Origin of the sequence: Roseicella sp. DB1501 (assembly GCF_013112485.1) — a bacterium.
Taxonomy (GTDB): Bacteria; Pseudomonadota; Alphaproteobacteria; order Acetobacterales; family Acetobacteraceae; genus Paracraurococcus.
Genome location: NZ_JABFHG010000009.1, coordinates 1 through 113218 on the forward strand (window position 1 = coordinate 1; position 113218 = coordinate 113218).

Consider the following 113218-nt stretch of genomic DNA (forward strand, 5'->3'; position numbering starts at 1 on the left):
GCCGAGCGCACCATCGACGCCCTCTGGGACGCCCTCGCGTCACTCCTCAGCGCCTTCACGCCAACCGAATGCGCCAACTACTTCGCCGCCGCAGGCTATGAACCGAATTAAGGCAGACGCGCTCTAGGGGTAAGGTCGTTGCCGGACGGTCGGTTGGGCGAGGTGATCAGCGTGGTGGCGCGGCGTCGGCGCTGGACGCCCGAGCAGAAGCTGGCGCTGGTGGAAGAGGTGTCGCGGCCCGGTGTTTCGGTCGCGGCGGTGGCCGACCGGCATGGCATGAGTCGAAGCCTTCTGTTCGAATGGCGGCGCCAGGTGCGCGAGGGAGTGATGCCGGGCGTGGTGCGCGCCGAGGCGGCCCCGGCGCTGGTGCCGGTCCGTCTTGTGGACGACGCGCCACAGAAGGAGGCGCCGCGCCCGCCACCGTTGGCGCACGGGTCTGCCGAGCGACCGAGCAAGTCGGCGGCAATGGTGGAGGTGGTGCTGTCGAACGGCCGGGTGCTGCGAGTATCAGAGGCGATCCGGCCAGAGGTATTGGGGCGGCTGGCGGCGGCGCTGGAGGCTTGATGCTGGCGCTGCATGCTGGGGTGCGTGTGCACCTTGCGCTCGGCACGACGGACATGCGCAAGGGGTTCGACGGCTTGGCGGCGCAGGTGCAGACGGTGCTGAAGGCTGACCCGTTCTCCGGCCACCTGTTCCTGTTTCGCGGCAAGCGCGGCGACCTGCTGAAGGCGCTCTGGTGGGATGGCCAGGGCCTGGTGCTGCTGGCCAAGCGCCTTGAGAAGGGCCGGTTCATCTGGCCGACGATCGCGCGCGAGGGTGCGGTGACGCTGACGACGGCGCAGCTGGCGATGCTGCTGGAAGGCCTGGACTGGCGCACGCCGACGCCGAGCTGGAAACCCGAGGTCGCGGTATAGGCCCTTGCGCCGACGCGGCGGTGTCTGGGACGATTCCAGGGTGACGCCGCATCCCGACAGTACAATGCCGGAAGATCCCGCCGCCCTGGCAGCGATGATCGCGGCGTTGCGCGAGGAGTTGGCCGGGGAGCGCGCGGCGCACCACGCTGCGGAGCTTGGCCTGCAGGCCAAGACGCTCGAGGCGGAGCGGCTGCGGGTGCAGATCGCGCGCCTCCGACATGAGCGGTTCGGGCGCTCGTCCGAACGCTTGGCGGGCGAGGTTGAGCAGCTTGAGCTGCGGTTCGACGAGGTGCTGGCCGACATCGCCGCCACGGGCGGCGTGGAGGCGGCCGAGAACGAGGCCGCGGGTGCGGGCGCGGGCGCGGTGGTGCCGGAGAAGGCGCGGCGCCGCGGCCGCAAGCCGCTGCCTGACGGCCTGCCACGGCGCGACGTCGAGCACCTGCCCGCTGAGGGCTGCACCTGCCGCGCCTGCGGCGGCGCGCTGCGTAAGGTGGGCGAGAGCGTCACTGAGGTCCTGGAGTACCGCCCCGGCAGGTTCGAGGTGGTGCGCCATGTCCGGCCCGCGTTCTCCTGCCGGGCCTGCGAGGCAATGACGCAGGCGCCGATGCCCTCGCTGCCGATCGAGCGTGGCAGGCCAGGTCCTGGGCTGCTGGCGCATGTGCTGGTCTCGAAGTACTGCGACCACCTGCCCCCCTACCGCCAGTCGGAGATCTACGCCCGCGACGGGCTGGACCTGCCGCGCGGGCTGCTGGCGGGCTGGGTCGGCAGATCGGCTGCGCTGGCCGAGCCGATGGCGGCGTTCATCGGGCGCCACGCCCTGGCAGGGCCGCGGGTCCATGCGGATGACACGCCGATGCCGATGCTCTCGCCGGGCCGCGGCAGGACTCAGGCGGCACGGTTCTGGGCCTATCTCCGCGACGATCGACCATTCGGCGGGACCGACCCACCCGCGGTGCTCTACGAGTTCACGCCCGATCGGAAGGGCGAGCACCCGCAGCGGCGCCTGCGCGACTTCCGGGGCATCCTGCAGGCCGACGCCTATTCCGGGTTCAACGCGCTCTACGAGGGCGGCCGCGTGGTCGAGGCGGCGTGCTGGACGCACGCGCGGCGCTACTTCCACGACGAGTTGCTGGCGAACGGCAGCCCGCTGGCGCGCGAGGCGATCGAGCGCATGGGGCCGCTGTTCGCCATCGAGGCCGAGATTCATGGCCAGCCGCCGGAGGTGCGCCTCGCGGCCCGCCAGGCCCGCTCGGCGCCGATCATGGCCGAACTGCACGCCTGGCTGGAGGCGACGCTGCGGCGGATCTCCGGCAAGTCCGACCTGGCCAAGGCTATCCGCTATACGCTGGCGCAGTGGACCGCACTGACCCTGGTCCTGCGCGACGGCCGCGCCTGCCTCAGCAACAACGCTGCGGAGCGGCAGATGCGCCCGCTCGCCCTCGGCCGGAAGAACTACCTGTTCGCCGGGTCACTGGAGGGCGGCAGGCGCGCCGCGATCATCTACACCCTCGTCGGCACCGCCGAGCTGAACGACTGGGATCCGCAGGCCTACCTGCGCGTACTGCTCGACCACATCGCCGACCACCCCATCAACCGCATCGGTGATCTCGCTCCCTGGCACCTGCGGCCCAACACGATCTGAGCCGCGTCAAGCCGCCACAACCGCAGCCGTCGGTGAACGCTTACTTGGCATCGTGGGTTTCGCCCGGAGTGATCAGCAGGCCGAGCGGCCAGCCGTCCGCGTTGGTGTCGGCATGGAGCTTGGTCGTGAAGCCACCACGCGAACGGCTAAGACCCTGGCGATGAGCCCCCCTTTTGCGCCAGCCGCGCACTGATGCGTGCGGACCGTGGTGCTGTCGATCATCTGCAACGTGGCAGCATCCGGATCGGCCTCGGCCAGCGCGGTCAGTATCACTTCCCAGATGCCAGACAGCGTCCGCCGCCACGGCAGGTCGGCCAGCACCGCCTCGGCCTCCCGGGGCTCCTGGTCCGGCACCGGGCGCCGCCTGCGACCTGTGGGTGGGACCAGCCGGACATCGGCGGCATAGACCTTCTGGTTGCGCGGGATGCCCACCGCCCAGGTCAGGCCACGCTTGCTCAGCTCTCGGCGGAAGGCGGCACTCGCCCCGTAGCCGGCATCGGCCAGCACGACGCCGAAGCGCACGCCGGCGGCGATGAGCCGGTCCAACGCGGCCAGCGCGATCTCGCCCTTGGCTCGGGCCACCACCTCACCCGCCGGCACGCCAGCCGCCGCGCAGCGCTCGGGATCGCGGGTCCACTCCTCTGGCAGGAACAGCCGCAGCCCCACAGGGACGGGCACCTCCCGCCCGGCCAGGGTCAGCGAGACCAGCGCCTGACAGCTCGCCCGCTTGCCCACCTGGCCGCAGTACTGCCGCGCCACGCCCACCGAGAGCGTGCCCTTCTTCGGCAGCGCCGTGTCATCAGATCACCAGCGCCACCGCCGGCCCACCCACCAGCCGATCCGTCTGCTCCGCCAGCACGGCGCGTCATCCCAGGCCGGGCTGGCGATGAAGTGCTGCAGCTGATCATGGCCCGACAGCTCCAGGCTGGCCACCATCGGCTGCAGGCTCTTGCGCTCGCTCGGGCCCAGCACACCGCGCAGGTACAGCGGTGCCCAGCTCCGCCGCCTCTTGTGCCCGAGCACCTCCAGAAACGGCTTCAGCTACCAATCGAGATCGCTTCTGATGCCAACGGCTCCCGCCATCACCACCTCTCACACCATCCGTCAGCGAGCAGATGGAGGTTGCAGGGCCTGACTCGAAGTGCCCAGGTAGTGCTAGGCGGCGCTGCGGGTGGCGGGGCGCCTGGTCGCCTCGGCCAGCAGCGCCGCCTCGGCCGAGGGCATGGGGCGGCCGAGCAGGTAGCCCTGCACCTCGTCGCAGCCGACGCCGGAGAGGGCGATGAGCTGCTCCTCCGTCTCCACACCCTCAGCGGTGATGCGGAGGTCGAGGCTGTGGCCGAGGCCGATGATGGATTCGATGATCGCCGCCGCCTTGCCGTCGCGCCGCAGCTCCTGCACGAAGGCGCGATCGATCTTCAGCGTGTCGAAGCGGAAGCGCCAGAGATAGGCGAGGCTCGAATAGCCGCTGCCGAAATCGTCGAGCGCGATCTCGACGCCGAGCGCATGCAGCTGCTCGAGCGTGGTCAGCACCGCCTCGGTATGCTCGAGCAGCAGCCCCTCGGTGATCTCGAGCGTCAGCCGGCCAGGCGTTAAGCCGCTCTCGGCCAGCGCGGTGCGGACGGCATCGAGCACCTCGTCCCGGCGGAACTGCGCCGGCGAGAGATTGACCGCGACGCCGATCGGCGCCGGCCAGCGCGCCGCCTCCTGGCAGGCCTTGCGCAGCACCCAGGCCCCGACCGGCAGGATGAGGCCCGTCTCCTCCAGCAACGGGACGAACTCCGCCGGCGAGACCACGCCACGCTCCGGATGGCTCCAGCGCAGCAGCGCCTCGAAGCCGAGGAGGCGGCGGCTGCGCAGGTCGAAGACCGGCTGGTAGTAAAGCTGGAATTCCTCGGCCGCCGCCGCCTGGCGCAGTGCGCCTTCCAGCGAATGGCGGGCACTGAGGGCGGTGTCCATCCCCGCCTCGAAGAAGCGGGCGGTGCCCTGGCCATCGGCGCGCGCACGCTCCAGGGCCATGGCGGACTGGGCGAGCAGCGCCTCCATCGCCAAGCCCGGGCCGGCGACCGCGATGCCGGCGACCGCGCCGCAGATCAGCGGCCGGCCGTCGAGCGCATAGGGGCGGGAGAGCTCATGCACCAGGCGGCCGGCGAAGCGCGCCGCCGCCTCGGGCTGCAGCCCGTCCCGCTGCAGCACGACGAATTCGGCGAGGCCGGTGCGGGCGACCATGTCCTCGCCGCGGGCGGCGGCGCGCAGGCGGCCCGCGGCCTCGCAGACCAGCGCATTGAGCCCGTCCTGCCCCAGCGTGTCGCGGATCGCGGCGAAGCCGTCCAGCTCCAGCGTGATGACCGCGGCGGGCCGGTCGGGCTGCGCCATGGCCAGCCTCTCCGCCAGCTCGGCGCGGAGCAGCTCGGCATCGGCCAGTTCCGTGAATTGGTTGGCCGAGGGCCTGGCCACCTTGCGCGGCGCGGGCCAGGCGAGGAGCCCGGCGACGAGGAAGAGGCCGGCGGCACCGGCCAGGGCCGGGACTGGGGCACCGATGAGGCCAGCGCCGCCCAGCAGGCCGCAGGCCAGCCCCGCGACGGTGGCCGCCGCGAGGGCGCGCATGCCGTAGCGATGCCAGGCCGGCGGCGTGGAGGCGATGCTTGAGGGCATGGGCGCTGTTTTCCGCACGATGGCAGCAGGGTGCGGCCCGAGTGGTTGAGAAACGCCTAGCGAGCCGCCGCCCGAATTCGCCGTGGGCGGCCCCACGCGGCCCGGGCTGGCCAAGGCGGCGGGCAAGCGCGAGCGGCTGCTGCGGAGGATTGGCCGGGCCGCAATCATTTGCTTGGTAAATTCAATTATCGCATTGTTCTTATGGTTGCGGATTCTTATCGAAAAGTGTGGTTTCCTATTTTGAATGCAACTAATAATATATGCATTCCATTGCAATAGAAACGGAAACTTGAAGGAGGTTATCTATTCGTAACTGTATAAATTGCAGTACTAAATCTAGCTCGTGGCATGGCCGCGCAACGCGTACGTCGCCAAATCCGCAGCATGCATGGAGCTTAGAATGGTCATCAGTGAGGCAGGGCAGAGCTCGAGTTTCGGAGCTGCGGCTCGCCTGATGCAGCGGCTGCCGTCCTATATTTCCGACATCCGCCGGCATCCGCGCTGGGCCGCCATCCTGTTGCTTGGCCGCTTCGTGCCGGCACGCGACGTGGCGCGCGGCATCGCCTCCATCACCAAGCCGGCGCGGGCCATCCCGGAAACGACCTCGGATGCGCTGTCGCGCATGAAGATCTCTGAGGCGGTGCGCGAGTTGCGGGATGCCGGCATCTGCACCGGGCTGACCTTGCCGAAGACCACCGTGGCGGCCATCCGTGACTTCGCCGAAACCACGCCCTGCTACGGCAATCTCGACCGCCGGCAGCCCTTCCTCGCCGCCGAGCACGATGCGGCGGAGAGGCGCTATGACCGCCGCATCCTTGTCGCGCATTTCCTCGACCGGACCCTCGACTGCCCGGCGGTCCGCGAGGTGGCGCAGAACCGCTGGCTGCACTCGGTCGCCACCGGCTATTTCCGCGCCGCGCCGACCCTGCTCGACACCCGCCTCTGGTGGAGCTTCCCGACCAGCACGCCCGACCAGGCGGAGCTGGCCATCGCCTCGCAGGATGCCTTCCACTTCGATCTGGACGACTGGAAGCAGCTGAAGTTCTTCTTCTACATCACCGATGTCGGCATGGAGGCCGGCCCGCACCGCTTCGTGCGCGGCAGCCATGCGCGGCGGCCCCTCTCGCACCAGTTCTCCATGTTCGTGGGCCGCAGCGACGAGGAGATCACCAAGGTCTACGGCACCCGCGCGATCCAGACGCTGACCGGCCCGGCGGGGTCGGGCTTCGCCGAGGATCCCTTCGGCTACCACACCGGCACGCGCGTGCAGAGCGGCCGGCGCCTCATCCTCGAAGTCTCTTACGGCATCAGCAACCTGACCATGAAGCCCGGCTCGCACTGAGGCGGAGGGACAAGGACCACCAGGCCGGCGGGCATCGCCGGGCGACCATCTGAGCGGAAAAGACTGCTGCGGCCAGTGGCCGGTAGGCGCCAAGCCTGCCGGCCATTGCAATTGCGGGCGTCCCGTCTGTCGGGGGGGGGAGGGAAATCGGTCCCGGGGCGCAGCGCGGCCGGGCCTATCATGGCTGCAACAGCGTCCCGCCCGCCGGGTTCGCCCGCGGGATTTGCCAAGCCCGCGAGGCTGCGACAGGCTCGCCACGGACAAGGCCGCCCGTGGCGCGGCCCAGGCAATCCCGGGGGGCGGAACACCATGAAGCTAGGCCTCGCACTCGGCTATTCGGGCGCGCAATTCAACTTGCCCGTCGAGCTGGTGCAGCGTGCCGAGGCGCTGGGCTACGACACGGTCTGGACCGCCGAGGCCTATGGCACCGATGCGGTGTCGCCGCTCGCCTATCTCGCCGGCAAGACGCAGCGCATCCGCCTCGGCACCGGCATCATGCAGCTTGCGGCGCGGAGCCCAGCCAATGCCGCGATGTGCGCCGCCACCGTCGATGCGCTGGCCGGCGGCGGCCGCTTCATCGCCGGGCTCGGCGTCTCCGGGCCGCAGATCGTCGAGGGCTGGTATGGCGAGCCCTGGGGCCGGCCCTATTACCGGCTGAAGGACTATGTGGCGATCATGCGCAAGATCTTCCGGCGCGAGGCGCCGGTGACGCATGCGGGGAGGGAGATCAGCCTGCCCTATACCGGCGAGGGCGCGCTCGGCGTCGGCAAGCCGTTGAAATCCATCCTGCACATGAATCCCGACATCCCGATCTATCTCGGCACCGGCAACGAGGCGACGGTGAAGCTGACCGCCGAGATCGCCGATGGCTGGCTGGCGCTCGGCTTCGTCCCCGGCTCCCTGCCGGAATACCTGCCCTGGCTGGAGGAGGGCTTCCGCCGTGCCGAGGCGGCGACCGGCCGCCGCAAGAGCCGCGCCGACTTCACCATCCAGGCCTCGGTGCATGTCGAGGTCGCCGAGGATGTCGGCGCCGCGCTGCAGCGGCTGAAGCCCGAGGTCGCGCTCTATGTCGGCGGCATGGGGCATCGCGACAAGAATTTCCACAAGGACATGATGATCCGCCGCGGCTTCGGCGATGCGGCGGAGCGGGTGCAGGAGCTCTACCTCGCCGGCCGGAAGGAGGAGGCGATCGCCGCCGTGCCGGATGACTGGGTGGACCAGAAATCCCTGGTCGGCCCGCCGGTCCGCATCCGCGAGCGCTACCGCGCCTGGGCGGAGGCCGGGGCGGATGCGCTGACCGTGCGCTCCCGCCAGCCCGAGGCGGTGGAGGTGATGGCTCAGGCGGCCGGGCTGAACGGTGCCCCTGTGGCGGAGGGCCGGGCATGAAGACCGGCGTCTTCTACTTCCCGACCGATTACGGCATCGATCCCGGCGAGCTCGGCGCGGCGCTGGAGGAGCGCGGCTTCGACTCGCTCTTCGTCTGCGAGCACACGCATATCCCGGTCAGCCGCCGCTCGCCCTTCCCGGGCGGTGGCGAGCTGCCGAAGCGCTACATCCACACCCACGACCCCTTCGTCGCCCTGTCCTTCGCCGCCGCCCGGACGCAGTGCCTGCGGCTCGGCACCGGCGTCTGCCTGGTGCCGCAGCGCGACCCGATCATCACCGCGAAATCCGTCGCCAGCCTCGACCGGCTCTCCGGCGGCCGCTTCGAATTCGGCATCGGCGGCGGCTGGAATGTCGAGGAGATGGAGGATCACGGCGCCCGCTACCCGACACGCTTCCGCCTGATGCGCGAGCGCGTGCTGGCGATGCAGGCACTCTGGACGCAGGAGGTGGCGGGATTCGAGGGCGAGTTCGTGAAGATCGAACCCTCCTGGCTGCATCCGAAGCCATTGCAGCGCCCGCATCCGCCGGTGCTGCTCGGCGGCGAGACCGACCACACGCTGAAGCGCGTGGTGGAGTTCTGCACCGGCTGGTTCCCCCGCGCCGGCGCCGGCTTCGAGCCCGCCGAGGCGCGGCGCCGGCTGGACGCGGCGGCGAGGGCGGCCGGGCGCGACCCGAAGACGCTCTCCATCACCGTCTTCCGCGCCCCGCCCGAGGCCGCGGCGCTCGCCCCCTACCGCGAGGCCGGCATCGACCGCGTGCTGCTCGAGGTGCCGGATCTCGACCGCGACGGCATCCTCCGCCGCCTCGACGAGCTGGCGCCGCTGGCGCGGGGTTGAGCATGGGGCTGGCGATTGGCCTCGGCCTGATGGAATACCCCTTCGCCAGCGCGGCGGGGTTCTGGCGCTGGGTCGATCTCTGCGAGCAGGCGGGGGCGGATTCGCTCTGGCAGACCGACCGGCTGATCAGCCGTGCCCCGGTGCTCGAATGCCTGACCATGCTGGCTGCCGTCGCGGGCCGCACGCGGCGGCTGAAATTCGGCATGAACGTGCTCTCCCTCGCGCAGCGGGACCCGGTGCTGGTGGCCAAGCAATGCGCCACCATCGACGTGCTCTCCGACGGGCGGCTGCTGCCCGCCTTCGGCATCGGCAGCCCGCTGGCCCCGGAATGGGCGGCGATGGGCATCGACACGGCGACGCGCGGCCGGCGCACCGACGAGGCGCTCGAGGTCATCACCCGGCTCTGGCGGGAGGAGCGGGTCGATTTCGCGGGCCGGCACCTGCGCCTGACGGCGGCCAGCATCGCGCCGCGCCCGGTGCAGGCGGCGCTGCCGGTCTGGATCGGCGGCAGCTCCCCGGCGGCGATCCGCCGCACCGCGCGCTTCGGCACCGGCTGGCAGGCCGGCGGCGAGACGCCGGAGGAGGCGGCCGAGGTCATCGCCGCCATCCGGCGGGAGACCGCGGCGCTCGGCCGGCGGATCGACGAGGATCATTACGGCGCCGGCTTCGCCTTCTGGTTCGGCCAGCCGGAGGAGGCGCCGGTGCAGCAGGCCATGGCCGCCTATCGCGCTCGCACCGGCCGCGACCCGGGGCGCGGCATCGTCGCCGGCGGCGCCGAGGAGATCCTCGCCCGCATCGCCGCCTATGCCGGGGCCGGGGTGAGCAAGTTCATCCTGCGCCCGGTCGGCAGCGGCGACGAGGCGCCGCTGGCGCAGACCCGGTTGCTGCTGGAGCAGGTGCTGCCGCGCCTCGGCGGGCTGCCTCCCCCTCAGCCTCCCGCCTCGCATTGACAGGCGGCGGGGGCTGCCCCGCAATGCCGGCGAGACACGGTATCGGGGGGCCTGCATGGATCACCCGGACAGCGCCGGCGCTGCCGACCCGGTGGCCGCTGCGCAGGCGCTCGGCCCGCTGATCGCGGCCTCGGCGCCCGGCATCGAGGCAAGTCGCCGCTTCCCGCCCGAGCTGGTCGAGGCGCTGCATCGCGCGCGGCTGCTGCGCCTGCTGCTGCCGCGCTCGGCCGCCGGCGAGGAGGTCGATCCCGGCACCTATCTGCGCGCCATCATCGCGCTGGCCGAGCACGACGCCTCGGTCGCCTGGAACACCTATGTCGCCAACAGCGCCACGCTGATCGCGGCGATGCTGGAGCCTGACGCCGCGGCGGCGATCTTCGCCGATCCGCGTGCCGTCATCGCCTGGGGGCCGCCGAACGGGACGGTGGCCGCGGCGGTGCCGGGCGGCTACCGCGTCTCCGGCCGCTTCGACTTCGCCAGCGGCTGCCGCATGGCGAGCTGGATGGGCGTGCACTGCCCGGTGCGCGAGGCGGATGGCAGCCTGCGCCTGAATGCGCTCGGCCGGCCGGCGATCCGCACGCTGCTCTTCCCGGCCGCCGAGGCGCGGCTGATCGAGAGCTGGGACGCCATCGGGCTGCGCGGCACCGGCTCGGACTCCTATGCGGTGGAGGATGTCTTCGTCCCGGAGCGCTTCAGCGGCAGCCGCGAGGAGCCGGAGAGGCGGCGCGAGAGGGGACCGCTCTACGCCTTCACGCATCAGGGCCTCTATGCGGTCGGCGCCAGCGGCGTCGCGCTCGGCACGGCCGGGGCGATGCTGCGCGCCTTCATGGCGCTGGCCACCGGCAAGGCGCCGCGCGGCCAGTCGCTGCTGGCCGAGGACGCGCTGGTGCAGGCCGAGGTGGCGCGGGCCACGGCGCAGCTCGGCGCCGCGCGCGCCTGGCTGCTCGAGATGCTCGGCGAGATGCAGGCGGCCGCCCGGCCGGACGCGCCCCTGCCGGTCGAGGCGCGGGCGCGGCTCAGGCTCGGTTGCGCCCATGCCATCCAGGTGGCGATCACGGTCGGCGATGCCGCCTATCGCGCCGCCGGGACCGACGCGATCCGTCCCGGCAGCCCCTTCGAGCGGCGCTTCCGCGACCTGCACACCCTGTCGCAGCAGATCCAGGCGCGCAGCGCGCATTTCGCCGCCGCCGGCCAGGTGCTGCTCGGCCGCGCGCCGCCCGGCTTTCTTTGATGGTGACGGAGGATCATGGTGGACCGGTTGCCTGACCGGTCCAAGGCCTCGAACGGGCCCCGCGACTTATGTCGCGCAGCCAAGCGAAGCGGAGGATTGCGCCCGGCGCCTGAGGGCCATCGATAGGAGCCGCACCACGGATTGACGCCCGGTCGCGTCGCCCAGCACGATGCCGGCGAAGCAATGAGGCCAGGCACGATCTGGCGCAGGGGAGGACCATCCATGCACCGCAGAGCCCTGCTCGGCAGCCTGACGCTCGCCGCGCCCGCCATCCGGCATGCCGCGGCCCAAGGGGTGGGCGCTGGCACGGCGGGCTGGCCGAACCGCGAGTTGCAGCTCGTCACCGGTTTCGGCCCCGGCGGCGGCACCGATCTCGTCGCCCGGGCGATCGCCGCGCATATGGAGAAGACGCTCGGCGTCTCGGTCGTGGTGCGCAACACGCCGGGCGCCGGCGGCACGCTCGGCCCGACGCGCATCGCCCAGGCGAAGCCCGATGGCTATACCTTCGGCCTGGTCGGCTTCTCCGCCCTCGTTGTTGCGCCGCTCACCATGGACCTGCCCTACAAGCCCTGGGAGAGCTTCGACTTCCTCGGCGTCACCTCGGAGTTGCGCATCGGCATCCCGGTCGGCCCCTCCCTGCCGCATGTCCGGACGCTGGCCGACTTCATCGCCGAGAGCCGCAAGCGGCCGCTCGCCATCGCCAGCACCAATCCGGGCTCGGCCGTCAGCTTCTTCGACCTGCAGCGCCTCGCCGGCCTGCAGATGACCTACGTGCAGATCCCGAGCATCGCCGAGGCCGGCACCCAGGTCGCGGGCGGGCATATCGACAGCTATACCGGCACCTCGGAGATGATCGGCCTGGCGAAGGGCGGCAATGTCCGCATGCTGGCCAGCGCCAGCATCGATCGCTGGCCGGAATTCCCCGATGTGCCGACGCTGATCGAGCAGGGCTACCAGACAGCGACGCGCCAGCTCATCATCTGGGCCGGGCCGGCCGGGCTGCCGCCCGCCATCCGGGACCGGCTGGAGGCGGCGCTGCTCGCCGCGGCGCGCGACCCGGAGGTGATCGCCCGGCAGGAGGCGGCAAGCATCGCGCCCCGCCCCTTGCCGCGGGCCGAGGCCCTGGCGGTGATGCAGGAGGTGCGGCCGGGCGTCGAGGCCGCGCTCGCCGCCGCCGGCATGGTCCGCAAGCGCGGCTGAGCCGCCCCTTCCGCGGGACGGGCGCGATGCGGGCTCGCCGCCGGGCATGTCATATGGTTTTTTATGGCCGCTACCGACGGCCGAGGGAACCGACTTGCCTGCAAAGCTCACGCCCCGCGCGCATGGTATCGCGCTCGCTTCCATGGCAGGGCTGGTCGGGATCGTCGGTGCGATGCTGTGGCGGGAATTCGACAGCGGCCGCGCCGCCGCCGGCTGGATTCAGCACACCTATGAGGTGCTTGACGCCTCGCGCCGGCTGCAACTGCTGGTGCGGGAGGCGGAGACCGGGCAGCGCGGCTTCCTCCTCACCGGGCGCGAGGATTACCTGCGGCCCTATGAGGATGCGCTGGGCCAGATCACCCTGCTGCAGGGCGACCTGCGCCGCCTGACCGCCGACAACCCGGTGCAGCAGGAGCGGATGCTGGCGCTCGCCGCCACCATCCAGCGCAAGCTGGAGGAGATGGCGCAGGCCATCCGGCTCCGCCGCGACCTCGGCCTGGAGGCGGCGCAGCAGCTCATGCAGGCCGATCTCGGCCGCACCCTGATGCGGAGCATCGAGACGATGCTCGACGGGCTGGAGGCCGAGGAGAACCAGCTGCTCGGGCAGCGCATCGCCGATGCCGAGGCCACGCAGAGGCGGGCGCGCTGGCTGGCGGCGGTCGGCACCGTGCTGTCGATCGCCCTGCTGCTGCTGGCCGGCCGCATGCTGGGGCTGGCGCGCAAACGCCTCATGGCGGCGGAGGCGGCGCAGCGCCGCCTGGCGCAGCAGCTCACCACCTCGCTCGACAGCATCAGTCAGGGCATCGGCGTCTTCGATGCCGAGGGCCGGCTGCAGCGCTGGAATGCCTGCTTCCCGGTGCTGCTCGCCCTGGCCGAGACGGACCTGCGGCACGGCCAGCCCTATGCCGATATCGCCGGCCGCGCCGCCGCTGCCGCGCGGACCGATGCCTTCCTCGAGACCGAGGCGCAGATCCGGCACGGACGGGGCGGCCGCTCGCCGCGCGAGCCAGTGGTCTATGAGCGGCATCGCGCCACGGATGGCCGCAGCCTCGAATTGCACCGCACGCCGATGCCGGATGGCGGCTTCGTCCTGACCATGACCGACATCACCGAACGCGTGCGGGCCGCCGCCACCGCCCGCGACGCGCAGCGCATGCATGCGATGGGTCAGCTCACCGGCGGCATCGCGCACGACTTCAACAACCTGCTCGCCGTCATCCTCGGCAATCTCGAGCTCATCCGGCCGAAGCTCGATCCCGGCAGCCCCCTGCTGGTGCGGATCGACCGGGCGATCTGGGGCGCGCGGCGCGGCGCCTCGCTGACGCAGCAGCTCCTCGCCTTCGCGCGCAAGCAGCCCCTGGCGCCGGCGCCCATCGACGTCTCGGCCCTGCTGCCGGACATGGCGAACCTGCTGCGGCGGACGCTCGGCTCGCATATCGAGGTGCGGGTGGTCGATGCCGCCGGCCTCTGGCCCGCCATGGCGGATGCGACGCAGATGGAAAGCGCGCTGCTGAACCTGGCGCTGAACGCCCGCGACGCCATGCCCGAGGGCGGCCGGCTGACGATCGAGGTGGCGAACAAGGTGCTGGATGCCGACTACGCCGCCCGGCATGTCGAGGTGACGCCGGGCGACTACGTGATGCTTGCCGTCTCCGACACCGGCACCGGCATGCCGCCCGAGGTGCTGGAGCGGGTCTTCGAGCCCTTCTTCACCACCAAGGAGCCAGGCAAGGGCACCGGGCTCGGCCTCGCCATGGTCTTCGGCTTCGTCAAGCAGTCGGGCGGCCATGTGAAGGTCTATTCCGAGCCGGGCGAGGGCACGACGGTGCGGATTTACCTGCCGCGCGCCCTCGCCGGCGCGACCGGCGGGCTGCGCCCCGTCGCGCCGGCGGCGCTCCCGAGCGGCGATGCCGCGGTGCTGCTGCTCGAGGACGACGCCAAGGTGCGCGAGGTGACCGCCGCGATGCTGCGCGAGCTCGGCTACCGCGTGCAGGAGGCGGGTGACGGGGCGGAGGCCCTGCGGCTGGTGGAGGCGGGCGCGTCGGTCGACCTGCTGCTCGCCGATATCGTGTTGTCCGGCGGCATGAAGGGCAACGAGGCGGCCCGGCGCCTGGCGCCGCTTCGCCCCGGCCTGCGGGTGCTGTTCATGTCCGGCTACACCGAGAACGCCATCGTGCATCACGGCCGGCTGGACGATGGCGTGCACCTCATCGGCAAGCCCTTCACCCGCGAGCAGCTCGCCCTGAAGATCGCCGAGGTGCTGGGCCAGCCGGCATCGGGCCAGGCGCAGGGCGTTGCCACGCCGGCGGCGCCGCCGGGCGGATGACGAACTGCTTGACCTAATCCGACACGGAGGCCGGCTGCGCCAGGGTCAGCAGCAGCCGGCGCGGCGGCGCCGGCGCGGCGCGCGCGGCGGGGCCAAGCGCCGCGACCACCGCCTCGGCCTGCTCCTGCGCCAGCACCCGCGGCAGGCCCGGCCGCAGGATCACGAGATGCGCCACCAGCTCGGCGAAGGCGGTCTCGGCATCGCGGCCGCGGGCCAGCAGCTGACGATAGCGGCAGGCGGCGCCGCGCAGATGTGGCGGCACCTCCGGAAGGGGGCCGGAGCCCGGCGGAAGGGGAGCGTCTGCCATGGCCGGACTAGAACATAACATGAACTAAGTTTCCAGCGGGACCGGCGGGCGATCACCGCCTTCGTCGCCCCGGGAATTTTCTACGGTCGTCATGCGTGCATAGACGCCCTACGGGCCCGTAATTCTTGACAGCGGATGCGTGATTGAGCAGCCTGCCCTTCGTCGCAGCGCATTTTCCCGCCCGGCAGGTGGGAAAAGCAGGAGGTGCGGGAGAGGACCGGAAGGGGGTCCGCCGCGCCCATGCCGGCACCGGCTCGCCGCCGCGTGGTCCCGAAGCCCGGTTCGATGTCCGAACCGTCCATCCGTCCAGCCCGACCTCGCGGCCGCGCCGCGGTGCACAGGAGCCGCCATGCCCATCGCCTGCCCGATCGCGGAGGCCGACCGCCTCCGCCCGCTCCTGGCCGCCCCGCTTCTGGCCCATATCCTTCCCGCCGGCGCCGCCCGGCAGCCGGGGGGGCGAGGATGATCGCCCAGGCGCTCCGCACCCTTCTCGTCTTCGCCGCCCTGCTCGGCGCCCTGACGCTCGCCGGCCTGGTGCAGGCGCCGCATCCGGCGCCGCTGCCGCTCGAGCGCCTGCGTTAGGGGCCCTCCCGCCCGCCTCCGTTCCCGGCAAATGCCCCGCCACGTCCCGCGGGACGCCGCGCCGATTCCCTGGTGACGCACCGGCCGCTTGGCCCGCATGCTGCGGCAGGCGCTTTCCCCCGATCGACAGCATCCGCGGGGGACGGCTGGCAGGACGAAGACCCGGGCGCAGGACCGGGCGGGGATACGGAGGAACGTCGCATGACCCACCCGCTACAGTTCATCGGCATGATCTCGCACCGGCGGCAGTCGGAGATCCATCCGCCGGAGGGCGCGGTGGTGGACCCGGACTACATCGCCCGCTTCGCCCAGGCGCATGAGGCAGCCGGCTTCGACCGCATCCTCGTCGCCTGGGGCAGCGGCAGCCCGGATGCGCTGCTCGTCGCCTCGCATGCCGCCGCCGCGACGCGGCGGATCGCCTACATGGTGGCGCACCGGCCGGGCTTCATCGCGCCGACCCTCGCGGCGCGACAATTCGCCAGCTTCGACCAGTTCTCCGGCGGCCGCGCCGGCATCCATGTCATCAGCGGCGGCAGCAATGCCGAGCAGCGCAAGGATGGCGACTTCCTGCCGCATGACGAGCGCTACGCCCGCACCGAGGAATACGTCGCCCTGCTGAAGCGGCTCTGGACCGAGCCGAAGCCCTTCGACCACGAGGGCCGCTACTACCGCTTCGAGGGCGGCTTCGCCGAGGTGAAGCCGCTGCAGACGCCGCACATCCCGGTCTTCTTCGGCGGCTCCTCCGACATTGCGCTCGAGATCGCCGGCCGGCTCGCCGACATCTACGCCTTCTGGGGCGAGACGCTCGACCAGGCGCGCGAGACCATCGCCCGGGTGCGCGCCAGCGTGGCGAAGGCCGGCCGCGATCCGGCGAGCCTGCGCCTCAGCATGTCTTTCCGCCCGGTGCTGGCGGGGACCGAGGCGGCGGCCTGGGCCCGCGCCGACCGCATCATCGAGCGCATCCGCGCGCTGCGCTCGGGCGGCTCGGGTGGCCGCAAGCCGGAGAGCATCGGCTCGCAGCGGCTGCTCGAGGCCGCGGCCGGCGGCCGGGTGCGCGATTCCCGCCTCTGGACCGAGGTCGCCGCGGCGGTCGGCGCCGGTTCCAACACCACCGCGCTCGTCGGCACGCCGGAGCAGGTGGCGGAGAGCCTCGCCGACTACCACGCGCTCGGCGTCGACACCTTCCTCATCCGCGGCTTCGACCCGCTGGAGGATGCCGAGGAGTATGGCCGCAGCCTGCTGCCGGCGGTGCGCGCCGCGGTCGCCCGGCGCGGCGTGCCGGCGGCGGCGGAATAGCCATGCGCCTCGGCCGCCGCGCCGCCCTCGCCACTCCCGCCGCGCTGCTGGCCGCGCTGCTCGCCACTCGGGCGCGGGCGCAGGATTTCCCCGAGCGCACGGTGCGCATCGTCGTGCCCTTCACCCCGGCGGGGCAGACCGACATCATGGCGCGGCTGGTGGCGCAGCGCCTGCAGACGGATTGGGGCAAGCCGGTCGTTGTCGAGAACCGGCCGGGCGGCAATGCGCTGATCGGCGCCGATGCGGTCGCCAAGGCGCCGGCCGACGGCCACACGCTGCTCGCCTGCACGGTGACGCATGCGATCAACGCCTCGCTCTTCCCGCAGGCGCCCTACGACTTCCTGCGCGACCTGCGGGCGCTGACCCTGCTCGGCTCGCTGCCGCTCGTCGTCGTGGTGCGGCGGGAGGCGCCCTGGCCGGACCTCGCGACCCTCGCCGCCGCGGCGCGCGGCGGGCAGCGGCTGAATGGCGGCTCCTCCGGCACCGGCTCGGCGCCGCATCTGGGGCTGGAGCTGTTCCGCCGCGCCGCCGGGGCGGGGGCGAATCTCGTGCACGTGCCCTATCGCGGCGGCGCGCCCTCGGTGACCGACCTGGTCGCCGGCAATCTCGACCTCATCGTCTCCAACCTGCCGGAATGCATCACCCAGGTGCAGGCCGGCACGCTGCGGGCGCTGGCGGTGACGGAGCCGGAGCGGCACCGGCTGCTGCCGGCGGTGCCGACCAGCGCCGAGGCCGGGCTGCCGGCGCTGCGCATGACGAGCTGGACCGCGATCCTCGCCCCGGCCGGCCTGCCGGAGCCGCTCGCCGCCCGCATCGCCGCAGCGACGCGCCAGGCGCTGACCGATCCGGTGCTGCGCGACAAGGCGGCTGAGCTCGGCTTCGCGCTGATCGGCGCCGGGCCTGAGGAGAGCCGCCGCTTCGTCGCGGCGGAGGTGGCGCGCTATGCCCAGCTCATCGCCGAGGCGGGGATCCGGGCGGACTAGATCCCCACAAAACCGCTACGCGTCTTCGCGGGGGCCCCGTCGATCCCCACAAAACCGCTACGCGGCTTTGCGGGGGCCCTGTGATTCGCTCGGGGCCCGGGATGCATCACAGCCAGCCGAGGCAAAGCCTCGGCTGGGCAACGGGAGGCGCGGGGTGGGCCGGGCGTGCTGGCGCCCCACGACGGCGCGCAGCGACGTTCGCGGGGCGCGCTCACAGCCGCCGCAGCAGCTCCGCCTTCTTGGCGGCGAATTCCTCGTCGCTGAGGATGCCCTTCTCCCGCAGCCCGGCCAGGCGCTCGATCAGGGCGAGCGGGTCGCCGCCCTCCGAGGTGCCCTCCGGCACGGCCTGCGGCGGCGGCGCCATGGGCGGCGCGGCCGGGGCAGCGGGCGCCGCATCGAGCGGCTGCAACTCCTCCAACCGCACCGTGCCCTGGTCGGTCGAGAAGCTCAGCGATTGCCCCGACCCCTGCTGCTGCGAGGCGCCGTAGATCTGCCGCGTACCGGTATCGTAGAGGCTGGTCCGGCCGCCCTGCTGCACGGCAAGCCGCCGCGCCGCCGGGAAATAGGCGTAGCGCATGTCGTTCTGGCCGCCGCTGCTCGCCGGCGCGCCGAGCTCGGCCGGCCACCAAGTGCCGCCGAAGCCGCCCCCGAACCCACTGCTAACCCCACCCACCGCGGCGCCGGGCATGGGCGCAGCGAAGACCGGCCCTTCCCGCAGCAGCCCGGCCAGGTCGGTGCAGAGCGCATTGACCCGGGCGCGCAGGCCCTGGTTGAACATATCGCCGACCATGATCATGCCGCCCTGCGACCACTGGCCCATGCCGCCGAGCTCGGGATGGCTGAACTGCGCCATGGTCCCGCCGCCCTGGACAAGAGCCTGCAGCAGCGTCGCGGCGGCGTCGGTGCTGACGCCGTGGCGTGCGGCGATGGCGTCGAGGCGCCGGCGCGCCTCCGGGGTCAGGTCCTGCATGGGCGGCTCCGCTGGGTGGGTCCCGTTCCCATAACGGCACCGGCGGCCATGGCCATTCACGCCTCACGGCGCGGTGGGGCCCGGCTTGGTCGGGGCGCCGGGCATGCCAATATCCGGCGCATGGCCCCCCTCTCCATCCTCGACCTCTCGCCCGTGCCGGACGGCAGCGATGCCGGCCAGGCGCTCCGCAATTCCATCGACCTTGCACAGCATGCCGAGGCGCTCGGCTACCGCCGCTACTGGATGGCCGAGCACCACAACATGCCCGGCATCGCCAGCGCCGCGACCGCGGTCTGCCTCGCCCATGTCGCGGCGGCGACGCAGCGCATCCTGGTCGGTGCCGGTGGCATCATGCTGCCGAACCACGCGCCGCTGATCATCGCCGAGCAATTCGGCACGCTGGCGGCGCTGCATCCCGGCCGCATCGAGCTCGGCCTCGGCCGGGCGCCGGGGACGGACCAGATCGCGGCGCATGCGATGCGGCGCAACCTCGCCTCGGACGAGGACCAGTTCCCGCGCGACGTGGTCGAGCTCATGCGCTACTTCGCGCCGGCCGAGGCGGGGCAGCGGCTGCGCGCGGTGCCGGGTGAGGGGCTGCAGGTGCCGCTCTGGATCCTCGGCTCCTCGACCTTCGGCGCCCAGCTCGCCGCCATGCTCGGCCTGCCCTATGCCTTCGCCTCGCATTTCGCGCCGGGGATGATGATGCAGGCGATCGCCCTGTACCGCGAGCGCTTCCGCCCCTCGGCGCAGCTCGAGGCGCCGCGCGTCATGCTCGGGCTGAACGTCTTCGCCGCGCCGACCGACGAGGAGGCGCGGTATCTCTATTCCTCACTGCAGCAGGCCTTCCTCAATCTCCGCCGCGGCATGCCGGGCAAGCTGCCGCGCCCGGTCGAAGGCTTCGAGGCGCGGATCGATCCCGGTGGGCGGGCGATGCTGGAGAATGCGCTCGCCTGCTCGGTGGTCGGCGGTCCGGAGACGGTGCGGCGCGGCCTCGCCGACTTCCTCGCCCGCACCGGCGCCGACGAGGTGATGGTGACGGCGCAGATCCACGACCCTGCGGCGCGCAAGCGCTCCTTCGAGATCCTGGCCGAGGTGCAGAATGTCCCCGCGCCGTCGCTACGCGCCGTCGCGGGGGGGCCATGATTCGCCCCAGGCCCTGAGCACGTCACAGCCTGCCGCGGCGAAGCCGCGTCAGGGCAACGGGAGGCGACCGGCCGACGCCCTCACCCCCCGCCGAGCAGGCGGCGGATCTTCCGCACCGCGCTGTCCGGCGTGGTGAAGACCGGCCGCCCCGTCGCCTCGGCGACCAGCGGTGCCGCCCGCGCCAGGCTGAACTGCGCCAGCGCGATCACGTCGCACGCGCCGAGGCGCCGCGCCGCCTCCGCGGCCAGCCGGTCATGCGTCGCGCCGTCGCCGGCATCGAGCGCGGCGAGCGAGCCCTCGGCATGGCAGGGGACGAGCTCCACATCGGCCGGGAATTCCGGCGGCATGCTCTGCAGCGTGGGCGCGAAGCTCGCCAGCAGCCCGATCCGCGGCCGCCTTCCGCCCGCCGCCTCGCGCGCGGCGGCCACCGCCTCCTCGATCATCGCCTCGTTCGGCTTCAGCACCGGGCGCGGCGCCTGCTCGGCCGCCACCGCCTCGATGCAGGGGCCGAAGGCGGAGCAGGTGAAGAGGATGCCGGCCGCCCCGGTGCCCACCGCATAGCGCGAGAGGGTCAGGAAGCGCTCCGTCATCGCCGGGGTCAGCGACCCGGCCCGCGCCAGGTCGGCCGAGAGGCTGTCGTCGAGCAGATTCATCAGCACCGCCTCCGGCCAGGCGCGGGCGAAGGCGGCCTCGATCGGCGGCGGCGAGTGCCGCAGGGCGTGGATCAGCGCGATGCGCATGGGGCCGGCCTCCGGTCAGCGCGCCGTGGTGCAGCGCTTGAGCGTCGAGGGAAACTCCGCGCAGCTGGGGAAGGCGATCTCGTCCGGCCCCTTGCGCTCCACCCGGAGCGCGTTCGGCCCGGCGGGGCAGCCGAAGCCGGCATCGGGGGCCGGCCGCGGGCCCATCGGGCCGAGCACCGGCGCGGCCTGGATGAAGCGGAATTCCAGGCCGTTCGGCACCTCGGCCACCGTCTCGATGGTCCGCTCGCGATAGGCGGTGTCGAGGACCGAGACGCGCATGACGATGTCGCGGGTGAAGATCACCGTCGGGTTGCCGAAGCAGGCCGGGGTGCCGGCATCGCCGGGCGGGAAGATGCCGCCGGTCCAGGACCCGAAGACCCATTCATGCGGCGGCCCCTGGCGCGGCTGCGCCTCGGCATCCATGCTCCCCATCAGGGGCAGCCCCAAGGCCAGCAGCAGGGCCCAATGCCGCATCCGACGTCCTCCGCTCCGAGTCTGCGGCCTATCTAGAGCCGATCGCCGCAGGGCGGAACGCCCGGAGGCGTGAATCGGCTCTATCCAGCTTTGCGCCGATCGCCGCAGGGCGGAACGCCCGGAGGCGTGAATCGGCCGTCATGCGGCGCCTCAGGCCAGCGCCGGCCGCGGCTGCGGCGCCGGGTCGCGTACCGGCAGGTGGACCAGGGCGGCGAAGGCGGCGGCGAGGATGCAGATCACCCACATCAGGTCGTAGCTGCCGGTGCGGTCGAAGACCACGCCGCCCAGCCAGGCTCCGGTGAAGCCGCCGATCTGATGGCCGAGGAAGATCAGCCCGAAGATCGTCGCCAGCCAGCGGGTGCCGAAATTCCGCGCGCAGAGCGCGACGGTCGGCGGCACGGTCGAGAGCCAGAGCAGCCCCATCACTGCCGAGAAGGCCAGCACGCTGACGGTCGTCTTCTCGGCGAAGAAGAAGATCGTCATCACCACGGCGCGCGAGGCGTAGATCGCCACCAGCAGCTCCCGCCGCCGCCAGCGGGTGGAGAGCTCCCCCGCGCCCAGGGCACCGGCGATGTTGAACAGTCCGATCAGGCTGATCGCCCCGGCGCCCACCGCCGCCGGCAGGTGACAGGAGGCAACGAAGCCCGGCAGGTGGATCGCCAGGAAGGAGACATGCAGGCCGCAGACGAAGAAGCCGCAGAACAGGTACCAGAAGCTCGGCGTGCGGAAGGCAAACTGCAACGCCTCCATCGCCGTCTGCTCGGCGACGGCGGGGCCGGCCTTGGGCGGCGGCCGGTCGTTCAGCGGCAGGGCGAGGGGGATCATCAGCAGCGAGAGCAGGGCGACGGCGATGAGCGCCCCCTGCCAGCCGAGGCCGAGGATGCCGAGCTGCACCAGCGGCACCACCAGGAACTGGCCGAGCGAGGAGCCGGCGGTGCCGAGGCCGGTGGCGCGGCCGCGCTGCGCCTCCGGCAACAGCCGGGTCAGGCTCGCCATGATCACCGGCATGCCGGCCGCCGAGACGGCCGAGCCCATGACCAGCCCGGCGAAGAAGGTGAAGAAGGGCAGCCCGTCCGAGAGGGCCATGCCGAGCACGCCGATGCATTGCAGCAGCGCCCCGGCGATGATCACCTGCCGGGCGCCGATACGGTCCGCCACCTGCCCCCAGATCGGCTGGGTGAGGCCGTTGACCAGCACCTGCACGGCGATGGCGAAGGCGAAGCCGGAGGCCGACCAGCCATGCGCCGTGGTCATCGGCGCGAGGAACAGGCCGAAGCTCTGGCGGAAGCCCATGGCGAGCGCGGCGCAGGCCACGCCGCAGGCGATGAGCAGCCCGATCGCTACCCCCGCGCCGCCTGCCGTCCGGACGCGCATGCCACCCTCCGCCCATGTGATAAGCTATGATCCCATCGCGGACATAATCAAAGCAACTGCGTTGGGTGCATGGCTGTGGTAAGCCGATATGAACCCCTCGCGGGGCATCGCCTTCGATGTTGCGCTGCGATAGGCAATCGTGCCAAGCCGCCCCATCCGCTTCGGCCGGCCCATCCGGGCTGCCCGCAAGGCCGTCGCGGCGCCTGTCGTTTCGTCGCATGCCGCGCCGCCCGGAGCCACCGGTCCGGTCGCCGGCGCAGGGGATCCCGAGATGCTGCGTGCCCTCTATGACCGCGTGCTGGCGCTGTCGGCACATCGGCGCGCGCCGGCCTGGCTGGCCGGCGTCAGCTTCGCCGAGAGCAGCGTCTTCCCGATCCCGCCCGATGCCATGCTGATCCCGATGTGCATCGCGCGGCCGGACCAGGCCTATCGCTACGCGCTGATCTGCACCATCGCCTCGGTGCTCGGCGGCGTCGCCGGCTATGCGATCGGCTACTTCCTGTTCGAGGCGCTGGCCGAGCCGGTGCTGCGCGCCTACGGCTATGCCGATGCGCTGCTGCGCTTCGAATCCTGGTACGAGCGCTGGGGGGCGCTGGTGATCCTGATCAAGGGGCTGACGCCGATCCCCTACAAGATCGTCACCATCGCGTCCGGCGCCGCCAAATTCAACTTCCTGATCTTCCTCGCCGCCAGCCTGGTGACGCGGGCGGCGCGCTTCTTCCTGCTCGCCTTCCTGCTGCGCCGCTTCGGCCCGCCGATCCGCGATTTCATCGAGCGGCGGCTGACCCTGGTGACGACCGGCGCCGCGGCCGGCATCCTCGCCGGCTTCCTGGCGCTGCGATACCTGTAGTATTCCCCACGACGTCGCTGCGCGCCGTCGCGGGGGGGCCGTGATTCACCCCGGGCCCGAGGCGCGTCACAGCCTGTCGCAGCGAAGCCGCGACAGGGCAGCGGGTGGCGGCTGCATCGGCAGGGTGCCATCCATTCCAGACATGCGCCGAACCCGTCGCTGCTCGTTGTCCTGTCGCGGCTTCCGCCGTGGCAGGCCATGACGTGCCTGGGACTTGAGGGCCCCACCGGGGGTCCCATGACGTCGCGCAAGCGACGTCGCGGGGATCACTCCCGCCAGGGATGCTTCTCCCACAGCGCCGCGTAGTGGCGCTGCATCGCCACCAGCTCGGCGCGGTACTCGTCGGGGCCGAGCAGGCGCAGCGGCAGGGCGAGCTGGGTGGCCAGCGCCTGCCATTCGGGATCGGCCACGGCCCGCTGCGCCGCGACGACGATCCGCTCCAGCACCGGCCGCGGCAGGCCGGCCGGGGCGGCGAGGCCGCGCATCGAGCCCTCGACCACGTCGAAGCCCTGCTCGCGGAAGGTCGGCACGTCCGGCATCACCGCCCAGCGGCTGGTGCCCATCTGGCCGATCGGCCGGAACAGCCCCTGCCGGTAGTCGCCGATCGCCTCGCCGATATTGGTCACCGCCAGCTCGATCTGGCGGGAGACGGTGGCGGTGCGCACCGGCGCGCCGCCGGCGAAGGGGACATGCAGGAATTTCGTGCCCGTCACCCGCTCCAGCGCCAGCACGGCCAGGTGGTCGTCCGAGCCGATGCCGGAGGTGCCGTAGCTGATCTGCCCCGGCCGGCGCTTCGCCTCCGCCACCAGGTCGGCGACAGTGCGGATCGGGCTGTCCGGCAGCACCCAGATGGCGCCCGGATCATCGACGATGTTCAGCAGCGGCAGCAGGTCGTCCAGCCGGAAGCGCGCCTGCGGCCGCTCGATCGGGATGGTGACGATGGTTGGCGTGTTGAGGAAGCCAATGGTGTAGCCATCCGGTCTGGCGCGGGCGAGCTCGGTGAAGCCGATCTCACCGGCGGCGCCGGGGCGGTTCACCACGGCGATGGGCTGGCCGAGATACTTCTCCATGATCCGCGCCAGCGGCCGGGCGGCGACATCGGTGCCGCCGCCGGCCGGAAAAGCGAGCACCATGGTCAGCGGCCGGTCGGGGAAGCCGCCGGCGGATGACTGTGCCAAGGCAGGGCGGGCGAGCGGCGCGGCCGCCAGCCCGGCGAGAAGGGCGCGTCTCTGCATGGGTGATCCTCCCGGGTCGGGCGCGGCTGCGCGCGCTTGGTGGGGATCGGACCATGCCAAGGGCCAGGGGCGCAACAACATCGTCGGGAAAGGCGCGCGCGTTGAGGCGGGCAGGACGGAGGTTGCGATCGGATCGAGGGCAACCGGCCCGGGCCGCGCTCAACGGCGACGAAACGGCAATTCAGGGAGACATCGACATGGACGTGGCATTCCTCGGCCTGGGTCAGATGGGCACGGGCATGGTGGGCCGGCTGATCGAGGCCGGGCACCGGGTGACGGTCTGGAACCGCGACGGCGCCAAGGCCGCGCCCTTCGCGGCGCGCGGCGCCCGGGTCGCGGCCAGCCCGGCCGAGGCGGCGCAGGTCGGCACCGTCATGACGATGCTGGCGAATGATGCGGCGGTGGAGGCGGTGGTCCTCGGCGAGGCCGGGCTGCTGGCGGCGGGGTCCGGCCTGCTGCACGTCTCCTGCAGCACGGTCAGCACCGCGCTCACGCAGCGGCTGGAGGCGGCGCATGCCGAAGCGGGCCAGCGCTTCGTCTCGGCGCAGGTGCTGGGGCGGCCCGACGTGGCGGCGGCGGGACGGCTGGCGGTGATCGCGGCCGGCGCGGCGGCGGATCTCGATGCCGTGCAGCCGCTGTTCGACGCGATCGGCGCCGGCACCACCCGCATGGGCGAGCGGCCGGTCATGGCGGCGGCGGCGAAGATCGCGCTCAATGCCGGCATCCCGGCGATCATCCAGATGCTGAGCGAGCAATTCCGCATCGCCGGCGCGCATGGCGTCCCGCCCGCCCGCCTGCTCGAGCTCCTGCTGGCGGCCGATTACGGCAACCGCATGCTCCGCAGCTACGGGCCGATCATCGCCGAGCAGAGGTTCGAGCCCGCCGGCTTCCCGATGCGGCTCGGCCGCAAGGATGTCGGCCTCGCCCTGGCAGCGGTGCAAGGCGAGGGGGCGGCGCTGCCGCTGGTCGCCTGGATCGCCGCGCGCATGGACGCGATCATCGCCGCCGGCGGCGGCGAGCGCGACTGGTCGGCGCTGGGCCAGCCGCCCGCGGCGGGATGAGCCCCGTGGAGAACCCGGCGGGCGCGATCACTCCTTCCAGGGATGCATCGCCCAGAGCTTCGCGTAATGCTCGCGCAGCGCCAGCAGCTCGGTCTTGAAGGCATCGGGGCCGAGGAAGCGCAGCGGCAGGCTCTGCTGCGTCGCCATCTGGCGGAAATCGGGGTCGTCCACCGCGCCGTGCACCGCCTTGGCCAGCCGCTCCAGCACCGGCTGCGGCACGCCGGCCGGCGCCGCGACGCCGCGCATCGAGCCTTCGACGACATCGAAGCCCTGCTCGCGCGCCGTCGGCACGTCCGGCGTCGCCTCCCAGCGCCTGGTGCCGAGCTGCGCCAGCGGCCGGACCAGCCCCTGCCGGGCATCGGCGATGCCCTCGCCCATGTTCACCACCGCGACCGGCAGGTTCTTCGAGAACAGCGCGGTGCGCACCTGCGAGGAGCCGGCAAAGGGGATGTGCAGGAAGCGGGCGCCGGTCTGCCGTTCCAGCGCCAGCATCGCCAGATGGTCGTCCGAGCCGATGCCGGTGGTGCCGTAGCCGATGGTCCCCGGCTCCTTCTTCGCCGCCTCGACCAGCTCCTTCAGGCTGCGCCAGGGGCTGTCCGGCAGCACCCAGATGCCGCCCGGATCGTCGACGATATTGGCGATCGGCACGAAATCCTCGAGCTGGAAGCGGGCCTGCCGCTCGATCGGGACGGTGACGATGGTCGGCGTGTTGATGAAGCCGATCGTGTAGCCATCGGGCTTCGACCGGGCGAGCTCGGCCCAGCCGATCTCACCGGCGGCGCCCGGGCGGTTCACCACCACCACCGTCTGGCCGAGCCCCTTCTCCATCGACCGCGCCAGGGTGCGCGCCGCGGTGTCGGTGCCGCCGCCGGCCGCATAGGCGACGATCATGGTGATCGGGTGGTCCGGAAAGGCGGGCTGCGCCTGGGCACCAGGGGAGAGCAAGGCAGCGAGGCCGAGGGACGGCAGGAGGGACAGAAGACGACGGCGCATGAGCGATTCCTGGACGGTTCCCGGACCCGGCGCCGCGCCGGACGCGCGGCCCGCGGTCATCCTTGTTGCGGCCCGGCCTGTGGCGGGCCGTGCTGCCCGGCAATCCGCAGGCTCGCGGATGCGGGAGGCTCGGCACGGATCGGACCATGCCGGGGGCGGAAAGTCCATCCCTGGCTCCGCACCCAGGTCATCGCTTGCTCGCGTGATTCACGCCTTTGGTGAATCCACCTCAGGCGATCACGCTCCAGGGCCCGGGCGCCGCTCAGGCCCGTTCAGCCCTCCGCCCGCGCCGCATGGCCCGGCAGGGCGCGCGCCAGCGCCACGGCCAGGGCCTGGCGGTGATAGGGCTTGCGGAGCACGGCGACGGCGCCGGCATCCCGCCCCTCCAGCGGGCCGGCGCTGCCATAGCCGGTCGCCAGCAGATAGGGAATGCCGCGGGCGGCGAGCGCATCGGCCACCGGGAAGACCAGCTCGCCGCCGCCGAGATTGACGTCGAGCACCGCCGCGGCGAGGCGCGGCTCGGATTCCGCCAGCCGCCGCGCCTCGGCCAGGCTGCGCGCCGGCCCGACCACCTCGCAGCCGAGCTCGCGCAGCCCGGTCTCGAGTTCGAGTGCCAGCAGCGCCTCGTCCTCGGCGACCAGCACGCGCGGCGGCAGGCCACCCGGGTCGGTCCAGGCCGGCTGCGGCGCCACCGCCACCGGCTGGCCGGTCGCGGTCCGGATCGGACGCGCCGTGCCGTCCGGGGCGGCGCGAGCGGCTGGCAGGGTGAGGATGGCGCGCAGCCCGGCCGGCGCCCAGTCGAGCGCGAGCCGCGCCCCGAGCTGGCGCTCGGCGAGCTGGGTGACGAGCCGGATGCCGAAGCTGCGGCGGCCGGGAGGGCCGGCCAGGGCCGGGCCACCGCATTCGGTCCAGCTCAGGCGCAGCGCCTGGTCGGCGGGCAGGAATTCCCAGCCGATATGCACCTCGCCGCCGGGGACGGAGAGGGCGCCGTGCTTGACGGCATTCGTCGCCAGCTCGTGCAGCAGCATGGCGACGGGCTGCACCGCCTCGGCCGAGAGCCGGGCCGGCGGCCCGGCGAGCCGCACCTGCCCCATATGCGCGGGCAGCTCGCTCTCGGCCAGCGCCTGCAGCTCCGCCCCGGTCCAGGCGCCGCGGGCGAGCAGCGCATGCGCCCGCGCCATGGCGGTGATGCGGCCCTCGGCGGCGGCAGCGAAGGCGGCCGGCGTGACGTTGCGCGGCGCCAGGCGGATGAGGGAGAGGGCGACGGCGAGCGCGTTCTTGGCGCGGTGGTCCACCTCGCGCAGCAGCAGCACCAGATGCTCCTCCGCCTCGCGCTTCGCCGCGGCCCGCGCCCGCAGCGCGGCGCCCGCCTCGGCCAGGGCGGCGCGCACCCGCGCGACCTCCCGCACCCGCGCCGGCGGGCGCTGCGGCGGCGGCTGGTCGCGCGCCACGGTGGCGGCATCGGCGCCGAGCGCCTCGATCTCCTCGCCGAGCCGGGCGCCGAGGGCGAGGGCGAGCAGCGCGGCAAGGGAGACGGCCAGCACCCCGCTCGCCGTGGCGATGAGGAGGGACCGCTGCAGCGGCCCATCGATGGCGGCGCGGGGCACGCTGAGCGTGAGCGTCCAGTTGCCGAAGGGCAGGCGGCGCAGCGCCGCGTAGGTCGGCACGCCGGTGCGGGAGACCGCCCGGATGGTCGCCGTCGCCTGGCCGCTCCGCTGGAAGGCGGCGATCCAGTCGATCGCCGACCGGGCGAGGAAGGTCTCCTGCTGCTGCGACCGGGCGATGATCAGGTGGCGATGGTCGATCAGCGTGGCGATCCAGCCGGCCGGCAGGGTCTGGCTGCTCAGCGCCATCCCGAGGCTCTCCGGCCGCAGGTTGGCGACGAGCAGGCCGGTCTGCGTTCCGGCCCTCTCGACCAGGATGGCGACGCTGATCACCGGCTCGCCGGCGACCGGCTCGGCGAGGAGCGGCGAGACATGCCGCGACCAGGCCTGCAGGGCGGCCGGGACCAGGGCCGAGGCCTCGATGGGCTGCAGCTCGGCATCCGGGGCGTGCGGCGATCCCGGCCGGCCAGCCGCGAGGGGGGACGCGGCCAGGGTGTTGAGATGCCGGCGCCCGGCCGCATCGAACAGCATGACGCTGTGCAGCACGCTCGGGCGGGCCTCGACCAGCGCGCGGGCGCGTTGCCGGAAGGGCTCGGCGCTGGTCCCGCCCGGCGCCCCGGCCAGGGCGTCGTCGATCGTGGGCGACCCGGCCAGCACGCCGAGGGCGGCGGCGGTGATCTGCAATTCCCGGTCGATATCGGCCTGCAACGCCTCGGTGGTGCGGACCAGCTCGTGCAGGGCGGCGGTGCGGGCGCTGGCCGCGATCCACCAGGCGAGGCCGATGGCGAGCGCCAGCAGCGGCAGGCCGGTGACCAAGGCGAGGCCGAGCAGGTGCATGCGGAACCGCATCGGCCGGCGCTGCCGCGGGAGCGTCCCCGCGCGTGCCGGGGACGTCCGGGGCAGGCGCCCGCGACCATCCATCGAGTCCCGTTCGTCCCGTGCGACTTCCATTGCCAGGAATAGAATAGGGGATTGGCGGGCGGTGGAAGATCGGGCGCGGCTTGGTCGGCGCGTCGCGTCCCGGAAGGATCGCTGCGCGGGCCGCAGATGGCGGGCCGATACCTGGCGTCGGCGTTGTGGCGGTCCGGCTCGGCGGGCACTCCGCCGGCCCAGCCCTGCTGGCCCAGTTTTCGGAAGGGCCAGAGGAGCGGTAGCGCCGGGGCGCTGCCGCGCGCTTCGATCAGTCGGCGGCGAGGGCCATCCGGCTGCGGTTCATGCGAGCGAGGACGTGATCCTCGGCCGCGTCCACCACCTGCTCGGTTTCCTCGGGCGTGAAGACATGCCCGGCACCCGGCAGGATACGGTAGTCGATGCTGATGCCCCGCTGGGTGTTCAGCTTGTCCACCAGCTTGCGGACCGAGCTTTCGGGCACGAGCTCGTCCTCTGCCCCATGATAGATCAGCCCGTTGCAGGGACAGGGGGCGAGGAAGCCGAAGTCGTAATGGCTGGCCGGGGCGGCGATGGAGACGAAGCCGCCCATCTCCGGCCGGCGCATCAGCAGCTGCATGCCGACATAGGCGCCGAAGGAGTAGCCGGCGACCCAGAGGCTGTGGGCATTGGGATTGACCGCCTGCAGGAAATCGAGCGCCGAGGCAGCGTCCGAGATCTCGCCGATGCCGCCGTCATAGCGGCCCTGGCTGCGGCCGACTCCGCGGAAGTTGAAGCGCAGGGTAGAAAACCCCATCGCCTGGAAGCGCTGATACAGTGCGTGAATGACCCGGTTGTTCATCGTCCCGCCATGCAGCGGGTGTGGATGAAGCAGGAGCGCGACCGGCGCGTTCGGCTGCTTGGAATGGTGGTAACGGCCTTCGAGCCGGCCATCGGGGCCGGCGAACATGACCTCAGGCATCGTCCCTTGGGTCCAATTCCTGTTGCACCGGGTCTGCCCCGGCCGTCATCGCGGGCGGTATCCCGCGCGAGAGCCCAGAGCGCGCCACGGCGCTTGGTGGGGAAGACCTGATCGACAACGCCCGGGCTCCCCTCGGCATTAGTGCACGATGCCGAGAGGAGCCCGGGAGAGTCGTTCGCTGGCCGGCCGGCGCCGAATCCGCCCCCAATTCTTGACTGGGGTAGTCGGATTAACTAGCCTGTCCGCCCAGGCGCCGCCTTTTCGCGCCAGGCCCGGAGGCTTCGGTACCGGTATCGTCCAGTCGCCCCTGGGACCGTCTCCCGTCCCCCAGGGTGGCGGGACTATAGAGACGCGGCAGCGAGTTTCATAACGGAATCAAGGCATGGCGCCCATGTTTCTCGCTCCTGGCCAGAATACCGACTACAATCTATCTATTAAAAGATAGGAATCGCCATGCGCCTTTCCACTCGCGGGCGATATGCGGTCATGGCAATGGTCGAACTCGCGGTGCGACAGCAGCCGAATTCAACCAACATGCGTGATTGCCGGCCTGTCAGCCTTGCCGAGATCGCGCAAGCTCAACTCTTGTCGCTTGCCTATCTGGAACAGCTTTTCGGGCATCTGCGCCGCGCCGGCCTCGTCGCCTCGGCGCGCGGTCCCGGCGGCGGCTACCGCCTGGCGCGGCCGGCCGCGGCGATCACGGTCGCCGATATCGTCGAGGCGGTGGACGAACCGATCCGCGCCACCCGCTGCGAGGAGGGCTCGGCCGGCTGCCTCGGCGGCGAGCGCTGCCTGACCCATGATCTCTGGTCCGAGCTCGGCGAGCAGATCCGTCTCTTCCTCGCGCATGTCACGCTGGCCGATGTGGTGCGGCGGCAGGTGCAGGGGCGCGCCGTGCCGCCCGCCCCCGCCGAGACGGCCCTGCCGCTGACGGAGGCGGCGCAGTAGCGCCGGGTCGGCCCTGAACCCGCTCTACCTCGACGCCAACGCCACCGAGCCGCTGCGGCCGGCGGCGCGGGCGGCCGCGATCGCGGCGCTGGAGGCGGGCGGCAACCCCTCCTCCGTGCATGCTGCTGGCCGCGCCGCCCGCCGGCTGCTGGAGACGGCGCGCGAGGCCGTCGCCGCCCGCTTCGGCGTCCGGCCCCGCGACACGGTCTTCACCGGCGGCGGGACGGAGGCGAATGCGCTGGCGATCCGCGGCCTCGGCCGCGGCCGGCGCCTGCTGCGCGGCGCGACCGAGCATCCGGCGGTGCTGGCGGCGGCCGAGGCGGGCGAGACGATCCCGGTGCATCCCGACGGCACCGCCGATCTCGAGGCGCTGGCCCGGCTGTTGGCCGAAGGCGGCCCGGCCCTGGTCTGCCTGATGGCGGCGAACAACGAGACCGGCGTGCTGCACCCGCTGGCCGAGGCGGCGGCGCTCTGCCGCGCTGCCGGGGCGTTGCTGCATGTCGATGCGGTGCAGGCGGCCGGGCGGCTGCCGCTCTCCCTCGACGCGCTCGGCGCCGACAGCTTAGCGCTCTCCGGCCACAAGCTCGGCGGGCCTGCCGGGGCGGGGGCGCTGCTGCTGCGCCCGGGGCTCGATCTGCCGCCGCTGATCGCCGGCGGTGGGCAGGAGCGCGGCCGCCGCGGCGGCACCGAGCCGCTGCCGGCCATCGCCGGCCTCGCCGCCGCCCTGCTGCCGCCCGAGACGGCCGCGGCGGAGGCGGCGCGGCTGGCGGCGCTGCGCGACCGGATCGAGGCCGGCATCGCGGCGATGGCCCCGGAGGCGGTAATCGCCGGGGCGGCGGCGCCGCGCCTGCCGAATACGAGCTGCATCCTGCTGCCCGGCGCGCCGGCGGAGACGCAGGTGATCGCCCTCGATCTGGCGGGCTTCCGCGTCTCGGCCGGGGCCGCCTGCTCCTCGGGCAAGGTGGCGCAGAGCCCGGTGCTGGCGGCGATGGGCCATGGCGCGCTGGCCGGCTGCGGCCTTCGCGTCTCGCTGCCCTGGGACGCGCCGGAGGATGCGCCGGAGCGGTTCCTCGCGGCCTGGGCGGCGATGCGGATGCGGCTGGGACAGCGCGCGGCCTGAGGTGCGGCGGCCCGACCTGCCGCCCCGATGCGCTGTCACGCTGACCTCCGTCTCGGGTAAGGTGGCGCCACGCCGCAGGATCGAGAGCAGCGCCATGATGGGACATGCATGGAATGGCAGCGATGCGGGGCCGCGGCGCCGCTGGCGGGCCGTGACCTGGGGCGGCGCGGCGGCGCTGTTGCTGACCCCGCTGCTGGCCATGCAATTCACCCACGAAGTGCGTTGGACCGGATCGGATTTCGCGGCTTTCGGCCTCCTGCTCGCCTTGCCGCTCGGGGCGCTGGACCTGGCCATGCGGCGGACGGAGAACGCGTCCTACCGCGCCGCGGCGGCATTGGCGCTCGGCGCCGCCGCCCTGATGACCTGGGTGAACCTCGCGGTCGGAATCGTCGGCAGTGAGGGCAACCCGCTCAACCTCGCCTTCTTCGGCGTGCTGGCCGTCGGAGTCCTCGGCGCCTGCATCGCCCGCTTCCGGCCGCGCGGCATGGCGCGCACCCTGGCCAGGATGGGCATCGCCCAGGCCCTGATTGCCCTGGCCGCCCTGATCGCGGGGTATCCCGAGGGTCTCCTGACCGGCGTCTTCGTCGTCGCCTGGATCGTCTCCGCCCGGTTGTTCCGGCGGGCCGCGGGAGAGCGGGCGGTCGTCGGCAAGGCGGGGATGCCGCCGGGCTGACGCAGCCAGCCGCAGGGCGCGGCTGGCCGGCGCGATGCCCTCGCCTGCGACGACTGGCATCCCGAGACGCTCGAGCAGCCGGCGCGATCGGGCTGCAGGAGCGACGCCGGCGCGATGGCAAGCCGGTCGAAGCTGCGATTCGGCAACTCCCCTTGCGGGTCCCGGACCATGATCCGCTCCACACAGGGTCGCGGATCATGGTCCAGGCTGTTGTTTGATCGCGTGAGTCACGCTTTCCGGTGAGTCCACCTCAAGCGACCACGCTTTAGCGAATCCCGACAGCGAACCGGATTGAGTGGCGGACCGCGAAGCGTATCGGAGCCCGTGGTCGAGACCGAAGGCGCGGCGCCGAAACCTGTCATCGCCCGCGCGTTGAAGGGGACGCCTGCACGAGATGCGCAGGCCGACACCGACAGGGTTGTAGCTTGGCCGGATGCCTCTCAGGCAAAATACAACCTCTTTCATAACAAGATATAATCGGAATGAGTCGCCAAAGATTCTTTGCACGGCGACGTGATTGGCAGAAATCCAAAGGGCTCCATTTTTCAGACTGTGAAACGCCAGGAAATTTAAATGTCGGTTTCTTCGACTGGTCGCCGCCTTGGTGTGGCAATCGTAGGATTGGGCGGTGCAGTTGCTACAACGGCGGTAGCCGGGATTGAAACCATCCGACGCGGTTCCAATCACGCCGAAGGATTGCCGCTGGCTGATCTGTCCCTGCCGGGACTGGCCGAGTATCGGGACATGGTCTTCGGCGGCTGGGATCTCGACGACTCTCACCTTGCCGCCGCCGCGCAGCATCATCGCGTGCTGACGGAGACGCAGCTTTCCGAAACCGGCGAGGCGCTGTCCCGCATCCGCCCCTGGCCGGCGGTGAGCAGCCGCGCCTTCTGCAAGGGCGTCACAGGCACGCATGCGCATGCGGCTTCGGGCCATCGCGCGGCCGTCAGGGCGATCGCCGACGACCTCCTCCGCTTTCGCGACAGCAGCGACGTCGATGGCGTGGTGATGATCAACCTTGCCTCGACCGAGCGGACGCCGGCCGATGACGGCGCGCTGCATTCGCTCGACGCTTTCGAGCATGCGCTGGACAACGACGATCCCACCATCGGTCCCGCCATGCTCTACGCCTATGCCGCGATCGAAACCGGCATTCCCTATGGCAACTTCACGCCGTCCCTCGCCGCCGATGCGCCGGCGCTGAAGGAATTTGCGCGCATCCGCAACGTCCCGGTCGCCGGCAAGGACGGCAAGACGGGCCAGACGATGATCAAGACAGTGCTGGCGCCTGCCCTGAAGGCGCGTGCGCTGCACGTGGATGGCTGGTTCAGCACGAACATCCTCGGCAACCGTGACGGCGAGGCGTTGCGCGATCCCCACAGCCTCGCCTCCAAGCTCGATACGAAGGGCAGCGTGCTGGACAGCATCCTCGGCTACCATGTCGAGGACCATCTGGTGGACATCCGGTACTACCGGCCGCGCGGCGACGACAAGGAAGCCTGGGACAATATCGACGTCTCCGGCTTCCTCGGCCAGCGGATGCAGATCAAGGTGAACTTCCTCTGCAAGGACAGCGTGCTCGCCGCCCCGCTCGCCCTGGAGATCGCCCGCGTCCTCGACCTTGCGCAGCAGCGCGGCGAGGGCGGCGTGCAGGAGCAGCTCTCGGTCTTCTTCAAGGCGCCGATGGTGGCGAATGGCCATGCGCCGGAGCACGCCTTCCATGTGCAGGAGCGGATGCTGATGGACTGGCTGGGGGCGCGTTGAGACCCAGCCGGTGATGGACCGAACGGACGCCGCGGTTGCGCCTCGGGTCGAGATGCTTGATCTGCTGCGCGAGCTGGGCCACCTCAAGCGCATTCGCTCCGCCGGCCGGCAAGGGTCGCTCGCGGAGCGCTCCTTCGCCGCGGCCTGGGCCGCGCTGGTTGCCGGGCGTCCGCTCGACGAAGCCTGGCGCGCCGCCACGGCCGACGCCCTCGCCGCGACGCGGCTCGGCGATCTCGACCGGAGCGCTCTCGTGGGGGCCGGCATAGGCGACGGCGCCGTCGAGGCCATCATGGCGCGCGCGCTGGACGAGGCCGCAGCGGAACTGGATCCGCAGCTTCGGGCCGGGTTGCGTGCCGCCGCCGATGCTGATGGCGTCGCTCCAAATTTCGTCGCCTCCCTCGCCGCTCAGCCGCGCGCCGGCGTTACCTGCCCGGGCCGGCCGCGGATCATGCTGGAGCCGCCGGAGAACCATGCCGAGCACTGCTTCGTCACGGCGGTCTACGGCGTGATCCTGTCGCCCGTCTTCCGCGCGCGGCCCGACACGGTGTTCCTCGCCGCTCTCGCGCATCACCTGCACAACGCATCGATCCCGGATTCCGGCTATGCGGGCGAAGTGCTTCTCGGCGACGAGCTCGAGCCTGCCTTCGCGCGCGCAACGGACGTCGCCCTGGCTGAGCTGCCCGCCGCTCTCGCGCAGGCGGTGCGGGAGGCGCGCGCCATCCTGCCCGATGCCGAGACGGCGGAGGGCCGCGCCTTCCACGCCGCCGACACGCTGGACCGGGTGCTGCAGGTCGAGCATCACCTCCGCGCCGGCAATACGACCATGCACTACCTCCTGCACGACATGGAATTGGTGCATGCCGGCCCGGTCCGCCCTTTCCAGGACCGGCTCCTCGCCTCCCTGGGCCTGTCGCGATGACTCCCGATACGCCGCATTCGGTGCGCGACACTGCCGGGCGGCGGTGGCCGGTGATCGACGGCATCACCTTCGCCCGCGCCTCGCGCCTCGACTTGGCCGGGGAAGCCCTGTCGCGGCTCGATGCCGGGGACCAGGAGGGCGCGCTCGTGCTGCTGCTGGCCGATCAGGATGATTGGTGGCGCGGCGCGACTGCGGAGGCGTCGGATCTGCGCATCCTGGCGCGGGATCGCGCGCGTCTCACGCTGCGCCAGGCCGTGACCTGCCTCGCCTGGGACGCGGTCGGCGACTACTTCCTGCATCGCTGGAGCGACCCGACCTTCGTCGCCGGCCTGGCGCTGATGGAGGCGCATTGGAACGAGCCCCGGACGGCTTTCGAGCTCGCCTGCGGCATCGGCCATTTCCTGCGGGTCCTGGCGCAGCGGGGCGTTGGCTGCACGGGCGCGGATGTCGTCTTCGCCAAGCTCTGGGTCGCGCGCCACTGGGTGGCGCCCGACGCCCGCCTGGTCTGCTTCGATGCTGGCCTCTCCCCCTGGCCGATGGTGTCGGGGGAGCGCTTCGATCTGGTGTGCTGTCACGACGCCTTCTACTTCCTTCGGCCGCAGGACGCGATCGCGGCGCAGCTCGCCGCGCTTGCCGGCGATGCGGGCTCGCTCACCATCGGCCACGTCCACAACCGCGACCGATCGAACCTGTCCGCCGGCTGGGGCCTGGCTGCGGACGAGGTCGCCCGGCTGTTTCCCGGGGCGCGGCTCTACGACGACGCCGAGCTGACCCAGGCGACGATCGGGCGGCGCGTGCCCTCCGCCGCGCAAGCCTGTTCCCTGCGGGATGCGGAAGCCTTCGGCATCGCCACCGGCCCGGGCATCGGGCCCGCGCGGCCGGTGGCCGGCAAGCTGTCCCTGCCGCCGCACGGCACGGCGCTTCGGCGCAATCCCCTGCTGCGTGACGGCACGATCACCTGGCCCTCGGATCGCTATGCCGAGGAATACGGTCCGCGCGCGACATACTCCCCGGCCTCCGACGCGCCGGAGCGAACGCTCGCCAGCGACGAGACGGTGGGCTGGGTGCTGCGGCGCGAACTCCTCGACCTGCCGGATCGCTGGTGATGCGGAATATCGGTTGGGGCGTCGTCGGCTATGGCTGGGTGGCGCGGGACTACGCCGCGCCCGCCATGCTGGCAGCGGGCCATGCCGTGCGGGCCGTCTGCGACCCCGCACCGGCCGCACGGCAGGCCGCCCACCTCGATCATCCCGACGCGATGCTGCACGGCGCCCTGCCATCGCTGCTGGCCGATCCTTCGGTCGAGGCCGTCTATGTCGCAACGCCGAACCACCAGCACCGGGCGGTTGTCGAGGCCTGCGCCGCCGCCGGGAAGGCCGTGCTCTGCGAGAAGCCGATGGCGGCGACCCTGGCCGATGCGGAGGCCATGGCGTGGGCCGTGACGCAGGCCGGCCGCCTCTACGGCACCGCCTTCGATCAGCGGCATCACCCCGCCCATGCGGCGATGCGCGATGCGCTCGCGGCCGGGATCGTCGGCAGACCCACCGCGATCCGGATCGTCTATGCCTGCTGGCTGGATCGCGGCTGGCGCGGCACGGGCGACGGCGACAACTGGCGCGTCGATCCCGCCCGGGCCGGCGGCGGCGCGCTGATGGATCTCGCGCCGCATGGCCTGGATCTCGTGCAGTACCTCCTCGGCGCCCCGGTGCGGGACATCGCCGCCTTCACCCAGAGATGCGTGCAGGATTATGCCGTGGATGACGGCGCGATGCTGCTCGGGCGTGCGGAGGATGGCACGCTTGTCCAGCTGCACGTCGCTTACAACTGCCCCGACGCCTTGCCGCGCCGGCGGCTCGAAGTGCTCGGCAGCGAGGGCCAGATCCTGGCGGAGAACACGATGGGCCAGGAAGCCGGCGGGCGCGTGACCCGGCTGGATGCCTCGGGCCAGGCTTCGCCGCTGCCGATCGCCGACGCGGAGGCCTCGCCCTTCACCCGACAGATGGCCGCCTTCGGCCGCGCCCTGGTGAGCGGCGACCACGCCGATTTCGACGTCCACCGGGATCTCGACACCATGCGGCTGCTGCACCGCGCCTATACCGAGGAGTTTGCATGCCGCTGACACCCTGGGCCTGCGCCAATTGCGGCTTCTGGCAGAAGCATTTCGAGCCGCGCAGCTGCCCGGTCTGTGACGATACCCGGAACGACCTGCCGCAGGATGGCTGGCATTTCCTGCGCGAGGACGAGGTCGCCGCCGGGCTGACCGGGTCCTGGCGGCGGCTGGACCGCGATATGGTGGCCTTCACGACGGCGCCGCCCTTCGGGCTGAACGGCACGGGCTGGCTGATGCTGCACCCGGACGGCAACACAGCCTTCGAGGCCGCGCCCTACTACACCCCCGAGATGCTCGCGGAGATCCGCCGGCTCGGAGGCATCCGGTTTCTCGCGGCGAGTCATTGCCACGGCTACGGCGCGCTCTGGCAACTACAGGACGCGTTCCAGCCCGAGGTGCTGGCGATCCAGAAGGACGATCTGCGGATGACGAAGGCCTTCCGCGTTACCTGGCCCTATGACGACGCGTTGGAGCTGCGGCCGGGCCAGAGGCTGATGCATGTCGGCGGGCATTACGAGGGTCAGGCGGTGCTGCACGATGTCGGGCGCAACACGCTGTTCTGCGGCGATGCCTTCAAGGTCGACCAGGCTGCGAGCGGCGAGGCGCTCGCCCTGTCGACGCACAAGGCATTCCACAAGGACATTCCGTTGACGCCGGGCGAGGTGCGGAAATACCGCAACGTGATCGGCGCCCTCGAATTCGACACGGTCTGCACGCCCTTCGAGCACGCGCCCGGCATCACGCGCGATATCGCGCTCGCCTTGCTGGACGATCAGCTGCGCGGCCCGCCGGGCGTGCGCCACGTGCCGCTGGATGAGCTTCGACGCCAGGCGGCGGGAGTGGTCGGATGACGGAGACGCTGCGCCAGGTCGCGGACGCGTTCCGCGCGACCATGCCGAAGAACGCCCATGTCTCGCTGTTCCGGATCGACCATCTGGATCGGATCGGCGTGCCGGTCGTTCAGGCGAACCTCATTCTCGAGAACGAGCCTGCGACGACAGGCTTCGGCTACGGCTTCACCGAGGTGGAAGCCGAGGTCGGGGCCATGGGGGAGCTTTGCGAGGAGGTGCATTGCGGCATCGCCTTGAAATCGATGCCCAGGATCCTCGGCAGCCATGCGGTCCTGTCCCAAAGCCGCGCCGTGGCGGATCCGTTGACCCTCTGCCTGCCCGCTGGTTCGGATTACGCGCCGGAGATGGAGCTGCCCTGGATCGAGGCGCGGCGTTGGCCGGATGGCGAGGCGGTGCTGGTGCCGCGGGAATGGGTGGCGGCCTATCCCTACCAGCTCGGGGAGGCGCCCCGATTGATCACGCCGATCACGAACGGGCTCGGCGCCGGCTTCGATCTCGAGCATGCCATTGCCCACGGCATCATGGAGGCGCTGCAGCGCGACGGGAACGTCGTGTCCTATCGCGCCCTCGACCAGGGCCAGGCGATCGACCCCGACGATGTGCCGGACCCGCAGGTGCGCGGCTTGCTGGAACATCTGTCATCCCTCGATATCGCGGTGATGGTGAAGCTGGCGGCCGAGGAGTTCGGCATGGCCAATCTCTACGTCGTCGGCGACGACCGCGGTAAGCCGGTCGTGCCGGTTCAGATCACCGCTTGCGGTGAGGCCGTCGGCCCGGATCGTGATCGCTCGCTGCGGAAGGCGCTGCTCGAATTCTGCGGCTCCCGCGCCCGCAAGGCGGCGACCCACGGCCCGATCGCCATGATCCGCGCCTCGCTGCCGTCTGACTATGTCGAGCGTCAGATCAAGGTTGCCATGTACGAGGAGGAGGAATCGCGCGCGCTCGCCGCCATGGCCGAGTGGATGGACAAGGATGCCGCCGTGCTGCGCGAGAGGCTGGCCGGGAATGTCCTCTCCGTCCGGAGCCGCCGTTCCTTCTCGTCCCTCCCTGGCCTGCCCGGTGCGGCCGTTGCCGGTTCCAGGGCGCGGCTGGCGCTGCTCCTGGAGCGGCTCGCCGCCGAGGGGCTCGAGGTTCTCGTGGTCGATCTCTCCCCGCCCGATCATGGCGTGCGGGTCGTCAAGGTGATCGTACCGGGCCTGGAGAGCGAGACGATGAGCTATCACCGCATCGGCTGGCGGGGCGTGCGCCGCCTGCGCGAGCGCGACGATCCGCTGATCCTGGACGCGCCGCGGGACGGCGCGAAGCGGGTGCGCCTCCGGCCGGAGGACGAGGCGAAGGCGGGAGGCCCCGCCTGGTTCGACGCCGCGCTGGCCGACCGGATCGTCGGCAAGTTGTACCCGCTCTACCGTGAGAGCGGCGCCTTCTCGGCGCAGCTCTCGCTCGCGCGGCGGCATGGGGAGGCGGCGCCGGCATGACACTGCGCTTTGCCTACAACACCAACGGCGCCGCCAATCATCGCCTGGGCGACGCGGTCGCGATCATCGCCGATGCCGGCTACGATGGCGTCGCGCTGACGCTGGATCATCACCACCTCGATCCGATGGAAGAGGGATGGGAGTGGCGTGCCGAGGCATTGGCGCGCGACCTCTCCGCCCGCGGGCTCGGTTGCGTGATCGAGACCGGGGCGCGCTATCTGCTCGATCCGCGGATCAAGCACGAGCCGACGCTGCTCTCCCCGGCGCCCGAGGGCCGCAACCGGCGTGTCGCCTTCCTGCGCCGTGCCGTCGATATCGGCGCCATCCTCGGCGCCGAGGCCGTCTCCTTCTGGGCCGGCATCCCCCGCCCCGGCGTCGATCCGGCACAGGCCCGGACTTGGTTGCGCGAGGGCGTGGCGCGCGTGGTCGAATACGCCGCGGCACATGGCGTGACGGCGGCGCTGGAACCCGAGCCAGGCATGCTCGTCGAGACGGTGGATGACTGGTCCGCGCTCGACCTCGCCGGCCTGAGCCTGGCGCTCGACCTCGGTCATCTCCTGGTCACGGGCGAGCGCGATCCGGCCGCCGCCATCGAGGAATTCGCGGCGCATCTCGGTACCGTCGCAATCGAGGACATGGCGCGCGGCGTCCACGTCCATCTGCCGTTCGGAGAGGGTGACATGGACATTCCCCGCTGCCTCGACGCCTTGGAACGGATCGGCTTCGCCCGGCTCGTCTGCGTGGAGCTCTCGCGCGAGAGCCATCGGGCTGACGCCATGATCCCGCAATCGGCGCGGTGGCTGCGGGAGTGCCGACCGGCATGAGGATCCTCTTCCTCTCGCGCCGTTTCTTCCCGGCGATCAGCGGGATGAGCGTCTACGCGCTGAACCTGCTGCGCCAGCTCGCCGATGCGGGCCACGACGTGACCATGGTCAGCCAGTACCGCGGCGATCCGGCCGGGACCAAGGTCTACGGGGGCGGCCCGCCGCCGTCAGTGCCCGGCATACGCGTCATCGGCCGACGCTCGCTCGGCGAGGAAGCCTTCGCCGAGCCTGGCGGCGCCGATTTCGAGCGCGACGTGGACGACATGGTGCAGACCATCCTCGCCGAGCACGCCCGGAAGCCCTTCGACATCCTGCATGCCCAATACGGCTATCCGAATGGCTGGTCGGTGCTGCTGGCGGCGCAGCGGATCGGCGTGCCGACCGTGGTGTCCATCCAGGGCGGCGACGGCCATTGGGTGGGATCGTGCTGCGAGACGCATCGTCAGGCCATGCTGCGCGTGCTGCAACATGCGGACCGGCTGCTGATCGGCTGCGACAGCTTCGCTGGCGAGGTTGTGGACCGGCTGGGCGTTGCGCGGGATCGCTTCACCATCGTGCCGGGGGCGGTCGATACGGGCCGGTTCCACCCGCCGGAAGGCCATGTGCCGGGGCAGGCCGCCGATCCGGTGCGCCTGTTCTATCACGGCCGGGTCGATCGCCGGAAGGGCGCCGTCGATTTCCTCGACGCGCTGGCGATGCTGAAGGCGGACGGCGTGCCCTTCGCGGCGACCATCAGCGGCATCGGCCCCGATTACGATGCTTGCGTTGTCAGGGATGCCGAGCTGGGGCTCGGCACACACTTCGCCGGCTATGCCGATTACGACGCCGCCCCCGACCTGTACCGCGAGCAGGATGTCTTCGTCTCTCCGACCTATGCCGAGGGCTTCTCGAACACGGTGCTGGAGGCGATGGCAAGTGGCCTCGCTTCCGTCTCCTGCGACGCGGTCGGCGTCCGCGATTGCCTGCGCCACGAGGAGAACGGCCTGCTCTCGCAACCCGGCGACGTGCCGGCGCTGGCGGCGAATCTTCGCAGGATCATCCAGGACGCGCCCCTGCGCGGCCGCCTCGCCGGCAATGCGTTGGAGGAATGCCGCCGCACCTATTCCTGGCAGGCCGTTGGCCGGCAGATCATGGGGATCTACGAGGAGCTTCGCGGAACCGCCCCCGACACCGCCTTCGATGCCGCGCTTCCCATCGCCGAATGCCGCTTCCGCGCGGCGCCGCACCTTCTCTGACGCGGCGCCGCGGTGCCCCTGGCCCTCGCCCTCTCTCCGCATCTCGACGACGCCGCCTTCTCGGCCGGCGGCGCGCTGGCGCGGATGGCGCGCGCGGGATGGTCGGTGGTCGTGGCGACGCTCTTCACCGCCTCGGTGCCGAATCCGCGCGGTTTCGCGCTCGCCTGCCAGACCGATAAGGGCCTCGCACCCGAAGTGGACTACATGGCCCTGCGCCGCGCCGAGGATGTGGCGGCCTGTGCCGTGCTCGGCGCCATCCCGCGGCACCTGCCGCTGCCCGAGGCGCCGCATCGCGGCTATGATGACGCAGCCGCGCTCTTCCGCGAGCCGCATGTCGCCGACACCATCGATCGCAAGGCGGCGGATGCGATCGCCGCGCTCCTGGCCGAATTGCGGCCGGGGCTGCTGTTGGCGCCGCAGGCGATCGGCGGCCATGTCGACCATGTGTTGACGGTCCGCGCCCTGCGGCGGCTCGACCCGGCGTTGCCGATCCTGTGGTGGCGGGACTTTCCGTACAGCATCCGCACCGATACGCCCCGCTGCCCCTACGAGGCGTTCTTCGCCGCTTTGCCGGAGCTGGCCCTGCCCGCGGAGGAAGGCGCTCGGCACCGCGCCTGCGCCGCCTATGTCACCCAGCTGTCCTACCAGTTCGGCGGGACGGAAGGCCTTGCCCGCGCCATGGCGGCGGTCGGCCGGACGGAGCGGATGCGTGCGCAGCACCGCTTGCCGCCCGTGGTTCATGGCCATTGATGCTCGCCAGTACGCAGAGCCGCGCCTTTCCCGCCGCGCTGTCGGACCCGGCGGAGCGTGCCCGCCGTCGTGCTATGCTGGAGCAGGCGCCACATGTGGCGCCGATCCGCTCCCTGGCCGCCCGCATCCGCCAGGACACCGGCCGGCCCGTGCCTGAGCCCGATCCGCTCGATGGCGGCGCTGAGGCGGCGCTGCTGCTGCTCCTCGAGACGCCGGGGCCGCGGATGATGCAGAGCGGCATCGTCTCGCGCGACCAGCCGAGCGGGACCGGCGCGAATCTCCGCCGCTTCCTCGATGCCGCGCAGATCCCGCGCCGGGAGACGCTGATCTGGAACGCCATCCCCTGGGTAATCCACGAGCCCGGTGCCCGCAACCGCGCGCCGCGCGTCACCGAGTTGCGCGCGGCACTGACCTGGCTGCCGCCGCTCGTCGAAGCGATGCCGAAGCTGCGCATCGCCGTCCTGGCAGGCCGCTTCGCCGCTGCCGCCGAGCAGACGCTTCATGCCGCCCGCCCGCATCTCCTCTTGCGGACCATGCCGCATCCCAGCCCGACCTTCGTCTGTACCAGCACAGAGGTACCCATCCGCATCATGGCCGCACTTTCCGATGCCGCCGCCGCCCTGCGGGCGGAGCCGCGATGAGCACCGTCCTCGTCACTGGCGGCGCCGGCTATATCGGCAGCCAGGCGGTGCTCGCCCTGCTCGATGCCGGCTACAGCCCGGTTATCCTCGACAACCTCTCGACCGGATTGCGGGATGCGGTACCGCACGGGGTACCGCTCGTCATCGGGGATGTCGCCGATGCGGCGCTCGTGGCGCGGGCGCTGGACGAGCATCGCGCCACGGCGGTGCTGCATTTCGCCGCTTCCCATGTGGCGCCGGAGAGCGTGATCCGTCCTCTGGCCTACTGGCGCAACAACCTCGCGGGCACGCTGGGCTTGGTCGAGGGGCTGGTGATGGCGGGTGTCCGCCGCTTGGTCTTCTCCTCGACGGCCGCGGTGTACGGCATTCCCGATACGCTGCCGGTCGCGGAGGGCGCGCCCTGCCGTCCGATCAATCCCTATGGCGCCAGCAAGCTGGCGGCCGAGCGGCTGATCGCGGATGCGGCCGAGGCGCATGGGATCGCCTATGTCGCGCTGCGCTACTTCAATGTCGCCGGCGCCGATCCCGCCGGGCGAACCGGCAGGCGTCGCCCCGGTGCCACCCACCTGATCGCCGTCGCCTGCGAGGCGGCGCTCGGCAGGCGCGATGCGGTGACGGTCTATGGCGACGATTACGACACGCCGGATGGCACGGGCGTCCGCGACTACATCCATGTGGCCGATCTCGCCACGGCCCATGTGGCGGCGTTGCGCCATCTCATGGCCGGCGGAATGGGGCTGACGCTGAACTGCGGCTATGGCTGCGGGCATTCGGTGTTGGGCGTGCTGGAGGCGGTGGAGCGCGCCGCCGGATGTTCCGTGCCGCGCCGCGTCGCGCCGCGCCGCCTGGGCGATCCGCCTGCCGTCGTCGCCGTCGCCGATGGAATGCGCAAGGTTCTCGGCTGGGAGCCGAAGCACGACAGCCTGGACCGGATCGTCGCCGACACCCTGGCCTGGGAATGCCGCAAGGACACGACGCCGAGGCCTGCGCCGGCACCTGTCCCGAACGCCGCCCAACTCGACAGGTGAGACATCTGATCGCGTGAGCCTGCGTCAGACGAATGCCCCAGGCGCCATAATGCGCCGCCGACGGATGCTGTTCGCCGGCCTCACCCTGGCCATTGCCACGGCGCTGCTGGCGCTCGCCGTCGCCGTGCTGGGGGAGGGCGGCTGGTCGGTCTGGGAAGCCTTGATCCTGCTGTGCTTCGTGCTGAACCTTCCCTGGATCGGCCTGGCGGCCGCGACAGGGCTGATCGGCCTCTGCATCCGCATCCGAGGCATCCAGACACCGCCCGAGACCGATGCGCCCATCACGCTTCGCACCGCCATCGCCATCTGCATCCGCAACGAGGCGATGGAGGAGGTGCTGCCGCCGCTGCTGCGGCTGATGCAGGGGCTGTCGGAGCATGGCGACCGCTTCGTCCTCGCCATCCTCTCCGACACGGCGGATCCCGACCATGTCGTGGCCGAGGAGGCGGCGTTACGCAGCGCCTCGGCCAAGCTGCCCGGCAGCAGGATCCGCTATCGCCGCCGCCCCAGGAATACAGGCTACAAGGCCGGCAACGTGATGGACTTCCTCGACCACCACGCCGCGGATCTCGATCTGATCATCCTGCTGGATGCCGATTCCGAAATGACGCCGGAAGCCGCGCTGCGCCTGGTGCGCGTCATGCAGGCGGAACCGAAGCTCGGCATCTTGCAGCATCCCATTGCCGGCAGCGCGACATCTGCGTCCTTCGGCCGGTTGTTCAACCTCGGCCACCGCTCGGGGGCCCGCATCTGGACGCTCGGGCAGGATTGGTGGCAGGGTGATGAGGGCCCCTTCTGGGGCCATAACGCGATCCTCCGCATCGCCCCTTTCCGCCGGCATTGCCGCCTTCCGCTTCTGCCGGACGGATCCTCAATCCTCTCGCACGACCATGTCGAAGCCGCGCGGATGCACGGGGCCGGCTGGTCGGTTCGGGTGCATCCCGACACCCACGCCGATGGCGGCGGTTCGTTGGAAGCCCCACCGCCGCATCTTCTGGCCTTCCTGCAGCGGGATCGCCGATGGGCGGCAGGCAATCTCCAATATCGGCATTTTCTGCGGGATCGATCCCTCGGCGCTCTCGGACGCCTGCAGATGTTCCAGGCCATCCTGCACTACCTGTTGGCGCCCTTCTGGTTCGCCATCCTGCCGCTCGCCGCGATCAATGCGCTCCTGACCGATGACTCGCCGCCGCGCGGCATGCTCGTCGCGCTTCTCGTCCTGGTCTATGTCGCATTGCACCTGCCGCGGCTGACGGGTCATCTGGCGATGCTGGTTGAAGCGGGACGGGGACGGTGGGTGGCGCATGTCCGGTCTGTCCTCGCGGAGAACCTGTTCTCCCTCCTGTTCGATTCCGTTGTTGCCTCGCACAACACGATCATCGTGCTCTCGCACGCATTGCGCATGCCGCATCGCGGCTGGCCGCCGCAGCAACGCAGGGAACGCCGGCTGAACTGGTCGGAGGCAACGAATATCCTCTGGCCGCACACCGCCATCGGCCTGGCCATCTTCCTCGCACTCGGCCTGTCCGGATCGGTCTTCGCGGTCCTTGCAGCCGCGCCGGCCGGTGCGGGGCTGCTTCTCGCCATCCCGTTCTGCGTCCTAACCTCGGATCCCCGCGCGAAGGGTTGATGCAGCGGCTGCCCTTCATCGTCTCGCCCGCCTGGCGCACGACCTTGATCGGCTCGCTCTATGCCTGGCAGGGCCTGGTTGCAGGGTTCGCGCTCACGGCAATTCCTAATCACTTCGCGGCCCTCGGCGCTTCCGCCGCGGAAGTGGGAGCCTATGTCGCAACGGTGGGCCTTCCCTGGATCGTCCAGCCGCTCTGGGGGCCGGTGGTCGACCGGTTCGGAGGCCTGGCGATGGGGCGGCGACGCTTCTGGGTCGTGCTCGCTTTTCTCGGCTCCCTGCTATCGCTGGCGAGACTGCTGAACCTCCCCCAGGAGGTCGCCGCCGTCCTCCCGGCGATCGGCGCGGTCTTCCTCGTCCAGGGCGCGTTCGCGGCGCTCGCGGATACGGCGACGGACGCCATGATCATCGATCATGTTCCGGCGGGAAAGCTGGGCGCGGCCAGCGCCGTGACGCGCATCGGCTTCGTCGGCGGAAGCGCGGTTGGCGCGGTGCTCTTCGCCGCGATGCTGGCAAGCCTCGGCTTGCGGGCCGCAACCATGCTGCTGCTGGTCATAGGCGCTGCGATACTGTCGCTGCCGCTCCTCGTGCGGGAAGCCGAGGGCGATGCGCTCCTCTCCCCTCGGGCAGTCGGCGATCGGCCGCATCGGCATCCCCGGGAGCCCGGGCGCGACACGTATCGTTCTCTCGTCTCCGGCAGGGCGACCTGGATCCTGCTGGCTGCGTGTTTCGCCGTGGATGCCGCGGCGGCCGCCTTCGCGGTGCCGCTCGGCGTCGATCTGATCCAGGCGCGGGGCTGGACGGCGGCGACCTTGTCGAACGCCCAGGCCGGCGCCGCCCTGGCAGCGGGCACGCTCGGCGCCCTGCTGGTCGGATGGTGGACGGACCGCATCGGCGTGCAGCGGGCGTTGACCATCCTTCTGTGCTGTTGCGCCCTGGCGCATGCGATGGCCGGGCTGCTTTTGGCGGCGGAGGTGCCGATCTTCCTGCGCTTCGGCGCCCCGCTGGCCCTGGCGCTCTCGACCATCATGCCGGCCCTCGTCTTCGTCGCCCTCGCGCCGGCCATCATGCGCCGCAGCGCGGGAGCGTTGGCCGCGACGCGCTTCGCCCTGTTCATGGCCATGCTGAACATGGGGAGCGTCGCGGGTGCCGCTGTCTCGGCGCAGATCGCGGCGCTGATCGGCATCCCGAATGTCGGCTTCGCCGCCGGCGCCGTCTTCGCGGCCGCGGCACTGGCCCTGCCACTCGCGTTGGAGGAACGCTGATCGAGGGCGTGGGCATCGGCCCTCTTCGGCATTCCGGCAGCGGCAGCGTCCCAGCCTTCAGGCACCGCCAGTGTCGTTGCTCAATCCAGCCGGCGCCGCGCCCAGTTGTTGGATGCAGGCGATGATGTCATTCGGGACATAGGGTTTCCGCACGAGGACCTGCCGTGCGTCGAGCTTCTCCAGGCGCTGGAGGGCATCGGGACGGCCGGTCGTGAAGATGACCGGGACCGTCGGCCAGCGCGACCGGACATGGCTCGCCAGCGCCAGTCCGTCGTGCTCGCCGGGCATATGCACATCCGTCACGAGCACCTGCGGTTCCCGGCCGAGAGTCTCGAGGCTGGCAATGGCCTGGTCGCCGGACCCTGCCTCCTGAACTGAAAATCCGGCGTCGACGAGTTCCTCGACAAGGATCATGCGGATCAGAGTGTCATCTTCGACGACCAGAATGCACATCATCCAACGCCCGACGGATTGATTGTGGATTGGCAGTAAGGCCCGATCATGCTGGTGTCATGAACTTTGGTCCAACTGAAGAGTTTCTATCCTCCATTCGTGATCACCTATCCAGGGCGCAGATTTGGCCGGTCCGGCCACCCGCGATCAGATAGAGCTTCCAGCCGATGAACGGGCCGCCATGACTGACGATCCTCAGGGGTCCGACCTCGACCCTAAAGGACTGCACCATCACACGGGCGATGGTCGAAACGTTATCGCCTTGGGCCAAGGGCATGACGGCCGCGACATCTTTCATGCGGCTTTCAGAATGAGCCGCATGCCGATGATCCTGACTGACCCCAGTGACGAAAACAATCCCATCATCTTCTGCAACCGTGCCTTCGAGATGCTGACCGGCTACGAGCAATCCGAGATCCTGGGCAGGAATTGTCGGTTCCTCCAGGGGCCGGACACCGATCCCATGGCCGTGGCGCATATTCGCAACGGCATCGCGCGCCACGAGGACGTACACCAGGACATCTTCAATTACCGCAAGGACGGCAGCGGCTTCTGGAATGCGTTGTTCATCAGCCCCGTCTTCGGTCCGTCGGGCGAGGTGCTCTATTTCTTCGCCAGCCAACTCGACGTCACACGCCGGCACGAGGCGGAGGCGGTCCTGCAGCAGGCGCAGAGGCTGGAGACGCTCGGTTCCATGGCGTCTAGCATCGCGCACGAGTTCAACAACCTGATGACCATCGTGCTGGGCAGTCTGTCACAGCTTGAGAAGAGCATCGCTCCCGGCAGCCGCGACCGGCAGCGGCTGGATCGTGCGAAATGGGCGGGCGGCCAGGCGGGGCGGCTGACGCAGCAGATGCTGTCCTTCGCGCGGCGGCAATTCCATGACAACAAGCTGCTCGACATCAACCATGTTGTCGGTGGGATCGATGCGATCCTGCGGCAGATGGCCGGCGCCTCGATCGTGATGACGGTCGATCTCACGCCCAGGCCCCTGATGGTGGAGATCGATGCCAACCAGCTGGAGATGGCGCTGCTGAACCTGGTCCGCAACGCCGCGGATGCGATGCCAAGGGGCGGCCCGCTCGTCATCGGGACGCGGGCAGTTGATGGCGATGCGAGCGGGCCGACTGCGGTCGAGTTGCTCGTGCGCGATCAGGGCACCGGCATGACGGCCGATGTCGCCAGGCGCGCGACGGAGCCCTTCTTCACCACCAAGGCGCTCGGCCGCGGGACCGGGCTCGGCCTGTCCATGGTCAAGGGCTTCGTCGAGCAATCCGGAGGCTCGGTGCGCATTGCCTCGGAACTGGGCCAGGGCACGACGGTCACCCTGTCCTTCCCCGGCAAGAAGGATGCTCCCGATGGCGCCCCGCCCGTGGCGCACCCTTCACCCTAGCCCTCCGCAGGGATCGATGCGCAGCCGGGGACAGTCAGGCGACCTCACCAGATAAGCCGCTGCCGTTGAGTTCGCTCGACGCCAAGCCGATGCAACTCCTCCACGACCGCACGCTCCTCCGCCGCAGCATGGGCGTCCTGTTGCCCGGCGAGGATGACGAGGTTCGCACGTGCGGCGAGGTCGGGCGTCACGGCTAAGGCGCGCAGGAGCGAGGCCAGGTTCTTCTTCCACACCGCCCCTGCGATGGCCAGAACGATCGGCCGGCCGGGATCATCGAGCCATATGCCGAAGCGACGTCTCGCCTGCAAAGCGACGAAGGCCGCATCGGCAAAATACACGTGGATCAGGTCAGGCAGTTGGGGCAGCGTGGCCAGCCTCCAGAAGGCTGCGAAAACGGGAAGTTCCGCCGCCCACGCCTCCTTGTCCAAATAGGTCGGCCTCGGCGTAGCGATGTGTTCGATGACGCCCTCATTATCGAAGCGTTCCATCGGCATGGCATGCGCGCCGCAGAGTGTGGGTGCGTGAAAAAGGACAGGTCACGATGGTGACCCTGATGCCGGGCAGCTGTGCCGCCGCGGCATGCAACACATAGGCGATGTAACCGCCGGTGTCAGAGGTGATCCCGAAGAGGACCGGGGCCCTTTCAGGCATCCGCCGGGAGCGAGGTGCAGGACGAACAAGGGTACTTCTTCAGGGATCCTACCCTGCCACCCTTTGACCGGCAGATCCTGCGCTGATCTTTGGTGGCTCGTTCTTTGTCGATACCGGAACTCGCGCCGGGAGGGGATCGACCTGCCTCGCAGCCGTTTCGCATCAGACGCCGCGGCTCGGCTAAACCCACGGTCCGGCCGGCCGTTGTCCAGCGGCGCTTGGAGAAGCCCGATGACCAGGACACCGAAGAAGGGCGACAAGGTGAGCTGGGCGACGGCCCAGGGCCGGACCGAGGGAAGGGTCGAGAAGGTCGTCACCGGCACAACCAGGATCAAGGGCCACACGGCGAAGGCGACGAAGGACGAGCCGCAGATGGTCGTCGAAAGTCTCAGAACGGGCAAGAAGGCGGTCCATAAGCCCGGCGAGCTGAAGAAGGCCTGATCCGGTCCATGACATCCTCCACCTCCCGAGCGCGGATGGATCCGGGCTTGTGATGCGGATCGAGGCCGAGCGGATCCGCATGCTGAACGAGGCGCCGATCAGGCCCGATGGGCGCTACGTGCTGTACCTGATGCAGCAATCCTGCCGATCCCGCTTCAACCATGCGCTGGAACTGGCGGTGGAGGAGGCCAACCATCTGAACTTGCCGGTGCTGGCATGCTTCGGCCTGCTCGACGGCTCGAACGGCTTTCCGGAGGCGAATGCACGGCATTACGCCTTCCTGCTGGACGGCCTCGCGGATGTCTCCCGCCGCCTGGCCGAGCGCGGCATTGGCTTCGTGCTGCGCAAAGCATCGCCGGCCGAGGTGGCGATCGACCTGTCGCGGCAGGCCACGATGCTGGTGCTGGATCGCGGCTACCTCGCCATCCAGAAGCGTTGGTACGCGGAGATCGGGACGGCGGCCGCGCTGCGCATCGTGCAGGTGGAGGGCGATGTCGTGGTGCCGGTGGAGAGCGCATCCGGCAAGCACGAGCATGCTGCGCGCACCCTGCGGCCGAGGATCGCCCGTTGGCTGGACGACTTCCTCCACCCGCTGAGCGAAGGCCGGGTCCGGCATCGCTTCGACGGGCCGGCGCCGAAGGGGATTGATATCGGCGATCCCGCCGCGGCGCTCGCCGCCATGACGCTCGATCGGTCGGTGGCGCCGGTCCGCCGGTTCCGTGGCGGGGAGGTGGAGGCGCAGCATCGTCTCCAAACCTATCTGGCGCAGGAATTCCACGGCTACGGCACCAATCGTGGCAGGCCGGAAGCCGCGGCGGTCTCGCATATGAGCCCCTACCTGCATTTCGGCCAGATTTCCCCGGTCGAAATCGTCCTGGCGGCGCGCGAGGCGGCGACCGGCTCCACGGACGACAAGCGCGCCTTCCTCGAGGAGGTCGTCGTCCGACGCGAGCTCTCCATGAACCACGTGCATTATATCGAACATTACGACAGCTACGAGCAGGCGGTGCCGGCCTGGGCCCGCAAGACCCTGGCCGAGCATGCCGGTGATCCCCGCGGGCACCGCTACGACGATGACGCGCTCGTCGCCGGGCGAACGCATGATCACTACTGGAATGTCGCCATGGCCGAGATGCGCGAGACGGGGTACATGCACAACCACCTGCGCATGTACTGGGGCAAGAAGATCCTCGAATGGTCCGCCACGCCGGAGGAGGGCTTCGCGCGTACCCTGCGCCTCAACAACCGATACTTCCTCGACGGGCGCGACCCCAACTCGTTCACCAACGTGGCCTGGATCTACGGCCTGCATGACCGGCCCTGGGCCCGCCGTCCCATCTTCGGCACGGTGCGCTATCAGAGCGAGAACTCGCTCAGGAAGATCGACGCGAAGGCTTATGAAGCCGCCGTGCGGCGGCTGTGCGAAGCCGAGCGGGCCGGCCCATCTCCCTGAGGCAAGGACGCCGTGCATCTCTCCGGCCGTCCAACTCCGGACGGCCTCGCACGACCGGCTATTCCGGCTCGATCCCGGCGAGCTGGATGATGCGGCCCCATTTCTCCCGCTCGGCCGTGGCATAGGCGGCCGCCGTCTCGAGATCCATGGCCGCCGGCTCGACCAGCATGTCCCGCAGCCGCGGCGCCACCGCTTCCGACCGGACCGCGTCGGCCACCAAGCGGTTGATCTGGAGCAGCAGGGGCCGGGGCGTTCCACTGCGCACGGCGACGCCCCAATAGCCGCCCGTCTCGAAGCCGGGCATCACCTCGTTCATCGCCGGCACATCGGGCCAGCGCTTCGCTCGCTGCGGCATGCTCACCGCGAGGACGCGGAACTCCCCGGATGCGAGGTACTGGTCGGCGGCGACCATGTCCAGAAAGACGAAGTGGATCAGGCCGGTGCGCAGGTCGCTAATGGCGTTGCCGAAGATCTTGTAGGAAACCTCCTCGAAGTCGAGCTGCCCGAGGCGCTTGAACAGCGCGGCGGGAATGCGCGAGGAGGCATTGAACCAGCCGGAATCGCGCTTGCCCGGATGCCGGCGGAGATCCGCGACCAGGTCCTCGTAACTGCGATAGGGGCTGGAGGCCGGGACCATGAGACAGCCGGCCGAGATGCCGATGGGGCAGGCCAGTGCGAAGTCGCGCGCGGCGTCGTAGGGCGGCTGCTTCAGCAGGTATGGATTCGCCGAGAGGGTGGTGGTCGTGCCGAGAAGGAAGCTGTGGCCATCGGCGGCCGCGTTGAGCACCGCGAGCGTGCCGACCACTCCGTTGCCGCCGGGCAGGTTCTCCACGACGAAAGGCTTGCCCGTGACGACCTGCATCTGCCTCGCCAACAGGCGGGCGATGAGGTCGGACGAGCCCCCGGCGGCGAAGGGCGCGACGATGCGCACTTGCTCGCGCGGGAAGGCCGGCTCCTGGGCGCGGACGTGGCGGCCCAGCAGGCTGGCGGCGGCGATGCTCCAGCAGGCACGGCGACTGAGTCGCATAGGCTTCTTTCCCCCCTTCGGCCGGCACACCGGCATCTGGATCATCGCTCGATCCGCTGCTCGGGGACAGTCGTGCCTCTTCGGCAGGAGAGCTTGGCGCGTTGTCGCCGCGAACCATGGCGGCCCCGGCCGCGCTTGTTGGGGGCGCAGCCCGAACATCACCTGCCGGACCGCCCCGCGGTCCGCGGCCCGGAGCCGAGGCTGAAATTCGGCGGCTGTTCAGCGCAAGGCAAGCGGCCGCAGCGCCGTGCCCGCGACCGTGCCGCGGATGGCATTGGTGGTGGCCACATAGGCGAATTCGTAGGTCCGGTCCGCCGCAAGGCGCTCCAGGTTGTGGAACTCGCCGATGTGCACGCCTTGCTGCACGAGAAGGTAGACATGGACGGGGTTGAAGCTGCCGCCCACCGCGGCGCTGTCCTGCGGCCGCGCCGGGATGCATTCGAGGCCGGAGGTGTCGGCTGCGATCATCATCGCGCCCTTCTGCTCGACCAGCCACTTCGCCGCCGCCATGCCGATGCCCGCGGTATCGGGATCGCTGAGCTTCGCGTGGTCGCCGCCGTTCTCGCCCCAGTAGCGGGCGGTGCCGGTCCTGATGAGGACGACCGTGCCGGGAGTCACGTCGACATTCTGCGCTCGCAGCGCCGCCTCGAGATCCGCGACGGTGATCTCGTAGCCCTTGGGAAGCGCCTCGACGCCTTTCTGCCCGGCGACGTCGATCATCACCCCGCGTGCGACGATCGGCGGGATGGTGGTGACGTCCGCCTTGCGCACGCCGAAATTGCCGCCCCAGTCGCTTTCCTTGAAGCCGTTGTACCAGTGATTGTCCTCGCCATGCGTGATATGTGCGAGACCGTCGATCTGTGTCGCCACGTTGTCGCTGATGAACATGGCGCTGCTGTGCCAGCGCGTGTGGCCCGTATTGCCGCCCTGCGGCGTGGTGAATGGCAGGTCCTGCTGGCGGGCGACGCCTTCCGGCGTGCGGAAGCTGATGATCTCTCCCGGGTTGTGGCCGGGCCAGCGGTAGGAGTTGCGGTCATAGGGCAGGCCCAGGTCGTAGGTCTTTCCCTGCGACGCCAGGCGCAGCGCGGCCGCGCGCGACTGGTCCGTCATCTCATTGAGGGCGCCGACCTCATCCTGTGCGCCCCAGACCCATCCCCAACCCTTGCCCTGGGTCCACTTCTTCATGCCCGCATCCTGCGCGAGCGAGGGTGTGGTCGCCACGGCGGCCACGACGCCGATGCTCGCCGCGGCCAGGAGCCGCCCGATCCCTTGCATGTCTTCCTCCCCCGTCATTCGGACCCGCCCGTATGAGACCGGACGTCGCCGCTGCAATTCAAGGATAACCGCCCGGCGGCGCCTACCTGCGCCGCTGTGTTGGATCAGCCGTTGGGAAAGTCGTAGAGCCGCGCCGGGTTGTCGACCAGCACTTGGCGACGCTGGGCAGGATCCGGCACCCAGATCTCGAGCAGATCCAGCAGCACGGCGTCGTTCGGCTTCTTGTCGGCGGCTTCGGTGGGATGCGGCCAGTCACTGCCCCAGACCATGCGGTCAGGCCGCAGCTCGGCATAGGCCTTCGCGACGGCGCTGCTGTCGGAATAGCTCGGCGGACCGACCTTGGTGTCGGCATAGGCGCCGGAAAGCTTCACCCATGCATTGCCCTTCGCCAGAAGCTGCTTCATCTGGCCGAACAACGGATGGTTCACGCCGTCGGGCTGCGGGATATGCGCCAGATGATCGAAGACCAGGGTGGCATCCAGGCTGTGGAACAGCTCGCGCAGCTCCATGATCTTCGCCGCGGGGGCGTTGATCTGGATGTGCCAGCCCATCGGCTTGATGCGGCGGGCGAGCGGCTCCATCATCTCCGGCGTCGTGGCGCCGGCCTGGGCCAGGTTGAAGCGGATGCCACGCACGCCCGTCTCGTGCAGACGGCGCAGCTCCGCATCCGCCACCTTGTCGTTGACCACCGCAACAGCCCGGAAGTTGCTGCCAAGCTCGCGCAGGCCCTCCAGCGTCGGCTCGTTGTTCACGCCGTAGAGCGACGGCTGCACGATGACGCCGCGCGTGGTCCCGATGCATGCCTGCAGCTTGCGGTAATCCGCTGGCGAGGCATTCGGCGCCGGGAGGCCGCCGGGCGCCGGCGGGTATTTGTCGTTGTAGATGTGGAAGTGGCAATCGGTCGCCAGCGGCGGCGCTTTCAGCTTCGGCATGTCGGTGCCGCTCGAGAACGGTACCGGAGGGGAATCGACAGGGCGCTGCGCCAGGGCCGGCGAGGCAAGCAGCGTGCAGGCGGCACCCAGCAGCCCGCGTCGCCGTGGCAGGATCGTCGTCATGGCGTTCTCCCCGGCGCCGTGGGGCGCCGGTGCGACGGTAGCGGTGAGCCGACCATGAGCGCAAAACGAAAATGACGCCGTGCCAAGCATGGGCGATGTGCCGGGGCCGGACATCTCGATCCATGTGGCGTGGTTCACAGCCGGCGATGCGGTTGGTCTCTAGGGTTGGTCTTGTCGATGAACGACATGCCGGGCCGCACAGGCCGCAGGCAACCAGAGAAAGGGACCACCCCGATGCGTGCCACGATCCTCCCGCTCGCTGCCTTGCTGCTCGCCGGCGCTGCCAGCCTTTCCCACCCCGCCGCGGCCGAGGGGCTTGAGACCGGCGGCATCTCCATCACCCGTGGCGGTGGCAACGTGAACACCGCGGCTGCCAAGAACAGCTTCGCCGGCCAGGCGGCCACGACGATCGGCGGCATGGCGCGCAATGGCGGCCGGGTCGAGACCCTCGGCGGGCTCAACCGCAACCTCGCCAGCGGCCGCAACAGCACCGCCTTGCAGGACACCACGACGGTCGGCGGCACCGCCTTCGGCCGCGGTGCGCAGGCGAGCACCTTCGGCGGGCTGAACACCAATGCCGCCCGCGGCTTCGGCAGCCTGGCCAGCCAGTCGGCCACCACGCTCGGCGGCCAGGCCATCGGGCGCGGCGCGCAGAGCCAAGTCTCCGGCGGGTTCAACTCCAACCTCGCCGCCGGCCGCTTCAGCCAGGCCGATCAGCAGGTGCTGACCATGGGCGGCTCGGCGATCGGCCGTGGCGCGCTCGATCGGGTCTCCGGCGGCGGCAACCGCAATGCGGCGCTGGCCCGCGGCTCCGCCGCCTCCCAGCAGGTCGTCACCATCGGCGGTCAGTGAGAGACCGACAGGCAATGGTCCCGCGCCGAACGGACAAGCCCTGCTTGAGCGTTCGGCGCGGGATCACCGTCGTGCCTGACGCCGGCCGTGCCGCGCGGCGTCGCGGCTGCCAGCGTCAATCCGCGATGGCGCCGTAGACGAGGGCGTTCACCACGCGCCGGTAGTGCTGCCGGATCAGCCCGGGCGTGCTCGCCATGAACACGACCGCCAGATCCTCCTTCGGGTCCACCCACATGGAGGTGCCATAGGCGCCGTTCCAGCTGAACATGCCGGGGCTGCCCAGCACGTCCGAGCCGCCCTCGCGCCGCACCGCGACGGTGACGCCGAATCCGAAATTCGTCAGTTGCGGCTCGGTCAGCGTCACGTTGTTGACGATGTCCGGCGAGAGGTGATCCCGCGTCATCTCCTCGACGCTCTTGCGCGAGAGCACGCGCTTGCCATCCAGTGTGCCGCCGTTCAGCAGCATCTGGGCGAAGCGGATGTAATCGGCCGCGGTCGAGACCGCCTGACCGCCGCCGCCTTCGAAGCCTGGGGTGACGAGGCCGACGCGGACATCCTGGGGCTGGCTCGTGACGGGGGCCTTCGGCAGCGGCGTCGCGTAGCGGCTGCGCTGGCCCTCCGGCACGAGGAAGCCGGTATCCTGCATGCCGAGTGGACGCAGGATGCGCTCGGCCATCGCCTCGCCAAGCGATTTGTCGGTGCGCTCCTCAATCACCAAGCCCAGTACGTCGATCGAGAGGCCGTACTCCCAGGTGGTGCCGGGCTGGTGCAGCAGCGGCAGCTTGGCCATGGCGGCAATGAAATCGGCGCCGCTCATCCGGCTGTAGCCGCCGAGGCTGCGCTGCCAGAGCTGGTGCGCCGGGGTGTTGCCGCGGTTGCCGTAGACGATGCCGGAGGTGTGGCGGGCAAGGTCGATGATCCGGATCGGATGCGCCGCCGGCACGGTCATGTCGGGGTTGCCGTCCACCGCGACCCGCATCTCGGCAAAGGCCGGGAAGAACCGGCTCACTGGATCCCAGAGCGAGAGCCGCCCCTCCTCGAGCACCGACATCAGCGTGGCCCCGGTCAGGACCTTGGTCATGCTGGCGATCGGGAAGATGGCGTCGCGCGGCATCGGCTTGCTGCGGCCGCCATCCTGGAAGCCATGCGCCTCGAAATAGGCGAGCTTGCCATGGCGCGCGATGGCAATGACCGCGCCCGGCATGCGGCCCTCCCGGACCTCCGTCTCCACCATGGCGCCGATGCGGGCGAGCCGCTCGGGCGACAGGCCGACACTCTCGGGCGTCGCGCGCGGCAACGGGTCGGCGGCACGGGCAGGCAGCGCGCAAACCAACAGCGCCGAGACGAGCAGCAGCTTCTTCATTCCTGGTGTCCTCCTCTTGGGAGGAGCTTATCCCATGCCGCCGCAGGCACCAGACCAGCCTGCGCCGATGGGTAGCTAAGGTGAAGGCAGGAACAAGCGGACGCAGCAGAGGCGCCGCTGCTCCTGCTCAGTCCGTTGCTGGCTTGTCCTCAGGCATCCGGTGTCGGCGCCGCCGCTGCCTGCGCCGGCGGCGATATCGTCACCCTGCCCTGGGCCGCCTCCTCGGCGGCGCGATCCAGATTCGTCACCACCTCGTCGGCTGTCGGCGTCTCGCGGTCATCGGCGAGGGCTGAGGCCGCACTGGCGAGGAATTCGACTGCCGTCACGACCTCGGCCAGGTTCACGGTCGCGGCCGCAGCTCCCGAGACCGGCATGCCCAGGAAGTGCTTGGAGCGCCATGCGAGATCGGCGCCGTCCGGCACGCCAGCATTGTCCAACTGGACATCCAGCAGGGTCAGGCCTTCCGTGGAGAGGTGCGCGGCGGTGATGGTCGTGATCCGGAGAACATCCCCGGTGGTGAGCAATAATCCGAAGCGGCCTTGACGCCCAACCAACCGCTGGCCCAGCCATGCAGGCAGATGGCGTGCCGCATCTTCGGGATCCGTCACTCGTGTCCAGGGCAAGCGGGTTATCCTTTGCTGCGTCCAGCCAACCAATACGAAGTTGCTTGGTTCCCGGCGCAGGCCTTGACCGTCCGCAACGGCGGAAGGAGATGCCGCCTCAGCCTCCGTCATGGGCGAGTTCAACGCTTGTCTCGTCAGGACGGCACGAGCTGTCTGCGCTGCGGCTCCTTCGCCGAGCAGGTAGGGGAAAGGCCAGACTGACTGACCTTTGCGCGGTGTAGCCGATCTCGCATTCTGAACTTGATGGCATGAGGGGCGCGGGCCTACGCCGCGCCGCTCTCGATCCTGTCCGCTTCGCCTTGAATGCCCGTCGGCAGCCTTCCGGGTTTGAGCCACCTGCGCTCGAAGGTGCGGTTCCAGCCAGTGAGGAGGGATTACCCGGGCTTACTCAACCTCGCCCTCAGGGTGCTGCTCGGCTGGCTTCTCCTCGACCTGAGCCAGCATCATCGTCAACGCCTGCTCCTGCTCCTCCTCGGTCCAGATGCCCTGCTTCAGGGCATCCACGATGTTCTGGTCGATCGGCTCCGCCATGGGTGCTGCTCCGGTCTCTACCGCCAATAGACGCTGCAATCACGCCTGTCCGGTCACGGAGTTTCGCCAGCTTCGGATATCCGCGGAATTTTCCACGCTGTAGGAACGTATCCCGGAGTGGCCGTTCCGGCTCCCGTTGCCCTTTTGGTAGCCGGAGGTCGAATCACCCGAAATGCGTCGCCAGTTCCTGATCGGGCAGGTTCACATAATCCTTGCTCATGGTCTTGCTGACCATGCCGGACGCTTCCTTGCTCAGCCCCTCCCGGATGCCGTGCAGCACCTGGGCGGCGGCGGCGATGACGAGCGAATCTGCCTGGCCACGTCGCACCGCCTCGTTCAGGTAATCCGCCACGGCCTTGGCGAAATGCGCCTCCGACTGATCCTTCGGATCGGATTTCGGAGCCTTCAGCTGGCTTACCCCGGAATCCGCATTCTCCACCGCATTCGCCTTGCCAGAGGCATCAAAGCTGTGCTGCGTGCGGAGGCCGTCATCGGTGCGGACCAGGATGCGCGCCTTGCCGCCATCCGCCACCACGTACCAGGTATGGTCGGGCTTGCTCATGTGTTCGTCCTTCCTTCCCGTCGACCCGTTGGGGTCCATCAAGCACCTGAACGTGCCGCCTTGCCATTCGACGGCATGTCCTTCTGTCGAGGCTGCCCGCGACCTGGAAGGCGCTTCGGAACGGGGCCGGATGATGCTGAACCCAGCGCTGCCCTGTCAGCGGCTTGCAGTCTGAGGCGCTCACCGCGGCAGATGCAGCGCGCCAGCCTCGAACTCCGCATTCTTCCTGGGGATCAGGTCGTAAGGCAGGGCAAAACCCGGTAAGGCCGCAAGCCTCCGCGTCCAGCGCTGCAGATGCGGCCACCGGGCGATCTCGATCCCGCCCTCGGCCATGAACACCATGCGGCCCCAGCAGCCGATATCGGCGATGGAGGGCGCGTCCTCACGGCACAACCAATCCCGGCCATCGGACAGCGTACGATCCACGTAGCCCAGAGCCGCTTCGGCCAGAGGCAGGAAATACGCCATCACCGCCGGATCGACGGCACGAAAGCGCCGGTAGTGCCGCACCTTGGCGACGTTGGTGATGGCATCCGCCTCCCAGGACAGCCACTCCCTCGCCGCCCAGCGCGCCTGCTCCGACCTGCCCTCGGAGTGGTCCGTCGTGCGTGCGAGGTAGTCGAGGATGACGTTAGACTGGACGAGGGTGAGGCCCCGGTGCCGCAAGGCGGGGACCTGCCCATAGCGATTGACCGCCAGGTATTCGGGTGATGTCTGCACGCCGGTCTTCAGGTTGACCGTGCGGAAGCTGAACGGCAGCCCGGCCAGCGCCAAGAACAGCATCGGCTTGTAGGTCGAACTGCTGGTGAAGCTGCCATATAGCACCAGCCGCTCCGGATCCTCGGCCTCGGCGATGTTCACCATGCTGCCACTCCCTCGTTCAGCACGATGGCCACCGGATTGCGGCTGCCGCTGCTCCGCAGCCGTGCCGCGGGCAGGGTAGGGCGCAGGACGTCGATCCAGCCAGCGCCGTGATGGAGCCGCGCGTGCCGTCACCCTCCGCAGCACGGATTCGTCACGCAACCAAACCGGTCCGGATTCACCGCTGCCGAGGTTGCGCGGGCGTCCTGATCGGACGACACTTGTCATGAATGTTCCATTCTTTGGAGGAAACGACACGATGCGCCCCAATCGCCTGCGCCAGAAGCTGAACGCCGGGGAACCGACGATCGGCACGCACATCCTGTCCAGCTGGCCCACGCTGGTGGAACTGATCGGCGATGCTGAGAACTACGACTATGTCGAGTTCACGGCCGAGTACGCGCCCTTCACCATGCATGACCTCGACAATCTCGGCCGTGCGTTCGAGCTGAAGAACCTCGCTGGCATGATCAAGGTCGAGCAGAAGCAGTACACGCATCAGGCGATGCGGGCGATCGGCTCAGGCTTCCAGAGCGTGCTGTTCGCCGATATCCGGACGGTGGCTGACGCCGAGGCAAGCGTCGCCGCGGTGCGCGCCGAGACGCCCGGCACCGGCGGGCGGCTCGGTGTCGGCATGCGGCGCGATGTGGGGACTGTGCTGGAGGGCGGCTCGCCCGCCTATGTCGACGCGCTGAATGAGGTGGTGATCGCCATCATGGTCGAAAAGCGTGAGTGCGTGGAGGACCTGGAGGCGATCCTGTCGGTTCCGGGCATCGACATGGTGCAGTTCGGGGCATCTGATTACTCGATGAGCCTGGGGCTGACCGGACAGCGATCGCACCCGGATGTGGTGAAGGCGGAACGCAAGACGATCGAAACGGCGCTGAAGCTGGGCAAGCACCCGCGTGTGGAACTGGCGGACATCTCGGGCGCGAAGCCGTATCTGGAGATGGGTGTGAAGCACTTCTGCATCGGCTGGGACGTGCGGATCCTGTACAATTGGTGGCGGACGAACGGGGCCGGCATGCGGGCCATGTTGACGGGCGAGGCGGCAGTGGCGCCCGCGCCCCAGCCGGTGAAAACCGGCACCTATTGAGGCGCCGGATCGAGGTGCCGGACGCGACAGTCTCCCGCTCGGCTGACGAAGCGATGCGCTCCCCGGCATGGTCCCTATTGGACTAGCCGGGCAGCTCGAGGCCAAGCTCGCTCCTGGCCTCGGGCGGTATGCGACACATTTCTCGCCGCTGCCGCCGAACTCCACCGAGTGTTCCGTGGTTTCCCTGCTTCAAGCAGTGCTCGCGTCGAGCTCTGCCTGCAGAGGAAGCGAATGATGTCCAATCCCGGCAGCCTCAAGGAAGTCTACGCGGACGAAATGAAGGATCTGTGGTCTGCCAACGATCAGATGGCTCGCGCCGTCAAGACAATGGCGAGCAAGGCGCACGATCCCAAGCTCAAGCAAACGCTTGAAACCTCCGTCGACGGCATCAACAAGCACCGCGACGCGCTGAAATCGCTGCTGCAGGAGGCCGGCGCCGAAGTGGCGAAGGAGCACTGCCAGGGCATGGAAGGCTTGGTAAAGGAGGCCTTGAAGCACACAGGCGATGACGCGCCAAAAAAAGAAGAACTGCTCGATGCGGAGATCATCTCGCAGTACCAGCGCATGTCTCACTACGGGATTGCCGGCTTTGGCACAGCGACCGCTTATGCTGAGGCGCTCGGCATGAAGGACCACGTCACACGACTCAAAGCCATTGTCTCCGACATCTACAAGGCGGATGAGTACGCCAGCTCTCTCGGCGAGAAACTGGCGAAGGCTGCGGCGAAAGGGTAACCTTGGTCGTTAAAGCTCCGGCCTGAAAGTGGAAACCCGTGTTGAACGCGCGCCGGGCGGAATCATTGGTCTGCAACTATGCCACTTAGGCATCGGTCCTGTCATATTCCAAGGTCCGTTTCGGACGGTCTGCCGCCTAGTTTTAGGACTTATCGCAGGGCTTTCCTCCCTCAGCCTGGTTCCTTGCCAGTTGCCTGTTGGGGGAGATTTTTTTGGCGAAATTCCGTTTGGAGGTGAGGTGTCGCACTTTGAAGAGGGTTGTCCAAATGCAACCCTTCAATATTGCTGCTGTTAGAAGCAACGAGTGAAAGCAGGACGCAGTCTCCATGTTGGTACGTGCAAGTTGCGGCGTTGTGGCCCTTCTGATGGTCGCGGGTTGTGATATGGGCTCGTCGCGTCGCGGGGCCACTACGGGCGAACCCATGTCACCTTCTGCGATGTCGCCGACCGGGTCGGCCGGGGGCGTATCCACCGGCGGCGGCGTGCCAACGCCGGTCATGCCTGGTGGGGCCGGCGGGGTTGGCAGCGGCAATCAACCTGGTCGCGCCGGTACGTCTCGGTAGCTGACCAAGAGCCCCCGTCGTCCTGCCTCGACGCACGACTGTCTGGGGCTCTAGCTTGGCTGGCGGTGCGGTGGAGCATGTGCGCGAGCCGCAGCATGGGTCATGGTTCGGCCAGCCTTCGACAAGCGTGTCGTAAATCGCGTGCCAGCATGGGGGTCGCCCGGCAGCAACTGCCAGGCAGACCCGGCGAAGGATACAGCGTGTCGCGTCGTAAACCGCTTGCAGATCGTGCCGGCGCTGCCTGGCTGCCTCGGGCGGCGTCAGCTTAGAGCGTTCAAACAACGGTCTGGACCATGATCCATGACTCGGTGTGAGCGGATCCTGGTCAAGGGCGTAGCGAAGGTGTTGGCGGCCGTGTCGCCAAGAAGCGAGCACCCGGAGTTGCTGCCGCCGGCCACACAATGATGACGGTGGGCTTGAACCTCATGATCATCGCCATAGCTTGACGAAGCCGGTGGCATTCGCTGGCTTGGTCGGATGGGCGATCGATGCGTATGACGCGGATGCGGCCGGTGAGACGGGATGTCTGAAACTCCCTTCCATCGCGGCGCCAGCATTTGTGGAAGCCAATGATAGAAGTCGATCGCGTTTTTTCGGGCATGCAGGGTCGGCCCGGCCAGCCCACCAATATCGAGCAACGCATCATCCAACATCGGCATCGTCAGGGTGGCGCCAGCCACATCCGGACGCGGGTCGTCGAAGTCGTGCATGTCCGTCGGAACGGGAAGCGGCCCGTCGATGGGCAGGCCAACCCGGTCAGCGCTGCAGAGGTCTCGCCAGAGGATTTCGGCGGCAGACCGGAGAAGCGTTCATCCGGGATCGGCATTGCCCCGGCCACATTCGAGCCGCCGCAACCCGTCGTGCATGTCATGCCGATGTGGGAGCCAAGCGTCGAGGAAGGGCAGCTGGTCGCTCCGTCTGATGGCGCTTCAACCGGGGCGCCCGCACCGTCACCGCGCAAACGCCGGGCGCAGTCGGCTCCGGCACGCCAGGCCAGCGCCCGGCCCTACGCCAATCCGTTCGCCGAGGACGAGGGCGGCGCGAACTGCCTGCGCTGCGGTTACCTCGTCGAGCCGGCGCGGGAGCGGCGTGGTTGGCTGACCTGCGCCACATGCGGCGGATGACCATCCGGCTTACGCAGGATCCAGGCGGCTCTCGCACATGGCGGCGGCCGACTCTCCTGGACATCAGGCTCGTGCCCCCGGCGCCGCCGCAACCCTGGGCCTATGGTTGGTCACAGAGGCGGTCGTGACCCGCGAGGGCCACGATCCTGCTGTTTCTGGCCATTCGCCCGGCTCGCGCTACCTTCAGTAAGCCGGTGGACGCAAGTCCATGTCCCCTCACCAAGCAGCAGCATGGCCGGATCGTCGTGCCGCGGCTTACTCGACCCGTGCTCCGGTCGCCCGAACCAGCGGCGCCAGGCGCGCCTCCTCGCGGGCCCGGAAGTCGAGGAGTTGCTCCGGCGTGGTCCACCAGGGCGTGGCGCCGAGATCCTGATAGCTGCGCACCAGGTCGGCACTCTCCAGGGCCTGCCGGGCATAGGCGGAAAGTCGCTCCACCGCCGGCCGCGGCATCCCGGCCGGGCCGCAGACGCAGGCCCAGGAGGTCATCTGGAAACCGGGCACGACCTCCGCCATGCTGGGCAGATCCGGCACCACCGGGTTCCGTTGTGGGCTGGTGACGGCAAGCGCGCGGATCTTGCCGTCGCGCACCGCCGGCAGGTAGCCCGGGATGTTGTCCATGATCAGGTGCACCCGCCCGGCCATGAGGTCGAGCAGCGCCGGCGCGCCACCCCGATAGGGCACGTGCAGGATGTCCACCCCGGCCAATTGCTTCAGCAGTTCCCCCGAGAGATGCGGCGTCGTGCCCATGCCGGAGGAGCCGTAGGCGTACTTGCCCGGGCTTGCCTTGAACAGGGCGATCAGCTCCGGCACGCTGCGCACCGGCAGGTCCTTGTTGATCACCGCGATGTTCGGCAGCTGCCACAGGCCCGAGACGAAGGTGAAGTCGCGCACCGGATCGAAGGGCAGGCTGGCATAGAGCGTCGGCGCGATGGCGTGCGAGGCGATGCCGCCCATGCCGATCGTGTAGCCGTCCGGCCGGGACTTGGCGACCGCATCCACCCCGACATTGCCGCCGGAGCCGCTGCGGTTCTCGACCACGAATTGCTGGCCCGCGATCTCGGTCATCCTGGCGCACCAGAGGCGCGACAGCGTGTCGGTGGCGCCGCCGGGCGGAAACGGGTTGATGTAGCGCACCGACTGGCTCGGCCAGTCCGCTCCCGCTTGGGCATGGCCAGGCCGAGCTCGTCCGACCAGCGGTACCATCAGCGCGGTGCTGATCGCGCCGAGCACGGCTCGGCGCGAGAGCCGGCGGGTGCCGGGCCGCGATGGAACAGGCTCCCAAGCTGCTGTCATTGTCGTTCCTCCCTTTCGGCGGCGTCCCGCCGGTCATTCTTCTACTGCGCCATCGCGCCGTGCAGCCACCGCTTCAGGCTCGCGGCAAAAGCTTCTCGATTCGGTTCCCGAGCCCTAACCTTCCGGCGGGAACGGGGCACCTGCCTTGAACTGATCAGGCAACAACCGATTGAAGACGAGGGAAACGACCATGCATTTCGGTGCTTCCATGTTCTTCACCGACTATTCCATGACGCCCGCAGCGCTCGGCCGCGCGCTCGAGGAACGTGGCTTCGAATCAGTCTGGGCGCCCGAGCATTCGCACATCCCGCTGTCCCGCAAATCGCCATGGCCGGGCGGCGGCGACCTGCCGAAGCGCTACTACGACTGCATGGACCCCTTCGTCTCCCTCACGGCCGCGGCCATGGCAACGACGACGCTTAAACTGGGCACAGGCGTCTGCCTGGTGAACCAGCGCGATCCGATCCAGACCGCCAAGTTGGTGGCGTCGCTCGATCAGGTCTCGTCCGGCCGCTTCCTGTTCGGCATCGGCATCGGCTGGAACCAGGACGAGATGGAGAATCACGGCACGGTCTTCGAGAGCCGCGCCAAGCTGACGCGCGAACGCATCGAGGCGATGAAGGAGATCTGGACCAAGTCGAAAGCCGAGTATCACGGCGATTTCGTCAATTTCGATCCCATCATGGCCTGGCCGAAACCCGTGCAGAGGCCGCATCCCCCCATCCTCGTCGGCGGGGCTTTTCCCCAAGGTGCGCGCCGTGCGATCCGCTACGGGGATGGCTGGATCCCGATCGCCGGCCGTGCGCCTCTAGGCGAAGCCCTGGAAAAATTCCGCCAGATGGCGACCGAGGCAGGCCGGGATCCCGCGGGCATCCCGATCACCGCCTTCGGCGCGACCGAGAACCGCGACGAGATCCGGCGCTTCCGCGATCTCGGCGTCGCCCGCACGGTCGTGTCGCTCGAGTCGGACAAGGACGACAAGATCCTTCCCGTCCTCGACCGCTGGGCCGCACTGATCCGCGACGCATGACGGCAACGGGCCAGCAGCCTGCCTGGATCCGGAAGGAAACGTCACGGCTTTCAAGGGCCACCATCCTGCCCGCCGCATCCCGCCCCCAAGGGCCCGCTGGCGCCGCCGGCCTTCAGGTCTACAGCGGAGCGCATTCAAGATTGAACGCCGCTCCGCTGTAACCTGTTGTTTCCAGAGCAAAGTCACGCGTCCGGGCGGTCTCGCCCTCCCGCGATCCGCCCTGGACCATGATCCGCTCACACAGGGTCGCGGATCATGGTCCAGGCCATTGTTCGATCGCGTGAGTCACGCTTTTCGCTGAGTCCACCTCCAGCGATCACGCTCTAGCTTCGTGCATTCTGCGTCGGCCGCACCTCGTCGCCGCTGCGAATGGCATCGGAGGGGCTGTCGATGACCCGGTCCGTCGGTTCCAGGCCGGAGGCGATGTCGAGCTCGGCGCCCAGGTCGCGGGCGATGCGAACCGGCTTGACCGCCACCCTGCCATCGCCGTCGACCACCGCGACGGAGGTGCCGCTCGCGCGAAAAATCAAGGCGCTCGCCGGAATGCGGAGCTGCTGCGTGTCGGTGGGTTCCGGCGGAAGCTCGAGCCGCACCTGGGCATAGCCGCCGGGCTTCAGGGCGCCGCTGGCATTGTCCGTGGTGAACTGCACCAGCATGGAGCCCGATTGCGCATCCACCGCGCCGGCCGTGCGGGTCAGCTCCGCCGTGAAACTCCGATCCGCGTATTCCGGCACGGAGAAGGTCGCCTTCAGCCCGTCCCGCATGGCGCCCGTATAGGCCTGCGGCACGCGCACATAGAGGCGCAGGCGGCGCATATCCGTGACGGTGAAGAGCGGCGGCGAACTGGTGCTGCCGGAGACGATCAGCCCGCCGACATCGATGGCGCGGCTGGTGACGGTGCCGTCGAAGGGAGCGATCACCTGCTTGAAGCCGGTCAGGGCGCGCAGGCGGTTCACCTCCGCCTCCGCCTGGCTGAGCTGCGCCGTGCGCGCCGCCAGGTCGCCGCGGCGCTCATCCGTCGCCTGCTGGGACACGACCTGGCGCGCGCTCAGCTCGTTCCAGCGCTGCGCGGTGCGGGCGGACAGGTCGCGCTGGGCGCGGGCGGTGGCGAAGGCCGCCTCGGCCGCGGCCAGTTGCTGGTCGAGATCCGGCGTGTCGATCTCGGCGAGAATCTGGCCAGCGGTGACCCGGTCTCCGATATCGGCCAGGCGGCGGGCAACGAAACCATTGGTCCGCGCATAGACCGGCGCCTCCGCCCAGGCCTGAAGCCGACCGGGCAGCAGCAGCGGCCGCGGTTCCACGGCGCGCGGATGGATGACCCGGACGCTCGGCACCGCGACGGCGGCGGCGACCTGCCGCAATTCCTCCTGCGCGCCAAGCCGGCTGCTCACCCTGAGCGCCCCCGCCCCGAGCAGCGCCAGCAACCCGAGGAGGAGGACCAGCGCCACCCGACGCGGGCTGGCGGCGCGCTGGTCGGCCGGCAGGGTCTCGGCGGTTGCCGGCACAGGCGCTTCAGGCATGGGCGGTGCTTTCTCCCGGACGAAGGCCGCTCACGGCGTGGCGCCTGCGCCCATGGATCATGGCGAAGACGGTGGGCACGAAGACCAGCGAGGCGCAGGTGCCGACCAGCAGGCCGCCGATGACCGCCCGGCCGAGCGGCGCGTTCTGCTCGCCGCCCTCGCCGAAGCCGAGGGCCATGGGCGCCATGCCGATGATCATGGCGAGCGCCGTCATCAGCACCGGGCGGAAGCGCGTGATCCCGGCCTCGAAGGCGGCCATCCGGGCATCGCCGAGCTCGGCGAGCTTCTCCCGGGCGAAGCTCACCACTAGGATGGAATTCGCCGTGGCGACCCCCATGCACATGATCGCGCCCGTCAGCGCCGGCACCGAAAGCGGCGTGCCGGAGAGGAAGAGCATCCAGGCGATGCCGGCCAGCGCCGAGGGCAGGGCGGCGACGATGACGAAGGGATCGGCCCAGGACTGGAAGTTGACCACGATGAGCAGGTAGATCATCACCACCGCGCCGAGCAGGCCGAAGCCCATGCCGGAGAAGGCGGTGTTCATCGTCTGGTACTGGCCGCGCAGGGTGACGCGCACGGATGCCGGCTTCTCGGCGTCCAGCCTGGCGATCTCGCGTCGCACGGCATCGGCCGCGGCGCCCAGGTCCAGCCCCTGCGTGGCCGCATAGACGCTGACCATCGGCTGGATGTTGTATTGCGAGATCACCGAAGGCGAGTTCACGCGCACCAGCCGGCCGAGCGCGCCCAGCACCTGCGGCTCCGGCGAGCGCGGCCCGGTGACGGGCAGCGATTCCAGCTTCTCCATCGTGTCCGCCAGGTATTCCGGCGTCTGCGCCACGACCGGGTAGGTGACGCCATTGGTGGGATTCAGCCAATAGACCGGCGCGGTCTGCAGCGAGCCGGCAACGGAGCCGGCCAGGCTCGCCGTCACGTCCCGCTCGTCGAGGCCGAGCGCGTTGATGCGCGTGCGATCGGCGACGAAGCGCAGGGTGGGGCTGCCGGCGGGCTGCTGGATGCGCATGTCCACCAGCCCTTCGATGCCGCGGAGGGCCCGCAGGATGCGCTGCGCGTGCTCCTGGTTTTCGGTGACGCTGGGGCCGGTCACCTGCACCTCGATGGGCGCGGGCGCTCCGAAATTGAGGATCTGGCTGGTGATGTCGGCGGGCAGGAAGGAAAAGACGGCCGTGGGGAACAGCCGCGGCAGCTCCGCCCGCAGCCGGCGGATATGCTCGGCGGTCGGCCGGTGGTCGTGGCGAAGGCTGATCAGGATATCGCCGTCCATCGGGCCGACCGTCCCGGAGGAGCTGTAGGTCACGTTGATGGTGCTGTTCGGCAGGCCGATGCTGTCGACGATCGTGTTGATCTCCTCCGGCGGAATCAGCCGGCGGACCTCCCGCTGGATCCGGTCGAAGAGGGCGGAGGTTTCCTCGATGCGCGTGCCCGCGGGGGCGCGGACATGCATGGCGATGGTGCCGCTGTCGACCTCGGGGAAGAAATTGCGGCCTAGGAACGGTACCAGGGCGAGGCTGCCGAAGGCGAAGGCCAGGAACAACGAAAGCGTCGTCCGGCGCCTGGCGAGGGCAAGGCGCATGAGGCGGCCGTAGCCCTGGCGCAGGCGCTCGAACCGCCTCTCGAAGCCCTGCTGCAGGCGGCCGGGAAGGTGCCGCGGCGGGGGCTGCCCATGACGATGCCCGGCATGCGGCTTGAGCAGGTAGAGCGCCATGGTCGGCACCAGGGTGCGCGACAGGATGAAGGAGGCGACCATGGCGAAGGTCACCGACATGGCCATGGGCACGAAAAGGAAGCCCGACACGCCCGGCAGGAAGAACATCGGCACGAAGACGATGCAGATGCAGAGCAGGGAGACGAAGGCCGGCAGGACGATTTGCCGCGCGCCGTCCAGGATGGCGGTGCGCACATCCTTGCCGTGCTCGAGATGCCAGTTGATGTTCTCGATGGTGACCGTCGCGTCGTCCACCAGGATGCCGACGGCGAGCGCGAGGCCGCCCAGCGTCATGACGTTCAGGGTTTGCCCGAAGGCCGCGAGGGCGAAGATCGCCGCCAGGATGGCGAGGGGGATCGAGGTGGCGATGATGATGGTGGAGCGCCAGGACCCCAGGAAGAGCAGGATCATCAGCGAGGTCAGCGCCGCGGCCAGCACGCCCTCGAAGGCGACGCCCGTGATGGCGGCCTTCACGAAGATCGACTGGTCGTTGAGCGGCGTCACCCGAAGCTGTGGCGGCAGGCTGGGAAGGAGCTGGGGCAGCAGGTCGAGGACGCCGTTCACGATGCTGATGGTGGAGGTGGCGCCGGATTTCAGCACGGTCATCAGCACGGAGCGCTGGCCATCGACATGCACCACGTTCTGCTGCGGCTGCGCGCCGTCCCGCACATTGGCGACGTCGCCGATCGTGACCGTCGCGCCGTTGACGGTGCGGATCGGCAGGGCGGCGAGCTCGGCCACCGAGCCGGGCGCGTTGTTCAGGAGCAGGTTGTATTGATACTCGCCGATCTTGACGAAGCCGGCCGGAGTGATCTGGGTCTGCGCCGCGATCGCGTTGCCTACATCCTGCGCCGAGAGGCCCTTCGACAGCAGCCCTTGCGGATCGAGGTCGATCTGGATCTGCCGGGTACGGCCGCCGGCAGGGCCCGGCAGGGCGGCGCCCGGCACGGTGACGAGCTGCGTCCGGATGAAATTCGTGCCCAGGTCGTAAAGCTGCTGCTCGCTGAGCCCCTGGCCCGAGAGGGCGAGCTGCAGGATGGGCACGGTGGAGGCGTTGTAATTCAGGATCAGCGGCGGCGTGGTGCCCGGCGGAAGCTGGCGCAGCAGCGTCTGCGAGACGGCGGTGACCTGCGCATTGGCCAGGCGGATATCGGCTCCGGGCTGGAAGAATATCTTCGTGATGCCGAGCCCGGGATAGGAGGTGCCCTCGATATGCTCGATGTCGTTCACCGTCGTCGTGAGCGACCTCTGGTACGGCGTGAGGATGCGGCCGGCCATGTCCTCGGGGGTGAGGCCGTTGAAGGTCCAGCCCACGGCGATGACAGGCACCGGAATGTTCGGGAAGATATCGGCCGGCGTGCGCAGTGCGGCGAGGCCGCCCCCGATCATGATCATCAGCGCCATCACCACGAAGGTGTATGGACGGGACAGCGCTATACGAACCAGGGCGATCATGCGGCGCCGGGGGCCTGAAACGCCGACTGCCTTCTACGGAGCCTTCGCTGCATCGATGACGGCATTCCAACGGTAGGGCGCGAACGCCAAGAGACTATGGGAGCTTGGTCCCGGGCGCCACCGGCTTGCATTACGACGCTGTCACAAGCTTGGCGCGAAACGGGCGTCGCAGGCAACCGGGTGCCGCCGCGCCGGCGCTGCGGCCTGCGCGCCAGGCGCGAACACGTCGGGGCGAGGTGCCGGATGGACCATGGGCGACTTCTGCACCTGTCGCGCGTTGCGCTACAGGCCTTACCGGCGATCCGGAGTTCCCATGCACAGTCCCCAGCAAGGGCATCCTGCCGATGCCGCGCCGGAGCATCCCGGCCGGCTGCTGCGCGACTGTGTGCTGCCCGGCCTTGGCCTGTCCGTCAGCCAGGCGGCGCGCGAGCTCGGGATCGCCCGCTCGACACTGCACCGCCTGCTCGCCGGCGAGCAGGCGGTCACGCCGGAGATGGCCGCCCGGCTGGCCCGCCTGAGCGGCGTCCCGGCCCGCCACTGGCTCGCCCGGCAGCAGGCGCACGACCTCTGGCACACCGAGCGGGCGCTGGCCGCAGTCCTCGGGCGCATCCCGACCCACGCGTTGCCCCGCGCCCTGCAGCAGGAATTCAGGGACGTCGCGCATGACTGACGCCGCCATGCCCGCGCCGCCGCAGGGGCGGGCCGCTACCGGCATTGCCGGGCTGGACGACGTCCTCGCCACCGGCCTCATCCGCAACCGGCTCTACCTGGTCGAGGGCAATCCGGGCACCGGCAAGACCACGCTCGGCCTGCAATTCCTGCTGGAGGGCGCCCGCGCCGGCGAGCGGGGCCTCTACGTGACCCTGTCGGAGACGGCCGCCGAACTGCGCGACGGCGCTGCCTCGCATGGCTGGTCGCTCGACGGCATCGAGATCTTCGAGCTGGTGCCGCCGGAGGACCTGCTCGACCCTGACCAGCAGCAGAGCCTGCTCTACGCCTCCGACCTCGAGCTCGGCGAGGCGACGCGCTCGCTGCTCGAAGCGGTGGAGCGCATCCGGCCGCACCGCGTCGTGCTGGACAGCCTCTCCGAGTTCCGGCTGCTGGCGCAGGGCTCGCTGCGCTACCGCCGGCAGGTGCTGACCCTCAAGCACCACTTCGCCCGCCTGGGCGCGACCGTCCTGATGCTCGACGACATGACGGCCGAGCCCGGTGACAAGACGGTCCACAGCGTGGCCCACGGCGTGCTGCGGCTGGAGGAGCTGGCGCCGGATTACGGCGCCGAGCGGCGGCGCCTGCGGGTGATGAAGTACCGCGGCACGGCCTTTCGCGGCGGCCATCACGATTTCACCATCGCGCATGGCGGCGTCCGGGTCTTCCCGCGCCTGGTCTCCGCCGAGCACCACACCGGCTTCCGGCGTGACCGCCTCGACAGCGGGATCCCCGAGCTGGATGCCTTGCTCGGCGGCGGGGTGGAGTGCGGCACCAGCACCTTGCTGCTCGGCCCGGCCGGCACGGGCAAGTCGCTGTTCGCCCTGAACTTCGCTGCCGCCGCCGTCCGCCGCGGCGAGCAGGTGCTGGCCTGCATCTTCGACGAAGAGGTGTCGCTCCTGCTCGACCGGTCCCAGGCCATGGGGCTCGACCTCGGGGCGATGCGCAGCGCGGGCAGCCTGATCCTCGAGCAGGTCGACGCCGCCGAGATCTCCCCAGGCGCCTTCGCGCACGCGATCCGGGCCCATGTCGAGGCCGGCGTCCGCACCGTCGTCATCGACAGCCTGAACGGCTACCAGGCGGCGATGCCGGGCGAGCAGTTCCTGGTGCTGCACATGCACGAGCTGCTGCAGTACCTGAACCGCCAGGCCGTCTCGACCTTCCTCATCGTCTCGCAGCACGGGCTGGTCGGCGACATGCAAGCGCCGGTGGACGTCACCTACCTCGCAGACACGGTCCTGCTGTTGCGCTACTTCGAGGCGGTGGGCCAGATCCGGCGGGCGATCTCGGTCGTCAAGAAGCGCGCCGGCGGCCATGAGAGCACCATCCGCGAGTTCCGCATCGATGCCGGCGGCGTCCGGGTCGGCAAGCCGCTCGAGGCGTTCCAGGGGGTGCTGCGGGGCGTGCCGACCTATGTCGGCAAGAACGGAACGTTGATCGAGGACGGCCCGGCGTGAGGGACGATGCCGGCGGAGTTTCGGGAGACCGGAGCGCCGAAGTGCTGGTCCTCGCCCCCGGCGGCCGCGACGCGGCGGTGGCAGCGGCCATCCTGCGCGAGGCCGGCATCGTGGCCACGGTCTGCCGCGACCTGCCGGCGCTGGTCCGGGGCCTCGACCAGGCCGGTGCCGCCGTGCTGACCGAGGAGGCGCTCGCCCGAGCCGACCTCCGCGACCTCGCAGGCTGGACCCTGGCGCAGCCGCCCTGGTCGGACTTTCCCTTCGTGGTGCTGACGCGCCGCGGCGGCGGCTCGGAGCGCAATCCGGAGGCCACGCGCCTGGCCGGCGTGCTCGGCAACGTCGCTTTCCTCGAGCGCCCGTTCCACCCGACGATCCTGGCCAGCGCGGTGCGCAGCGCGCTGGCGGCCCGCCGGCGGCAGCATCAGGCCCGCGACGCCCTGGCGGCCGAAACCACCGCTGCCGAGCGTCTGCGCTTCGCTCTCCGCGCCGGCCGGCTCGGCTCCTGGGAGTTCGATGGCCGCACCGGCGAGTTCCGGGCCTCGGAGGCCTGCAAGGCGGTCTTCGGCCGCGCCCCGGGCGATTGCTTCGGCTATCCGGATCTCCTCGCCGCGATTCACCCCGACGACCTGGAGCGCATGCAGGACGCCGTCGCAACCGCGCTGTCCGAGGGCGGCGACTACGACATCGAGTACCGCACCGTCTGGCCGGATGGGTCCGCTCACTGGGCCGAGGTGCGCGGCCGCGCGTTCCGGGACGAGACGGGGCGGATTCTCATGGCCGGGGTGTCCCTCGACACCACGGCGCGGCGGGCCGCCGAGGCGGAGCTGCGCCGCCACCGCGGGCAGCTGGAGGAGCAGGTTGCCGAGCGGACGCGCGAGCTCGAGGCGGCCAACCGGCGACTGCGCGCGGCAGCCGAGGAGCGGGATCAGGTTGAAGCGGCGCTGCTGCAGGCGCAGAAGATGGAGGCGGTCGGCCAGCTGACCGGCGGCCTCGCGCACGACTTCAACAACCTCCTCCAGGCGGTGCTGGCCAGCCTCGACCTGATCCACCGTCGCGCGGCCGATCCAGCCCAGGTTGAGAAGCTGGCGGCGGCGGGGGGCGAGGCCGCGCGGCGGGGCGCCCGGCTGACCGCCCAGCTGCTGGCCTTCTCGCGCAAGCAGAAGATGGACCTGACGCCGGTGGCGGCGGGCGAGCTGGTCGAGGGTATGCGCGACCTGCTGGCGCGCTCGCTCGGGCCCGGCGTGGCGCTGCGCCTCGAGGTCGACCGCGGGGCCGGCCTGGCGCTGGCCGACGCCACGCAGCTCGAGCTCGCGGTCCTCAACCTCGCCATCAATGCGCGCGACGCCATGCCGGGCGGCGGCACGCTCACCGTCGCGGTGCGGGTCGTGGAACTCGGCCTCGCCGCGGACCTGCCGGTGGGCCGGTACGTGGCTGTCTCCGTGTCCGACACGGGCGACGGCATGGCGCCGGAGGTGGTGGCGCGCGCCTTTGAGCCGTTCTTCACGACCAAGGGCGTTGGAAAGGGCACCGGGCTGGGGCTGAGCCAGGTCTATGGCATCGCGCGGCAGTCGGGTGGCACGGCGCGGATCGAGAGCGTCCCGGGGCATGGCACCACGGTGAGGATCCTGCTGCCGGCGGTCGGGAGCGAGGCGGCGCGCACCCTGGCGCGGCAGCCGGAGAATGCGATGACGGGCGGCTCGCCGGTGACCGCCGCCACGAGTGCCGGCGCGCTGGTGCTGGTGGTGGACGACGACCCGGACGTAAGGCGGGCGCTGGTCGGCTGGCTCGACGCGCTCGGCTACCGCGTCGCCGAAGCCGCGGACGGTCGCGCCGGGCTGGCGGCGCTGGAGCGGCTCGCCCCGGACGCGATGCTGGTGGACTTCGCGATGCCGGGCCTCACCGGCGCCGAGGTCGCCGTCGCGGCGCGGCGCCTGCGCCCTGGTCTGCCCATCGTTCTCGCCACCGGCTATGCCGCCGCCGCGGAGCTCGGCGTGGACGCTCCGGCCGGGCTGCCCATGTTGCGCAAGCCGTTCCGGATACAGGAGCTCGCCGAGGTGCTGGCCCAGGCCCTGACGCGATCCTGACCTCGCCGTGACGGGCAAGGTCGGAGCGATCCGCCGGTGTTACCTGACCAGGGCGCAACCGCCTTCGTGCAGCGGCCGGAAGGCCTCGGCGGCGGGGATGGTGGAGACGACCTTGAAGAGGTCCTCCGCGCCGCGGCTCTCCTCCGGCGCCTTCGCCTGGAACAGGTGGACCGGCACGATCATCTGGCCATCGGCGCGGATCGAGGCGTCGCCGAAGGCGTCGTCCGCCGTCGGCCGCGCCTTCATGGCGGCGACCGTCTTCTGGCCCGATCGCCGGGCCTCGGCGATGCCCATGGCCTTCGCGGTCGTCAGGTAGTGCCGCACCAGCGCATAGGCGCCGGCATGCAGCGTGTTCGGGATCACGCCCGCGGCGAGCTGTGGCCGGAGGCGCGCGTGGAAGGCGCGGGTGCGGTCGTTCAGGTCCCAGTAGAAGCTCTCGGTCAGCAGCAGCCCCTGCGCCACGGGCAGGCCCACGGCGGCGACATCGGTGATGAAGGCGCCGAGGCCGACGAGGCGCGTGCCGCGGCGGGCGATGCCGAACTCTTTCGCCTGCTTCAGGCAGTTGATCAGGTCGGAGCCGGAATTGGCCAGGGCGACCACCTTGGCCCGGCTTGCCTGCGCCTGCAGCAGGAAGGAGGCGAAATCCGTCGTCCCCGGGAAGGGATGCGCCACCGAGCCGAGCACGCGCCCGCCGGCCGCCTGCACGAAGCGCGCGGCATCGTCGCGCAGCGCATGGCCATAGGCGTAGTCGGCGGCGATGAAGAACCAGCTGTCGCCGCCATCCCGGACCACCGCCGTCGCCGTGGCATGGCTCATCGCCCAGGTGTCGAGCGGGCCATGCACCAGGTTCGGCGAGCACTGCGCCCCGGTCAGCACGGAGGACAGGGCGCCGCTGTTGAGATGGACCTTGTCCTTCTCCTTCGCCACGGTGTTGGCGGCCAGCGCCACCGCGGTGTTGCCCACCTGGCAGATCGCATCCACCCCGCCGCGGTCGAACCATTCCCGCACGATGCTGCTGGCGACATCGGGCTTGTTCTGGTGATCGGCGACGACCACCTCGACGGCGACGTCCGGATTGGCGGCGGTGAACTCCGCCACGGCCAGGCGGACGCAGGCGGTGCCGGTCGGGCCCTCGACATCCCGGTAGGGGCCGGACATGTCGGTGAGGGCGCCGAGGCGGATCGTGGCCTCGCGCGCCGGCTGCGCCCTGGCCGGATGCCCGGCCTGCAGGGCCGCGATCGCGGTGGCCGTCAGCAGGCCGCGCCGGTCGAGCATCATGTCGTCTTCCCCCTGTCCGAATGCGGAGAGGGTCCTAAAGCAGATCCCGATCAGGTGGAATCACCTGATCGGGTGAAGATGCTCTAGCCTGCACCGAACCGGGGAGGCCATCATGATCGTGCTGCACCACTGCTCCGACGCGCGCTCCTTCCGTCCGCTCTGGACGCTGGAGGAGATGGGGCTGCCCTATGCGCTGCGGATGCTGCCCTTCCCGCCGCGCCTCGCCGCGCCGGACTACCTCGCCATCAACCCGCTCGGCACCATCCCGCTGCTCGAGGACGGAGAGGCGCGCATGACCGAATCGGCGGCGATCTGCCACTACCTCGTCAGCCGCCATGGCCCTTCGCCGCTGAACGTCGCGCCGGAGGAGCCGGGCTATGCCGCCTTCCTGAACGGGCTGCATTTCGGTGAGGCGACGCTGACCTTCCCGCAGACCCTGGTGCTGCGCTACCGGCGCCTGGAGCCGCCCGAGCGCCGGCTGCCGCAGGTGGCGGAGGATTACGAGCGCTGGTTCCTCTCCCGCCTGCGCAAGGGGCTGGGGCGGCTGGAGGGCGGCTACTACGCCGCGGGCCGGTTCACCGCCGCGGACATCGCCATCGGCTACGCCCTGCTGCTCGCAACCAGGCTCGGCCTGGCGGAGCAGTTCACGCCGGAGGCGGCGGCGTACTGGGCGCGGCTCTCCGCGCGCCCCGCCTACCGGCGGGCGCGGGAGGCGCAGCAGGCAGCGCTGGCGGCGCAGCAGGTGCCGCCGACCGATCTGCCGGCGGCGGCGTCCTAGAGCAGATCCCGATCAGGTAGACTCACCTGATCGGGTGAAGATGCTCTGAAAACAGTAGGCTAGAGCATTTGCCGTGAACCGAGGTGAACGGGAAATGCTCTATAGGCGGGCGCGCCGGGCAGGGCCGCCGCGCTCAGGCGGCCTGTGGTGCCGTGCCATAGGGCACGCCGCTGGCCCAGGCCTCGACATAGGTCGCGATCGACAGCGTCCAGCGCTCGCGCATCGTCTCGTCGAAATACTCGAACAGGATGCCGTCCGGCGCGGTCATCGACAGCAGCACGGTGCCGCCGGCCTCGCCGCCGCATTCGAGATGCGGCAGGGCGTCCGGGCTGGCCAGGGCATAGTCGCCCGCCCGGCGGGAGATCGCCTTGGTCGAGCCGTCCGGCTGCAACTCGATCAGGTGCTGCTCGCCCTCGAGCACCAGGGTGAGGGTCGAGGCGACGTGACGATGCCGCCGGCAATGGCCGCGGCCCGGCGCGTAGCGCAGCAGCATGTCCAGCCGGCCGAGGGCGAGGTCGTAGCCGAGCAGGCTGTACTCGAAGTCGATCCGATAGGCCGTCACCGAGGGATCGGTGACGCGGCGCCATTCGACGGAACGCGCATCGAAGCTGCGGGAGAGCGATGGCATGGCGGGTCTCGTGTGGCCGATGGGAGCGTCGACGCTACCGCGGATTGCGTTCAGGATCGAAGGCTGCTCCGTTGCAGCCCATCCCAGGTCATGCCCGGCCTCTCGCTCCGCGCGCTGCTCCATGCGGAATGTCGGATCGTCGAGAGACGGTCATCTTCTGGATGGCTAATTTGTCCCTCTTTGCCGCCTTCGCCTACGGGGGCCGGCCCATACCGAGGAAACCGCCATGGCCTGCCTCGACCGCCGCGGCCTGCCGCTCTCGACCGAGTCCGACCTCGCCGCCGGGCGCTACCGGCAGGGCGTGAATCTCCTCCTCTCGGCCTGGCCGGGCGCCGCCGAGACGCTGGAGGGGGCGGTCGCGGCCGATCCGGATTTCGCCCTCGCCCATGCCGCCCGCGCCCGCCTGCACGCCATCCGCGCCGAGATGCCGGCGGCCCGGGCACGGATCGCGGCGGCGGCGGAGCAGGTGGCCCGGCGGGGCACCGAGCGGGAGCGGAGCCATGTCGGGATCCTGTCGCTGGCCATCAACGGCCAGCCGGCCCGGGCGCTGGACGCCACCCTCGCCCATGTCGAGGCCTGGCCGCGCGACGCGCTGATCCTCTCCCTGCCGCTCGGTGCCTTCGGGCTCTTCGCCTTCTCCGGCATGGCGGGGCACGACCAGGCGCGCGTCGATCTCTGCGAGCGCCATGCCCGGCACTACGACGCCGATGACTGGTGGTTCCTCACCTATCGCGGCTGGTCGCAGGCCGAGAACGGCGCGGTGGCGCAGGGCCGCGCCCTGACCCAGCGCGGCTTCGAACTGCGGCGGGAGAACGCCAATGCGGCGCATGCGCTGTCGCACGCGATGTACGAGGCCGGCGCCGGCGAGGAGGCGGAGGCGCTGATCGAGGGCTGGCTGCCGGGCTACGACCGCAGCGGCCCGCTGCACGGCCACATCGCCTGGCACGCGGCGCTCGGCGCGCTGGAACGCGGCGACGCGGAACGGGCCCTCGCCCTCTATGCCGCGCATGTCGCGCCCGCGGTCTCGGCCGGCATGCCGGTCAACGTGGTGAGCGACACCGCCTCCTTCCTGTGGCGGCTGCAGGCCTATGGCCATGCGGTGCCCGCCGGTCTGTGGCAGGCGGCGGCCGATTACGCGCGGCCGGTCTTCCCCGCCGCCGGCTTCCCCTTCGCCGACGCCCATATGGCCATCCTGGAGGCGGCCACCGGCGAGCGGGAGGCGGCGGAGCGGCGCGCCGCGGCGCTGGCGCGGCTGGTCGAGGCGGGCAGCCTCGCCGCCGGGCCGGTGGTGCCGGCGATCTGCCGCGCGGCGCTGGCCTTCGCCGAGGAGGACTATGCCGGCTGCGCCCGCCTCCTGGAGCCGGTGGCGGCCGAGGTAGTGCGCATCGGCGGCAGCGGCGCCCAGCGCGAGATGCTGGAGGACATGCTCCTCCTCGCCCTGATGCGCGGCGGCGAGGCCGAGAAGGCCTGCGCCCTGCTCGACCGCCGCCTGCACCGCCGCTCCTCGCCGCGCGACGCGCGCTGGCGCGGCCAGCTCGCCGCCTGACGCAGACCCGCGATGTCGCGCGCCGAAGCGGCCCTGGCCGCGCCCCCCGCCGCGGCCGAACCCGGCGACGCCACGGTTCACGCCATGGTTCACGCCACGGGCAACATCGCCCGGCTGCCGATCGGGCAGGCGCTGGCGGCCGGCGCCATGTCCCGCCGCCCGGCCGCGGCGGGCTGAACGGTCGGGACAGACGGCCGGCCTCACCTTCGCCCGGCGCCCCGCGCATGTCGTGGCGCCGCGTCACAGGGCCGGCGGGGTGCTGCCGGCTGCCGCGGCGCCCGTTCCCGGCTCGAGCGGCACCTCCACCTCGCAGATCAGGCCGGAGGTCTCCCACATCAGCGACACCTGGCCGCCCAGCTGGGCGCGCAGGGTCCCGTCCAGCACCCGCGAGCCGAAGCCCCGGCGCTCCGGCGCGCCGCGCACCGGCGGCCCGCCGGTCTCGGCCCAGCGCAGCCGCAGCAGGGGCACGCCATCGGCCCGCGCGGCGAGGCGCCAGGACACGGCGAGGCGGCCGGCCGCGGCCGACAGCGCGCCGTATTTCAGCGCATTGGTCGCCAGCTCGTGGATCGCCATCGCCACGGGCTGGGTCGCGCCGGGCGGAAGCGCCACGGGCGGCCCGTTCAGCTCGGCCCGGCGCTCGCCCAGGAAGGGGGCGAGCTCGCCCGTGAGCAGGGTGCGCAGATCGGCGCCGTGCCAGCGATCCTCGGCCAGCAGCGTGTGCGCCCGCGCGAGCGCCGCGATCCGTCCCGCCACCGCGCGCTTGAACGCCGCCGGCTCCCGCGCATCCGTGAGCTGCACCAGGCCCTGGACCACGGCCAGGACGTTCTTGGCGCGGTGGTCGACCTCGCGCGCCAGCAGCGCCTGGCGCTGCTCGGCGGCCTTGCGCTGGCGCATGTCGCGGAAGATCGCGGCGACGCCGATGAGCCGCCCGTCCGTCGCATGCATCCGCGAGGCGGTCACGGTGACGGGGATCCGCTCGCCGGATTTCGCCACCCGCACGGTCTCGTGCTCGTGCACGCGCTCCCCGCGCAGGGCGCGGCGGAAGACGCCGGTCGGATCCCCGTCCGGCTGGTCCGGCGGCACCAGCAGCCCGGCCGGCCCGCCGAGCGCCTCGGCCTCCGCATAGCCGAACAGCGCCTCCGCCCCCTTGTTCCAGCTCAGGATGCGCCCGTCCTCGGCGGCGAAGGCGATGATGGCATCCGTCGTCGAGGCGACGATCGCGGCGAGGCGCGCATTGGTCTCCTCGGCCCGCCGGCGCTCCGTGACGTCCGAGCCCTCGCAGAGGATGCCGACCACGGCGCCGTCGCTGTCGCGGATGGGCTGGTAGATGAAGTCGATGAAGCGCTCCTCGGCGGGGATGCCGGCGCTGCGCTCGACCAGCACGCGCTGGCCGCGCCCGACATAGGCCTGGCCGGTGCGGTACACCCGGTCGAGCAGCTCGAAATAGCCCTGGCCCTCGATCTCCGGCAGCGCCTCGCGCACCGGCAGGCCGGTCGGGTCGCGGCCGCCGATCAGGGCGCGGTAGGCCGCGTTCACCAGGTCGAAGACATGGTCCGGCCCGCGGAGGACGCAGAGGAAGCCGGGCGCCTGGTCGAAGAGCGAGAGGAGGTGCCGCGCCTCGGCCGCCTTCTCCCGTTCCGCCCGCACCTGCGCGGTCGTCTCGGAGACGATCACCAGCACGCCGCCGATGCCGCCCGGCGCGGCCTCGTCATGGATCGGGCCGTAGGAATAGGTCCAGTAGACCTCCTGCAGCCCGCCATGGCGGATGATCGGGAGGTACTGGTTCTCGTGCCAGGTGGCCTCGCCCCCGGCCATCACCCTCTCGATCTGCGGGCCGATGACGGACCAGATCTCGGCCCAGGCGGCGCGGGCCGGCATGCCGAGGATCGCCGGGTGCTTCTCCGGCCCGAGCGAGGCGCTGTAGGCGTCGTTGTAGAGGCAGAGATGCTCCTCGCCCCAGAAGATGAAGATCGGGTGGCGCGTGGTCAGGGCCGCGCGCAGTGTCGTCTTCAGCCCCGCGGACCAGCCCTCCGGCGGGCCGAGCGAGGTCCGCGACCAATCATGCGCGCGGATCCGGGCCCCCATCTCGCCGCCGCCGAGAAGGAAGGCAGGCACGGCATCAGCATCCATCGGCGATTCCCCGAAGCGGCGTCCGGCCGGTGCGGACCACCCCGCTCGCGCTTCGGTCGCGGGCGGACGCCATGCATCCGTCGACGGAGGTCTCGCAGGCGGCGGTGAGCGACATGATGCGATTCTTGCGGGAGCGAGGCATGGCGCAGAACGCCCAGGCCACCCGCCCAGTGTCAATCTTCGCCACCGTCAATCCTTGGCGCCACCGGGCAGCCCTGCCGCGTCGCGGACCCGGCCGGCCTTTACATAAGCGAGAGGCACGAGGCCGAGGCTTGATGCCATTCCATACATCATGCCACCGTGAAGGATATTCCATATTCAAGTGCCCATTTCGAAACAAGCAGCCTTGCGGCGACGGTGTCCGGGGACGCCGACTTCCACGACCGATACCCACTTCGCCGCCCATGCCCTCGATGAATCGGGAGAGAGGCGATGCGTCTGCGCCACGCATTTGCGATGACCGCGGCGGCCGGCTGCGCGCTGCTATCGTTTCTTGCCGGTTTCGTCGCCGCGCCTGCGGCAGCGCAGCCCACCGCCGCGCGCCCCGGCGGACAGCCGGGCGCGCCGGCCTGCGGCGCCATCGTCCGCGCGGACATTGTCGCGCTCGAGCAATCCTACCTGCTGAACCGCTTCGGCGCCTTCGTGCCGGCCGGCATGATGTTCGCGCTGCGCCACGACGTGGTCTCCCTCGATGACGATGGCGAGCTGAAGCCGGGCCGGGTCCGGCTGCGGCGGGAGAAGCGGCCGCGCCCCCTGGTGCTGCGGGTGAATGAGGGCGAGTGCCTGGAAGTCTCCTTCCAGAACCTGCTGCGCCCGGGCTGGCAGGAGGAGGGCGGCGTGCTGCCCGATGATGGCGGCAGCCTGCCGGGCCATACCGGCAGCCATCCCGGCGAGGCGCCGCGCCAGCCCCGCCTGCGCCCCGGGCCGGTGAGCCTCGACGCGCCGCGCACCCGCGCCGCCTCCTTCCACGTCACCGGCCTCGGGCTGGTGCCGATCGCCGAGCGGGACTGCCCGCGCGGCGTGCTCTGCGGCGGCGACGGGTCCAATGTGGGCATCCCCGGCCGGCAGGGCGTGGTGTTCCATCCCGACACCCCGGCGGCGGTTCGGCAGGGCTACGATCTCGGCTCGCTGGCCCGGCCCGGGCAGCGCGTCGTCACCCGCTGGCGCGCCGAGAAGGAGGGCGCCTATTTCGCCTATTCGACGGCGGCGCCCGTGGGCGGCGAGGGGGATGGCGGGCAGATCGGCCTCGGCCTCTTCGCCTCGGTCAATGTGGAGCCGGCTGGCGCGCGCTGGTACCGCTCGCAGGTCACCGAGGAGGAGATGCGGGTCGCGCGCCAGCCGGTCGAGGCGGGGCGTCACGACTACGCGGCCATCGCCTATGACGGGACGCACCCGTTCCGCCTGATGCCGGATGGCAGCCCGCTGCCGCTGCTGGCCATGCGCGACGCGCAGAACCGCATCGCCCATGGCGACCTGAACGCGATCATCGTGCTGCCGCGCGGCGCGCCGGGCTGCGATCACGTCACCAGCGATTGCGGCAGGCCCTTCCGCGAATTCACCGTCATCATGCATGACGAGGTGCCGGCGCGGCAGGCCTTCGCGCCGCTCGACGACGAGAACCACCCGCTCTCCAAGATCCGCGACGGCATGGGCATCAATTACGGCGCCTCCGGCATGGGCTCGCTGGTCATGGCGACGCCGGCCCAGGCGAACCGGCCGCCGCTGCGGAACTGCCCGGAATGCCGGGCCGAGGAGTTCTTCCTCAGCTCCTGGGCCGCCGGCGATCCGGCGCTGATCCTCGCCCATGACGGCGACACCCCCTCCGGCGTGCGCTGGTCCGACGACCCCTCCAACGTGCATCACTCCTACCTCGGCGACGCGGTGCGGTTCCGCAACCTGCATGCGGGGCCGAAGGAGACGCATGTCTTCCACCTGCATGCCCATCAATGGGTGATGGACCCGCAGGACCCGGATGCCAGCTACCTCGATTCGCAGACCATCTCGCCCGGCGCGACCTTCAGCTACAGCATCGGCTTCGGCGGCACCGGCAACCGCAACTACACGCCTGGCGACAGCATCTTCCACTGCCACCTCTACCCGCATTTCGCGCAGGGCATGTGGGAACTCTGGCGCGTGCATGACAGCTTCGAGGACGGCAAGCGCGGCCCGACCTGGTACCGCCCGGCCGAGCCCGCTGGCCCCGGCAACGATCCGCGCTGGCGCAACCTGCCCGATGCCGAGATTGCCGCCGGCACCGCGACACCGGCCCTGGTGCCGATCCCGGGCGCCGCGCTGGCGCCACTGCCGGGCGCGGCCTTCGCGGGATACCCGCACTACATCCCCGGCGAGACCGGCCACCGCCCGCCGCAGCCGGCCCTCGACATGGACGTGCTGGCCGAGAGCGGCTGGACCGACCCGACGACGGAGCCGCCGGCCGAGGCGGTCGTCAATGGCGGCCTGCCGCGGCACCGGGTGCGCAGCGGCAGCCTGGTCCGCGCCACCGAGAACGACGAGGTGATGGAGAACGCGCTGGCGCGCGGCGGCGATGCGGCGCAGGTGATCGCGCAGCGCGTCCGCCGCCAGGCCGATCCCGCCGGCTTCGCCGCCCTGGCCTATGAATGGGGCGCGCTCGACCTCGCCTTCGTGCCGCAAGCCGGCGACGCCGCGGAACGGCGCGCCATGGAATTCCACGAGGGGACGTTGCAGGCGCCCGGCCTGCGGCCCGTGGCGAACGGCAAGGCGCCAGTGCCGCACCCCGAATGGTGGCCGGCGCCCGGCGCCTATGTCACCGACCGCGCCCCGACCCTGCCGGGCCAGGCGCCGCCGATCGGATCACCTGGGACCGGGGGCGAGGCGCTGTTCTTCGTCAACGGCCGACCTCGCGCGCCCGGGGCGCCCTTCGCCAATCCATGCCCGACCGATGCGCCGATGCGGCACTACCGCGCCGCCTTCATCCAGACCGAGCTGACCTACAACCGCCACGGCTGGTTCGACCCGCAGGGCCGCATCATCGCGCTCGAGGACGACATCCACCACATCATCGACCCGGCGACGCGCACGCGGCTGCCGGAGCCGCTGTTCTTCCGGGCCAATTCCGGCGAGTGCATCACCTTCCGCTCGACCAACCTGGTGCCGAGCGCGCTGAACGTCGACGATTTCCAGATCATCACGCCGACCGACACCCTCGGCCAGCATATCCATCTCGTGAAGTTCGACGTCACCTCCTCCGACGGCTCCGGCAATGGCTGGAATTACGAGGACGGCACCTTCTCGCCCGAGGAGGTGCGCGAGCGCGTGCTGCACTACAACGAGGGTCTGCCCGCCGGCGCGACGCCGCTGCAACTGCGCGAGCATCCGCTGTTCCGGCCGGGCGGGACGATCTGGGAAGCGGCCGGTGGCGACGAAAAACACGCCATCCACGGCGGCCTGCTGAAGCGCGGCAAATGCGACACGCGCAAAGAGAAGGAATCTCTCCCAGCCTATATCAAGCGCCTGAACGAGAACCACCCCTTCTGCGGCGCCCAGCGCACGACGCAGCGCTGGTGGGCGGACCCAATCCTCAGCCGCCGCCCCGACCGACGCGACCGCGACAACACGCTGCGCACCGTCTTCACCCACGACCATTTCGGGCCGAGCTCGCACCAGCAGCACGGGCTCTATGCCGGGCTCGTCGTCGAGCCGGCGAACTCGCTCTGGGTCCGCACCGGCGAGCGGCCGATGACCCCGGAGGAGGCGGCCACGCTGGCGGGGACGCAGCCGCTGGACCTCGCGGCGCAGGCGGCGTGCCGGGACCGCGCCGAGAGGATGGCGATGGGCGAGCCCGATCCCGCCGCCGCCGATCCAGCGACCCGGGCGCGCTGCAAGCTGCTCGGCGGCTCCGACCTGACGGTGCCGACCGCCGCGGCGATCCGGCGCGACCGGGACCACCCGCTCGCCGCCATCGAGCCGCGCCCGGCCCTGCGGCTGCGCGCGGATGGCGGCCCGACCGCGACCATGGCCGATATCGTGGCGCCGCGCTGCGTGCGCGACGGCAACTCCGTCAGCCAGCCGGACGAAGCGGGCGTCGAGGTGAACCTCGTGCCGGCGGCGGGCCGCACGCCGCGGACCGGCCCGGAGCCGCCCTGCATTCCCGCCGACCACAACCGGCGCGAATTCGCCCTCGCCATCGCCGATTTCGGCATCGCCTACACCGCGGCGCTGGAGCCGGTGAACCCCGAGCCGCTCGGCGATTCCGGCCATCGCGACAACTCGGCGCTCCGCTTCGGCCGGCGCCATGTGGCGGCCACCCCGGCCCGCCCGCTCGGCATCTCCTCCGAGGATCCGGGCAGCCAGTACCTGAACTACCGGCACGAGCCATTGGCGCTGCGCATCAGCGAGGCGACGCCCGATCCGGCGCTCGGCGGCTTCGACTACCGCCAGTCGGACCGCAGCGCCGATGGCGGCCGCGCCTGCGCGCCGGGCGATGCCGATTGCCGCGGCGACATGGCGAACGCCTTCAGCAGCCGGGTGCACGCGCCGCGCGACCGGACCCTTGCCTCCACCCCGCAGCCGGTCGAGGTGCATGCCGCGACGCGGGAGGCGCTGCGCGGCACCGAGCACGAAGCCAGGCTCGCCGCGGTGGTGGCCAGCGTCGAGCAGTGGCGTCGTGACTTCAACTGCGCGCTCTATTCCCGGCTGATACTGCCCAATACGGGGGAGGGCGGCGCCTGCGACCCGCGCATCGAGCGGCGTGAGCCCTGGCGGCTGTTCGGCGATCCGGCCACGCCGATCTTCCGCGCGCATGACGGCGAGCAGGCGCAGATCCGCCTCATCCAGGGGGCGCAGGAGGCGCAGCACATCTTCACCATGAACGGGGTGAAGTGGCGGCGCATGCCGGGCTCGGCCGGCTCCGGCTTCATCAATGCGCAGCCCATCGGCATCTCCGAGCATTTCGAGGCCGACATCCGGGCGACGCGGTTCAACGCCCCGCTGCTCGACTACCTCTATTTCGGCTCTTCGGTGGATCAGCTCTGGGACGGCATGTGGGGCATCATGCGGGTGACGGTGCCGGACCACGCGCCGCCCACGAGCCCGGCGAATGCCCGCCCGGCCCCGGGATCGCGGGCGGCCGGGGGCGAGAGGCAGGCCGCGCCGGTCGACGACATCGCCATGCGCCTCGTCCGGCCCGCCCTCGCCGCCGCGGATGCCGCCGGTCCGGGCACGCCAGGGCCATTGCCGCCAGGGCCGTTAGTGCCAGGGCAGGCGGCGCGCGTCGCGCCGCCGCCCGCCGCCGATCAGGCGACGGCCCTCGCCGCGGTCATGCGGCTGCCGGCCGCCCTCGGCCGTCGCGGGCAGCCGGCCGCCGCGGCGCCGGCCCGCGCCGCGCCGACGCTCGCCCCATCTGCCGAGGACGGCGCGGTCGACTGGCAGCGGGCGGTCTGCCGCGCGCAGCCGGGCCGGCCCCTCGTCTATCGCCGCTTCGATGTCAGCGCCGTGCTCGCCTGCGATCTGCGGGGCGATTGCGGCGGCGCCCAGTCGGTGGGCATCGAATACAGCCGCCGCTTCGGCATCCAGGACGACCGCGCCGTGGTCTACGTGCTGAACGAGGAGCGACGCTGCGACGGCACCTCGCCCGAGCGCGGCTGCGCCATCGACCGCCTGCCCGGCAACGACAAGGTGCTGGAAGGGCTGCGGGCCGAGTTCGCCGCCGGGCGGAGCCTGGAGCCGCTGGTGCTGCGCGCCCCGGCCGGCGCCTGCCTCGAGGTGCTGCTGCGCAACCACCTGCCGGCCTCGCCCGAGGACCGCGCCTCCGGCACGGAGGGCAGCCCGCCGCGCGAGCTCGAGGAGCGGCGCGCCTATCACAACTTCCTGCCCATGATCACCGACGGCTTCAACGTGAACCAGTTCCGCATGTCCGGCACGGTCGGGCTGTCGGCGCCGCGGGTGGCGCAGAACCCGCTCTCGGCCGACGGCACCAATCTCGGCTGGAACGGCCTGCAGCTCGACCGCCTGCGGGGCCTGCCGGAGCGCGTCTGGGGCCAGGGCTCGCTGGTCTCCCCCTGCCGGCCGGGCGATGCGGGCTGCGGCATCGACGAAACGCAGGGCGGCATGCGCCGCTCCTTCTGGAGCGCCACGGATTTCGACGATACCGGCCTGCCCGTCGAGTTCGGCGCCCTGCCGCTGCGCAGCTTCGGCGATCCGATCAAGCAGCCGATGCACGGGCTCGGCGGCGCGCTGGTGATCGGGCCGGAGGGCTCGGAGGTCTGCGCCGACAACCGCTTCGCGCAGCGGCTCGGCAATGGCCGCGTGATGCCGGGTGGCGTCAGCGCCGAGATCTGCCGGCGCGACGGCACCCGCTATGTCGATCACGTGCTGATGGTGCAGGACGCCGTCAACGCCACGCGCGGCGGCATGCCCGTGCCCAATCTCGCGGGCGCCGAGGAGCCGGACGATTACGGCGTGAAGGCGCTGAACTACCGCACCGAGCCGCTCTGGGCGCGCAGCGGGAACGAGGCGAGCATCCCCTTCGAGGAGCGCAACGAGGCCGATTACGCATCGGTGCTGAGCTCGGGGCGGATCGGCGCCACGCGCTGCGCCGCCGGCATCCCGCTCTCGGCGCGCCTGCCTGGCCAGCCCTGCGACCCCGAGACGCCCATCTTCACGGCGCGCTCCGGCGAGGCGGTGCGGCTGCACCTGGTGCATCCCGGCGGCCATACCCGCCAGCAGGGCTTCGCCGTCAGCGGCCATGGCTGGAGCGCCTTTCCCTGGACGCCCTCGCCGCGCGGCCCGGAGGCGCCGCCGGTCTTCGACGCGGGCTACCCCTCCTACCGCGGGGGCGTGACGAACGGCTTCGGCCCGATGATGGGCGTCACCTACGGCCTGCTGGCCGGCGGCCGGTCGGGCCTGGCGATGGACTACCTGATCCGCAGCCAGGCGAGCTTCCTGTTCGATGGCGGGCTGTGGGGCCTGCTGCGCGTCGAGCCCCGGCCGGCCGCGGCGCCCGCCGGCCCGCGGCGACGCTGAGGAGGGCGGCGCATGGCGATCCAGGCGGTGAACAGCGCGGCGGGCTTCGATGCCGGCTGGTGGCTCGATTGGGCCGAGGGCATCGCGCCCGGCGCCGCCCCCGCCGCCCGGCGCTGCCCGGTCGGCGATCTGCGGGCGATGCGCCTGGCGCCGCGGCTGGAAGGCCAGATGAACGTGCCGGCGACCTATGCGCTGAGCGAGACCACGGTCGAGGTCCAGGCCGCGACGCTGGAGCTGCGCTTCTGCGGCGCGGGCTTCGATTGCAATCAGTTCGAGGGGGACGGGTTGCTGGTGGTCGCCGTCCCGCCCGCGCCGGCCAGGGCGGCCGCCTCCCTCTCCCTGGCCTTCGACCGGCCGGTCCGCGGGCTGGGCGCCTATGTCGCGGCCGGCTCGACGCAGCCGGGAAGCGGCGCCGGCTTCACCGCCAGGCTCTGGGTGCGGACCGGCCCCTCCGGCCGCTTCGTGCTGGCGGCTTCCAGGCGCGGCACGAGCGGGGCGCATGGCGTCTTCGACACGCCCCCCGGCGTCCTGCGCGGCGCGCCCTTCCTCGGCGCGATCTCCGATGCCGATGACATCCAGGCCGCCCGCTTCGAGCTGCTGCCGGCCAGTGGGGTGCGGGTGGGCCAGCTCGCGCTCTCGCATCTCCATGCCCTGAGCTGAGACGCCGATGCGACGCCGCCTCGCCCTGCTTGCCTGCCTCGGCCTGACGGCGACCGGCCTTGCGCAGGAGCCCGACGCCGCCCGGTCCGGTGCGACGCTGCAGGACGGGCTGCGCATCGCCTGGCGCTACCTGCCGCAGGCCGATCCCGGCATCGGCACGCTGGAGGTCGAGATCGCCGATGCCGAGAGCGGCGCGCCGGTGCGCTACGAGCGCGGCCGCCTCGTCGCCTGGCTGCAGCGCCGGCGCGCGGCCCTGCCGGAGGCCGAGATCGCCTGCGCCGACCGGGTGCGCCTGCTGGCGCGCCAGGGCATCGGCCAGCGCGCCGATATCGACCTCAACACCTACCGCCTCGTCACGCTGAACGCCGATGGCAGCCTCGCCGTCATCAACCCCTTCGTGCCGCTGAACAACGCCAAGCTGGAAACGATCCTCGAGCTCGGCGGCACGCCGCGCGGCTGGCTGCTCATCCCGGAGCGGCTGGAGGCCTGGGTGGTGCTGTCGGCGCCGGCGCGGCTGGTGCAGGTGGATCTCCAGGCGCGGCGCATCGGGCGCGCCATCGCGCTGCCGGAGGCGCCGGGCGAGGCCATGCTGGCCTGGCACGGCCCGACCGGGCAGCTCTGGCTGGCCCTGGCGGGACGGGACGGGCTGGGGCTGGTGGCGCCCGACCGCGCGGAGGCGGCGCTGCGCCTCCTGCCCGGCCCGGCGCCCACCGCCCTGCTCGCCGCCGAGGCCCTGGACGGGCCGGTGACGGGACATGCGGACGGGGTGGTGGCATTGCACCTGCCGGAGGCTTCGCGGCGCTGGCGCGTGCCGGGCGGCGGCGCGGTGCGCCTGCTGCGCCACAGCCTCCCCGCCGGCCGCATCGTCGCGGCCATGGCGGCGGGCAGCCTCGCCTGGATCGACCCCGCCGCGCCCGATGGCGCGCCGCCCGAGCGCCTGCTGCCACTGGGCCATCCGGTGACGGCGCTGGCGCTCGCCGATGGCGGCCGGCGCGCCCTGGCGCTCGGCGGCGGACGGGCCAGCCTCGTCGATCTCGCCACCGGCCAGGTCGAGGCGCGGATGGAGACGCTGCCGCAGGCGCACGAGCTGCTGCTGACAGACCGCTTCGCCTATGCGGTGAGCCTGCCGGAGGGGCGCGGCACGCTCTGGCCGCTCGCCGAGCTGCGGCAGGGCCGGGTCAGCCCGGTGGAGGTGACGCTGGGGCGGGCGGAGGCCGGGCTCGACATCGGCCCGGCCGCCCGCGCCGCCCCGGTCCCGGCGGGCAACGGCATCCTCGTCGCCGTCCCCGCCGACGGCATGGTCTACCAGTATGGCGAGGGCATGATGGCGCCGATCGGCAGCTACTCGAACTACCGCCGCGCCGCCCTCGGCCTGCATGTCCTCGACCTGTCGCCACGCGAGGTGGCGCCCGGCCGCTACCGCAGCCCGGTGCGGCACGGCCAGGGCGGCCCGCACGAGCTGGTGCTCGCCGGCGCCTCGCCGCGCTTCGCCGCCTGCGGGCCGCTGCAACTGCCGGCGACGGCCGCGGCGGCCGCCCTGCCCAGGACGCTGCTGGGGGCGGCGCTGCAGGTGGCGCTGGCAGGGATCGAGCGGCGCGGCGAGGCGGGGACGGCCATCCGCGTCCGCGTCAGCGAGCTCGCCGACGGCGCGTCCCGCCCGGTCGGCGACCTCGCCGATCTCGAACTGCTGCTCTTCGATCCCCGCACCGCCTGGGAAGCCCGCGCCGGGCTGCGGCCCGAGGGCGAGGCGGGGCATTACGCCGCAAGCCTCACCCTGCCGGCCGGGGCGAGGCCCGAGGCGATGGTGGCGAGCCCCTCGCGCCACCTGTCCTTCGCCACGGGGCATCTCGGCCCGCTGCCGATGGCGGCGGCGCGATGACCCGGCGGCAGCTCGCCCTCGCCGCGCTGGCGGCGGCGCTGGCCAGTCCCGGTGCGGCGCAGGCCCCCGGCCTGCCCGGCGTGGTGCTGCTGGACCAGGACGGGACCGGCCGGGCGCTCGCCGATCTCGCGCGGGGGCGCGCCGTCGTGCTCGGCTTCTTCTTCACCGGCTGCGCCACGATCTGCCCGCCGCAGACCGCCGCCATGCAGGCGCTGCAGGAGGCGCTGGCGGAGCAGCCCGGGAAGCGGCCGCTGCTGCTCTCCATCTCCCTCGACCCGCTCGGCGACACGCCGCAGGCGATGCGCGCCTATGCCGCCCGCTTCGGCCTCGCGCTGGGGGCCGCGCCCGGCTGGTTCCTGCTCGGCGGCGATCCCCGGGCCCTGCTGCGCGTCTGGACCGCCTTCGAGCAGCCGACAAGCCGGCCGGAGGAGCACGCCGCGCAGCTCTGGCTGGGCGCGCCGGAGGGGCGACCATGGCGGCGCGTCGGCGCGCTGACCCCGACCGGGCGCCTCCTGGCCATGCTGCGGGAGATGGCGGGGTGAGGCGCCGCGCGCGCGCCGCCTGGGCCGCGATCCTGCTCGCCGCCTCGGCGGGCGGCGCCGCCGCGCAATCCGGCCGCGCGCTCTACCAGGGCCACGCGCCCTTCGCCGCGGGGCGCGAGGCCACCGCCAACCGGCTGCCCCCCGCCCATGCCGCCTGCGCCAACTGCCACGGCGCCGATGCGGCGGGCCGGCGCGAGGGCGGCGTGGTGGCGCCGCCGCTCGGCTGGGCCGCGCTGACCCGGCCGGGCCAGGGCGCGGGCGCCTATGCCGAGGCGGCGGCGCTGCGGGCGGCGGTCACGCACGGCATCGGCCGCGACGGCCGCAGCCTCGACCCCGCCATGCCGCGCTACCGGCTGGAGGCGGGCGAATGGGCGGCGCTGCTCGACTATCTGCGCATCGCCGGCACGCCGGCGGACCGGCCGCCGGGCGTCGCCGCCGACCATGTCGCGCTGGGCACCGTCCTGCCCCTCTCGGGGCGCGCGGCGGCGACCGGCGCGGCCGTGCTGGCAGGGCTGGAGGCCGGTCTGGCGGAAGCGCGCGTGCATGGCCGCCGCCTCGTGCTGCAGGCCGTGGACGGCGCATCCCTGGGCACCGTCCCGGCCGTCAGGCGGCTGCTCGCCCGGCCCGTCTTCGCCCTGCTGGGCGGGATCTGGCCCGAGGATGCGGCAGCGGAGGCGCTGCTGGCCGAGGCGCGGGTCGCGCATATCGGCTCGCTGCTGACCCGCGCCCGGGAGGATGCGACGGGCGCCTGGGCGGTCGACCTGCTCGCACCGCTCTCGGCGCAGCAGGCGACGCTGGCGGCGGCGCTCCGGCATTGCCCGGCGGAGCCGCGCCTCGGCCTGCTGGTCGCGCCCGTGGAGGCCGGCGGGCCGGGGACGACCTGGCTGGCGGACCCGGCTGGCCTGATGCAGGCGGTCGGCGCCGCCGGCCCGGCGGGCTGCCTCGGCACCAGCCTCGCCGGAGCCGCGCGGATCGATGGCCGGCGCCTGCCCGCGGGATGGCGCTGGCAGGTCGTGCTGCCCTTCCCGGCGGCGCTGCTCGAAGGCGAGGGGGCGGCGCGGCCCGATCCATGGCGACGGCTGGGCTTCGCCGCCGCCCGGCTCGCCGTGGAGACCCTGGCGCAGGCGGGGCTGGTGCTGACGGAGCGGGCGCCGCTCGCGGCGCTGCCCGCGCATCTCGAACCATGGCCCGGCGCCGCGCTGCACTTCGGCCCGCGCCGCCGCCAGGGCTGGGACCCTGGCCTGATCGAGCTCTCCGCGCCCGCGCCGGCCACCGACGCCGTGGCGCCACCGACCCCAGAGGGAGGCTGAGATGCGCGTTCCATCGGAGAGGCGACGGCGGCGGACCGTTCGGCGCCGGCTGGCCGGCCTCGCCCTGCTGGGCTGGGTCGGCACGGGCGGCGGACCGGCCCAGGCGCAACCCCCGCCCGTGCCGACGACCAGCTTCACCTTGGTCGGCCATATCGAGCGCTTCACCCTCGACAATGCCGGCGATCCGCTCTCCGCGGCGGTGATGACGGTGCGTGGCATCCCGGTGGTGCTGCCGCGCAACCTGCTGATCACCCTGCCGGGCCGCTACATGACGGCGCAGGACCTGTTCCGCGGGCCGGCGGGCGCGGCGGTGCTGCAGGAGAGCGGGCTGGCCCTGGCCGACGACACGGCGCGGCCGCCGGTGCCCTTCGAGGCGGAACTCCTCGGCAATGTCGTCGAGGAGACGGTGAACAACCTCCGCCGCGCGCGCTACATCGCCGGCGTGGTCCGCATCAGCCAGGGCGCGCTGCATATCGGCGAGGGCTACATCCAGGCCATCGATGCGGCGACCGGCGAGATGCGCATCGGTGACAAGCTCAACACCGCCGGGGCGCGGGTGCGGCTGAACGACCCGACCGGGATCTACGGCGTCGCCGCCACGGCGCTGCCCGCCGGCACCCTGTCCTTCGATCCCCGCTTCGCCCTGGACGAGGAGAACGCGCCCGTGCATGCGCGCACCGGCTTCCCGGTCTGCGTGCCCGCGCCCAGCCGCGAGGCGGCCTGCCCGCCCGGCAACCGCCTGGCGGGATCGCTGCGCTTCACCTGCGGCAAGCAGGCGACGCCCGGCGTGGCGGCGCTGCACGCCACCTGCGACCCGAAGCGCCCGGTGCCGCTCGCCGTGGGCGACCATGTGACCTATGCCGGGATGATCGTCCCCGATCCGGCCGGCGGCTTCGTCGTCGCCGCGCATGGGCTGGAGGCGGAACTCGGGATCTACACCTCGCCGGGCGTCGAGCCGGCCTATGTCTTCGTCGAGGAGGCGATCCAGGGCACCAAGGGCGAGGAATTCGCCGGCATCCCGCAGGAGGAGACCACACGCTTCCGCATCGTCGGCTTCACCTCCGACCCGACGCGCAATGTCGAGGTCTGGCTGGTCGACAGCGATCGCAAGCGGCCGAGCCCAGGGGCGCAGGACCCGCCCTGGCCCGGGACCTCCTTCACCGGGCCGGGCGGCCTGGCGCCGTCCAACGGCCCGCAGCTCGGGCGCTTCCGCAACACCTGGCCGGCCAAGGACGATGCGCGGCCGGTGCGCCGCGACGTGCTGGTGCGCGTGGTCGGCACGCCATGGGTGAAGACGCCGGCGGGCATCCGGACCAATGGCTACCTGGCCCCGGTCGGCGAGTACATCTATCCGGAGCCGACCAGCTTCGGGCAGCGCGGCTTTCCCGTCCCGGTGCCCTTCGAGAATTTCTGCTTCCTGCGGGCTGGCGGCGGCACGCACGAGACCGTGCAGGGCGGCACCGTCACGCTCGGCGCGCTCGATCCGTTTCCTGACTCGGGGCATGCCGCGCCGCAGCCGGTCGGCAACGGGCCGCGGACGGCCTGCGACGGGGAGTGATGGCGGCGGGTTGGTTAGAGGCCGCCGGTCGCGCTCTTCGGATGACGTGGCGCGAAGGCCCGGGCCAAGCGGAAGGTCGCATTCGGGAGCGGCTGAAGGCTGCTGCCGCACCGATCATGCTGCGACGTCCGCTTTGCCGTGCTGCAAAACAGAGATCCGCGCGGCCCTTGGCGAAGCAGAATATTTCGACTTTATTTTGCTTTTAATGATCGCTTTCGCGGCAAGCGAGTCCTTATGGTTTCGGTGACGCCGAAGCAGTTGCCTCGAAGAGGCAGATCGCCCGCGTTAGCTGAGAAGGACGAAGCCGATGACGTTCCCCTTTTCGCGCCGCGCCTTCTCCGCCTTGTTTCCCGCATTGCCCTTCACGGCCGCGGCCCAGCCGGCCGCCCCTGTCCCCGCGCCGCCCTCGGGCCAGGTGGACGAGGAAAGGATCCCGCCTCTCGGTCCCGCCCAATCGCCTGACCAATTGATGGAGCGCACCCGCCATCGCCGCGCTGTGGAGGCCGCGATCTGGGGCATGCCAGCGGTCAATTACGACCTGATGCGGCAGGAAATGCTCAAGGCCGGCGGCACGGAAAATCAGATCATCTACTGGGGCCGTCCCCTGGACTGGCGGAATCAGACGCTCACGCCCAACCCGGACACGCTCTACTTCATGAGCTTCTTCGATCTGAGGGTAGGCCCGCTGGTGATCGAGGTCCCGCCGGGCGACGCCGGCGGCTCCCTCAACGGCAACATCGTCAATCTCCGGCAGATGCCGCTGGAGGATGTCGGCCTGCTCGGCGTGGACCGGGGCGTCGGCGGCCGCTTCGTCCTCCTGCCGCCGGGCCAGGCCGAGCCACCACTCCCCGCTGGCTACACCGCGCTGCCCTGCGACACCCTCGGCGGCTATGCGCTGTTCCGCGCCAATCTCGCCAGCCACGGGGAGGAGGATGTGCGGCGCTCCCTTGCCTACGGGCGGCGCGTCCGGATCTATCCCCTCGCCCAGGCCGCCAACCCACCGCCGAACGCCCTCACCGACGCGAAGGACGTGATCTTCAACTCCACCATCCGCTACGATGCCAGCTTCTTCGACAACCTGAACCGCATCGTGCAGGCCGAGCCCTGGCTGCCGCGCGACCGCCTGATGATCAACACGCTGCGCAGCCTCGGCATGGAGAGGGGCAAGCCCTTCAACCCGGACGCGCCGACCCGCACGCGTTTCGACGCCGCGATGCGAGAGGTGCACGCCTATCTCGGCGCGATGTACGAGAGGGGGTGGGAGCCGTTCTTCGCGAACACGAACTGGCGCCCCGCCGCCGACGCCGAATTCGTGAAGCTCCAGGTCACCAACTACAGCGACACGGAAGCATACCCGAGCGATCTGCGCGGCCTGGCCTACACTTACGGCTATATCGGCCTCAAGCGCCTCGGCGTCGGCCAGTTCTACCTCATTGCAATCCATGACAAGGACGGCAAGGCCCTTGAAGGCGGCCAGACCTACCGCCTGCGCGTACCCCCGAATGTCCCGGTCGAGCAGTACTGGTCCGTCACCGCCTATGACCGCGAGAGCCACGCCCTGATCCGCGACATGCCGCGCGCCAGCCGATCCTCACAGGTCGCGGAGATGGCGCGGAACGCCGACGGCTCCATCGACATCCTCTTTGGCCCCTCCGCTCCGTCCGGCCGGGACGCGAACTGGATCCCCACCGACCCGCGGCGCGGCTTCGAGTTGATGTTCCGCGTGTACGGCCCGAGGCCCGAATTCTTCCAGAAGCGCTGGGTCCTCCCCGACATGGAGCGGATCTGAGCCACCGGCGAAGCAGGAGGATACCCCCATGACGCGCACCAGCAGTGGCCTCTCCCGCCGCCATGCCCTGCTCACCGGCGGCGCCACGCTCGCGGCCTCGGCGACGCCGCCAGGTTCCGCCGCGGCCCAGCAACCGCCCGCCGCGTCCGGCGGCTTCGAACGCGGCTATCCCAGCGGCGACACCTCGCGCCGTCTCCGCGACGAGGCGGACGTCCAGCGCGCCGTCATCGCCTACCGCTTCTGGTATCCGACCGTGTCCGTGGAGGGCATCTTCAACGGCAACCGCGAGATCGGCCTGCAGGACAACCAGGCGATCGGGATCGCTTCGACCGGACCGCGCCAGGTCGGGTTCACCCTGAACTCCGACACGCCCTACGGCTCCGCCGCGCTCGACCTGACGGACGGCCCGATGGTGATCGAACTGCCCCCTGGCGGCTTCATCGGGCTGGTGGACGACCACCATCAGGGCTGGGTGCAGGATCTGGGCCTTCCCGGCCCGGATGAGGGCAAGGGCGGCAAGCACCTCGTCCTGCCGCCCGGTTACAGCGGCCAGCCGCCGGCCGGGTATCATCTCGGCCATTCCTCATCGCTCAAGACCCTTTTCGCCGTCCGTTCGCTGCCGGTCGGCGGGGATGCGCGCGCGGCGCTGGAGGCGCTGCGGCGGATCAGGGTTTACCCGCTGGCGAGCGCGGGCAATCCGAAGCCGCTCGACTTCGTGGATACCAGCGAGAGGAGGATGGATTCCACCTGCCTGCGCTGGGAGGACAACATCCAGTTCTGGGAGGTCCTGCACCGCGTGCTCGACGCCGAGCCGCTGGTCGGGAAATTCGTCCCGATGTACGGGCTGCTCGCCGAACTCGGCATCGAGAAGGGCAAGCCCTTCGCGCCCGATGCCCGCATGAAAGCCATCCTGGAACAGGCCGCGCGTGCCGGGCGCGACCAGATGCTGGTCGCCGCCTTCGACAGCAACCGGCCGGACCGGGTGAACTGGCCGGACCGCAAATGGGAATGGGTCGGCCTCGTCCCCGGCAGCGCGCAGTTCGAAACACCGGCCGGCATCGACCTCGAGGCCCGTGACCGCTGGTTTGCCCAGGCCATCGTCACCTCGCCCGCGATGTTCCGTCGCACGGCCGGTGCAGGGTCGCTGTACTGGCAGGCGACCAGGGACAGCGCCGGCGCCTTCCTCGATGGCGGGAAATCCTACCGGCTGGCCGTGCCGCAGCCGGTGCCAGGCAAGCTGTTCTGGTCGGTCACGGTGTACGACACGGCCACCCGATCCCAGGTGCAGACGGACCAGGACAAGGCGGCGCTCCGCTCGCTGTTCGAGCTGAAGGACGCGGCGGGCTCCGGTTCGGTCGACCTGCATTTCGGCCCTGCGGCGCCGGCCGGGCAGGAAGGGCGGTGGATCAGGACCGCGCCCGGACGCGGCTGGTTCGCCTATTTCCGCATCTACGGCCCGGAGCAGGCTGCCTTCGACCGGAGCTGGAAGCCTGGGGATTTCGAACGGTCGGGCTGAAGGAGGGGCCGCTTTCCCGGCCGCTGCACCGTGTGGGATCCGGCATCAATGCGCGGGGGGGCCGGGCGCGGAAGAGCGGAGGGATAAGGCCCGCTCGCGGGGACTGGGATCTCAAGTGTCCGGGAGGGATGCAGGGCTGCCAATCCCGACAGCCCGGCGGATATTGGCGTGCCGGCCCGGTGGTCGCCTTTGGGTCAGGAGTCCTTCACCGCCTCGGCCGGCCTGATCCGACGCGGTCGACAGGCAAGGCTTGCGCTAAGCTAATTTTCCTATTATGCACCAAGGGCCGTGCCAGGGAGGTCCGCCATGGGTCCGTCCGTGCCGCCGCTGCCCCTGGCCCCCAGCCCCATGCCGCGTGGCAGCCGCCAGGCCGGCGGCGCCAACCGGGCGAGGCCCGCCGCCCCGCGCCGGGGATTTGTCCGAAACCGCCAGCACCGCCCCGATCGACGCAACTGCGCCCGTTCCCTCTCCGCCCATTGGGGTTTTGTCCAAAACCTTCCGCGCCACCCTGCCTGCGGGGGATTTGTCCGAATCCCGCAGCCGCCGCACCCATGCGCGCCGTCGATCCCGGCCATGGCCCGCCGCACCCTCCCATCGCGCCGCCCGGGGTGCCACATAGGCCTCGCCATGCCGCGCCCGAACCGCCCCATCTATCTCGACAACCAGGCGACGACGCCGGTCGATCCGCGCGTCCTCGCCGCCATGCGCCCCTGGTGGGAGGCGAATTTCGCCAACCCGCACAGCGTCGAGCACGCCATGGGCCGAGCGGCGGAGGAGGCGGTGGAGGCCGCCCGGGCCGAGATCGCCGAACTCATCGGCGCCGAGGCGCGGGAGATCATCCTCACCTCCGGCGCCACCGAGGCGAACAACCTCGCCATCAAGGGCGCCGCCCGCTTCGCCGCGGGGCAGGACAGCCCCCGCCGCCGCGTCGTGACGCTCGCCACCGAGCACAAATGCGTCCTCGAGAGCGTGCGCGACCTCGCCGCCGAGGGGTTCGAGCCGGTGGTGCTGCCGGTGCGGCCGGATGGGCTGGCCGATCTTGAGGCGCTGCGGGCGGCCCTCGACGAGCGCACCCTGCTGGTCTCGGTCATGGCGGTGAACAACGAGACCGGGGTAGTGCAGGACCTCGCCGCCATCGGGGCGCTGGCCAAGGCGGCGGGGGCGATCTTCCACACCGATGCGGCGCAGGGGGCCGGGCGCGTCCCGCTCGATGTCGAGGCGATCGGCGCCGACCTGCTCTCGCTCTCGGGCCACAAGATCTACGGGCCGAAGGGGATCGGCGCCCTCTATGTCCGCCGCCGGCCGCGGGTGCGCCTCGCGCCGCTGTTCTCCGGCGGCGGGCAGGAGCGGGGCTTGCGCTCCGGCACCCTGCCGGCGCCGCTGGTGGTCGGCTTCGGCGAGGCGGCGCGGATCGCCGCCATCGAGGGGCCGCTGGATGCCGGCCGCATCCGGGAGCAGCGCGACCTCCTCTTCGGCGCGCTGGCGCGGGCGGTGCCGGGGCTGCGGCTGAACGGACATGCGGAGCGGCGGGTGCCGGGCAACCTCAACCTCACCTTCCCCGGCGGCATCGACGCCCAGGCGCTGATGCGGGCGGTGCCGGATCTCTGCGTCTCCACCGGCTCGGCCTGCTCCTCGGCGGCGATCGAGCCCTCCTATGTGCTGCGGGCGCTCGGGATTTCCGAGGCGGAGGCACGGGCGACCTTGCGGATCGGGATCGGCCGCTTTACCTCGCCCGCGGATGCGGACCAGGCGGCGGCGCTCCTTGCCGAGGCCTGGCACGCCCTGGCCCGAGCGGAGCAGTAGGATACGATGCCCAGGATGACCTTCATCGAGCGCGACGGCACGCGCCGCGAGGTGGACGCGCCGCTCGGCCTCTCGGTCCTGGAGATCGCGCACAAGCATGGCGTCGATATCGAGGGCGCCTGCGAGGGCTCGCTGGCCTGCTCCACCTGCCATGTCATCGTCGACCCGTCCTGGTTCACCCGGCTGCAGGCGCCGACCGAGGATGAGGAGGACATGCTCGACCTCGCCTTCGACCTGCAGGAGACCAGCCGGCTCGGCTGCCAGCTCATCATGACCGAGGCGCTCGACGGCCTGGTGGTGACGCTGCCGGCCGGCACCCGCAACGCGGGAGGCTGAGGGCATGGCCGCCGCCTGGGATGCTCCCTGGGAGGAGGGCTTCGGCCGGGAGGGCGGGCTGTTCCGCCGGCTGCGGCAGGCCTGCGCCGCGGACTGGCAGGCCTATACCTGGCACCCCTTCGTCCAGGGCCTCTCGGCCGGCACCCTGCCGCTGCCGGCCTTCCGGCGCTACCTGATCCAGGACTATCTCTTCCTGATCCATTTCGCCCGCGCCAAGGCGCTCGCGGTCTTCAAGGCCGAGAGCATCGAGGCGATGCGGGACAAGACCACGGCGATCGCGGCGATCCTCTCCGAGACGCTGATGCACCTGAAGTATTGCGAGAGCTGGGGCATCCCGGAGGCCGAGGTGCGGACGACGCCCGAGAGCGCCGAGACGGTCAGCTACACCCGCTACGTCATCGATCGCGGCCTCGCCGGCGACATCCTCGACCTGGAGGTGGCGCTCGCCCCCTGCACGGTCGGCTATGGCGAGGTGGCGCTGCGCATCCTCGCCGACCCGGCTCGCCGGGGCGAGGGCAATGCCTACCAGACCTGGATCGACACCTATGCCGACCCTGGCTACCAGGCGATGGCGCGGGCGGCGGCGACGCGGATCGACGCGCTCGGCGACAGCCATGGCGGCATGGCCCGCTTCGCCACGCTGAGCGCCACCTTCGCCGAGGCGGCGCGGCTGGAGGCGCGCTTCTGGCAGCAGGGCCTCGACGCCGCGGCCGGCCATGTCGCGGCCTATGAGCGGGCGCGGCCGTGATGGCGCGGCCATGAGGATTCTTGTGGCCCCCCTCATGGCGCAGCCATGAGGATTCTTGTGGCCATGTCGGGCGGCGTCGACAGCAGCGTCGTCGCCGGCCTGCTGCGCGAGCAGGGGCATGAGGTGATCGGCGCCACGTTGCAACTCTACGACCATGGCGCGGCGACGGCACGCAAGGGCGCCTGCTGCGCCGGGCAGGACATCCACGATGCCCGCCGCGTCGCCGACCGGCTCGACATCCCGCATTACGTCCTCGACAAGGAAAGCCGCTTCGGCGCGGCGGTGGTGCAGGATTTCGCCGACAGCTACGCCCGCGGCGAGACGCCCATCCCCTGCGTACGCTGCAACCAGTCGGTCAAGTTCCAGGACCTGGTCGGCCTTGCCCGCGATCTCGGCGCCGAGGCGCTGGCGACCGGCCATTACGTCCGCCGAGTCGAGGGGGCGGGCGGCGCCGAGCTGCACCGCGCCGTCGATCCGCAGCGCGACCAGAGCTACTTCCTCTTCGCCACCACGCCGGCGCAGCTCGCCTTCAGCCGCTTCCCGCTCGGCGACTATCCGGACAAGGCTTCGGTGCGGGCGGTCGCGGCGCGGCTCGGCCTGGCGGTGGCGGAGAAGCCGGACAGCCAGGACATCTGCTTCGTCCCCGCCGGCCGCTACCACGAGGTGGTGGCGAAGCACCGGCCGGATGCGGCGGAGCCGGGGGAGATCGTGCATCTGGACGGACGGGTGCTCGGCCGCCACCAGGGGATCGCCCGCTACACGGTGGGGCAGGGGCGGGGCCTCGGCCAAGCCTCGCGCGACGGCGCGGAGCCGCTCTACGTCGCCGGGCTGGATGCGGCGCAGCGGCGCGTGCTGGTCGGGCCGCGCCAGGCCCTGGCCCAGGCGGAGGTGGCGGTGGGCGAGGTGAACTGGCTCGCCCCGCCGCCCGAGGAGCCCTTCCGCTGCGAGGCCAAGCTGCGCGCCCGCGAGGCGCCGCGGCCGGCGGTCGCGGCCTGGGATGCGGCGGCGGGCCTGCTGCGGGTGCGGCCGGAGGAGCCGGCCATCGCCGCGCCGGGCCAGGCCTGCGTGCTCTATGCCGGGGAGCGGGTACTGGGCGGCGGCTTCATCCGCCGCGGCGCCCGCCTCGGCGCCGCGGCCTGATACCAGGCGCACGACGTTCCGACCGACGGCCCGCAGGGCCGAGCGCCCGAACGGGCGCCGCGGCTTATGCCGCGAAGGCCCAGGCAAACCGGAGGTTTGCGCCCGGCGTTCGAGGCGCAGGAAGGTGAAACCTTCCTGCGCTCGGTACGAGACCGGGCAGCAAGGGCCGCGGCCGGCGCATGCCTGCCGCGATGCGCCGCCGCGGCTGTGGGACCGGCGGCCTTCCCATCTCCTTGCCGAGGGGCCGACGACCGGGGCGCATGGGGCGCTCCGCCGTCCTGGCCCACGGAAGGAGAAGGACCATGGTCTCCGTCATCGGAGGCTTGCTGACGCTGACACTCGGCACGGCGCTGTTCGGCTGGGGGGCGGCGGTGCGCAGCGCCATGGAGCATGACGGCACGCTGCGACAGGCCGGACGCCTGCCGCGCGGCGCATCGCAGGAAGTGAGCTGAGCTGAACGGCACGGTGGGGGAGGGATCCCCCACCACCCTGCCTGGCCGGGGCGGAACCTCCCATCGCCCGACGCATTTGCTGCTGGACGTCCGGGCAGGGGAGGTCTGTCTTGCAAGGATTGATGCGCCGCCAGCCATGGCTTGTCGTTACGGGCCTCGTCATGGGCCTTCTTGGCCTAGCGCTCCTCGGGCTCGGTATCTGGCTGGGTATCCTCGGCGGCAGCCTGTACTACGCGGTCACGGGCCTCGCCCTGTTGGCCTGCGGCATGGCCCTGGCGCGGCGGCAGGCCTGGGGTTTCTGGCTCTATGGCCTCGTCCTGCTCGGCACCCTCGCCTGGGCGGTCCATGAGGTCGGGCTGGATGGCTGGCAGCTGATGCCGCGCCTCTTCGCCCCTGCCCTTCTCGGTGTCTGGCTGTGCATGCCCTGGGTCGCGGGCCGACTCGGTGCGGGGGGTATCGGTGGGCGCTGGCGCTGGTCGGGCGCCCTGGCCTGCCTGGTGCTGGCGCTGCTGGTCGTCGGGGCGGGCTACCGCACCACCGTGGCCCGCCATGTGCAGCACGCCCCGGTTGCCGCGGCCGCCGCGGCGCCGGCCACAGAGTCCCCGATGCCCGAGGATGAGTGGCGCTATTACGGCCGCGGCGCCGATGGCCGCCGCTACTCGCCCCTCGCGCAGATTACGCCGGCCAATGTGTCGAAGCTCGCCCTCGCCTGGAGCACCCGCACCGGCGACCTGCCGCAGGAGTTCGAGACGAAGAACGGGCGGGAGTTCAACTTCGAGGCCACGCCGATCAAGGTCGGCAACCGCCTCTATCTCTGCACGCCGCACCGGCACGTCATCGCCCTCGACGCCACGACCGGGCGGCAGCTCTGGCGCTTCGATCCGGAGAACGACACCAGCGCCAACGAATACCTGGCCTGCCGCGGCGTGGCCTATGCCGAGACGCCGGCCGAGGCTGGCTGTCCCCGTCGCATCGTCAGCACCACCGCCGATGCCCGGCTCTTCGCGCTCGATGCCGAGACCGGCCGGCCCTGCCCAGGCTTCGGCGAGAAAGGCTTCGTCAGCCTCACCGATCATCTCGGCCCTACCCCGCCGGGCTTCCACTTCATCACCTCGCAGCCCCTGGTGGTGCGCAACCGGATCGTGTTGGGCGGCTGGATCTACGACAACCAGTCCGAGGGCGAGCCGTCCGGCGTGGTGCGCGCCTATGACACCGTCTCCGGGACGCTGGCCTGGGCCTGGGACCTGGGGCGGCCCGACCCGACGGCGCCGCTCGCGCCCGGCGAGACCTATACCCGCGGCACGCCGAATGGCTGGGGCACCTACACCGCCGATCCGGCGCTCGGGCTGCTCTACGTCCCGCTGGGCAATGCGACGCCGGACTATTACGGCGCCCGGCGCCGGCCTTTCGACGAGGCCTATTCCAGTGCCCTGGTCGCGCTCGACATCGAGACCGGCCGCGAGCTCTGGCATTTCCAGACGGTGCATCACGACCTCTGGGATTTCGACCTGCCGATCGGGCCGTCGCTGGTCGATCTCGCGGGCCCGGACGGGGGCAGCATCCCGGCGCTGGTGCAGACCACCAAGATGGGAAAGCTGTTCCTGTTGGATCGGCGCAACGGCCATCCGCTGGCCGAGATGCGGGAGCGGCCGGCGCCCGGCAACCCGCTGCCGGGCGACACGACCTCGCCGACGCAGCCGGAGCCGACGGACCTGCCCGATCTCGGGCCGCCGCCGTTGACGGAGGCCGATAGCTGGGGCGCGACCCCGCTCGACCAGCTCTGGTGCCGCATCGAATTCCACCGGCGGCGCTATAACGGTCCCTACACGCCGCCGTCGCTGCAGGGCAGCATCTTCTACCCGGCCTTCGATGGCGTGATCGACTGGCATGGCGCCTCGATCGACCCGACGCGCCACCTGCTCATCGCCAATGCCAGCTACATCCCCTTCGTCGTCGACGCCATGCCGCAGGAGGAGGCGCTGCGGCGGGGGCTCATCAAGCCCTGGCCGGGCTTCGACAGCGACAAGCCCTATCCCAAGCCGAGCCGCTTCGCGGTCGGGCCGCAATACGGGACGCCTTATACCGTCGTCGTGGACCCTTGGCTCGGGCCCCTCGGCGCGCCCTGCCACGCGCCGCCCTGGGGCAAGCTCTTCGCCATCGACCTGCAAACCCGCAAGATCGCCTGGGAGCGCGTGATCGGCACGACGCGCGACATGAACCTGTTCGGCACGCACACCAACCTTCCCCTGCCGACCGGCATGTTCAACATCGGCGGCACGATGGTCACGGCGGGCGGGCTGGTCTTCATGGGCGCGACGGCGGACGACTACATCCGCGCTTTCGACCTGCGGGACGGCAAGGAATTATGGCAGGCGCGGCTGCCGGCCGGTGGGCAGGCCAATCCGATGAGCTACCGGGGCAGCGACGGGCGACAGTATGTCGTGATCGCCGCCGGCGGGCATGGCGGCCTGCGCACCAGGAACGGCGACTACCTCATGGCTTATGCGCTGCCGCCGGGGGCGGGCGGATCGCCATAGGGCACGGGCTCGCTCCGCTGCGGGGGAATGGTGGGCCGGGAAGGATTTGAACCCCCAACCTCACGCTTATCAAGCGTGTGCTCTGACACTGAGCTACCGGCCCATCCACAGCCTTCGTACTCAACAAGAAACGATTTGTCTCGACACGAACGCGTCAACCTATGATTGTGCCGTCTGCCTGATACGGCGGTCGCCAGGGCGTGGATTGCGGCGATTACACTTCCGGTGCGGTGCCGCCTTCGTGTGAAATGACCTTCGGCATCCTGGCCGTCGGTGACATGGCATGCGGGCATTCGAGCAACTGCTGCAGCGAACCCGTGACTTCGCCGAAGACCTCGCAGCGAAGCGGCGGGAACGGCAGGAGCGTCACCACCTCGATCCCACCGACTTCCGGCGGCTTGCCGATATTGGTTTCCTGCGGGCGAGCGTGCCTGTCGCACAGGGCGGTCTCTGGGACGATGCGCGACGCTCGGTCCGTGCCCTGAGCGATGCGCACCGCCTGCTGGCGGCCGGGGATTCCTCCCTCGCCCTGGCCGCTTCGATGCATCCGGGTGTCCTTGCCTTCTGGCGCGACACTGGTTCACCGAAAGGGGACGCAACCGCCTGGGAGGCGCAGAAGCGGCTGGTCTTCGAGACCACCCTGGCCGGCGCCTGGTGGGGCACGATCACCTCGGAGCCCGGCAGTGGCGGCGATGTTGGCCGGACGCGGGCATCGGCCCGGCCCGATCCGGGGGCGCCCGGCGGCTGGCGCGTCACCGGCGAGAAGCATTTTGGCTCGGGCTCCGGCGTCACCTCCTACATGATCACGACGGCACTGCCGGAGGGGGAGGCGGAGCCGGCCTGGTTCTTCCTGGCGGTCCATGGCGTCGCCTGGGATGGCTCGACGGGCATGACCCTTCGCGCGGAATGGGACGGCTTCGGCATGGCCGCGACGGACAGCCACGCCTTCGCCTTCCGCGATTTCCCGGCGACCCGCTTCGCCTGGCCGGGGCATTGGCGGGAGGTCATCGAGGGCACCGGCGGCTCGACCACGATGTTCCAGGTGGCGGTCATCCTCGGGGTGACGGACGCCGCCATGGCGCATGTCCAGCGGCTGCTGCGCGCCCGCGAGGCCGCGGCGGTGACGGCCTTCGACAAGGTGGAATGGGTTGCGGCGGAGCGCGAGGCCTGGCTCATCCGGCAGGCCTATGAGGCCGGGCTGCGCGCGCTGGAACGGCACGGCCGGGCGCGACGCGAGACGAGCATGGCGAAGGCCAGCATAGCCCTGCTCGCGGAATCGCTGCTGACGCGCCTGTGCCGCATCGCGGGCGGCGGCGCCTATGCGCGGCGCTCGCCCCTCGGGCACTGGTTCGAGGATGTCCGTGCCATGGGGTTCCTGCGCCCGCCCTGGTCCCTCGCGCTTGAAGGTCTCTACGCCCTTGGCCGGGACGCGGAGCCGTACCAAGCCCCGGTGTGACGGCGAGAGCGGATCCCGACCGGGCGGACGCGCCCGACGGGGAGCCGCAAGAGAACGCCGATGGAGTGGTACCTGGGGCCGGACTTGAACCGGCGACCCCGGCATTATGAGTGCCGTGCTCTAACCAGCTGAGCTACCCAGGCGCGCGGTGCCGGGGTATGGCGGCTTTCGCAGGCGAAGGCAAGTCGTCGCGCGTCGCGAAAATCCGCGGCGGGGCCGGCCCCGCCGCCTGTCCGGACCGTGCTTTGTCCGCCGGCCCCGTGGCGGCTATGCGTGGCCGCCGATCGGGGCCCGCGATGCGCGGCTGCCGGCCAACCCGGATGGAGGCGCATGGGCGGGGAGGTCACGCGGATGGATCTGGCCGAGGCTTTCCTCGCGGGCGGTGGCGAGCTCTCGCGGCTCATCCTGGCCCATCCCTGGGAGGCGACGTCGCTCGGTGCCATAGCCGGCTGGTCGCCGAGCCTGCGCACGACCGTCGGCCTCATCCTCCGCTCGCCCGTGCCGATCGTTACCTTGTGGGGCGAGGACGGCATCATGATCTACAACGATGCCTATTCGGACTTCGCCGGCGGGCGGCATCCGCGGCTGCTCGGCTCCAAGGTGCGCGAGGGCTGGCCCGAGGTCGCCGACTTCAACGACAACGTCATGAAGGTCGGCCTTGCCGGCGGCACGCTGTCCTACCAGGACCAGGAGCTGACGCTGCACCGCTCCGGCGTGCCGGAGCAGGTCTGGATGAACCTCGACTACTCGCCGGTGATCGGCGAGAGCGGCCGGCCGGAGGGCATCGTCGCCATCGTCGTCGAGACCACGGCCAAGGTGCAGGCCGAGCGCCGGCTGCGCGTGACGGCCGAGGCGCTGGCGCGCCTGAACGCCGAGCTCGAGCGCCGCGTCGAGGAACGGACGGCCGAGCGGGACCGCGTCTGGCGCAACTCCCGCGACCTGCTGGCGGTGCTCCGGGCCGATGGCGTGTTCCGCAACGTCAATCCGGCCTGGACCGAGATCCTGGGCCTCGCACCCGCGGAGGTTATCGGCCGCAGCTTCCACGAATTCATCTGGCCCGAGGATGCCGAGGCGACCCAGGGCGCGGTGGACAAGGCCGCGACCGGGCACGAGCTGACCGGTTTCGAGAACCGCTACCGGCACAAGGACGGCACGCCGCGCTGGATCTCCTGGCATACCTCGGCCGAGGGCGAGGAGATCTTCGCCTATGGCCGCGACATCACCGCCGAGAAGGAGCGCGCCCTTGCCCTCAACGAGGCGGAGGACCGGCTCCGCCAGGCGCAGAAGATGGAGGCGGTCGGCCAGCTCACCGGCGGCATCGCGCATGACTTCAACAACCTGCTGACCGGCATCGTCGGCAGCCTGCAGATGATCCAGGCGCGCATCGCCCAGGGTCGGATCGGCGAGCTCGACCGCTACATCCTGGCCGCGCGGGGCGCCGCCGACCGCGCCGCGGCGCTCACCCACCGGCTCCTCGCCTTCTCGCGCCGGCAGACGCTCGATCCCCGCCCGGTCCGCATCAACCGGCTGGTCACGGGCATGGAGGACCTGATCCGCCGCACCGTCGGGCCCGCCATCGCCCTCGAGGTGGTGGCCGCGGGCGGGCTCTGGACCACCTTGGTCGATGCCAACCAGCTCGAGAATGCCCTGCTCAACCTCTGCATCAACGCCCGCGACGCCATGCCCGATGGCGGGCAGCTGACGATCGAGACCGCCAACCGCTGGTTCGATGTGCGGACGGCGCGCAACCACGACCTGCAGCCGGGGCAATATGTCTCGCTCTGCGTCACCGATACCGGCGTCGGCATGACGCCGGAGGTGGTGGCGCGGGCCTTCGACCCCTTCTTCACCACCAAGCCGCTCGGCCAGGGCACCGGCCTCGGCCTGTCCATGATCCACGGCTTCGCCCGGCAATCCGGCGGCCAGGCGCGCATCTATTCCGAGCCCGGCAAGGGGACGATGGTCTGCCTCTACCTGCCGCGCCATGCCGGCGAGGAGCTGACCGAAGGCGAGGCGGCGGAGCCGGTATCGGCGCCGCGCGCCGAGCATGGCGAGACGGTGCTGGTGGTCGATGACGAGCCGACGGTGCGAATGCTGGTCAGCGAGGTGCTGGGCGAGCTCGGCTACGCGGCGATCGAGGCGGACGACGGCGCCGCGGGGCTGCAGCTGCTGCGCTCCGGCCGGCGGATCGACCTGCTGGTCACGGATGTCGGCCTGCCGGGCGGCATGAACGGCCGGCAGCTCGCCGATGCGGCGCGCGAGCTGCGGCCGGGGCTGAAGGTGCTGTTCATCACCGGCTATGCCGAGAATGCCGCGATCGGCCACGGCCATCTGGCGCCCGGGATGCAGGTCATGACCAAGCCCTTCTCGGTCGAGGCGATCGCCACGCGCATCCGGGCGATCATCGAGGAGCGGTGAGGGCGTCCTGCCTGCCGGAGCAGAGCCCGATCAGGTGGAGGCACCTGATCGGGTGACGATGCTCTGGACCATGATCCGCTCACACAGGGTCGCGGATCATGGTCCAGGCCGTTGCTTGATCGCGTGAGTCACGCTTTTCGGCGAGTCCACCTCAAGCGATCACGCACTAGGGAAGGCCCCTCGGCGAGCAGGGCGAGCAGCCGCTCCCCGGCCTCGCCGAGCGCCTCCGGGACGGCACAGGGCATCACCCAGAGCCCAGCATTCATCAGGCCGCGATTGCGCCCAAAGCCGCCGAAGCCGATCTCCGCCGCCTCGAGCAGGATGGTACGGGCGCCCGCCTTGGCCAGGGGCAGGGCGGCGGAGAGGCTGGTGAAGCCGACGCCGATGACCGCAACATCACCGACCAGGGGCGGCGTCGCGGGCGGGGGCGGCGCGCTCCGCTCCCACAGGCCGTGGCTGCGCGGATCGCCCAGCATGCGCGCCCTTCGTCTCGTTGGCTCAGTGCAGCCGCGGCGCCTTCAGGAAGCTGCGGCGATCGGCGGAGACGAGCGCGACCTCGCTTTCCGTGCCGTCGCGGAGGATGCTCAGCCGCACCTTCACCCCGGCCGCGCCGGTGGCCCAGACCGCCCGCCAGAGCCCGGCGAGGTCGGAGACCCGCGCACTGCCGACGGCGAGGACGCGGTCACCCTCCTGTATCCCAGCCTTCTGCGCCGGCCCGTTGCGGGCCATGGAGCTGACGACGACGCCGCCCTCATCCTCGGTGGCGTAGAGGCCGAGCCAGGGCCGCGCCGGCCGGTTCGGCCGCCCATAGGCCAGCAGGTCGCCGAGGATGGGCGGCAGCAGGCTCGCCGGCACCACCATGTTGAGGTCGACGCGCCGGCCCTTGCCGTCCTGCTGCTGCATGACGAGGGAGCCGATGCCCATCAGCCGGCCATCGCCGCCGAACAGCCCGGCCCCGCCCCAGGAGGGATGCGCCGGGGCGGTGAAGATCGCGTCCTCCAGCATATACTCCCAGTAGCCGGCGAATTCCTGCCGCGCCGCGATGGTGCAGCGCAGCGCGTGCTTGCGCCCGCCAGCCGAGGCGAAGACACAGGTATCGCCGGGTTGCGGCCCGCCCTCGGCATCGACCGGCAGGGCGGGCAGGTCCAGCCGGCCGAGCGCCTGGATCAGGCCGAGCCCGGTCTCGAAATCATAGGCGAGGGCATGGCCGGGGATCGCTCGCCCGTCATGCGTGGTCAGCCAGATGGTCTCCGCCTCCGTCACCAGATAGCCGATGGTGGCGATGAGGCCGTCGGGCCGGATGACCACGCCGCTGCCCGCGCGCTCGGTGCCGAGCGTCTGGGCGGTGAAGCCATCCGCCGGCACCAGGGCCTTTACCGCGACGACGGAGCGCAGCACCTGGTCCAGGTCGAACTCATGCTCGGAAGGATCCGGCTGGAGGTCCGACGGGATTTCCCATTCGCTGCTTGGCATGCCGCTATGTCCGCTCCGCTCCCGGGGTTTGGCCGTCCGGCCGACTATCGACCGATCCGGCCGAGCCGCCAACGCGCGAGATGGGCGCGGGCGGCCGAAGGGGGCTAAGATTGGGGCCAGGGATGATGGGAAAGATGGTGATTCTCGGCGCCGGCGGCCATGGGCGGGCGCTGATCGAGCTGATCCGGGACCTTGGCGGCATCGAGATCGCGGGCCTGGTCGATGCCGCGCCGCGGGCGCCCGCCATGCTGGGCGTGCCGGTGCTGGGCGACGAATCGGTGCTGCCGGGGCTGCGCGCCTCCGGCGTCGCGCTGGCCTGCCTGGCGATCGGCACCGCGCCCGCCCGGCTGGCGGCGGCGGCGCGGCTGGCGGCCCTTGGCTTCGCTTTCCCGCCGCTGCTGCACCCCTCGGCGATCCGCGCCGGCAGCGCCCGGCTCGGCGAGGGCAGCGTCGTGCTGCCGCGCGCGGTGCTCGGCGCGGCCGTCAGCGTCGGGCGGTTCTGCATCGTCAATACCGGGGCGATCCTCGAGCATGACGTGGTGATCGGGGACGGGGCGCATTGCGCGCCGGGCAGCGTGCTCTCGGGCGGGGTGCGGGTGGGGGAGGGCGCGCTGGTTGGGGCCGGCGCCGCCTGCCGGCCGCTCGTGGCGATCGGCGCCGGAGCGATGGTCGGCCTCGGCGCGGCGGTGACCGAGGACGTGCCGCCCGGCGCCGTGGTCGGCGGCGTGCCGGCGCGGGTGCTCGCCGCCGGGTGAGGGCGATGGCCAGGCGATCCTGGGCTATCGTTATCCCGCCGGGATCCGCGCCTGGAGCAGATCCCGATCAGGTGGACTCACCGGATCGGGTGACGATGCTCCGAAAACAACAGGCTGGAGTATTTGCCGCGAACGGAAATGCTCCAGGGAGGAACGCATGCCGGAGCCACGGCCACTCGATATCCAGGCCTTCCTGAACGCACATCCCTTCTCCGCCTATCAGTGGCTGATCTTCGCGCTCTGCTTCGGTGTCGTCCTGCTAGATGGCTTCGACACGGCGGCGATCGGCTACATCGCGCCCTCCCTCCTCGCGGAATGGGGCGTCGAGCGTGCCGCCCTCGGCCCGGTGCTGAGCGCGGCGCTGTTCGGCCTGGCCTTCGGCGCCCTGGCCGCCGGGCCGCTCGCCGACCGGCTGGGCCGGAAGGCAGTGCTGACCGGCTCGGTGCTGGTGATGGGCCTGGCCTGCCTCGCCTCCGCCTGGGCCGGCAGCCTCGGGGCGCTGACCCTGTGGCGCTTCGCCACCGGCCTCGGCCTCGGCGCCGCCATGCCGAACGCGGTGACGCTGATGAGCGAATACTGCCCGGAGCCGCGGCGGGCCCTGCTGACCAACACCATGTTCTGCGGCTTCCCGCTGGGCGCGGCCTGCGGCGGCTTCCTCGCCGCCTGGATGATCCCGCTCTGGGGCTGGCGCAGCGTGCTGCTGCTCGGCGGCGTCGCGCCGCTGCTGCTGGCGCTGCTGCTGGTCGCGCGGCTGCCGGAATCGCTGCGCCACATGGTGACGCGGGGCCTGCCGGCCGAGCGCATCCGGGCGGTGCTGCGCCGCCTTTCGCCGGATGCCGCGACGGCGACGGCCTTCACCCTGGGCACTGCCACCTCGGGCGCCGCTGGACCGGGCGCGGACCGCCCGGCCGGGATTGGGCTGGTGCTCTCGCCCGCCTACCGCATCGGCTCGGCGATGCTGTGGCTCGCCTATTTCATGGGGCTGGTGATCTTCTATGCACTGGTGAACTGGATGCCGATCCTGTTCCGCGATTCCGGCCTGGCACCGCAGGAGGCGGCGCTGATCGCCGCGCTCTTCCCGCTCGGCGGCATCGGGGCGATCGCCTCGGGCTGGCTGATGGACCGGCTGGATGCCAACCTCGTCATCGCCGCCGGCTTCGTGCTGACCGCCATCGCGGTTTGGGCGATCGGCCAGGTGGCCGGCCAGGGTCTGCTGTTGGTCGCCGCCGTCTTCCTCGGCGGCACGCTGATGAACACCGCGCAGTCCTCGTTGCCGGCGCTCGCGGCCGGCTTCTACCCGACGGAGGGGCGCGCCACCGGCGTGGCCTGGATGCTCGGCCTCGGCCGTTTCGGCGGCATCGCCGGCTCCTTCCTGGTGGCCGAGCTGGCGCAGCGGCAACTCGGCTTCAGCGCCATCTTCACCATCATCGCCCTGCCCGGCCTGATCGCGGCGGCGGCGCTGCTGATCAAGCGCGCCGCGCATCCGGCCGGGGGCAGGGTGGTCCCGGCGCTGGGACATTGATGCCGTGATGGTCCACCCGGCCGCTGGCCGGGCCTGACGGCCAAACGCGTCCTGCCGCTCCTTCCGGCAGGGCGCCGCAAATCTGTGCAGTTCCGGGCTGGCGCCACCGCCTCGCTGGCGCCGCCGCGGCGGCTGGCGTGGCACGCATGCTGCAAGGTCGCGGGCGAGGGCCCCTTCCGGGCCGCCTGACGGAGACCGCCGACCTGCACGGCACCAGCACCCTGCAGCCGACCGCCGTGAAGGCGCGCGGCGCCATCGAATTCGCCGCCGTCACCAAGCGTTTCGCCGGCGGCGCCGTCGCCGTGGATGCGCTCGACCTGCGCATCGCCGCCGGCAGCTATGTCTGCCTGCTCGGCCCCTCGGGCTGCGGCAAGACCACCACGCTGCGCCTGCTGGCCGGGCATGAGCAGCCGACCACCGGCGACATCCTGCTCGACAACGCCAATATCGTCGGCCTGCCGCCCGCCCGCCGGGGCACGGCGATGATGTTCCAATCCTACGCCCTGTTCCCGCATCTCTCGGTACTCGACAACGTCGCCTTCTCGCTGCGCATGCGCGGCATCGGCAAGCCGGCGCGCCACGCCCGGGCGCATGAGGCGCTGCGGCTGGTGGAGATGGACCCCTTCGCCGCGCGGCTGCCGGCGCAGCTCTCGGGCGGGCAGCAGCAGCGCGTGGCGCTGGCCCGCGCCCTGGTGACCAACCCGGCGACGCTGCTGCTGGACGAGCCGCTCTCCGCTCTCGACCCCTTCCTGCGCGGCCGGGTGCGGGCGGAGCTGAAGCGCTTCCAGCGCGAGCTCGCCATCAGCTTCGTCCACGTCACCCACAGCCAGGACGAGGCGCTGGCGCTGGCCGACCATGTCGTGCTGATGCGCGCCGGGCGGATCGAGCAGCAGGGCAGGCCGGAGGAGCTGTTCGACCGGCCGCGCACAGCCTTCGTCGCCCGCTTCATGGGCGGGCACAACGTCTTCGCCCTGCCGAACGGGACGCTGGTCGCGGTGCGCTGCGACCGCACGCGGATTGTCCCCGACGGGGGCGCCGCCGAGGGCGTCCCCGCCACCGTCACGGGCGTCGAATACACCGGCACCGGCTTCGCCGTCGCGCTCACCGGCCCGGGCGGCGACGAGGTCTCCGTCGCCCTGACGGAGGCGGCGCTGCATGCGCATCCCGTCGAGCCGGGGCAGCAGGTGGCGCTCGCCTGGGATGCGGCAGACAGCCGCCCGCTCGCGGATGCCCCCGCGGCCGGGCGATGACCTGAGGAGGAGAAGCATGGACCATACGGGGATCGGCCGGCGCGGCGCGCTCAAGGCCGCGGCCGGCATCGCCGCCGGGCTGGCGGCGCCGGCGGTGCACGCGCAGGGCGCCGTCTCGCTGCGCTATGTCGGCACCGCGGTGAACCAGCACCAGGGCATCAAGGAGAAGGTCAAAGAAGACCTCGGCATCACCCTCGACTACATCCCCGTCACC

Annotated in this window: 95 protein-coding genes, 2 tRNA genes and 2 pseudogenes (1 of these 99 cut by a window edge); 66 read left to right on the top strand and 33 right to left on the bottom strand. The window is 71.2% G+C overall.

Annotation, left to right across the window (positions count from 1 at the left end):
• The first annotated feature begins 162 nt into the window (after positions 1 to 162).
• The 3 genes from tnpA (at position 163) to tnpC (ending at position 2556) form a co-directional block, all read left to right on the top strand.
• Positions 163 to 564, top strand: a complete 402-nt coding sequence (gene tnpA, locus HJG45_RS17710; RefSeq protein WP_368040630.1) for an IS66-like element accessory protein TnpA — start codon at positions 163 to 165, stop codon at positions 562 to 564.
• A complete protein-coding gene (gene tnpB / locus HJG45_RS17715) occupies positions 564 to 914 on the top strand; it encodes an IS66 family insertion sequence element accessory protein TnpB (RefSeq protein WP_171613443.1) in 351 nt (116 codons plus the stop codon). Before tnpA ends, tnpB begins: the two co-directional genes overlap by 1 nt.
• A gap of 64 nt (positions 915 to 978) precedes the next feature.
• Positions 979 to 2556, top strand: a complete 1578-nt coding sequence (gene tnpC / locus HJG45_RS17720; protein ID WP_171613855.1) for an IS66 family transposase — start codon at positions 979 to 981, stop codon at positions 2554 to 2556.
• 72 nt (positions 2557 to 2628) lie between these two features.
• On the opposite strand, the pseudogene HJG45_RS17725 reads toward tnpC, so the two are convergent.
• Positions 2629 to 3579 (bottom strand): annotated as a pseudogene (locus HJG45_RS17725) (IS701 family transposase).
• 132 nt (positions 3580 to 3711) lie between these two features.
• Positions 3712 to 5208, bottom strand: a complete 1497-nt coding sequence (locus HJG45_RS17730) for a bifunctional diguanylate cyclase/phosphodiesterase (protein WP_171613445.1) — start codon at positions 5206 to 5208, stop codon at positions 3712 to 3714.
• Between the two features lie 454 nt (positions 5209 to 5662).
• Between HJG45_RS17730 and HJG45_RS17735 the strand changes: the two genes are divergently transcribed.
• The 7 genes from HJG45_RS17735 to HJG45_RS17765 all read left to right on the top strand — a co-directional run bounded on the left by HJG45_RS17735 (position 5663) and on the right by HJG45_RS17765 (position 14479).
• Positions 5663 to 6550 (top strand): phytanoyl-CoA dioxygenase family protein, encoded by an 888-nt coding sequence (locus tag HJG45_RS17735; RefSeq protein ID WP_171613447.1) that lies wholly within the window; start codon positions 5663 to 5665, stop codon positions 6548 to 6550.
• A gap of 309 nt (positions 6551 to 6859) precedes the next feature.
• A complete protein-coding gene (locus HJG45_RS17740) occupies positions 6860 to 7936 on the top strand; it encodes an LLM class F420-dependent oxidoreductase (RefSeq protein WP_171613449.1) in 1077 nt (358 codons plus the stop codon).
• Positions 7933 to 8772 (top strand): LLM class F420-dependent oxidoreductase, encoded by an 840-nt coding sequence (locus HJG45_RS17745; protein ID WP_171613451.1) that lies wholly within the window; start codon positions 7933 to 7935, stop codon positions 8770 to 8772. The genes HJG45_RS17740 and HJG45_RS17745 overlap by 4 nt, the downstream gene beginning before the upstream one ends.
• Before the next feature lie 2 nt (positions 8773 to 8774).
• The gene (locus HJG45_RS17750) at positions 8775 to 9722 is read left to right on the top strand and encodes an LLM class flavin-dependent oxidoreductase (RefSeq protein WP_171613453.1); all 948 of its coding nucleotides are present in this window, start codon (positions 8775 to 8777) and stop codon (positions 9720 to 9722) included.
• A 55-nt stretch (positions 9723 to 9777) separates the two neighbouring features.
• Positions 9778 to 10953 carry an acyl-CoA dehydrogenase gene (locus HJG45_RS17755; protein ID WP_171613455.1) on the top strand — a complete coding sequence of 392 codons (1176 nt, stop codon included), beginning with the start codon at positions 9778 to 9780 and terminating at the stop codon, positions 10951 to 10953.
• A gap of 222 nt (positions 10954 to 11175) precedes the next feature.
• Positions 11176 to 12153 carry a tripartite tricarboxylate transporter substrate binding protein gene (locus HJG45_RS17760; RefSeq protein ID WP_171613457.1) on the top strand — a complete coding sequence of 326 codons (978 nt, stop codon included), beginning with the start codon at positions 11176 to 11178 and terminating at the stop codon, positions 12151 to 12153.
• 94 nt (positions 12154 to 12247) lie between these two features.
• Positions 12248 to 14479 (top strand): CHASE3 domain-containing protein, encoded by a 2232-nt coding sequence (locus HJG45_RS17765; RefSeq protein WP_217362966.1) that lies wholly within the window; start codon positions 12248 to 12250, stop codon positions 14477 to 14479.
• A gap of 13 nt (positions 14480 to 14492) precedes the next feature.
• On the opposite strand, the gene HJG45_RS17770 is transcribed toward HJG45_RS17765, so the two are convergent.
• Positions 14493 to 14741, bottom strand: coding sequence for a hypothetical protein (locus tag HJG45_RS17770; RefSeq protein ID WP_171613460.1), 249 nt, complete (start codon positions 14739 to 14741; stop codon positions 14493 to 14495).
• 828 nt (positions 14742 to 15569) lie between these two features.
• Between HJG45_RS17770 and HJG45_RS17775 the strand changes: the two genes are divergently transcribed.
• On the top strand, positions 15570 to 16664 hold the full coding sequence (locus tag HJG45_RS17775) for an LLM class flavin-dependent oxidoreductase (RefSeq protein ID WP_171613462.1): 1095 nt from the start codon (positions 15570 to 15572) through the stop codon (positions 16662 to 16664).
• A 2-nt stretch (positions 16665 to 16666) separates the two neighbouring features.
• A complete protein-coding gene (locus HJG45_RS17780) occupies positions 16667 to 17647 on the top strand; it encodes a tripartite tricarboxylate transporter substrate binding protein (RefSeq protein ID WP_171613464.1) in 981 nt (326 codons plus the stop codon).
• A 211-nt stretch (positions 17648 to 17858) separates the two neighbouring features.
• Here the strand turns inward: HJG45_RS17780 and HJG45_RS17785 are convergent, their stop codons facing one another.
• Positions 17859 to 18617, bottom strand: a complete 759-nt coding sequence (locus HJG45_RS17785) for an SHOCT domain-containing protein (protein ID WP_171613466.1) — start codon at positions 18615 to 18617, stop codon at positions 17859 to 17861.
• 120 nt (positions 18618 to 18737) lie between these two features.
• Between HJG45_RS17785 and HJG45_RS17790 the strand changes: the two genes are divergently transcribed.
• Positions 18738 to 19760, top strand: coding sequence for an LLM class flavin-dependent oxidoreductase (locus HJG45_RS17790; protein WP_171613468.1), 1023 nt, complete (start codon positions 18738 to 18740; stop codon positions 19758 to 19760).
• An 80-nt stretch (positions 19761 to 19840) separates the two neighbouring features.
• Here the strand turns inward: HJG45_RS17790 and HJG45_RS17795 are convergent, their stop codons facing one another.
• From HJG45_RS17795 to HJG45_RS17805, 3 genes are all read right to left on the bottom strand, one after another.
• Positions 19841 to 20500 (bottom strand): arylsulfatase, encoded by a 660-nt coding sequence (locus HJG45_RS17795; protein ID WP_171613470.1) that lies wholly within the window; start codon positions 20498 to 20500, stop codon positions 19841 to 19843.
• A gap of 15 nt (positions 20501 to 20515) precedes the next feature.
• A complete protein-coding gene (locus HJG45_RS17800; protein ID WP_171613472.1) occupies positions 20516 to 20974 on the bottom strand; it encodes a hypothetical protein in 459 nt (152 codons plus the stop codon).
• A 150-nt stretch (positions 20975 to 21124) separates the two neighbouring features.
• Positions 21125 to 22348, bottom strand: coding sequence for an MFS transporter (locus HJG45_RS17805; RefSeq protein ID WP_171613474.1), 1224 nt, complete (start codon positions 22346 to 22348; stop codon positions 21125 to 21127).
• A 271-nt stretch (positions 22349 to 22619) separates the two neighbouring features.
• On the opposite strand from HJG45_RS17805, the gene HJG45_RS17810 reads away from it, so the two are divergent.
• Positions 22620 to 23198 (top strand): YqaA family protein, encoded by a 579-nt coding sequence (locus tag HJG45_RS17810; RefSeq protein ID WP_171613476.1) that lies wholly within the window; start codon positions 22620 to 22622, stop codon positions 23196 to 23198.
• Positions 23199 to 23464: 266 nt separating this feature from the next.
• On the opposite strand, the gene HJG45_RS17815 is transcribed toward HJG45_RS17810, so the two are convergent.
• Positions 23465 to 24433, bottom strand: coding sequence for a tripartite tricarboxylate transporter substrate binding protein (locus tag HJG45_RS17815; RefSeq protein ID WP_171613478.1), 969 nt, complete (start codon positions 24431 to 24433; stop codon positions 23465 to 23467).
• A gap of 197 nt (positions 24434 to 24630) precedes the next feature.
• On the opposite strand from HJG45_RS17815, the gene HJG45_RS17820 reads away from it, so the two are divergent.
• Entirely contained in the window at positions 24631 to 25494 is an 864-nt protein-coding gene (locus HJG45_RS17820) for an NAD(P)-dependent oxidoreductase (RefSeq protein WP_171613480.1), read from the top strand.
• A gap of 27 nt (positions 25495 to 25521) precedes the next feature.
• Here HJG45_RS17820 and HJG45_RS17825 read toward each other — a convergent pair whose 3' ends face one another.
• From HJG45_RS17825 to HJG45_RS17835, 3 genes are all read right to left on the bottom strand, one after another.
• On the bottom strand, positions 25522 to 26487 hold the full coding sequence (locus HJG45_RS17825; protein WP_171613482.1) for a tripartite tricarboxylate transporter substrate binding protein: 966 nt from the start codon (positions 26485 to 26487) through the stop codon (positions 25522 to 25524).
• Positions 26488 to 26759: 272 nt separating this feature from the next.
• The gene (locus HJG45_RS17830; RefSeq protein ID WP_171613484.1) at positions 26760 to 28940 is read right to left on the bottom strand and encodes an HWE histidine kinase domain-containing protein; all 2181 of its coding nucleotides are present in this window, start codon (positions 28938 to 28940) and stop codon (positions 26760 to 26762) included.
• A 331-nt stretch (positions 28941 to 29271) separates the two neighbouring features.
• A complete protein-coding gene (locus tag HJG45_RS17835; RefSeq protein ID WP_171613486.1) occupies positions 29272 to 29940 on the bottom strand; it encodes an alpha/beta hydrolase in 669 nt (222 codons plus the stop codon).
• Positions 29941 to 30393: 453 nt separating this feature from the next.
• Here HJG45_RS17835 and HJG45_RS17840 point away from each other — a divergent pair, with 453 nt between their 5' ends.
• The 3 genes from HJG45_RS17840 to HJG45_RS17850 all read left to right on the top strand — a co-directional run bounded on the left by HJG45_RS17840 (position 30394) and on the right by HJG45_RS17850 (position 32681).
• The gene (locus HJG45_RS17840; protein WP_171613488.1) at positions 30394 to 30888 is read left to right on the top strand and encodes an Rrf2 family transcriptional regulator; all 495 of its coding nucleotides are present in this window, start codon (positions 30394 to 30396) and stop codon (positions 30886 to 30888) included.
• 13 nt (positions 30889 to 30901) lie between these two features.
• Positions 30902 to 32008, top strand: coding sequence for a cysteine desulfurase family protein (locus tag HJG45_RS17845; protein ID WP_171613859.1), 1107 nt, complete (start codon positions 30902 to 30904; stop codon positions 32006 to 32008).
• Positions 32009 to 32102: 94 nt separating this feature from the next.
• Positions 32103 to 32681 carry a hypothetical protein gene (locus HJG45_RS17850; protein ID WP_217362967.1) on the top strand — a complete coding sequence of 193 codons (579 nt, stop codon included), beginning with the start codon at positions 32103 to 32105 and terminating at the stop codon, positions 32679 to 32681.
• A 195-nt stretch (positions 32682 to 32876) separates the two neighbouring features.
• Here HJG45_RS17850 and HJG45_RS28435 read toward each other — a convergent pair whose 3' ends face one another.
• A complete protein-coding gene (locus tag HJG45_RS28435) occupies positions 32877 to 33485 on the bottom strand; it encodes a hypothetical protein (protein ID WP_217362973.1) in 609 nt (202 codons plus the stop codon).
• Here HJG45_RS28435 and HJG45_RS17855 point away from each other — a divergent pair.
• Genes HJG45_RS17855 through HJG45_RS17910 form a run of 13 tightly spaced genes read left to right on the top strand, consistent with a single transcriptional unit; the run spans position 33426 to position 47170 of the window.
• On the top strand, positions 33426 to 34445 hold the full coding sequence (locus HJG45_RS17855; RefSeq protein WP_254452622.1) for an inositol-3-phosphate synthase: 1020 nt from the start codon (positions 33426 to 33428) through the stop codon (positions 34443 to 34445). The genes HJG45_RS28435 and HJG45_RS17855 overlap by 60 nt on opposite strands.
• Before the next feature lie 52 nt (positions 34446 to 34497).
• Positions 34498 to 35364, top strand: coding sequence for an HD domain-containing protein (locus HJG45_RS17860; RefSeq protein ID WP_171613492.1), 867 nt, complete (start codon positions 34498 to 34500; stop codon positions 35362 to 35364).
• The gene (locus HJG45_RS17865; protein WP_171613493.1) at positions 35361 to 36470 is read left to right on the top strand and encodes a bifunctional 2-polyprenyl-6-hydroxyphenol methylase/3-demethylubiquinol 3-O-methyltransferase UbiG; all 1110 of its coding nucleotides are present in this window, start codon (positions 35361 to 35363) and stop codon (positions 36468 to 36470) included. The genes HJG45_RS17860 and HJG45_RS17865 overlap by 4 nt, the downstream gene beginning before the upstream one ends.
• Positions 36470 to 37483: a Gfo/Idh/MocA family protein gene (locus HJG45_RS17870; RefSeq protein ID WP_171613495.1), complete on the top strand. Its 1014-nt coding sequence runs from the start codon at positions 36470 to 36472 to the stop codon at positions 37481 to 37483. The genes HJG45_RS17865 and HJG45_RS17870 overlap by 1 nt, the downstream gene beginning before the upstream one ends.
• Positions 37474 to 38325 carry an MBL fold metallo-hydrolase gene (locus HJG45_RS17875; protein ID WP_171613496.1) on the top strand — a complete coding sequence of 284 codons (852 nt, stop codon included), beginning with the start codon at positions 37474 to 37476 and terminating at the stop codon, positions 38323 to 38325. The genes HJG45_RS17870 and HJG45_RS17875 overlap by 10 nt, the downstream gene beginning before the upstream one ends.
• Positions 38322 to 39800 carry a YcaO-like family protein gene (locus tag HJG45_RS17880; protein ID WP_217362969.1) on the top strand — a complete coding sequence of 493 codons (1479 nt, stop codon included), beginning with the start codon at positions 38322 to 38324 and terminating at the stop codon, positions 39798 to 39800. Before HJG45_RS17875 ends, HJG45_RS17880 begins: the two co-directional genes overlap by 4 nt.
• Entirely contained in the window at positions 39797 to 40624 is an 828-nt protein-coding gene (locus HJG45_RS17885) for a sugar phosphate isomerase/epimerase (protein WP_171613497.1), read from the top strand. The genes HJG45_RS17880 and HJG45_RS17885 overlap by 4 nt, the downstream gene beginning before the upstream one ends.
• Complete coding sequence (locus HJG45_RS17890; RefSeq protein ID WP_171613498.1) at positions 40621 to 41859, top strand: glycosyltransferase family 4 protein; 1239 nt, start codon at positions 40621 to 40623, stop codon at positions 41857 to 41859. Before HJG45_RS17885 ends, HJG45_RS17890 begins: the two co-directional genes overlap by 4 nt.
• 12 nt (positions 41860 to 41871) lie before the next feature.
• Entirely contained in the window at positions 41872 to 42609 is a 738-nt protein-coding gene (locus HJG45_RS17895) for a PIG-L family deacetylase (RefSeq protein WP_171613499.1), read from the top strand.
• Positions 42609 to 43250, top strand: coding sequence for a uracil-DNA glycosylase family protein (locus HJG45_RS17900; protein WP_171613500.1), 642 nt, complete (start codon positions 42609 to 42611; stop codon positions 43248 to 43250). Before HJG45_RS17895 ends, HJG45_RS17900 begins: the two co-directional genes overlap by 1 nt.
• The gene (gene galE, locus HJG45_RS17905; RefSeq protein ID WP_171613501.1) at positions 43247 to 44278 is read left to right on the top strand and encodes a UDP-glucose 4-epimerase GalE; all 1032 of its coding nucleotides are present in this window, start codon (positions 43247 to 43249) and stop codon (positions 44276 to 44278) included. Before HJG45_RS17900 ends, galE begins: the two co-directional genes overlap by 4 nt.
• Positions 44279 to 44291: 13 nt before the next feature.
• The gene (mdoH, locus tag HJG45_RS28880) at positions 44292 to 45908 is read left to right on the top strand and encodes a glucans biosynthesis glucosyltransferase MdoH (RefSeq protein ID WP_368040631.1); all 1617 of its coding nucleotides are present in this window, start codon (positions 44292 to 44294) and stop codon (positions 45906 to 45908) included.
• Positions 45908 to 47170 carry an MFS transporter gene (locus tag HJG45_RS17910; protein ID WP_171613502.1) on the top strand — a complete coding sequence of 421 codons (1263 nt, stop codon included), beginning with the start codon at positions 45908 to 45910 and terminating at the stop codon, positions 47168 to 47170. Before mdoH ends, HJG45_RS17910 begins: the two co-directional genes overlap by 1 nt.
• Before the next feature lie 57 nt (positions 47171 to 47227).
• On the opposite strand, the gene HJG45_RS17915 is transcribed toward HJG45_RS17910, so the two are convergent.
• Together HJG45_RS17915 and HJG45_RS17920 are read right to left on the bottom strand one after the other, a co-directional pair.
• Positions 47228 to 47623, bottom strand: coding sequence for a response regulator (locus HJG45_RS17915; protein WP_171613503.1), 396 nt, complete (start codon positions 47621 to 47623; stop codon positions 47228 to 47230).
• 103 nt (positions 47624 to 47726) lie between these two features.
• Entirely contained in the window at positions 47727 to 47921 is a 195-nt protein-coding gene (locus HJG45_RS17920; RefSeq protein WP_171613505.1) for a hypothetical protein, read from the bottom strand.
• 21 nt (positions 47922 to 47942) lie between these two features.
• Here HJG45_RS17920 and HJG45_RS17925 point away from each other — a divergent pair, with 21 nt between their 5' ends.
• Entirely contained in the window at positions 47943 to 49016 is a 1074-nt protein-coding gene (locus HJG45_RS17925) for an ATP-binding protein (RefSeq protein WP_171613507.1), read from the top strand.
• A 44-nt stretch (positions 49017 to 49060) separates the two neighbouring features.
• Here HJG45_RS17925 and HJG45_RS17930 read toward each other — a convergent pair whose 3' ends face one another.
• Complete coding sequence (locus tag HJG45_RS17930; RefSeq protein ID WP_171613509.1) at positions 49061 to 49504, bottom strand: hypothetical protein; 444 nt, start codon at positions 49502 to 49504, stop codon at positions 49061 to 49063.
• 394 nt (positions 49505 to 49898) lie between these two features.
• Between HJG45_RS17930 and HJG45_RS17935 the strand changes: the two genes are divergently transcribed.
• Positions 49899 to 50108, top strand: coding sequence for a DUF2945 domain-containing protein (locus tag HJG45_RS17935; RefSeq protein ID WP_171613511.1), 210 nt, complete (start codon positions 49899 to 49901; stop codon positions 50106 to 50108).
• A gap of 52 nt (positions 50109 to 50160) precedes the next feature.
• The gene (locus HJG45_RS17940; protein WP_171613513.1) at positions 50161 to 51561 is read left to right on the top strand and encodes a deoxyribodipyrimidine photo-lyase; all 1401 of its coding nucleotides are present in this window, start codon (positions 50161 to 50163) and stop codon (positions 51559 to 51561) included.
• 58 nt (positions 51562 to 51619) lie between these two features.
• Here HJG45_RS17940 and HJG45_RS17945 read toward each other — a convergent pair whose 3' ends face one another.
• The 3 genes from HJG45_RS17945 to HJG45_RS17955 all read right to left on the bottom strand — a co-directional run bounded on the left by HJG45_RS17945 (position 51620) and on the right by HJG45_RS17955 (position 54918).
• Positions 51620 to 52588, bottom strand: coding sequence for a tripartite tricarboxylate transporter substrate binding protein (locus HJG45_RS17945; RefSeq protein WP_171613515.1), 969 nt, complete (start codon positions 52586 to 52588; stop codon positions 51620 to 51622).
• Positions 52589 to 52807: 219 nt separating this feature from the next.
• Complete coding sequence (locus HJG45_RS17950; RefSeq protein ID WP_171613517.1) at positions 52808 to 53863, bottom strand: cyclase family protein; 1056 nt, start codon at positions 53861 to 53863, stop codon at positions 52808 to 52810.
• A 104-nt stretch (positions 53864 to 53967) separates the two neighbouring features.
• A complete protein-coding gene (locus tag HJG45_RS17955) occupies positions 53968 to 54918 on the bottom strand; it encodes an amidohydrolase (RefSeq protein WP_171613519.1) in 951 nt (316 codons plus the stop codon).
• A 234-nt stretch (positions 54919 to 55152) separates the two neighbouring features.
• Here HJG45_RS17955 and HJG45_RS17960 point away from each other — a divergent pair, with 234 nt between their 5' ends.
• Positions 55153 to 55770 (top strand): hypothetical protein, encoded by a 618-nt coding sequence (locus HJG45_RS17960; RefSeq protein ID WP_171613521.1) that lies wholly within the window; start codon positions 55153 to 55155, stop codon positions 55768 to 55770.
• 115 nt (positions 55771 to 55885) lie between these two features.
• Here HJG45_RS17960 and HJG45_RS17965 read toward each other — a convergent pair whose 3' ends face one another.
• The 5 genes from HJG45_RS17965 to HJG45_RS17985 all read right to left on the bottom strand — a co-directional run bounded on the left by HJG45_RS17965 (position 55886) and on the right by HJG45_RS17985 (position 59713).
• Positions 55886 to 57133, bottom strand: coding sequence for a serine hydrolase (locus HJG45_RS17965; RefSeq protein ID WP_171613524.1), 1248 nt, complete (start codon positions 57131 to 57133; stop codon positions 55886 to 55888).
• Between the two features lie 149 nt (positions 57134 to 57282).
• A complete protein-coding gene (locus HJG45_RS17970; RefSeq protein ID WP_171613526.1) occupies positions 57283 to 57867 on the bottom strand; it encodes a hypothetical protein in 585 nt (194 codons plus the stop codon).
• A 273-nt stretch (positions 57868 to 58140) separates the two neighbouring features.
• Positions 58141 to 58287 (bottom strand): hypothetical protein, encoded by a 147-nt coding sequence (locus HJG45_RS17975; RefSeq protein WP_171613528.1) that lies wholly within the window; start codon positions 58285 to 58287, stop codon positions 58141 to 58143.
• 163 nt (positions 58288 to 58450) lie between these two features.
• Positions 58451 to 58849, bottom strand: coding sequence for a host attachment protein (locus tag HJG45_RS17980; RefSeq protein WP_171613530.1), 399 nt, complete (start codon positions 58847 to 58849; stop codon positions 58451 to 58453).
• Positions 58850 to 59029: 180 nt separating this feature from the next.
• Positions 59030 to 59713: a glutathione S-transferase family protein gene (locus tag HJG45_RS17985; protein WP_171613533.1), complete on the bottom strand. Its 684-nt coding sequence runs from the start codon at positions 59711 to 59713 to the stop codon at positions 59030 to 59032.
• Between the two features lie 256 nt (positions 59714 to 59969).
• On the opposite strand from HJG45_RS17985, the gene HJG45_RS17990 reads away from it, so the two are divergent.
• The 3 genes from HJG45_RS17990 to HJG45_RS18000 all read left to right on the top strand — a co-directional run bounded on the left by HJG45_RS17990 (position 59970) and on the right by HJG45_RS18000 (position 63228).
• Positions 59970 to 60806, top strand: a complete 837-nt coding sequence (locus HJG45_RS17990) for an HpcH/HpaI aldolase/citrate lyase family protein (protein ID WP_171613536.1) — start codon at positions 59970 to 59972, stop codon at positions 60804 to 60806.
• A 234-nt stretch (positions 60807 to 61040) separates the two neighbouring features.
• Positions 61041 to 61541: a ferritin-like domain-containing protein gene (locus tag HJG45_RS17995; RefSeq protein ID WP_171613539.1), complete on the top strand. Its 501-nt coding sequence runs from the start codon at positions 61041 to 61043 to the stop codon at positions 61539 to 61541.
• Positions 61542 to 62673: 1132 nt separating this feature from the next.
• Positions 62674 to 63228 carry a hypothetical protein gene (locus tag HJG45_RS18000; RefSeq protein ID WP_171613541.1) on the top strand — a complete coding sequence of 185 codons (555 nt, stop codon included), beginning with the start codon at positions 62674 to 62676 and terminating at the stop codon, positions 63226 to 63228.
• A gap of 255 nt (positions 63229 to 63483) precedes the next feature.
• Here HJG45_RS18000 and HJG45_RS18005 read toward each other — a convergent pair whose 3' ends face one another.
• Entirely contained in the window at positions 63484 to 64521 is a 1038-nt protein-coding gene (locus tag HJG45_RS18005; RefSeq protein WP_171613543.1) for a tripartite tricarboxylate transporter substrate binding protein, read from the bottom strand.
• A gap of 190 nt (positions 64522 to 64711) precedes the next feature.
• Between HJG45_RS18005 and HJG45_RS18010 the strand changes: the two genes are divergently transcribed.
• On the top strand, positions 64712 to 65551 hold the full coding sequence (locus HJG45_RS18010; protein ID WP_171613545.1) for an LLM class F420-dependent oxidoreductase: 840 nt from the start codon (positions 64712 to 64714) through the stop codon (positions 65549 to 65551).
• A 323-nt stretch (positions 65552 to 65874) separates the two neighbouring features.
• On the opposite strand, the gene HJG45_RS18015 is transcribed toward HJG45_RS18010, so the two are convergent.
• Both HJG45_RS18015 and HJG45_RS18020 read right to left on the bottom strand, forming a co-directional pair.
• Positions 65875 to 67071 (bottom strand): efflux RND transporter periplasmic adaptor subunit, encoded by a 1197-nt coding sequence (locus tag HJG45_RS18015; RefSeq protein WP_171613546.1) that lies wholly within the window; start codon positions 67069 to 67071, stop codon positions 65875 to 65877.
• The gene (locus HJG45_RS18020) at positions 67064 to 70249 is read right to left on the bottom strand and encodes an efflux RND transporter permease subunit (protein WP_171613547.1); all 3186 of its coding nucleotides are present in this window, start codon (positions 70247 to 70249) and stop codon (positions 67064 to 67066) included. The genes HJG45_RS18015 and HJG45_RS18020 overlap by 8 nt, the downstream gene beginning before the upstream one ends.
• A gap of 313 nt (positions 70250 to 70562) precedes the next feature.
• Between HJG45_RS18020 and HJG45_RS18025 the strand changes: the two genes are divergently transcribed.
• Genes HJG45_RS18025 through HJG45_RS18035 form a run of 3 tightly spaced genes read left to right on the top strand, consistent with a single transcriptional unit; the run spans position 70563 to position 74498 of the window.
• Positions 70563 to 70919, top strand: a complete 357-nt coding sequence (locus HJG45_RS18025; protein WP_171613548.1) for a HigA family addiction module antitoxin — start codon at positions 70563 to 70565, stop codon at positions 70917 to 70919.
• Positions 70912 to 72414: an ATPase domain-containing protein gene (locus tag HJG45_RS18030; RefSeq protein ID WP_254452611.1), complete on the top strand. Its 1503-nt coding sequence runs from the start codon at positions 70912 to 70914 to the stop codon at positions 72412 to 72414. Before HJG45_RS18025 ends, HJG45_RS18030 begins: the two co-directional genes overlap by 8 nt.
• A 41-nt stretch (positions 72415 to 72455) precedes the next feature.
• The gene (locus tag HJG45_RS18035) at positions 72456 to 74498 is read left to right on the top strand and encodes a hybrid sensor histidine kinase/response regulator (protein WP_171613549.1); all 2043 of its coding nucleotides are present in this window, start codon (positions 72456 to 72458) and stop codon (positions 74496 to 74498) included.
• 39 nt (positions 74499 to 74537) lie between these two features.
• Here HJG45_RS18035 and HJG45_RS18040 read toward each other — a convergent pair whose 3' ends face one another.
• Positions 74538 to 75776, bottom strand: coding sequence for an ABC transporter substrate-binding protein (locus HJG45_RS18040; protein ID WP_171613550.1), 1239 nt, complete (start codon positions 75774 to 75776; stop codon positions 74538 to 74540).
• A 112-nt stretch (positions 75777 to 75888) separates the two neighbouring features.
• Between HJG45_RS18040 and HJG45_RS18045 the strand changes: the two genes are divergently transcribed.
• On the top strand, positions 75889 to 76554 hold the full coding sequence (locus tag HJG45_RS18045; RefSeq protein WP_171613551.1) for a glutathione S-transferase family protein: 666 nt from the start codon (positions 75889 to 75891) through the stop codon (positions 76552 to 76554).
• Between the two features lie 133 nt (positions 76555 to 76687).
• On the opposite strand, the gene HJG45_RS18050 is transcribed toward HJG45_RS18045, so the two are convergent.
• On the bottom strand, positions 76688 to 77182 hold the full coding sequence (locus HJG45_RS18050; RefSeq protein WP_171613552.1) for a hypothetical protein: 495 nt from the start codon (positions 77180 to 77182) through the stop codon (positions 76688 to 76690).
• A 226-nt stretch (positions 77183 to 77408) separates the two neighbouring features.
• Here HJG45_RS18050 and HJG45_RS18055 point away from each other — a divergent pair, with 226 nt between their 5' ends.
• Complete coding sequence (locus tag HJG45_RS18055) at positions 77409 to 78728, top strand: tetratricopeptide repeat protein (protein WP_171613554.1); 1320 nt, start codon at positions 77409 to 77411, stop codon at positions 78726 to 78728.
• Between the two features lie 12 nt (positions 78729 to 78740).
• Positions 78741 to 78905 carry a hypothetical protein gene (locus tag HJG45_RS18060; protein ID WP_171613556.1) on the top strand — a complete coding sequence of 55 codons (165 nt, stop codon included), beginning with the start codon at positions 78741 to 78743 and terminating at the stop codon, positions 78903 to 78905.
• Between the two features lie 63 nt (positions 78906 to 78968).
• Here the strand turns inward: HJG45_RS18060 and HJG45_RS18065 are convergent, their stop codons facing one another.
• Positions 78969 to 80843: a PAS domain-containing protein gene (locus HJG45_RS18065; RefSeq protein WP_171613557.1), complete on the bottom strand. Its 1875-nt coding sequence runs from the start codon at positions 80841 to 80843 to the stop codon at positions 78969 to 78971.
• Positions 80844 to 81290: 447 nt separating this feature from the next.
• Between HJG45_RS18065 and HJG45_RS18070 the strand changes: the two genes are divergently transcribed.
• From HJG45_RS18070 to HJG45_RS18135, 14 genes are all read left to right on the top strand, one after another.
• The gene (locus tag HJG45_RS18070; protein WP_171613560.1) at positions 81291 to 87860 is read left to right on the top strand and encodes a hypothetical protein; all 6570 of its coding nucleotides are present in this window, start codon (positions 81291 to 81293) and stop codon (positions 87858 to 87860) included.
• A gap of 12 nt (positions 87861 to 87872) precedes the next feature.
• Positions 87873 to 88520: a hypothetical protein gene (locus tag HJG45_RS18075; RefSeq protein ID WP_171613562.1), complete on the top strand. Its 648-nt coding sequence runs from the start codon at positions 87873 to 87875 to the stop codon at positions 88518 to 88520.
• Between the two features lie 7 nt (positions 88521 to 88527).
• On the top strand, positions 88528 to 90399 hold the full coding sequence (locus HJG45_RS18080) for a hypothetical protein (protein WP_171613564.1): 1872 nt from the start codon (positions 88528 to 88530) through the stop codon (positions 90397 to 90399).
• Positions 90396 to 90941 (top strand): SCO family protein, encoded by a 546-nt coding sequence (locus HJG45_RS18085; protein ID WP_171613566.1) that lies wholly within the window; start codon positions 90396 to 90398, stop codon positions 90939 to 90941. Before HJG45_RS18080 ends, HJG45_RS18085 begins: the two co-directional genes overlap by 4 nt.
• On the top strand, positions 90938 to 92251 hold the full coding sequence (locus tag HJG45_RS18090; protein WP_171613568.1) for a c-type cytochrome: 1314 nt from the start codon (positions 90938 to 90940) through the stop codon (positions 92249 to 92251). The genes HJG45_RS18085 and HJG45_RS18090 overlap by 4 nt, the downstream gene beginning before the upstream one ends.
• Position 92252: 1 nt before the next feature.
• Positions 92253 to 93809, top strand: a complete 1557-nt coding sequence (locus HJG45_RS18095) for a hypothetical protein (RefSeq protein ID WP_171613570.1) — start codon at positions 92253 to 92255, stop codon at positions 93807 to 93809.
• 307 nt (positions 93810 to 94116) lie between these two features.
• Complete coding sequence (locus HJG45_RS18100) at positions 94117 to 95598, top strand: DUF1214 domain-containing protein (RefSeq protein ID WP_217362970.1); 1482 nt, start codon at positions 94117 to 94119, stop codon at positions 95596 to 95598.
• 28 nt (positions 95599 to 95626) lie between these two features.
• On the top strand, positions 95627 to 97114 hold the full coding sequence (locus HJG45_RS18105; RefSeq protein WP_171613572.1) for a DUF1254 domain-containing protein: 1488 nt from the start codon (positions 95627 to 95629) through the stop codon (positions 97112 to 97114).
• Between the two features lie 627 nt (positions 97115 to 97741).
• On the top strand, positions 97742 to 98917 hold the full coding sequence (locus tag HJG45_RS18110; RefSeq protein ID WP_171613574.1) for a cysteine desulfurase family protein: 1176 nt from the start codon (positions 97742 to 97744) through the stop codon (positions 98915 to 98917).
• Positions 98918 to 98923: 6 nt separating this feature from the next.
• Entirely contained in the window at positions 98924 to 99253 is a 330-nt protein-coding gene (locus HJG45_RS18115) for a ferredoxin family 2Fe-2S iron-sulfur cluster binding protein (RefSeq protein ID WP_171613576.1), read from the top strand.
• 4 nt (positions 99254 to 99257) lie between these two features.
• Entirely contained in the window at positions 99258 to 100001 is a 744-nt protein-coding gene (locus HJG45_RS18120; protein ID WP_171613578.1) for a TenA family protein, read from the top strand.
• Between the two features lie 45 nt (positions 100002 to 100046).
• Complete coding sequence (gene mnmA, locus HJG45_RS18125) at positions 100047 to 101141, top strand: tRNA 2-thiouridine(34) synthase MnmA (protein WP_171613580.1); 1095 nt, start codon at positions 100047 to 100049, stop codon at positions 101139 to 101141.
• A gap of 302 nt (positions 101142 to 101443) precedes the next feature.
• Positions 101444 to 101593 carry a hypothetical protein gene (locus tag HJG45_RS18130; RefSeq protein ID WP_171613582.1) on the top strand — a complete coding sequence of 50 codons (150 nt, stop codon included), beginning with the start codon at positions 101444 to 101446 and terminating at the stop codon, positions 101591 to 101593.
• Positions 101594 to 101715: 122 nt separating this feature from the next.
• Entirely contained in the window at positions 101716 to 104130 is a 2415-nt protein-coding gene (locus HJG45_RS18135; protein ID WP_171613584.1) for a membrane-bound PQQ-dependent dehydrogenase, glucose/quinate/shikimate family, read from the top strand.
• A gap of 28 nt (positions 104131 to 104158) precedes the next feature.
• Here the strand turns inward: HJG45_RS18135 and HJG45_RS18140 are convergent.
• Positions 104159 to 104233, bottom strand: a tRNA-Ile gene (locus HJG45_RS18140).
• Positions 104234 to 104413: 180 nt separating this feature from the next.
• Here HJG45_RS18140 and HJG45_RS29465 point away from each other — a divergent pair.
• Positions 104414 to 104632 (top strand): annotated as a pseudogene (locus tag HJG45_RS29465) (acyl-CoA dehydrogenase family protein); the annotation flags it as partial.
• Between the two features lie 39 nt (positions 104633 to 104671).
• Entirely contained in the window at positions 104672 to 105586 is a 915-nt protein-coding gene (locus HJG45_RS18150; RefSeq protein ID WP_171613588.1) for an acyl-CoA dehydrogenase family protein, read from the top strand.
• A gap of 66 nt (positions 105587 to 105652) precedes the next feature.
• Here HJG45_RS18150 and HJG45_RS18155 read toward each other — a convergent pair.
• Positions 105653 to 105729, bottom strand: a tRNA-Met gene (locus tag HJG45_RS18155).
• Between the two features lie 187 nt (positions 105730 to 105916).
• Between HJG45_RS18155 and HJG45_RS18160 the strand changes: the two genes are divergently transcribed.
• Entirely contained in the window at positions 105917 to 108004 is a 2088-nt protein-coding gene (locus tag HJG45_RS18160) for a PAS domain-containing sensor histidine kinase (RefSeq protein ID WP_254452613.1), read from the top strand.
• A 128-nt stretch (positions 108005 to 108132) separates the two neighbouring features.
• On the opposite strand, the gene HJG45_RS18165 is transcribed toward HJG45_RS18160, so the two are convergent.
• Both HJG45_RS18165 and HJG45_RS18170 read right to left on the bottom strand, forming a co-directional pair.
• Entirely contained in the window at positions 108133 to 108480 is a 348-nt protein-coding gene (locus HJG45_RS18165) for an FAD-dependent oxidoreductase (protein WP_171613589.1), read from the bottom strand.
• A gap of 22 nt (positions 108481 to 108502) precedes the next feature.
• Complete coding sequence (locus tag HJG45_RS18170) at positions 108503 to 109477, bottom strand: S1C family serine protease (RefSeq protein WP_171613591.1); 975 nt, start codon at positions 109475 to 109477, stop codon at positions 108503 to 108505.
• A gap of 134 nt (positions 109478 to 109611) precedes the next feature.
• Between HJG45_RS18170 and HJG45_RS18175 the strand changes: the two genes are divergently transcribed.
• From HJG45_RS18175 to HJG45_RS18190, 4 genes are all read left to right on the top strand, one after another.
• A complete protein-coding gene (locus HJG45_RS18175; protein WP_171613593.1) occupies positions 109612 to 110232 on the top strand; it encodes a NeuD/PglB/VioB family sugar acetyltransferase in 621 nt (206 codons plus the stop codon).
• A 157-nt stretch (positions 110233 to 110389) separates the two neighbouring features.
• Complete coding sequence (locus HJG45_RS18180) at positions 110390 to 111754, top strand: aromatic acid/H+ symport family MFS transporter (protein WP_171613595.1); 1365 nt, start codon at positions 110390 to 110392, stop codon at positions 111752 to 111754.
• 146 nt (positions 111755 to 111900) lie between these two features.
• Positions 111901 to 113004, top strand: a complete 1104-nt coding sequence (locus HJG45_RS18185; protein WP_171613597.1) for an ABC transporter ATP-binding protein — start codon at positions 111901 to 111903, stop codon at positions 113002 to 113004.
• 16 nt (positions 113005 to 113020) lie between these two features.
• Positions 113021 to 113218: the 5' portion of a PotD/PotF family extracellular solute-binding protein gene (locus HJG45_RS18190; RefSeq protein WP_171613599.1), read on the top strand. It continues 1056 nt past the right edge of the window; the window shows 198 of its 1254 coding nt (coding positions 1-198); it begins with the start codon at positions 113021 to 113023; the stop codon falls past the right edge of the window.

What these genes read in the sequence shown, in the direction of transcription:
- tnpB (WP_171613443.1), top strand. Translation starts at nt 564, where the DNA reads ATGCTGGCGCTGCATGCTGGGGTGCGTGTGCACCTTGCGCTCGGCACG.
- tnpC (WP_171613855.1), top strand. Translation starts at nt 979, where the DNA reads ATGCCGGAAGATCCCGCCGCCCTGGCAGCGATGATCGCGGCGTTGCGC.
- HJG45_RS17730 (WP_171613445.1), bottom strand. Translation starts at nt 5,208, where the DNA reads ATGCCCTCAAGCATCGCCTCCACGCCGCCGGCCTGGCATCGCTACGGC.
- HJG45_RS17735 (WP_171613447.1), top strand. Translation starts at nt 5,663, where the DNA reads ATGCAGCGGCTGCCGTCCTATATTTCCGACATCCGCCGGCATCCGCGC.
- HJG45_RS17740 (WP_171613449.1), top strand. Translation starts at nt 6,860, where the DNA reads ATGAAGCTAGGCCTCGCACTCGGCTATTCGGGCGCGCAATTCAACTTG.
- HJG45_RS17745 (WP_171613451.1), top strand. Translation starts at nt 7,933, where the DNA reads ATGAAGACCGGCGTCTTCTACTTCCCGACCGATTACGGCATCGATCCC.
- HJG45_RS17750 (WP_171613453.1), top strand. Translation starts at nt 8,775, where the DNA reads ATGGGGCTGGCGATTGGCCTCGGCCTGATGGAATACCCCTTCGCCAGC.
- HJG45_RS17755 (WP_171613455.1), top strand. Translation starts at nt 9,778, where the DNA reads ATGGATCACCCGGACAGCGCCGGCGCTGCCGACCCGGTGGCCGCTGCG.
- HJG45_RS17760 (WP_171613457.1), top strand. Translation starts at nt 11,176, where the DNA reads ATGCACCGCAGAGCCCTGCTCGGCAGCCTGACGCTCGCCGCGCCCGCC.
- HJG45_RS17775 (WP_171613462.1), top strand. Translation starts at nt 15,570, where the DNA reads ATGACCCACCCGCTACAGTTCATCGGCATGATCTCGCACCGGCGGCAG.
- HJG45_RS17780 (WP_171613464.1), top strand. Translation starts at nt 16,667, where the DNA reads ATGCGCCTCGGCCGCCGCGCCGCCCTCGCCACTCCCGCCGCGCTGCTG.
- HJG45_RS17785 (WP_171613466.1), bottom strand. Translation starts at nt 18,617, where the DNA reads ATGCAGGACCTGACCCCGGAGGCGCGCCGGCGCCTCGACGCCATCGCC.
- HJG45_RS17790 (WP_171613468.1), top strand. Translation starts at nt 18,738, where the DNA reads ATGGCCCCCCTCTCCATCCTCGACCTCTCGCCCGTGCCGGACGGCAGC.
- HJG45_RS17795 (WP_171613470.1), bottom strand. Translation starts at nt 20,500, where the DNA reads ATGCGCATCGCGCTGATCCACGCCCTGCGGCACTCGCCGCCGCCGATC.
- HJG45_RS17800 (WP_171613472.1), bottom strand. Translation starts at nt 20,974, where the DNA reads ATGCGGCATTGGGCCCTGCTGCTGGCCTTGGGGCTGCCCCTGATGGGG.
- HJG45_RS17805 (WP_171613474.1), bottom strand. Translation starts at nt 22,348, where the DNA reads ATGCGCGTCCGGACGGCAGGCGGCGCGGGGGTAGCGATCGGGCTGCTC.
- HJG45_RS17810 (WP_171613476.1), top strand. Translation starts at nt 22,620, where the DNA reads ATGCTGCGTGCCCTCTATGACCGCGTGCTGGCGCTGTCGGCACATCGG.
- HJG45_RS17815 (WP_171613478.1), bottom strand. Translation starts at nt 24,433, where the DNA reads ATGCAGAGACGCGCCCTTCTCGCCGGGCTGGCGGCCGCGCCGCTCGCC.
- HJG45_RS17820 (WP_171613480.1), top strand. Translation starts at nt 24,631, where the DNA reads ATGGACGTGGCATTCCTCGGCCTGGGTCAGATGGGCACGGGCATGGTG.
- HJG45_RS17825 (WP_171613482.1), bottom strand. Translation starts at nt 26,487, where the DNA reads ATGCGCCGTCGTCTTCTGTCCCTCCTGCCGTCCCTCGGCCTCGCTGCC.
- HJG45_RS17830 (WP_171613484.1), bottom strand. Translation starts at nt 28,940, where the DNA reads ATGCGGTTCCGCATGCACCTGCTCGGCCTCGCCTTGGTCACCGGCCTG.
- HJG45_RS17835 (WP_171613486.1), bottom strand. Translation starts at nt 29,940, where the DNA reads ATGCCTGAGGTCATGTTCGCCGGCCCCGATGGCCGGCTCGAAGGCCGT.
- HJG45_RS17840 (WP_171613488.1), top strand. Translation starts at nt 30,394, where the DNA reads ATGCGCCTTTCCACTCGCGGGCGATATGCGGTCATGGCAATGGTCGAA.
- HJG45_RS17850 (WP_217362967.1), top strand. Translation starts at nt 32,103, where the DNA reads ATGATGGGACATGCATGGAATGGCAGCGATGCGGGGCCGCGGCGCCGC.
- HJG45_RS17855 (WP_254452622.1), top strand. Translation starts at nt 33,426, where the DNA reads ATGGTCTTCGGCGGCTGGGATCTCGACGACTCTCACCTTGCCGCCGCC.
- HJG45_RS28435 (WP_217362973.1), bottom strand. Translation starts at nt 33,485, where the DNA reads ATGATGCTGCGCGGCGGCGGCAAGGTGAGAGTCGTCGAGATCCCAGCC.
- HJG45_RS17860 (WP_171613492.1), top strand. Translation starts at nt 34,498, where the DNA reads ATGCTTGATCTGCTGCGCGAGCTGGGCCACCTCAAGCGCATTCGCTCC.
- HJG45_RS17865 (WP_171613493.1), top strand. Translation starts at nt 35,361, where the DNA reads ATGACTCCCGATACGCCGCATTCGGTGCGCGACACTGCCGGGCGGCGG.
- HJG45_RS17870 (WP_171613495.1), top strand. Translation starts at nt 36,470, where the DNA reads ATGCGGAATATCGGTTGGGGCGTCGTCGGCTATGGCTGGGTGGCGCGG.
- HJG45_RS17875 (WP_171613496.1), top strand. Translation starts at nt 37,474, where the DNA reads ATGCCGCTGACACCCTGGGCCTGCGCCAATTGCGGCTTCTGGCAGAAG.
- HJG45_RS17880 (WP_217362969.1), top strand. Translation starts at nt 38,322, where the DNA reads ATGACGGAGACGCTGCGCCAGGTCGCGGACGCGTTCCGCGCGACCATG.
- HJG45_RS17885 (WP_171613497.1), top strand. Translation starts at nt 39,797, where the DNA reads ATGACACTGCGCTTTGCCTACAACACCAACGGCGCCGCCAATCATCGC.
- HJG45_RS17890 (WP_171613498.1), top strand. Translation starts at nt 40,621, where the DNA reads ATGAGGATCCTCTTCCTCTCGCGCCGTTTCTTCCCGGCGATCAGCGGG.
- HJG45_RS17900 (WP_171613500.1), top strand. Translation starts at nt 42,609, where the DNA reads ATGCTCGCCAGTACGCAGAGCCGCGCCTTTCCCGCCGCGCTGTCGGAC.
- galE (WP_171613501.1), top strand. Translation starts at nt 43,247, where the DNA reads ATGAGCACCGTCCTCGTCACTGGCGGCGCCGGCTATATCGGCAGCCAG.
- HJG45_RS17910 (WP_171613502.1), top strand. Translation starts at nt 45,908, where the DNA reads ATGCAGCGGCTGCCCTTCATCGTCTCGCCCGCCTGGCGCACGACCTTG.
- HJG45_RS17915 (WP_171613503.1), bottom strand. Translation starts at nt 47,623, where the DNA reads ATGTGCATTCTGGTCGTCGAAGATGACACTCTGATCCGCATGATCCTT.
- HJG45_RS17920 (WP_171613505.1), bottom strand. Translation starts at nt 47,921, where the DNA reads ATGAAAGATGTCGCGGCCGTCATGCCCTTGGCCCAAGGCGATAACGTT.
- HJG45_RS17925 (WP_171613507.1), top strand. Translation starts at nt 47,943, where the DNA reads ATGCCGATGATCCTGACTGACCCCAGTGACGAAAACAATCCCATCATC.
- HJG45_RS17930 (WP_171613509.1), bottom strand. Translation starts at nt 49,504, where the DNA reads ATGGAACGCTTCGATAATGAGGGCGTCATCGAACACATCGCTACGCCG.
- HJG45_RS17935 (WP_171613511.1), top strand. Translation starts at nt 49,899, where the DNA reads ATGACCAGGACACCGAAGAAGGGCGACAAGGTGAGCTGGGCGACGGCC.
- HJG45_RS17940 (WP_171613513.1), top strand. Translation starts at nt 50,161, where the DNA reads ATGCGGATCGAGGCCGAGCGGATCCGCATGCTGAACGAGGCGCCGATC.
- HJG45_RS17945 (WP_171613515.1), bottom strand. Translation starts at nt 52,588, where the DNA reads ATGCGACTCAGTCGCCGTGCCTGCTGGAGCATCGCCGCCGCCAGCCTG.
- HJG45_RS17950 (WP_171613517.1), bottom strand. Translation starts at nt 53,863, where the DNA reads ATGCAAGGGATCGGGCGGCTCCTGGCCGCGGCGAGCATCGGCGTCGTG.
- HJG45_RS17955 (WP_171613519.1), bottom strand. Translation starts at nt 54,918, where the DNA reads ATGACGACGATCCTGCCACGGCGACGCGGGCTGCTGGGTGCCGCCTGC.
- HJG45_RS17960 (WP_171613521.1), top strand. Translation starts at nt 55,153, where the DNA reads ATGCGTGCCACGATCCTCCCGCTCGCTGCCTTGCTGCTCGCCGGCGCT.
- HJG45_RS17965 (WP_171613524.1), bottom strand. Translation starts at nt 57,133, where the DNA reads ATGAAGAAGCTGCTGCTCGTCTCGGCGCTGTTGGTTTGCGCGCTGCCT.
- HJG45_RS17970 (WP_171613526.1), bottom strand. Translation starts at nt 57,867, where the DNA reads ATGACGGAGGCTGAGGCGGCATCTCCTTCCGCCGTTGCGGACGGTCAA.
- HJG45_RS17975 (WP_171613528.1), bottom strand. Translation starts at nt 58,287, where the DNA reads ATGGCGGAGCCGATCGACCAGAACATCGTGGATGCCCTGAAGCAGGGC.
- HJG45_RS17980 (WP_171613530.1), bottom strand. Translation starts at nt 58,849, where the DNA reads ATGAGCAAGCCCGACCATACCTGGTACGTGGTGGCGGATGGCGGCAAG.
- HJG45_RS17985 (WP_171613533.1), bottom strand. Translation starts at nt 59,713, where the DNA reads ATGGTGAACATCGCCGAGGCCGAGGATCCGGAGCGGCTGGTGCTATAT.
- HJG45_RS17990 (WP_171613536.1), top strand. Translation starts at nt 59,970, where the DNA reads ATGCGCCCCAATCGCCTGCGCCAGAAGCTGAACGCCGGGGAACCGACG.
- HJG45_RS17995 (WP_171613539.1), top strand. Translation starts at nt 61,041, where the DNA reads ATGTCCAATCCCGGCAGCCTCAAGGAAGTCTACGCGGACGAAATGAAG.
- HJG45_RS18000 (WP_171613541.1), top strand. Translation starts at nt 62,674, where the DNA reads ATGATAGAAGTCGATCGCGTTTTTTCGGGCATGCAGGGTCGGCCCGGC.
- HJG45_RS18005 (WP_171613543.1), bottom strand. Translation starts at nt 64,521, where the DNA reads ATGACAGCAGCTTGGGAGCCTGTTCCATCGCGGCCCGGCACCCGCCGG.
- HJG45_RS18010 (WP_171613545.1), top strand. Translation starts at nt 64,712, where the DNA reads ATGCATTTCGGTGCTTCCATGTTCTTCACCGACTATTCCATGACGCCC.
- HJG45_RS18015 (WP_171613546.1), bottom strand. Translation starts at nt 67,071, where the DNA reads ATGCCTGAAGCGCCTGTGCCGGCAACCGCCGAGACCCTGCCGGCCGAC.
- HJG45_RS18020 (WP_171613547.1), bottom strand. Translation starts at nt 70,249, where the DNA reads ATGATCGCCCTGGTTCGTATAGCGCTGTCCCGTCCATACACCTTCGTG.
- HJG45_RS18025 (WP_171613548.1), top strand. Translation starts at nt 70,563, where the DNA reads ATGCACAGTCCCCAGCAAGGGCATCCTGCCGATGCCGCGCCGGAGCAT.
- HJG45_RS18030 (WP_254452611.1), top strand. Translation starts at nt 70,912, where the DNA reads ATGACTGACGCCGCCATGCCCGCGCCGCCGCAGGGGCGGGCCGCTACC.
- HJG45_RS18040 (WP_171613550.1), bottom strand. Translation starts at nt 75,776, where the DNA reads ATGATGCTCGACCGGCGCGGCCTGCTGACGGCCACCGCGATCGCGGCC.
- HJG45_RS18045 (WP_171613551.1), top strand. Translation starts at nt 75,889, where the DNA reads ATGATCGTGCTGCACCACTGCTCCGACGCGCGCTCCTTCCGTCCGCTC.
- HJG45_RS18050 (WP_171613552.1), bottom strand. Translation starts at nt 77,182, where the DNA reads ATGCCATCGCTCTCCCGCAGCTTCGATGCGCGTTCCGTCGAATGGCGC.
- HJG45_RS18055 (WP_171613554.1), top strand. Translation starts at nt 77,409, where the DNA reads ATGGCCTGCCTCGACCGCCGCGGCCTGCCGCTCTCGACCGAGTCCGAC.
- HJG45_RS18060 (WP_171613556.1), top strand. Translation starts at nt 78,741, where the DNA reads ATGTCGCGCGCCGAAGCGGCCCTGGCCGCGCCCCCCGCCGCGGCCGAA.
- HJG45_RS18070 (WP_171613560.1), top strand. Translation starts at nt 81,291, where the DNA reads ATGCGTCTGCGCCACGCATTTGCGATGACCGCGGCGGCCGGCTGCGCG.
- HJG45_RS18075 (WP_171613562.1), top strand. Translation starts at nt 87,873, where the DNA reads ATGGCGATCCAGGCGGTGAACAGCGCGGCGGGCTTCGATGCCGGCTGG.
- HJG45_RS18080 (WP_171613564.1), top strand. Translation starts at nt 88,528, where the DNA reads ATGCGACGCCGCCTCGCCCTGCTTGCCTGCCTCGGCCTGACGGCGACC.
- HJG45_RS18085 (WP_171613566.1), top strand. Translation starts at nt 90,396, where the DNA reads ATGACCCGGCGGCAGCTCGCCCTCGCCGCGCTGGCGGCGGCGCTGGCC.
- HJG45_RS18095 (WP_171613570.1), top strand. Translation starts at nt 92,253, where the DNA reads ATGCGCGTTCCATCGGAGAGGCGACGGCGGCGGACCGTTCGGCGCCGG.
- HJG45_RS18100 (WP_217362970.1), top strand. Translation starts at nt 94,117, where the DNA reads ATGACGTTCCCCTTTTCGCGCCGCGCCTTCTCCGCCTTGTTTCCCGCA.
- HJG45_RS18105 (WP_171613572.1), top strand. Translation starts at nt 95,627, where the DNA reads ATGACGCGCACCAGCAGTGGCCTCTCCCGCCGCCATGCCCTGCTCACC.
- HJG45_RS18110 (WP_171613574.1), top strand. Translation starts at nt 97,742, where the DNA reads ATGCCGCGCCCGAACCGCCCCATCTATCTCGACAACCAGGCGACGACG.
- HJG45_RS18115 (WP_171613576.1), top strand. Translation starts at nt 98,924, where the DNA reads ATGCCCAGGATGACCTTCATCGAGCGCGACGGCACGCGCCGCGAGGTG.
- HJG45_RS18120 (WP_171613578.1), top strand. Translation starts at nt 99,258, where the DNA reads ATGGCCGCCGCCTGGGATGCTCCCTGGGAGGAGGGCTTCGGCCGGGAG.
- mnmA (WP_171613580.1), top strand. Translation starts at nt 100,047, where the DNA reads ATGAGGATTCTTGTGGCCATGTCGGGCGGCGTCGACAGCAGCGTCGTC.
- HJG45_RS18130 (WP_171613582.1), top strand. Translation starts at nt 101,444, where the DNA reads ATGGTCTCCGTCATCGGAGGCTTGCTGACGCTGACACTCGGCACGGCG.
- HJG45_RS18135 (WP_171613584.1), top strand. Translation starts at nt 101,716, where the DNA reads ATGCGCCGCCAGCCATGGCTTGTCGTTACGGGCCTCGTCATGGGCCTT.
- HJG45_RS18150 (WP_171613588.1), top strand. Translation starts at nt 104,672, where the DNA reads ATGCATCCGGGTGTCCTTGCCTTCTGGCGCGACACTGGTTCACCGAAA.
- HJG45_RS18160 (WP_254452613.1), top strand. Translation starts at nt 105,917, where the DNA reads ATGGGCGGGGAGGTCACGCGGATGGATCTGGCCGAGGCTTTCCTCGCG.
- HJG45_RS18165 (WP_171613589.1), bottom strand. Translation starts at nt 108,480, where the DNA reads ATGCTGGGCGATCCGCGCAGCCACGGCCTGTGGGAGCGGAGCGCGCCG.
- HJG45_RS18170 (WP_171613591.1), bottom strand. Translation starts at nt 109,477, where the DNA reads ATGCCAAGCAGCGAATGGGAAATCCCGTCGGACCTCCAGCCGGATCCT.
- HJG45_RS18175 (WP_171613593.1), top strand. Translation starts at nt 109,612, where the DNA reads ATGGTGATTCTCGGCGCCGGCGGCCATGGGCGGGCGCTGATCGAGCTG.
- HJG45_RS18180 (WP_171613595.1), top strand. Translation starts at nt 110,390, where the DNA reads ATGCCGGAGCCACGGCCACTCGATATCCAGGCCTTCCTGAACGCACAT.
- HJG45_RS18185 (WP_171613597.1), top strand. Translation starts at nt 111,901, where the DNA reads ATGCTGCAAGGTCGCGGGCGAGGGCCCCTTCCGGGCCGCCTGACGGAG.